This window comes from Pseudoalteromonas sp. MTN2-4, from assembly GCF_042848605.1.
In the GTDB taxonomy this organism is placed as follows: domain Bacteria; phylum Pseudomonadota; class Gammaproteobacteria; order Enterobacterales; family Alteromonadaceae; genus Pseudoalteromonas.
Genome location: NZ_BTGK01000011.1, coordinates 57,672 through 156,412 on the forward strand (window position 1 = coordinate 57,672; position 98,741 = coordinate 156,412).

At 42.3% G+C, this 98,741-nt stretch carries 85 protein-coding genes, 5 tRNA genes and 1 pseudogene (1 of these 91 only partly in view); 43 read left to right on the forward strand and 48 right to left on the reverse strand.

The annotated features are described in order from the left end of the window. The 10 genes from ahpF to ACGHEH_RS19330 all read right to left on the reverse strand — a co-directional run. Nucleotides 1–54: the 5' end (the start) of an alkyl hydroperoxide reductase subunit F gene (ahpF, locus tag ACGHEH_RS19285; RefSeq protein ID WP_390448718.1), read on the reverse strand. 1,524 nt of this gene lie to the left of the window's left edge; 54 of the gene's 1,578 nt are visible here — the first part of the coding sequence; the start codon lies at nucleotides 52–54; its stop codon lies off the left edge, out of view. Nucleotides 55–308: 254 nt separating this feature from the next. Next, nucleotides 309–878: an alkyl hydroperoxide reductase subunit C gene (gene ahpC / locus ACGHEH_RS19290; RefSeq protein ID WP_130257033.1), complete on the reverse strand. Its 570-nt coding sequence runs from the start codon at nucleotides 876–878 to the stop codon at nucleotides 309–311. Nucleotides 879–1,122: 244 nt separating this feature from the next. Further along, complete coding sequence (locus ACGHEH_RS19295) at nucleotides 1,123–2,145, reverse strand: hypothetical protein (RefSeq protein WP_390448721.1); 1,023 nt, start codon at nucleotides 2,143–2,145, stop codon at nucleotides 1,123–1,125. Between the two features lie 4 nt (nucleotides 2,146–2,149). After that, nucleotides 2,150–3,268: a UDP-galactopyranose mutase gene (gene glf / locus ACGHEH_RS19300; RefSeq protein WP_058028446.1), complete on the reverse strand. Its 1,119-nt coding sequence runs from the start codon at nucleotides 3,266–3,268 to the stop codon at nucleotides 2,150–2,152. Between the two features lie 145 nt (nucleotides 3,269–3,413). Next, on the reverse strand, nucleotides 3,414–3,953 hold the full coding sequence (locus ACGHEH_RS19305; RefSeq protein ID WP_390448724.1) for a hypothetical protein: 540 nt from the start codon (nucleotides 3,951–3,953) through the stop codon (nucleotides 3,414–3,416). Continuing rightward, on the reverse strand, nucleotides 3,943–4,164 hold the full coding sequence (locus tag ACGHEH_RS19310) for a helix-turn-helix domain-containing protein (RefSeq protein WP_390448727.1): 222 nt from the start codon (nucleotides 4,162–4,164) through the stop codon (nucleotides 3,943–3,945). Before ACGHEH_RS19310 ends, ACGHEH_RS19305 begins: the two co-directional genes overlap by 11 nt. A gap of 2 nt (nucleotides 4,165–4,166) precedes the next feature. Then, on the reverse strand, nucleotides 4,167–4,661 hold the full coding sequence (locus tag ACGHEH_RS19315) for a hypothetical protein (RefSeq protein WP_390448730.1): 495 nt from the start codon (nucleotides 4,659–4,661) through the stop codon (nucleotides 4,167–4,169). A 108-nt stretch (nucleotides 4,662–4,769) separates the two neighbouring features. Next, nucleotides 4,770–5,786 carry a metal-dependent hydrolase gene (locus ACGHEH_RS19320; RefSeq protein WP_390448733.1) on the reverse strand — a complete coding sequence of 339 codons (1,017 nt, stop codon included), beginning with the start codon at nucleotides 5,784–5,786 and terminating at the stop codon, nucleotides 4,770–4,772. 76 nt (nucleotides 5,787–5,862) lie between these two features. After that, nucleotides 5,863–6,597 (reverse strand): LytR/AlgR family response regulator transcription factor, encoded by a 735-nt coding sequence (locus ACGHEH_RS19325; protein WP_390448736.1) that lies wholly within the window; start codon nucleotides 6,595–6,597, stop codon nucleotides 5,863–5,865. 12 nt (nucleotides 6,598–6,609) lie between these two features. Next, on the reverse strand, nucleotides 6,610–7,665 hold the full coding sequence (locus tag ACGHEH_RS19330) for a sensor histidine kinase (RefSeq protein ID WP_390448739.1): 1,056 nt from the start codon (nucleotides 7,663–7,665) through the stop codon (nucleotides 6,610–6,612). Between the two features lie 230 nt (nucleotides 7,666–7,895). Here ACGHEH_RS19330 and ACGHEH_RS19335 point away from each other — a divergent pair, with 230 nt between their 5' ends. Next, nucleotides 7,896–9,128, forward strand: coding sequence for a serine hydrolase (locus ACGHEH_RS19335; RefSeq protein ID WP_138565853.1), 1,233 nt, complete (start codon nucleotides 7,896–7,898; stop codon nucleotides 9,126–9,128). 16 nt (nucleotides 9,129–9,144) lie between these two features. Here the strand turns inward: ACGHEH_RS19335 and ACGHEH_RS19340 are convergent, their stop codons facing one another. From ACGHEH_RS19340 to ACGHEH_RS19350, 3 genes are all read right to left on the reverse strand, one after another. Beyond that, nucleotides 9,145–10,389, reverse strand: a complete 1,245-nt coding sequence (locus tag ACGHEH_RS19340) for an alpha/beta hydrolase-fold protein (RefSeq protein WP_390448742.1) — start codon at nucleotides 10,387–10,389, stop codon at nucleotides 9,145–9,147. An 18-nt stretch (nucleotides 10,390–10,407) separates the two neighbouring features. Next, nucleotides 10,408–11,739, reverse strand: coding sequence for an alpha/beta hydrolase-fold protein (locus tag ACGHEH_RS19345; protein ID WP_390448745.1), 1,332 nt, complete (start codon nucleotides 11,737–11,739; stop codon nucleotides 10,408–10,410). A gap of 271 nt (nucleotides 11,740–12,010) precedes the next feature. Next, entirely contained in the window at nucleotides 12,011–13,177 is a 1,167-nt protein-coding gene (locus ACGHEH_RS19350; protein ID WP_390448747.1) for a hypothetical protein, read from the reverse strand. A 171-nt stretch (nucleotides 13,178–13,348) separates the two neighbouring features. Here ACGHEH_RS19350 and ACGHEH_RS19355 point away from each other — a divergent pair, with 171 nt between their 5' ends. Then, the gene (locus ACGHEH_RS19355; protein ID WP_390448751.1) at nucleotides 13,349–15,430 is read left to right on the forward strand and encodes a winged helix-turn-helix domain-containing protein; all 2,082 of its coding nucleotides are present in this window, start codon (nucleotides 13,349–13,351) and stop codon (nucleotides 15,428–15,430) included. On the opposite strand, the gene ACGHEH_RS19360 is transcribed toward ACGHEH_RS19355, so the two are convergent. Both ACGHEH_RS19360 and ACGHEH_RS19365 read right to left on the reverse strand, forming a co-directional pair. Continuing rightward, nucleotides 15,427–16,779 carry a sigma-54-dependent transcriptional regulator gene (locus tag ACGHEH_RS19360; RefSeq protein WP_390448754.1) on the reverse strand — a complete coding sequence of 451 codons (1,353 nt, stop codon included), beginning with the start codon at nucleotides 16,777–16,779 and terminating at the stop codon, nucleotides 15,427–15,429. The two genes, ACGHEH_RS19355 and ACGHEH_RS19360, sit on opposite strands and share 4 nt — an antisense overlap. Beyond that, a complete protein-coding gene (locus ACGHEH_RS19365; protein ID WP_390448756.1) occupies nucleotides 16,772–18,175 on the reverse strand; it encodes an ATP-binding protein in 1,404 nt (467 codons plus the stop codon). Before ACGHEH_RS19365 ends, ACGHEH_RS19360 begins: the two co-directional genes overlap by 8 nt. Before the next feature lie 323 nt (nucleotides 18,176–18,498). On the opposite strand from ACGHEH_RS19365, the gene ACGHEH_RS19370 reads away from it, so the two are divergent. Then, nucleotides 18,499–19,101 carry a hypothetical protein gene (locus tag ACGHEH_RS19370; RefSeq protein ID WP_390448759.1) on the forward strand — a complete coding sequence of 201 codons (603 nt, stop codon included), beginning with the start codon at nucleotides 18,499–18,501 and terminating at the stop codon, nucleotides 19,099–19,101. Between the two features lie 58 nt (nucleotides 19,102–19,159). Here the strand turns inward: ACGHEH_RS19370 and ACGHEH_RS19375 are convergent, their stop codons facing one another. The 5 genes from ACGHEH_RS19375 to ACGHEH_RS19395 form a co-directional block, all read right to left on the reverse strand. Beyond that, on the reverse strand, nucleotides 19,160–22,450 hold the full coding sequence (locus ACGHEH_RS19375) for a methyl-accepting chemotaxis protein (RefSeq protein WP_390448762.1): 3,291 nt from the start codon (nucleotides 22,448–22,450) through the stop codon (nucleotides 19,160–19,162). Between the two features lie 238 nt (nucleotides 22,451–22,688). Continuing rightward, the gene (locus ACGHEH_RS19380; protein ID WP_390448765.1) at nucleotides 22,689–26,042 is read right to left on the reverse strand and encodes an amidohydrolase family protein; all 3,354 of its coding nucleotides are present in this window, start codon (nucleotides 26,040–26,042) and stop codon (nucleotides 22,689–22,691) included. 96 nt (nucleotides 26,043–26,138) lie between these two features. Next, nucleotides 26,139–28,298: an ATP-binding protein gene (locus ACGHEH_RS19385; RefSeq protein WP_390448768.1), complete on the reverse strand. Its 2,160-nt coding sequence runs from the start codon at nucleotides 28,296–28,298 to the stop codon at nucleotides 26,139–26,141. A 98-nt stretch (nucleotides 28,299–28,396) separates the two neighbouring features. Next, nucleotides 28,397–29,053 (reverse strand): response regulator transcription factor, encoded by a 657-nt coding sequence (locus ACGHEH_RS19390; protein WP_390448771.1) that lies wholly within the window; start codon nucleotides 29,051–29,053, stop codon nucleotides 28,397–28,399. A gap of 226 nt (nucleotides 29,054–29,279) precedes the next feature. Then, on the reverse strand, nucleotides 29,280–29,651 hold the full coding sequence (locus ACGHEH_RS19395) for a histidine triad nucleotide-binding protein (RefSeq protein WP_390448774.1): 372 nt from the start codon (nucleotides 29,649–29,651) through the stop codon (nucleotides 29,280–29,282). 183 nt (nucleotides 29,652–29,834) lie between these two features. Here ACGHEH_RS19395 and ACGHEH_RS19400 point away from each other — a divergent pair, with 183 nt between their 5' ends. Further along, complete coding sequence (locus ACGHEH_RS19400) at nucleotides 29,835–30,446, forward strand: DUF2057 family protein (protein ID WP_390448776.1); 612 nt, start codon at nucleotides 29,835–29,837, stop codon at nucleotides 30,444–30,446. An 87-nt stretch (nucleotides 30,447–30,533) separates the two neighbouring features. On the opposite strand, the gene ACGHEH_RS19405 is transcribed toward ACGHEH_RS19400, so the two are convergent. Then, nucleotides 30,534–32,378 (reverse strand): M1 family metallopeptidase, encoded by a 1,845-nt coding sequence (locus ACGHEH_RS19405; protein WP_390448779.1) that lies wholly within the window; start codon nucleotides 32,376–32,378, stop codon nucleotides 30,534–30,536. A 130-nt stretch (nucleotides 32,379–32,508) separates the two neighbouring features. On the opposite strand from ACGHEH_RS19405, the gene murB reads away from it, so the two are divergent. From murB to ACGHEH_RS19450, 9 genes are all read left to right on the forward strand, one after another. Further along, entirely contained in the window at nucleotides 32,509–33,519 is a 1,011-nt protein-coding gene (gene murB / locus ACGHEH_RS19410) for a UDP-N-acetylmuramate dehydrogenase (protein ID WP_390448782.1), read from the forward strand. Then, complete coding sequence (gene birA / locus ACGHEH_RS19415; RefSeq protein WP_390448785.1) at nucleotides 33,516–34,517, forward strand: bifunctional biotin--[acetyl-CoA-carboxylase] ligase/biotin operon repressor BirA; 1,002 nt, start codon at nucleotides 33,516–33,518, stop codon at nucleotides 34,515–34,517. The genes murB and birA overlap by 4 nt, the downstream gene beginning before the upstream one ends. Continuing rightward, nucleotides 34,514–35,218: a type III pantothenate kinase gene (locus ACGHEH_RS19420; RefSeq protein ID WP_390448788.1), complete on the forward strand. Its 705-nt coding sequence runs from the start codon at nucleotides 34,514–34,516 to the stop codon at nucleotides 35,216–35,218. The genes birA and ACGHEH_RS19420 overlap by 4 nt, the downstream gene beginning before the upstream one ends. A 121-nt stretch (nucleotides 35,219–35,339) precedes the next feature. Next, nucleotides 35,340–35,415: transfer RNA gene (locus ACGHEH_RS19425), tRNA-Thr, on the forward strand. 47 nt (nucleotides 35,416–35,462) lie between these two features. After that, nucleotides 35,463–35,547 (forward strand) — tRNA-Tyr (locus ACGHEH_RS19430). A 45-nt stretch (nucleotides 35,548–35,592) separates the two neighbouring features. Next, nucleotides 35,593–35,667: transfer RNA gene (locus ACGHEH_RS19435), tRNA-Gly, on the forward strand. A gap of 12 nt (nucleotides 35,668–35,679) precedes the next feature. Continuing rightward, nucleotides 35,680–35,755 (forward strand) — tRNA-Thr (locus ACGHEH_RS19440). Between the two features lie 138 nt (nucleotides 35,756–35,893). Then, entirely contained in the window at nucleotides 35,894–37,078 is a 1,185-nt protein-coding gene (gene tuf / locus ACGHEH_RS19445; protein WP_058028464.1) for an elongation factor Tu, read from the forward strand. A gap of 740 nt (nucleotides 37,079–37,818) precedes the next feature. Continuing rightward, nucleotides 37,819–37,983: a hypothetical protein gene (locus ACGHEH_RS19450; RefSeq protein ID WP_390448791.1), complete on the forward strand. Its 165-nt coding sequence runs from the start codon at nucleotides 37,819–37,821 to the stop codon at nucleotides 37,981–37,983. 691 nt (nucleotides 37,984–38,674) lie between these two features. On the opposite strand, the gene ACGHEH_RS19455 is transcribed toward ACGHEH_RS19450, so the two are convergent. Further along, complete coding sequence (locus ACGHEH_RS19455; protein ID WP_390448794.1) at nucleotides 38,675–39,883, reverse strand: dipeptidase; 1,209 nt, start codon at nucleotides 39,881–39,883, stop codon at nucleotides 38,675–38,677. A gap of 185 nt (nucleotides 39,884–40,068) precedes the next feature. Between ACGHEH_RS19455 and ACGHEH_RS19460 the strand changes: the two genes are divergently transcribed. The 3 genes from ACGHEH_RS19460 (at nucleotide 40,069) to ACGHEH_RS19470 (ending at nucleotide 42,557) form a co-directional block, all read left to right on the forward strand. After that, nucleotides 40,069–40,719, forward strand: coding sequence for a hypothetical protein (locus ACGHEH_RS19460; protein ID WP_390448796.1), 651 nt, complete (start codon nucleotides 40,069–40,071; stop codon nucleotides 40,717–40,719). A 61-nt stretch (nucleotides 40,720–40,780) separates the two neighbouring features. Then, nucleotides 40,781–41,836: a sensor histidine kinase gene (locus ACGHEH_RS19465; RefSeq protein WP_390448798.1), complete on the forward strand. Its 1,056-nt coding sequence runs from the start codon at nucleotides 40,781–40,783 to the stop codon at nucleotides 41,834–41,836. Then, on the forward strand, nucleotides 41,826–42,557 hold the full coding sequence (locus ACGHEH_RS19470; protein ID WP_390448800.1) for a LytR/AlgR family response regulator transcription factor: 732 nt from the start codon (nucleotides 41,826–41,828) through the stop codon (nucleotides 42,555–42,557). Before ACGHEH_RS19465 ends, ACGHEH_RS19470 begins: the two co-directional genes overlap by 11 nt. Nucleotides 42,558–42,765: 208 nt before the next feature. Here the strand turns inward: ACGHEH_RS19470 and ACGHEH_RS19475 are convergent, their stop codons facing one another. From ACGHEH_RS19475 to ACGHEH_RS19495, 5 genes are all read right to left on the reverse strand, one after another. After that, nucleotides 42,766–43,029, reverse strand: a complete 264-nt coding sequence (locus tag ACGHEH_RS19475; RefSeq protein WP_390448802.1) for a YheU family protein — start codon at nucleotides 43,027–43,029, stop codon at nucleotides 42,766–42,768. After that, on the reverse strand, nucleotides 43,030–44,007 hold the full coding sequence (locus tag ACGHEH_RS19480) for a hydrolase (RefSeq protein ID WP_390448897.1): 978 nt from the start codon (nucleotides 44,005–44,007) through the stop codon (nucleotides 43,030–43,032). Between the two features lie 255 nt (nucleotides 44,008–44,262). Continuing rightward, nucleotides 44,263–44,403, reverse strand: a complete 141-nt coding sequence (locus tag ACGHEH_RS19485) for a DUF3149 domain-containing protein (protein ID WP_083496476.1) — start codon at nucleotides 44,401–44,403, stop codon at nucleotides 44,263–44,265. A 134-nt stretch (nucleotides 44,404–44,537) separates the two neighbouring features. Continuing rightward, entirely contained in the window at nucleotides 44,538–44,984 is a 447-nt protein-coding gene (locus ACGHEH_RS19490; RefSeq protein ID WP_390448804.1) for a TIGR02444 family protein, read from the reverse strand. Continuing rightward, complete coding sequence (locus tag ACGHEH_RS19495) at nucleotides 44,984–46,900, reverse strand: ATP-binding cassette domain-containing protein (protein ID WP_390448807.1); 1,917 nt, start codon at nucleotides 46,898–46,900, stop codon at nucleotides 44,984–44,986. The genes ACGHEH_RS19490 and ACGHEH_RS19495 overlap by 1 nt, the downstream gene beginning before the upstream one ends. Nucleotides 46,901–47,075: 175 nt before the next feature. Here ACGHEH_RS19495 and ACGHEH_RS19500 point away from each other — a divergent pair, with 175 nt between their 5' ends. Beyond that, on the forward strand, nucleotides 47,076–47,276 hold the full coding sequence (locus ACGHEH_RS19500) for a YheV family putative zinc ribbon protein (protein ID WP_058028474.1): 201 nt from the start codon (nucleotides 47,076–47,078) through the stop codon (nucleotides 47,274–47,276). Nucleotides 47,277–47,315: 39 nt separating this feature from the next. Here the strand turns inward: ACGHEH_RS19500 and ACGHEH_RS19505 are convergent, their stop codons facing one another. Together ACGHEH_RS19505 and ACGHEH_RS19510 are read right to left on the reverse strand one after the other, a co-directional pair. After that, complete coding sequence (locus ACGHEH_RS19505; RefSeq protein WP_058028475.1) at nucleotides 47,316–47,528, reverse strand: SlyX family protein; 213 nt, start codon at nucleotides 47,526–47,528, stop codon at nucleotides 47,316–47,318. Further along, nucleotides 47,525–48,514, reverse strand: a complete 990-nt coding sequence (locus ACGHEH_RS19510; RefSeq protein WP_390448811.1) for a WD40 repeat domain-containing protein — start codon at nucleotides 48,512–48,514, stop codon at nucleotides 47,525–47,527. Before ACGHEH_RS19510 ends, ACGHEH_RS19505 begins: the two co-directional genes overlap by 4 nt. A 237-nt stretch (nucleotides 48,515–48,751) precedes the next feature. On the opposite strand from ACGHEH_RS19510, the gene fkpA reads away from it, so the two are divergent. Beyond that, nucleotides 48,752–49,510, forward strand: coding sequence for an FKBP-type peptidyl-prolyl cis-trans isomerase (gene fkpA, locus ACGHEH_RS19515; RefSeq protein WP_138483498.1), 759 nt, complete (start codon nucleotides 48,752–48,754; stop codon nucleotides 49,508–49,510). 91 nt (nucleotides 49,511–49,601) lie between these two features. Here the strand turns inward: fkpA and rsd are convergent, their stop codons facing one another. Beyond that, nucleotides 49,602–50,072 carry a sigma D regulator gene (gene rsd / locus ACGHEH_RS19520; RefSeq protein WP_390448814.1) on the reverse strand — a complete coding sequence of 157 codons (471 nt, stop codon included), beginning with the start codon at nucleotides 50,070–50,072 and terminating at the stop codon, nucleotides 49,602–49,604. Between the two features lie 459 nt (nucleotides 50,073–50,531). On the opposite strand from rsd, the gene hemE reads away from it, so the two are divergent. Next, entirely contained in the window at nucleotides 50,532–51,596 is a 1,065-nt protein-coding gene (hemE, locus tag ACGHEH_RS19525; RefSeq protein WP_390448817.1) for a uroporphyrinogen decarboxylase, read from the forward strand. A gap of 88 nt (nucleotides 51,597–51,684) precedes the next feature. On the opposite strand, the gene mtnK is transcribed toward hemE, so the two are convergent. After that, on the reverse strand, nucleotides 51,685–52,887 hold the full coding sequence (mtnK, locus tag ACGHEH_RS19530) for an S-methyl-5-thioribose kinase (protein WP_390448819.1): 1,203 nt from the start codon (nucleotides 52,885–52,887) through the stop codon (nucleotides 51,685–51,687). A 119-nt stretch (nucleotides 52,888–53,006) separates the two neighbouring features. On the opposite strand from mtnK, the gene mtnA reads away from it, so the two are divergent. Together mtnA and ACGHEH_RS19540 are read left to right on the forward strand one after the other, a co-directional pair. Next, complete coding sequence (gene mtnA / locus ACGHEH_RS19535) at nucleotides 53,007–54,029, forward strand: S-methyl-5-thioribose-1-phosphate isomerase (protein ID WP_390448822.1); 1,023 nt, start codon at nucleotides 53,007–53,009, stop codon at nucleotides 54,027–54,029. 304 nt (nucleotides 54,030–54,333) lie between these two features. Then, the gene (locus tag ACGHEH_RS19540; protein ID WP_390448825.1) at nucleotides 54,334–54,540 is read left to right on the forward strand and encodes a hypothetical protein; all 207 of its coding nucleotides are present in this window, start codon (nucleotides 54,334–54,336) and stop codon (nucleotides 54,538–54,540) included. Between the two features lie 54 nt (nucleotides 54,541–54,594). On the opposite strand, the gene ACGHEH_RS19545 is transcribed toward ACGHEH_RS19540, so the two are convergent. From ACGHEH_RS19545 to ACGHEH_RS19560, 4 genes are all read right to left on the reverse strand, one after another. After that, the gene (locus ACGHEH_RS19545) at nucleotides 54,595–56,787 is read right to left on the reverse strand and encodes a transcriptional regulator (protein ID WP_390448828.1); all 2,193 of its coding nucleotides are present in this window, start codon (nucleotides 56,785–56,787) and stop codon (nucleotides 54,595–54,597) included. Nucleotides 56,788–56,926: 139 nt separating this feature from the next. Beyond that, nucleotides 56,927–57,469: an acireductone dioxygenase gene (locus ACGHEH_RS19550; protein WP_390448830.1), complete on the reverse strand. Its 543-nt coding sequence runs from the start codon at nucleotides 57,467–57,469 to the stop codon at nucleotides 56,927–56,929. Beyond that, nucleotides 57,466–58,152: an acireductone synthase gene (mtnC, locus tag ACGHEH_RS19555; protein WP_390448833.1), complete on the reverse strand. Its 687-nt coding sequence runs from the start codon at nucleotides 58,150–58,152 to the stop codon at nucleotides 57,466–57,468. The genes ACGHEH_RS19550 and mtnC overlap by 4 nt, the downstream gene beginning before the upstream one ends. Next, complete coding sequence (locus ACGHEH_RS19560; RefSeq protein WP_390448836.1) at nucleotides 58,149–58,763, reverse strand: methylthioribulose 1-phosphate dehydratase; 615 nt, start codon at nucleotides 58,761–58,763, stop codon at nucleotides 58,149–58,151. Before ACGHEH_RS19560 ends, mtnC begins: the two co-directional genes overlap by 4 nt. 145 nt (nucleotides 58,764–58,908) lie before the next feature. On the opposite strand from ACGHEH_RS19560, the gene ACGHEH_RS19565 reads away from it, so the two are divergent. Further along, the gene (locus tag ACGHEH_RS19565) at nucleotides 58,909–60,003 is read left to right on the forward strand and encodes a methionine aminotransferase (protein WP_390448899.1); all 1,095 of its coding nucleotides are present in this window, start codon (nucleotides 58,909–58,911) and stop codon (nucleotides 60,001–60,003) included. Further along, entirely contained in the window at nucleotides 59,991–60,779 is a 789-nt protein-coding gene (locus ACGHEH_RS19570; RefSeq protein ID WP_390448839.1) for an amidohydrolase, read from the forward strand. The genes ACGHEH_RS19565 and ACGHEH_RS19570 overlap by 13 nt, the downstream gene beginning before the upstream one ends. Before the next feature lie 101 nt (nucleotides 60,780–60,880). On the opposite strand, the gene ACGHEH_RS19575 is transcribed toward ACGHEH_RS19570, so the two are convergent. Beyond that, complete coding sequence (locus ACGHEH_RS19575; protein ID WP_390448841.1) at nucleotides 60,881–61,354, reverse strand: peroxiredoxin; 474 nt, start codon at nucleotides 61,352–61,354, stop codon at nucleotides 60,881–60,883. A 189-nt stretch (nucleotides 61,355–61,543) separates the two neighbouring features. Here ACGHEH_RS19575 and ACGHEH_RS19580 point away from each other — a divergent pair, with 189 nt between their 5' ends. After that, nucleotides 61,544–61,948 (forward strand): hypothetical protein, encoded by a 405-nt coding sequence (locus ACGHEH_RS19580; protein WP_390448844.1) that lies wholly within the window; start codon nucleotides 61,544–61,546, stop codon nucleotides 61,946–61,948. A gap of 295 nt (nucleotides 61,949–62,243) precedes the next feature. On the opposite strand, the gene ACGHEH_RS19585 is transcribed toward ACGHEH_RS19580, so the two are convergent. The 5 genes from ACGHEH_RS19585 to ACGHEH_RS19605 form a co-directional block, all read right to left on the reverse strand. Beyond that, nucleotides 62,244–62,960 carry a helix-turn-helix domain-containing protein gene (locus ACGHEH_RS19585; RefSeq protein WP_390448847.1) on the reverse strand — a complete coding sequence of 239 codons (717 nt, stop codon included), beginning with the start codon at nucleotides 62,958–62,960 and terminating at the stop codon, nucleotides 62,244–62,246. Between the two features lie 112 nt (nucleotides 62,961–63,072). After that, nucleotides 63,073–64,170, reverse strand: coding sequence for an NAD(P)/FAD-dependent oxidoreductase (locus ACGHEH_RS19590; protein ID WP_390448850.1), 1,098 nt, complete (start codon nucleotides 64,168–64,170; stop codon nucleotides 63,073–63,075). Between the two features lie 63 nt (nucleotides 64,171–64,233). Beyond that, on the reverse strand, nucleotides 64,234–64,452 hold the full coding sequence (locus ACGHEH_RS19595; RefSeq protein WP_390448853.1) for a hypothetical protein: 219 nt from the start codon (nucleotides 64,450–64,452) through the stop codon (nucleotides 64,234–64,236). Between the two features lie 173 nt (nucleotides 64,453–64,625). Beyond that, nucleotides 64,626–65,081: a PaaI family thioesterase gene (locus ACGHEH_RS19600; protein ID WP_390448855.1), complete on the reverse strand. Its 456-nt coding sequence runs from the start codon at nucleotides 65,079–65,081 to the stop codon at nucleotides 64,626–64,628. Nucleotides 65,082–65,109: 28 nt separating this feature from the next. Further along, on the reverse strand, nucleotides 65,110–65,475 hold the full coding sequence (locus ACGHEH_RS19605; protein ID WP_390448858.1) for an RNA-binding S4 domain-containing protein: 366 nt from the start codon (nucleotides 65,473–65,475) through the stop codon (nucleotides 65,110–65,112). A 333-nt stretch (nucleotides 65,476–65,808) separates the two neighbouring features. On the opposite strand from ACGHEH_RS19605, the gene ACGHEH_RS19610 reads away from it, so the two are divergent. Both ACGHEH_RS19610 and ACGHEH_RS19615 read left to right on the forward strand, forming a co-directional pair. Beyond that, a complete protein-coding gene (locus tag ACGHEH_RS19610) occupies nucleotides 65,809–66,084 on the forward strand; it encodes a hypothetical protein (protein WP_390448861.1) in 276 nt (91 codons plus the stop codon). Nucleotides 66,085–66,180: 96 nt separating this feature from the next. Next, nucleotides 66,181–66,867, forward strand: coding sequence for a hypothetical protein (locus tag ACGHEH_RS19615; protein ID WP_390448864.1), 687 nt, complete (start codon nucleotides 66,181–66,183; stop codon nucleotides 66,865–66,867). Here ACGHEH_RS19615 and ACGHEH_RS19620 read toward each other — a convergent pair. Beyond that, on the reverse strand, nucleotides 66,864–67,814 hold the full coding sequence (locus ACGHEH_RS19620) for an extracellular solute-binding protein (RefSeq protein ID WP_390448867.1): 951 nt from the start codon (nucleotides 67,812–67,814) through the stop codon (nucleotides 66,864–66,866). The two genes, ACGHEH_RS19615 and ACGHEH_RS19620, sit on opposite strands and share 4 nt — an antisense overlap. 74 nt (nucleotides 67,815–67,888) lie before the next feature. On the opposite strand from ACGHEH_RS19620, the gene ACGHEH_RS19625 reads away from it, so the two are divergent. Both ACGHEH_RS19625 and ACGHEH_RS19630 read left to right on the forward strand, forming a co-directional pair. Beyond that, on the forward strand, nucleotides 67,889–70,618 hold the full coding sequence (locus ACGHEH_RS19625; protein WP_390448869.1) for a putative bifunctional diguanylate cyclase/phosphodiesterase: 2,730 nt from the start codon (nucleotides 67,889–67,891) through the stop codon (nucleotides 70,616–70,618). Nucleotides 70,619–70,703: 85 nt separating this feature from the next. Next, on the forward strand, nucleotides 70,704–72,038 hold the full coding sequence (locus ACGHEH_RS19630; protein WP_390448872.1) for a tetratricopeptide repeat protein: 1,335 nt from the start codon (nucleotides 70,704–70,706) through the stop codon (nucleotides 72,036–72,038). 296 nt (nucleotides 72,039–72,334) lie between these two features. On the opposite strand, the gene cysQ is transcribed toward ACGHEH_RS19630, so the two are convergent. The 6 genes from cysQ to cysG form a co-directional block, all read right to left on the reverse strand. Next, a complete protein-coding gene (gene cysQ, locus ACGHEH_RS19635) occupies nucleotides 72,335–73,105 on the reverse strand; it encodes a 3'(2'),5'-bisphosphate nucleotidase CysQ (RefSeq protein WP_390448873.1) in 771 nt (256 codons plus the stop codon). A 3-nt stretch (nucleotides 73,106–73,108) separates the two neighbouring features. After that, complete coding sequence (gene cysC, locus ACGHEH_RS19640) at nucleotides 73,109–73,705, reverse strand: adenylyl-sulfate kinase (protein WP_058028501.1); 597 nt, start codon at nucleotides 73,703–73,705, stop codon at nucleotides 73,109–73,111. A 12-nt stretch (nucleotides 73,706–73,717) separates the two neighbouring features. Further along, nucleotides 73,718–75,442 carry an SLC13 family permease gene (locus tag ACGHEH_RS19645; protein WP_390448877.1) on the reverse strand — a complete coding sequence of 575 codons (1,725 nt, stop codon included), beginning with the start codon at nucleotides 75,440–75,442 and terminating at the stop codon, nucleotides 73,718–73,720. 158 nt (nucleotides 75,443–75,600) lie between these two features. Further along, nucleotides 75,601–77,016 (reverse strand): sulfate adenylyltransferase subunit CysN, encoded by a 1,416-nt coding sequence (cysN, locus tag ACGHEH_RS19650; RefSeq protein WP_058028503.1) that lies wholly within the window; start codon nucleotides 77,014–77,016, stop codon nucleotides 75,601–75,603. Further along, nucleotides 77,016–77,915: a sulfate adenylyltransferase subunit CysD gene (gene cysD / locus ACGHEH_RS19655; protein ID WP_058028504.1), complete on the reverse strand. Its 900-nt coding sequence runs from the start codon at nucleotides 77,913–77,915 to the stop codon at nucleotides 77,016–77,018. The genes cysN and cysD overlap by 1 nt, the downstream gene beginning before the upstream one ends. Before the next feature lie 36 nt (nucleotides 77,916–77,951). After that, the gene (cysG, locus tag ACGHEH_RS19660) at nucleotides 77,952–79,373 is read right to left on the reverse strand and encodes a siroheme synthase CysG (RefSeq protein ID WP_390448902.1); all 1,422 of its coding nucleotides are present in this window, start codon (nucleotides 79,371–79,373) and stop codon (nucleotides 77,952–77,954) included. A 338-nt stretch (nucleotides 79,374–79,711) separates the two neighbouring features. Here cysG and deoC point away from each other — a divergent pair, with 338 nt between their 5' ends. The 15 genes and pseudogenes from deoC to tuf (ACGHEH_RS19735) all read left to right on the forward strand — a co-directional run bounded on the left by deoC (nucleotide 79,712) and on the right by tuf (ACGHEH_RS19735) (nucleotide 97,900). Next, complete coding sequence (gene deoC, locus ACGHEH_RS19665; protein WP_390448881.1) at nucleotides 79,712–80,455, forward strand: deoxyribose-phosphate aldolase; 744 nt, start codon at nucleotides 79,712–79,714, stop codon at nucleotides 80,453–80,455. Continuing rightward, nucleotides 80,448–80,947 (forward strand): annotated as a pseudogene (locus ACGHEH_RS19670) (hypothetical protein). The gene deoC and the pseudogene ACGHEH_RS19670 overlap by 8 nt, the downstream one beginning before the upstream one ends. Nucleotides 80,948–81,089: 142 nt before the next feature. After that, a tRNA-Trp gene (locus tag ACGHEH_RS19675) sits at nucleotides 81,090–81,166 on the forward strand. Between the two features lie 132 nt (nucleotides 81,167–81,298). Further along, nucleotides 81,299–81,676: a preprotein translocase subunit SecE gene (gene secE / locus ACGHEH_RS19680; RefSeq protein ID WP_390448884.1), complete on the forward strand. Its 378-nt coding sequence runs from the start codon at nucleotides 81,299–81,301 to the stop codon at nucleotides 81,674–81,676. Nucleotides 81,677–81,680: 4 nt separating this feature from the next. After that, the gene (gene nusG, locus ACGHEH_RS19685) at nucleotides 81,681–82,238 is read left to right on the forward strand and encodes a transcription termination/antitermination protein NusG (protein WP_130256507.1); all 558 of its coding nucleotides are present in this window, start codon (nucleotides 81,681–81,683) and stop codon (nucleotides 82,236–82,238) included. 162 nt (nucleotides 82,239–82,400) lie between these two features. Next, nucleotides 82,401–82,829, forward strand: a complete 429-nt coding sequence (gene rplK / locus ACGHEH_RS19690) for a 50S ribosomal protein L11 (protein WP_010387320.1) — start codon at nucleotides 82,401–82,403, stop codon at nucleotides 82,827–82,829. A gap of 6 nt (nucleotides 82,830–82,835) precedes the next feature. Continuing rightward, the gene (rplA, locus tag ACGHEH_RS19695) at nucleotides 82,836–83,540 is read left to right on the forward strand and encodes a 50S ribosomal protein L1 (protein WP_058028509.1); all 705 of its coding nucleotides are present in this window, start codon (nucleotides 82,836–82,838) and stop codon (nucleotides 83,538–83,540) included. Nucleotides 83,541–83,872: 332 nt separating this feature from the next. Further along, nucleotides 83,873–84,367 carry a 50S ribosomal protein L10 gene (rplJ, locus tag ACGHEH_RS19700; protein WP_058028510.1) on the forward strand — a complete coding sequence of 165 codons (495 nt, stop codon included), beginning with the start codon at nucleotides 83,873–83,875 and terminating at the stop codon, nucleotides 84,365–84,367. 77 nt (nucleotides 84,368–84,444) lie between these two features. Continuing rightward, entirely contained in the window at nucleotides 84,445–84,807 is a 363-nt protein-coding gene (gene rplL, locus ACGHEH_RS19705; RefSeq protein WP_058028511.1) for a 50S ribosomal protein L7/L12, read from the forward strand. A 263-nt stretch (nucleotides 84,808–85,070) separates the two neighbouring features. Next, complete coding sequence (gene rpoB / locus ACGHEH_RS19710) at nucleotides 85,071–89,096, forward strand: DNA-directed RNA polymerase subunit beta (RefSeq protein ID WP_390448889.1); 4,026 nt, start codon at nucleotides 85,071–85,073, stop codon at nucleotides 89,094–89,096. Nucleotides 89,097–89,192: 96 nt separating this feature from the next. Further along, complete coding sequence (gene rpoC, locus ACGHEH_RS19715) at nucleotides 89,193–93,374, forward strand: DNA-directed RNA polymerase subunit beta' (protein WP_390448892.1); 4,182 nt, start codon at nucleotides 89,193–89,195, stop codon at nucleotides 93,372–93,374. 189 nt (nucleotides 93,375–93,563) lie between these two features. Beyond that, nucleotides 93,564–93,938, forward strand: coding sequence for a 30S ribosomal protein S12 (rpsL, locus tag ACGHEH_RS19720; protein WP_010387308.1), 375 nt, complete (start codon nucleotides 93,564–93,566; stop codon nucleotides 93,936–93,938). 102 nt (nucleotides 93,939–94,040) lie between these two features. Beyond that, nucleotides 94,041–94,511 carry a 30S ribosomal protein S7 gene (rpsG, locus tag ACGHEH_RS19725; RefSeq protein WP_058028514.1) on the forward strand — a complete coding sequence of 157 codons (471 nt, stop codon included), beginning with the start codon at nucleotides 94,041–94,043 and terminating at the stop codon, nucleotides 94,509–94,511. A 27-nt stretch (nucleotides 94,512–94,538) separates the two neighbouring features. Beyond that, complete coding sequence (gene fusA / locus ACGHEH_RS19730) at nucleotides 94,539–96,653, forward strand: elongation factor G (protein WP_138483561.1); 2,115 nt, start codon at nucleotides 94,539–94,541, stop codon at nucleotides 96,651–96,653. 62 nt (nucleotides 96,654–96,715) lie between these two features. Then, nucleotides 96,716–97,900, forward strand: a complete 1,185-nt coding sequence (gene tuf / locus ACGHEH_RS19735) for an elongation factor Tu (protein ID WP_058028464.1) — start codon at nucleotides 96,716–96,718, stop codon at nucleotides 97,898–97,900. Nucleotides 97,901–98,741: the final 841 nt, after the last annotated feature.

The window sequence follows — 98,741 nt, forward strand, 5'->3', positions numbered from 1 at the left end:
GGTAATGGCAGCAAAGTGGCTTTGTAATTGCGTTTTAATGTTTTGGTCTAGCATGGTGATTGTCCTATTTTTTACTCGTCGCTTTTTAATATGCTCGGGTGTTGGCTTCGTAACCTCATAAACTCACATAGCGCTGCTATGCTCATTGAATTTGTTTACTTGCCGCCTACGCGCCTATTAACATGCTTAGAGTAAAGGGTTGAATAAAAGGCTGTTGCTGTAACAGCCTTTAACTAACTAAATTAATATCCTAGAGATTTCGCGCTGCATGCAGCCAAGGCTGGTGCAGTTCGAAAGACGAAGGATTTTTAGATTTTGCCAACTAGGTCTAGTGATGGTGCTAATGTCTCTTCACCTGGCTGCCAAGAAGCAGGACATACTTCGCCGTCGTGGTTCGCAATGTACTGAGCTGCTTGTACTTTACGGACTAATTCATTTGCAGCGCGGCCGATACCTAGGTCGTGTGTTTCAACCACTTTGATTTCGCCTTCTGGGTTGATTACAAAAGTACCGCGAAGCGCTAAACCATCTTCTTCAATCATTACACCGAAGTTGCGTGTAATACGACCTGTTGGGTCACCAATCATTGGGAATTGGATTTTCTTAATTGTGTCTGACGCATCGTGCCAAGCTTTGTGTGTAAAGTGCGTGTCAGTTGATACTGAGTAAACTTCAACGCCCATGTCTTGAAGCTTTGCATAGTGGTCAGCAAGGTCACCTAGCTCAGTCGGACATACAAATGTGAAGTCAGCTGGGTAGAAGAATACGATTGACCATTTACCTAGTAGGTCTTTTTCACTTACTTCAACGAAGTCGCCATTGTGGTAAGCCGTTGCATTGAATGGTTTGATTTGTGTGTTGATCAATGAAGTAGTCATAATGTTTACTCTCTTAGTTAGTTTGTAATTACTACGTTTAGGGCATCCTGTTGCTGTGCCCCTTTGCTTGGTAACTAAGATAGTGGGTTTAGGTTGTTAAATAAAATGGATTGTTTTGATTGGTTCAATCGTTTTTTGTGATTAAACTTTGGAATGCTCTATGCGAGATGAGAAGTCGATATAAAAAACGCAGCTTTAAAATAAAGCTGCGCTTTTTTAAGGTGATGCTTTGAAGTGAGATAATTTAAGAAAGTCGCTGCAATGCGCTTGTTAAGAACTGACCTGACTGCACATCGGCTTTAACCCTTTGCACATTTTGCTTCATCTCATCGATTTGCTCTGGCGTCAGTTCCGCAAGACGCTGTTTGATGTCACGTAAAGATTTTACTCTAAAGCCAATGCCTTCTTGCTCAACTAAGTTGGCCATCGCAGCTTTATCCCAAATGATGATTGGCATATCACACAAGAGGTAAAGTGACAGTTTGTGTGGGTTATTATATTTCAAGTACTGGCCTGTTACGCCATCACATGAATCCAGGGTGTTGCCGTACCAAACTAAGCCAAAATCTCCATCAATATGATCGATAACTTCATTAGAAGGGAAGCAGCCCTTATAGTCTAAGATGGTGTCATTGACGTTTTTGACTTTTTTCTCGTCAAAGCCGACGCCGTATAAATCAAATTTGAAGTTGCCACGCTCGAGGTCATCAAGTTCAAAAATGAAAGGCCCCATGTTGCCTGCGAAAACAATACGTAATTGCTCATAGTTTGTAGGCGTGCGTTTGGCATTTGGGTTGTCGGTGTGAAGGTAATCAAATGCTTCGATATTTGTGATGTCAGCAGTGAAGTTATGCTCTTTGAACCAAGCGCCCATTTTATCGTTATGAACGATAAGCTGATCAGATTTTTTTAGAAGCTCAACTTCTTTGTCTGAATGACCATATTTACCTTTTAGGCTTTTTAGGTCATGCACCAATGTCAGTACTTTGCTGTTTTTGAGTTTGGCGCCCCACAAGCAATATCCGTAAAACTTGTTAAACGGGTATTGTAGGCATACTGTGCTGCCCGATTTCATACGTAAAATAGCCCAAGTCACACCAAGAGCACTGATCAAAGTGCCCAGAATAGAATTTGAGATCCAAGTTTGTTTGAAGCCAATATTCTGCCAGCCATTGTTTTCTAAAATAGTTTCACAGTCCATTTTGGCTTTGCCTGCAGCGTCAAACTTAGAGCGGTAATTACGCGCGATATATACTTTATTACTCATAGGACTAGCTAAGCTCCTTGCTCGTTAATGCAAGTGCCGCTTCAATGGTGTCATCCATATCGTAATACTTGTAGTTCGCTAAGCGACCACCAAAGATAAACTTGTCAGCATATGGTGCAGTTAATGCAAGTTCTTGATAACGGGCTAACAAGGCATTGTTAGTGTCGTCATTGATTGGGTAGTAAGGTTCGTTATCTTTACTAAATTCATGCGGATACTCTTTGGTAACCACTGTTTTTTCTTGGTTGCCAAACTCGAAGTGTTTATGTTCAAGGATACGCGTATAAGGCACATCGCGTTCAGTGTAGTTAACGACGGCATTACCTTGGTAGTTTTCTTCATCTAACACTTCAGTTTCAAAATGCAGACTACGATATTCAAGCGCACCAAACTGACAGTCAAAGAATTCGTCAATCTTACCCGTGTATAGTACTTTGTCGGCTAACTGGTTATAGGCATCTTTGTTATCAAAATAGTTAACACCCGTTTGCACTTCTACACCCTCAAGTAGTGCATCTGTAAGCGCATTATAGCCACCGATTGGAATGCCTTGGTATAGGTCGTTGAAGTAGTTGTTATCAAAAGTAAAACGGAACGGTAAACGCTTAATGATGAAAGACGGTATCTCAGTGGCAGGTCGACCCCATTGCTTTTCGGTATAGCCTTTAATGAGTTTTTCATATAGGTCTCGACCACCTAAAAACAACGCTTGTTCTTCTAAATTCTTAGGATCTAAATCGGCATAAGGTGCACGCTCTTGCGCAATTCTATCTTTTGCTTGTTGTGGAGTAGTCACGCCCCATAGTTGATAAAATGTATTCATATTAAAAGGCAAGTTATAGAGCTTGTCTTCGAAGCGAGCAACTGGCGAGTTTACATAGTGGTTGAAAGATACATAGCGGTTTACGTAATCCCAGACTTCTTGGTTGCTGGTGTGGAAAATGTGAGCGCCATATTTATGGACGTTAATCCCTTCAACATTTTCACAATAAATATTACCACCAGTGTGGTCACGTTTATCAATTACTAAAACCTTCTTTCCTTTGTCTGTTGCTTCACGCGCAAATACTGCGCCGAATAGTCCTGCACCGACAATAAGATAGTCATATTGAGCGTTGTTCATTCTAGTTGGCCTTTTAATATAGTTATTGGCTGGTTGTGGCTTAGAAAATATAACAACTAACAAGTTCAAAAAGAATAGCAATAAAATAGGAAAATGATATGAGCAAAGAAGTGATGCGAAGCAAGTTTTCGCATCACTCATTTTATTACTGCTCGGCAGTATTTAAACGCTTAAATTGTTTTGAAAGCCGATAGACAATCTCTGTGCAGGCGACAACTGCCAGACCGATACACCCATAAAGTGTCACCTGATCTGGCCAAGTTGCCTCTATGGGTGACTTTTCTAGAATTTGGCAAAGGATAACCGGGGCAATAAAGAGCGTATAAAACATCAATTGCGAAGGAAACTCAATTTCATCTTTCCAGTTATATTCTTCTGGTGTGAATCGAATGCCATCATTGAGTTGTTGCTGTTCAAGCTCGTACATTAGGTCAACGGTTTTCGATTCAATTAGTCCTTGTTCATTACTTAACTCAATAATTAATGGGCCAGTTAGCTGGGAGACAACTTTGAATCTTATCTCTAGTTGTTCTTCATCAACTTGAATTAAGTGGCGACCATTTGATGAGATGTTCCTTTGCTCAGATACCTTTTCGCCATTCAGATAAATAACCTCTTTGCCAAACATGTTTGCTTCAATGGCAATGATATTATCTTGATAGTTAAATTCAGTATTAATTTTCATCGTTATTGTCCTTTTGAAATTCAATCAAATCACCAGGCTGACAGTCCAGTGCATCACAAATAGCCTCTAGTGTGCTAAAGCGAATGGCTTTGGCTTTGCCACTTTTTAGCACGCTGAGGTTTTGCGGCGTAATGCCGACTCGTTCGGCGAGCTCGCTAGATTTCATTTTTCGTTTTGCGAGCATAACGTCTAAATTGATGATGATAGCCATAATTAAATCGTTAACTCTTGTTCTTCTTCGAGATCTTTAGCGACCTTATTGTTGGCACAAAATACATGCAGTATGTATCCGGCGGTGGCGAGTACGATCTCAACATTAGCAAAGTAATCCATTAAGCTGATTGCTACATCGAAATAAATCATTTCAAGTATGATGCTCAGTAAAGGCTTAGCGATAAGTGCATAAAGTAAGATAACTCTGGCGATGAGTAAGTTGGTTTGTAAGCTGATAGCATTAAATACTTGCTGACCCTGCTCATAACTTTTGAGTAATTTAGAAAACACTAGTAGCAGTCCAAGTGCTACTAACCCATCTGCACCTAGCTGAAGAGCATTTCTGACTTCAACATATAGGTTATCTTGTGGCTCTAGACCAGTGATCAAAAAAGCAATTGAGAGCAGGCCGAGAAAACTCCAAATTGTTACTAGGAAGATTGAACTTTTTAATTGCTTTCGCTCTCGGGCCATATACTTTTTGAATGCGTTCATGTTTTATCCTTAATAAGTCACTGTTACAGGTAAAGCATAAACGTGTTAAATCTTAAAAACAATAAAAAGTTATCGTTTTTCGATAATTTTTTATTGTTTTATATTTTTTTACTCAGTTTTAATTTGTGATAAATCGATATTTGGATTGGTGATCCTATCGAACACTAGGCTTGCTCGATTAAGTGGAGGACGATTTTGTAGCTGTCTGAAATCGCTGAGTTCGATGTTGTTCTCAAACGGTTTGGCTATCTCGAAAGAAAACACATAAAAGCCTTCTAAGCCCATTCTTAAATCACTAAAAACGTAGCTTTGCTCTTGTTGATAAACCCCATATAAGCCCTTGGTAAAGTTCTGTAGCAAAGCAATACGTTGGTCTTCTAAACCTGTAAGGATATGATTTTCAGTTTTGTAAAAACGGATATCAATCTCATCAACGGAATCAAAGACTGATGCGTATATTTCGTAGTGCCCTTGTTCTGTGGTAGCCACGGCGCGCCAAAGCAAAGTATTAAATGGTGAAGGGGTGCTTTCGACTTGTTTAAAAGTAATGGCTTGCTTATCTAATGCCTCTAGTATTTTGCTGTCTATAAACCATTTGGCACTCAGGCTCCAAGTCAGATAGAGCGAGCTCAATACCAGTGCGGTAGTGTTAATTTTACTTGCATAGGGTTTTGTACGAGCAAAGCACAGAGCGACAAATGCAAACAGTAAAGGCAGGCTATACATGGGGTCGATGATAAACACACTGGAAATACCAAACGGATAATTGCTCAGAGGCCAAAGCAGCTGCGTGCCATATACTGTAAAAGTATCGAGCAGGGCATGGGTGCTCATGATTAAAAATATGGCAACAGACCAGCGTGTCAGCGACACAGATTTTGCCCAGTGCATTTTTGCAACGAGCCAGGCTATGAATGGGCTCAACAGTAATTGAATAATTAAGGAGTGACTAAAACTGCGGTGATAGACAAAGTTTTCGACGTCACCACCGAAGTTTATTAGTACGTCTAAGTCGGGCAGAGTACCAAATGCCGCGCCTACAAGTAACGACTTACGACCAAGTTTGTTGCCTAAGGTGGCGTAGCCCACGGCACTACCTAGTAAAATTTGCGTGACTGAATCCATTTTAAAAACCTAAAGCGACTTTAAGAAAAAGAGTAGTTATTTACTTATACCTTATTTTTGCTCCATAAGTTCATGCTTAAAGTAAAAGCTGCTGCTTGAACTTAGCGGCTTGTCGTCGAGAGACTTCGAGCACAGCGCCGTCGTTAAGAGTGATTTGATAACCGCCTGTTACCCACGGCTCAATATGAGTAATACAGCTCAGTTGTACAATACAACTACGGCTGATCTTAAAGAAGTAATTACCATCAAGCTTATTCTCGATACTGGATAGAGACGCGCTATGCGTTACTACCTTACCATCATAATGAATACGGCTATAATTGCCCAAGGCTTCGATATAGCTGACGTCTTTTACCTGAATAAGGTGGCATTTTTCAGAGTCTTTAACAAAAAATGACTGAGCCATATCTAGCGGTTTGGTTAAGTGGGAGGCCTCTTTATGACCTTCACTGTGCTGAGTAATGTTGAGTTTTGCGAGCGCTTTTTGTAACCGGGTGTGCTTGATTGGTTTCAGTAAGTAATCAACCGTATTGTGTTCAAAAGCTTGGAGTGCGAACTGGTCAAATGCCGTGGTAAAAATCAGTTTGGGCACGACGCTGAGGGCCGATAAAATATCGAATGCAGTGCCGCCAGGCAGGTCGATATCCATAAACACCAAGTCAGGGTCGAGATGTTCAATGAGTGCTTTAGCTTCCTCAATGTCAGCGGCTTCTCCAAGTACATTGATGTCATCAAACTCGCCCAGTAATGCCTTAAGTTCAAACCGAGCAAGATCTGAATCTTCAACGATTACGGTATTAATTTTCGGCATGGCTTGTCCTCGTTATTCTTTTGTGCCAAAGCACAACTTTGCTTGCACTTTGTCATCAGCTGTTTGCAGAGTAAATGTAATTTGTTGTGCGCTGAACATGGCGAGTCTGGCTTTTAAGTTTTCGATTCCCAAACCCGTACTTTGCTCATCTTGACTCAATATCTTGCCTGGATGCGTCAAAGAAATATGCCATTGCTTGCTATTGAGCGCGGCGACAGAAAGATGGAGTTCACCTGAGACTGCTTGTTTACCAAACGCATGTTTTATGGCGTTTTCAACCAACAATTGCAATGCCATTTTTGGCATTGATTGAGTTAGGTAGCGCGGGTCGATGTCTTTTTTAAAAGTTAGGCGACGACCTAATTGCAGTTGGTGCAGTGCTACAAAGTCTTCAACAAACTCTAGCTCTTGCTCAAGTGTGACGATACCTGCGTTTTGATCCGTGAGCTGATAACGCATTAAATCAGCAAATGCCATTAGCATATCGCGAGCTTTATTATTATCTATCAGTACCATGGCACGAATGTTATTGATGGCGTTAAACATAAAATGTGGGCTAAGTTGATCGAGTAAAGCGTTAAACTGTGCTTCTTTGGTTTTCAATGCCATTACCTGGTTTTGTTGTTCGAGCATATACATGGTTGACTGGCGACTAATGGCCCAATATAAACAGCTCCACATAAGTAAAATAACAAACAGTACAAGGGTAATACTGACACTGGGCTGGCTGGTATAAAGCACTGAAACGCCTCCAATGAGTCTATCTATACCTTGCCATGCCAGCATATGTAATTGAGTTGCAGAGAATGCACCGGCAAAACTGAGCAAAAAAAGGCAAACTACCCAGAGAAATACAGATTTTGTTTTTAACATTATCCATTGATAAAGCAGTCTCAATAAAAAGCTCATAAGTACGCCTAAAGTGGTCACACTGAGCCCAAAGGTCACCGAATATTTACTAATCAAGGGTGTATCACCAAACATGACAGTCATAACAAGCAACACTGGGGCCCAGCCAATTGCTTGTAATAAGAAAAATGAAAACCCAGACCTTTTAATTATTTTCATTGGTTTAATCAAACTGAATAAGAGAATAAAAATAGTACGCCAATCTAATTCGGTTTGTTAGTAAAAAAGAGGTTAGGGTCACCATACATTTAAAAGGTGTGATATCTGGTTGAGTGGTTATGTTTTTGGCGCTTGCCGCTCGCCCAGCTATACAGCCGCTCGACATGTTTTGCACACAAAGGTTGAGTCACCCCCTAAACTGATGCCATAGCCACATAGGAGTGACCAACATGACCAAAACAACACAACTTACCGCAGCTGCAATCGTATTAAGTAGTACATCTTTTTTCACTTTAGCTAAGAGTGAAGGCGAGCACGCCAGTGTGCACACAAGCCAGTTTAAAACGGTCAATGCAGAGCTTAACGAAGCACTTAATGCATGGCAGCAATCATTTAACCTGCCTTCTTTGGTGATAGCTGTCAGCATTGAGGGGCAAACGGTATTTAATCAAGCTGTGGGTCTGGCAGATATTGAATCAGGCAGAGCAGCGACTATTCAAACGCCATACTCTGTCGGCAGTATTGCAAAATCTATGACCAGCTTAGCTATGGCTCGTTTAATTGAACAAAATAAGCTAGCACTGCATGCGCCCATTGATCAATATGGTTCGTATCAAAACGACTGGCAGGCGCTGACGAGTTACCAACTTGCGTCACACACAGCTGGTATTGTGCACTATAACAAAGCAAGAGTAGAGCGTGAGTTTGAGTCTGTCCGTGATCATTGGTTGCCACAGCAAGCGTTTGATGTCTTTGCACATGAGCCTCTGGCTTTTAAAGCCGGAAGTGACTTTCAATATAGCTCAAGTGGCTACATTTTATTGTCAGATGTACTGGCTAAAGCGGCAAATACCCCTTACTTACAACTCATGCGCCAAGAAGTGTTTGCGCCATTAAATATGCAACATACCTTGTTTGATTCAAGTTTAGCAAATAGTGGAAAAGAAGCCGTTTATTATGCGCCAGTAAAACTTAATGAGCCTGACAATAATGTTCGTCAAAGAGACACAGCAAAGCGTGACCGCAGCTTTTTATTTGGCGGTGGTGGCTATCAATCTACCGCCAGCGACTTGGTGAATATGGCTTGGTATATGACACAAGATGACTATTTATCAGATGCCACAAGAGCGCTATTAACAACACCAGTGACTTTGCCTGATGGTAAAGCTAACCCGCAAAATTATGGGCTAGGCTGGCGTATTCATGACATGGATGTGAGCCAGTATATACCCGGTAAGCCGCAGCAGATAATCAAAGGGGTGCATCATGGTGGAACTACAGCCAATGCTGCAAATGCCTATGTTTTAAGTTTCCCAGAGTTTGGGGCTAGCATTGCTTACACAACGAACAGTATTCCGAGCAGTGAAGATCCACAGGCAAACTTACAAGTACAAATGTGGTTGTGGCTATACCGTTATGTCGAGGCATTAAAATTGGTAAATGAAAACAAAAATGCGCTTTAACAGCGCATTTTTTCTTTTAAAGCTTCAATGCTTCTTTGAACTGCGCAATAGAGGGGTGTTGTCTTTTTGTTGCGATCTGCAGTCCTTTTTCGAGAATTTTTTTGCGCTGTGTTGGTTTGTTTTGTGCTAAGTAAATATCAGACAAAATTAAGTGTGCGCCCATATGCTGAGGCATGTACTCAAGTAAGCGCGAAATCACTTGTTCGGCTTCGTCTGTTCGCTCTTCGCGTAACAGATATCGGCCAATACTGCGTAAGCTGTTTACGCTGTTCCAACGTTCAGGGGTTGGCAGCACTGGAAAAGAGTAGCTTTTACTTAGATCTTGATAGTACTGCTCTATGTTCTCAAGCGCATTGCCTGGTTGAGTGACAAGCGACCTATATTTTGGGGCCCACAAGGCTTCTGGGTATAGGGTTTCAAAACTACTGAGGAGTGTTTTTATTAATGCGTCATAGTGGCGCTCGTTTTTGTATGCATGGATATAGAGCGCGTGGTTTTGCTGCGCTTTAAAAGCAACGGTGTGTTTTAGTTTATTTAAGTTATTATCGTAGCGTTTATCAGAGATCAGGTCGTCATCGGCTTCACCAAATACCACAATGCCTTTTTCTTTACCGCGTGTAGCGACCGCTTCTGCAACTTCATCGATTAATGTTTTGGCATTGGGTAAGTCTAATCGCATGCCAATCATGTCAGCCGTAGCATGAAAGATATAGTCATTAAACACATCATCTCGGCGAGTAAGCGCATATAGCCCAAATACGGCATTGGCAGAAACACTGACGAGGCTAGTATGTTTGGCACCGCGATAGTGTGTTTGCAAATAGGGAATGAGCTCTTGCGAAAGGAAATCTAGGTATTGCTCTGGATCACCTTTGCCTTTGCGTACCACGTCGACAGGCCACATGGCTTGTGTATCAAAAGCCGGAAAGTCTCCGCCTTGGTTTAAACTCACTACAATGCTGTCTGGCATGCGATTTACACTGCTTAAGTGCTTAACTAACCCTGTTGTCATATGAAAAAACTGATGACCGTGAGAACCATTAAAGAAAATGATTGGGTAGCGAAAGTCATCACTGTGGTGTTCATGCATTTGCGGCAGATAGAGATTCATGCTGATCTCTTTATTCAGTATTTTAGAGTCAAACTGTATGGTGTTTGCAATATGTATTGGCTGCTCAGAAGTGATGCGCGCTTGTGCATGATGCATTGTGCCGATGAAAACGGCCATGATGAGTGATTTTAAGAGGTCAAATATTTTCATAGTATGTCCTTAGTAAAATTAAAGTGCCTTGAGATGTGATTGAGCTTGTTCACTGAGTGAGGTGTTACCCTGTTGCTTATACAAGTCACTTAACTGTTGCCAAGCTGTTTTATTGGATGGGGTTTGTTCGGTTATACGCTTTAATATCGCGATACTTAGTTTGGGGTAATCTTGGTGATGCTTGGTGGTAAAAGCTAACATCAGTTGCTGATCAGGCTCTGAAAATGTGCTGGCAGCTTGCTTTAATGCTTGTAGCGCATGCTTATGTTCTGCAGAGTTTGCTTGTTGTTTTGCTAGCATTGAAAGTTTGTGCCATGCAAACAAAGAATGCGGGTAAAGCTTGGTTAATTGCTGCCAAGTAGTGCGCGCAAGTTCGGGTTTATTTTGTGCTAAATATCGCTCGGCCCAGCGGTTAATAAAGTAATGTCTAAAGCGTGGTGAGGCGTCTTGCCACAATGAAAAAGCGAGCTCTAACTGCGCTGACTCCATTTTGTTTTGTGCCATGGCACTGTAAAAGCTTTGTAGGTCTTGCTCGTTACTTGTTTGCAGGTACTTTTTGCGAATGGCGATGTATCGCTCAGTCAGTTGGGCTTTGTTGAGATCAAACTGCTTTAAATAATCTGTGACCGCGTAGTCGGGGTAGGCGCTTCGCAATGCCTCTGCGATGGCGATGGGCACAACCGATTGGTGATTTTGATTAGCAATATGGCGCTGATTGAAAGCGGCTGTTTTTTGTGCTGCCTTGTTGAGAAATTGTGTATCACTTTGATGCCCTAGCTCTTGAAGTAAATTAACCTGTCCTTGGCTGTCAGCAAGCTGTTCAATTTGAGTCGCGGTTTGCCGTACATAATCCACATTAGGGAACACCACTGAGAGCGCATGCAAATGGGTAAAGTACTGTTGTAAAAGTGGACTTTGATTGAGCAGGTAAGCTGCGCCATAGGAGTGTGCAAAAAGATGGCTTTGCTCGGTGAGGTATTTGTTTTGAACGAACTGGGTGAGTTCTGCTGAGATAAATTGTGACAGCGCCTCAGTTTGGTTGAATAAGGTTGAGTACCAACTGGGGTTATTGATAAATACCACAATCGTCGCGGGGATCTGTTGATAGCCTTCAAGTTGGCGAATGCGGTGTAAAAAGTCTCCCTTAAAATCACCTGCGTAAAAGTCATGGGTATTAAGTACATAAACCACAGGGTAAGGCTTCTTGTTGTTGTAATTATCGGGAAGATGCACCGAAATGCTTTGTACTTTAGCGAGTGCTAGAGATTGAATCTGGTAATCGTGCGATGTGCTGGCATAACCGCTAAGTGCGGTTAGCAGGCTAAATAAGATTAATATGGGTTTTAACATGATGCTTTGCTCCTTCGAATTATGGGCTCAACAGTAAACGAAGCACGCTAAAAGGCTGGGGGAAAAGCTGATTTATGACTGATTTTTAACTGAGCTGGGTTTTACTTATCATTTAAAATCAGTATTTTATGGTTTATTTTTTGTGTGGAGGGTAATAACACAGCGTTAATGATAAAACGCTGTGTTACATACTGGGCCGTGATTTGGGTGAATGGTTTAACCTAAATAGAGGCCGTTGTTTTGTGCTATTGGCTTTGAGGTGTGATCATGCTTATAGTTTGGTCCACACATAAGCGCCCATATATTTCTTTTTCCAGTTGTCATCTAAGCTCAGTCTAAGGTGAGTTATTTCCTCATCAATGTTTCTTTTGATGAGCAGCTTGTCATCTCTCTCAGATGATGTGACTAGTAAGGTGTCTGCTTGGGTCCACTTCAGGGGTAACATGTAATGGTTGGTGCTGCGAGCGATAAAATCATCACCTTCTTTGATAATTTCAAAAATCTTACCATTGTCTGATACATACTGACCGAGTAGTGCATTCTTATCTTTGTTTGTCGCGTCAAAACGAGGGGTTGCATGAAAGTTTACTGCAGGTCTGACTTTATGAACGAACCATTGGTGATATTTTCTTTTAGGGTAATAAGTCTCAAAAAAAGTCGTTATGTCTTGATGCGTTGCAATTTGTTCAGGTGATAAGCCCTTTTTTGTGTGTTTTTGAATTAATGACTTAAATAACTGGGAACTGCTTATTTGGTGTTTAATATCTGACATATCCGCAAATAGCTTTTCTTTAAGTACTACGCCAGAAACGATAAGGGTATTTTCATCTGTAATTGCCAAAGCTTGTTTTAAGCCGCTGATGTGTCCATCTATGCCTTTAGGCCCAAATACAGTTAGCCAATCACTGCGGAAACTATCAGCCATAAATAACACATTTGCTTCTTTCAAATAGATATTTATTTGCCCAAACGAATGACCCTGACTGTGATGTGCAGTAATGGTTTGCCCGCCGAACTGCATGGTAAAGCCATCATCAATCAATTTTTGTGTAAATACATCGCTATATTTTAAGGCTTTGTGCGAAATGATCTGTGCCCCTTTTGCAGCGAAATAGGCATTAAGTTCGGTGTTGTTACCATCGTAATTATTATTGAGTACATACTTAACGGGTAAGTCAGAGATTTTTTTCAATTCAGCGACAAAGTTACTCACATCCCACGCAACCATGCTATTAATGAGTAACAAGCCTTCTTTGCCTTTGATGACCCCAAAGCTAATATTTGTCTCCCCAATATTGGCCATATCCTTAAAGTGTTTTGTCACTACGTGTACTTTTTCGGTGAGTTTTTTATGTGAATAACTAGACTGACTTGCTTTGCCTATATTTGCCCATAGGGCGCAAAATAATAGTATTGAAATTTTTAAATAGAGCTTCACTTTCAGTGCCTTACTTTTTGTTTTAGTGGTTTAGTTGAAGTTAGCAAGGTGAGGCATAAAGGCTGGGTGAAAAGCTGATTTATCACTGATTTTTGTCTGAGCTGGGACTGGTTAATCGACTTTAAATCAGCTATTTTCCAATTCATAGCAGCAAGGCAGCAGTACATAACCATGAATACGCGTTATCAAATATTAGAGTGTGAAGTCGATTTTACTGAGCAAACCTTAGTGAGAGCAGGTGAAGTGCATAAGCAACAGCACAAGGTGATGCAAGTGCTGCGTTGCTTACTCCAAAAGCAAGGTGAATTGGTTAGCATCGATGAACTAATGAATGATGTATGGCCTGATACGGTTGTGTCACCGAATACCTTACAACGCTGCATTGCACAGTTACGAAAAGGTTTGGGAGATTCAAGCCAAGCACAACGCGTTATAAAAACATATCCGAGACGAGGGTATGCTTTGGTGGCACCAGTGACTGCACTTGAAGAGGTCGCTGCAGCTGATAAAAATAGGCAGCCTGATGCATTACAACCGAGTGTTAGTCCCAATCAAGCTACTCAAACTAAGCCACAAAAAAGCAAACAAAAAGCTTGGCTTATCGCTGTAATTGCATGCACAGTGATGTTTGTCTTGGTGATGATAATGATTGACCAACTGAGTGTGCGTACAGACAATTCGAAGCCCAAGCGCGCACATATTACCTCAGTGATGACAGCCAGCGATGCGCACACAGGTCAGCCCAGATATGCTCCAAATGGCCAACACCTTCTATTTCAGCGTTATAGTGACTTTTGTGAAAGCACAGTTTGGTTGCAAAATGTCGAGAACAAGCAAGAAACACCACTTACTCAGCTGCAAAAACGCATCAATGATGTCGCATGGTCTAAAGACAGTAATCGTATTTTAGTGGCGCAAAGCAACCCGTGTATTGCACCAACACATGAGCAATGTTGGCAGCTTGAGTTGCTCACATTAGATGGGACAATGCAGTTGAGCAACACCCAGCCAATCGGTAGCTGTGAGCATAAACGCATTAGCCAAGTTGCGTGGTTTAATGAACAGTCGGCTCTATTTATTGAGCGTACAGATCAAACCCATAGGCAGCTTACAAAAATTGATTTACTAACCGGACAAAAACACAGTTTCTTTGCACAGGGGGATGTGTTGTCGTTTACGTCGTTGGGTTCAAATAAACTCGCCATACTCAGCCATCGGGGCAGTGCCCAACTGATGTTATACATGGTGAACGAATTAGGGGAAGTATTACAAAATCAGCCACTCGACTTTAACGATGCGCTGTCGGTGTTCTCTAGAAGTAAGCTGAGTTATGAGGCCAGCAACGCTCAATTATTGCTCGAGAATAATGGTCAATTATTTGCAATCACAGATCAAGGAGCAGTGCTCAAGCGTATGAGTTTACCTAACAACCTCTCTGATTTTTCAATTTCAAGTGATGCCATTGCCGCCACGCGAGGTCTCACAAAACAAGATGGTACTTTGCAAAGCTTAACGGATGACGAGCAAACACCGCTGTTTTCTTCTAAAGGCGTTGAAACTTATTTTCGCTTTGCGCCAAACTCTGACGCCATTGCGTTTGTATCAAATCGCACCGAAGCATTACAAATTTGGGTGAGCAGCAATAGCTCGGCTGCACCTAAGCAGTTGAGCCAATTTGAGTCTGCAAAGCAGATCAGAGGTCTTGAGTGGTTAGAGACGGGCGAACGTTTGATTTTTGTGATGAATGATCAGCTTGCGACATTATCTTTAACTGGGATGCTTGAGGTTATTAACTTACCGATGAAGGTGAAATATTTATACCAAGTCTTGCCTAATAACCACGCACTGATTGAGTATCAACATGATTATCAAGAAGTTGTGGCCACTGTCAATTTAGATACCTTAAAAGTCACACCAGTCCACGCGGGTTTATTTAACGACGTACAATTAGATACGCAAAATAACTTGTGGTTTATAGATCGAGATAATCGACTCAATAAGCTTGAAAACGGAGCACTCTCACGCCCATTTGCTGATGTAAAAGTGAATGGACTTAGGGCCTACCAGCAAGGTATGGCCATATCTGATAAGCATATGGCGCTATTTTATTTATCGGGCCTGCAGAGTGAACCGAAAAAATTACAGTCACTTGGCTCAGGGGCATGGTTGCAAGACATCAAAGATACGCAGTTTATTTGGTCCCACAAGCATGCCCGAAACAGTGACATTGTTGAGTTGGCCATACCGGATTAAAAGTTATGCTTTTCAAGGCGATATAAAAACTGTTTGTAGCTAATCCCCAATAGTTTGGCTGCTTGGGTTTTATTACCGCCTTCTCTATTAAGGGCTTGTTGTAAGCAGTCTTTTTCAAATTCATCCCAATTTAACCCCTCACTTGGCAAGGTAAACAGTGTATTGGTTTGTGTGCTGTTTGTAGTATTAGTGAGGTTTTCTTTAAGTTCAGTTTCATCCTGCAGAAGCACAAATTGCTCAAGGGTATTGGAGAGCTGACGTACATTACCGGGCCAGTTAAAGTTGAGAAGGTGTTTTAGTAGTGAGCTACTTAGCTGAGGAGCTTCAATACCATATTGCTGACTAAAGCGTTTTAAGAAGTGTTCGATTAATCGTGGAATATCTTCCTGGCGTTCTCGCAGTGGTGGCATGTGCAGCGGCACTACATTCAAGCGGTAGTATAAGTCTTCTCTGAATAAGCCATCTTGTACCATTTGCTGCAGGTTTTTGTGACTTGCTGCAAGTACTCGGACATCAATATTATGCTCTTTGGTATCACCTACCGGCGTCACCACACCCTCTTGTAATAAGCGCAGTAGTTTGGTTTGTACATTAAGGCTCAGTTCTGCCACTTCATCTAAAAATATAGTGCCCTTGTTGGCCGCGGCAAATTTACCAAGTTTGTCTTGCGTTGCGCCTGTGTATGCACCTTTGAGTGCACCAAATAGTTCCGATTCGGCTAAGTTTTCTGGAATAGCGCCGCAATTAATGGCGATAAATGCTTGCTTGCTGCGGTTAGAAAGCTGATGAAGTGCACGCGCCGCAAGCTCCTTACCTGTGCCGCTTTCACCGCTGATTAAAACCGTTGCGCTGGTGGCACTGACTCGCTCTATACGCTGAAAGACTTTTTGCATACACGGAGCATGACCAATGATATCGACCAACTGGTTTTGCTCGCTTATTTGTGAGCTGAGCTGCTGGTTGGCAAGGCGTAACTGATTGGCTTTATTGGCTTTGGCCAGTGCCAGTAATAATTCTTGACGCTGAAATGGTTTACTTAAGTAGTCATCTGCACCGAGCTCGATGGCTTCAACGGCATGTTCAATTGAACCATAAGCGGTGGCGACCACAATGCCTATGTGCTTTTGTTGTGCGCGCACATATTTAATTAAGTCCATGCCCGACAGATTTCCTAGCTTCCAATCGGTAAAAATGAGTTCGATGTCTGCGTGATTTTTAAGGGTGACGATGGCATCTTCAACGCTAAAAGCGCTATAAACCTGGTAGCTTGCAGCACTTAACATGGCGCTGATCAGGGTATTTTGCGCTTGGTCGTCTTCAACCAACAAGATAGGCTGTGGTTTAGTCATGAACAGCTCCTTCTTCAACCGATGACTGCGCTAACTGTAAGGTAACACGTGCGCCATTGTGTGTGTTTTGAACTTTTATATCACCCTCATAGTAAAGTTCTGCTAAGCGTTTAGCTAAATACAAGCCCATGCCCGCGCCATCAGCTTTGCTGCTTACATGAGGGTCAAATAGCTGAGCAAGAATATGCGCTTCAAAGCCACCACCATGATCTTCAACTTCTACAAATAACGTGTTTTGCTCTGAATAGGCTTTCACCTCAATGGCCTGGGTGTTTTGAGTGACTTGCTGCGCCTCAATGGCGTTAACTAACAGGGTGTGCAATATAGCGCGGATCTCCGATTCAGCACCTTGTATAGACAAGTTGTCAGCTACTTGAATATTAAGGTCAAAATCAAGTTGGCCTACTTCGAGTTGAATATCTTGTAAAACGGCCGAAATTGGCACAGCTTGCGCTCTAGAAGAGTGCTGATTACTCAGCTGCAATAAGGCACTGATGCTCTTATTCAAATGGGCAATTTTATTCTCGGCAATGGTTTTTAAGCTGCTTTTTAGTTGGCTGTCTTGGCTTTGCCAAAATTGCTCAAGTGTGAGACCCAAAGTATGTAAAGGGTTTCTCAGAGAGTGAGCAATTGCGCGACTGAGCTCGCCGAGCTCCGCCAATTGTTTTTGTTGTTGTAATTGTTTTTCAACTTGGTTTAGTTGTTCGAGCTTAGTGCTGGTGGCATTAAAGCTGTCAATGCAGGTTGCAATTTCACCCACGCCCTGTGCTGGCAGTTGAGTACCAAGGTTACCGCCAGATAAATCATTAAAGCCTTGCTTGAGTGCAGTAATTGGCTGGGTGAGGCGATGAACAAAATACAGCATTAAAGCAACGGCAATAAGCGTCGAGAGTGCGATACTCCAGAGGATGAGCGAAGTGAAGCGTTCGAAGCTATGACTTTGGGTATGGCTGCTATGTTCAGTACTGATAATCTTCCTGATACTTTTGTCATCTTCAAAATGAAAGAATACAGAGTTAACTTCATCTTTGAGTGATTCAGCTTTAATGGTTACAACGGGTTTTACAGGTTGTGTTGGTATTGGTGGTTTGCTTGGCTCAGGTAATTTGGAATTATCTTGAGGTTTTGGTGGTGCGGGTGGGCGTTCTAAAGTGTTCGAAATTGTCACTGTGTCAGATAAAACTACGACTTTCGGAGCGTCCCCATCTAATTTATGTATAACTTGGTTGATATCTTCTCGAGCTTTGCTAATCAGTTGCTTAGTGATCACTTTTGATTGCTCAGTAATATCAGCACTGACTTGTGATTTGAAATGCAAGACCAGCAAAGTTTGGCTTACTGCGAGTAAAAGAAATATTGCCAAAATGCCCAGAATAAAATAACGCTTAATCGTCACGCCTTCTCCCAATTAGATTTTTAAACTGTCTCTAAAACCCTTATTACAAGATGCATTCCAAAGTGCTAAATCGCAAGTGGTTTGTAAGTCTTTGAAATTATGATAACTAATTAATGTCTTTTATATCTATTAGGTTTCACCTACTGAATACTCCTGATATCAGCCCTTCCATATCCCGATATCAGGATATTTATTACCTAGCTAGTAGTAAATTATTTTTAACCCTATGAAATATATATATAAAGATATTTGGCATGGCTTTTTCTATATACAGGTCGACATTTTATTTTAGCGTGTATAAATCGCACCATAAGGAGAAGACCATGTTTTCAACCATTAAGTATAAAAAAGTAGTTAAAGCACTGGCCGCAGCGGGCCTTGTTGTCGCAGCCAGCAGTTATGCAGCTGATAAAGAAGCACACCATGTGATTAAAGTTAAACAAATTAATGATGATGTAAAAGTCATGGTGAGTGAAGGGCACAACAGCGATGTGAGAGTTATTAAGCTTGATAAGGAAGATCTGGCGAGTGACGTGTTAGTTGAAAAGCTTGCTGACTTACCGGATGAAACCAGAGAAAAAGTAGAGGAGGTGCTGTCAAAAATTAGTACAAAAGGTGATGATGGCGTGTTTCTCTTCTCCGATAAAGTGGTGCAAACCGTTAGCGAAGATGGAAAAAGCAAACAAATGGTGTTTATACATGGTGGAGAAAATTTTACGCTTCACTTGCCTCCAGAGCCGCCTATGCCAGTCGACTCAGCTCAACCTGTTAAGCCAATTAAAGCAGCTAAAGTATTTAAGTTTTCGATTGGTACAGACGGTGAAGGCGACCATGAATTTAAGTTGATTACGTCATTACTAAAAGAAATCAAGTTAACACCAGAGCAAATTGATGAGCTACAAACCCTTTTAAATGAAAAGTATTAACTGAGTTTGGTAAAAAAAAACGGCCCTAATGGGCCGTTTTCTTGTTTACTGCAGGGTGCTATTGGTTGTAGTGATGCACCAGCAGAGTGGGTTCTGCATAGTCGCTTTCACCTAAATTGAAATACTCCAATGAGCGACGCATATTATGCGCTTGGTCTGCCATTTGCTTCGCAGCAGCCATGGTTTCTTCTGTGATGGCCGAGTTTTCTTGAATAAGGTGAGTCAGGCGTTGTACAACCGTGTCGACTTCACGAATAGCCTGCTGCTGAGTCATAGTCGATTGGTTGATTTTCACAATCGAGTGATTTACTTGTGCAACCGCACCAACAATTTGTTCAAGCTTTTGGCCTGAACTGTTGGCTAGCTCTGTGCCTTGTTCAACTTTGTCATTTGAGTTGGCAATGATGTCTTTGATCTGTCGAGCTGAAGATGCGCTACGACCTGCGAGTTCGCGAACTTCGTTGGCGACAACGGCAAAACCGCGACCATTATCACCGGCTCTTGCCGCTTCTACTGCTGCATTAAGGGCAAGCAAGTTAGTCTGGAAAGCAATGCCGTCGATAACAGACACGATTTCATTGATGTCTTTGCTCGCGGTGTTAACTTCGTCAATGGCCAATACCGTATCGTGTGACAATGTGCCACCTTCTTTTGCTATGGCTTCGGCGCTTTCAGCGAGTTGTACAGCAACACCTGACTCGTCCGCGACTTGGCCAATTTCATCTAGCATATTGCTCGTACTGGCACTTGCCTCTTCAAGGTTTGCAGCTTGCTCTTCGGTTCTTGAGCTGATCTCTGTATTACTATTGGCGATTTCACCGGCACTCTGTGAGACTTGGTTAGCTGCAATCTGAATACCTTGGATCACTTCGGTCAACTTAGAAATAGTGCTGTTTACATCATTTTTAAGGGTTAAGAATACCCCTTGGTAATCACTATTGATGGTTTGTGTTAGATTACCTTGAGAGACTGCGCTTAACACTTGCGTGACTTCATTGATGGCATCCGAAATCGTATCGGTTGAGCCATTAATGTCTTGTTTGAGTTGTAGTAGCTGGCCTTGTAAGTCAGATTCAATTTTCTGAGTGAAGTCACCTCTAGACATGGCTGCCATTACGCTGACTAACTCTTGGATAACTTGGTCTAAAGTTAACACCGAGCGATTTATGTCTTGTTTCAGGGTGTTAAGCTGCCCTGTCATTGGTGAGTCAATCGTTCTATCAAAACGCCCGTGACTGATTGCCATCATTACCGCAGAAATTTCACCCATGGCTTTATCTAGGTTATTAATTGAGGCATTAATGTCTTGCTTAAGCTGACCTAGCTCACCTTCGGCATTACATTCAACGATGTGTTTGAAATCACCTTGATTCACTGCCGCCATAACACTGCTGATATCGCTAATGATTTCAGCTAAATTGGCAACACTGAAGTTGATATCATCTTTGAGTGCTTCTAGTTGTCCTTTAAGTGGTAAATTAACGCGTTTCGAGAAGTCACCTTGACGAATAGCGCCCATGACCATGTTTATTTCGGCAACCGCGCCATTCATACTTTTAACAGAGTCATTCACGCTAATTTTTAACTCATCAAGTTTGCCGCTCGCTTCAACTTGAATAGTGTCAGTAAAGTTACCTTTAGCAACATTCGCCATGGTTGCAACAATGGCATTCATGGTGTTATCGAGTGAGTTTAAAGAACAATTAATGTTATCTTTAAGGTGCGCAAGATCCCCTGACATTGGTGCTTGTAACTGCTTGTCGAATTGACCTTGAGACATAGCACTGATGACTTGGTTAATTTCACCAATGGCCATATCTAGGCTGTTAGCACAATTATTAGTTGCTTGCTTAAGCGTGTTTAACTCACCTTTACACTCTACTTTGATACGGTCGTGGAATTTACCGTCAGCCATTTCGTTAAGCACGCGGTTTGATGCGCTAATTGAAGTTTGTAGTGCTTCTAAAAGTGAGTTGAACGCCACTGCGCAACGGCCGATTTCATCTTTTGATGAGATAGGTGCACGAAGTGAAAAGTCACCTTCTTTTTCAACGCGGCGCATCGTGGCCATGAGTTCATGGACTGGCTGCGTAAGTGAACGAGCAAAGAAAATAGCGACAGCGACAATAAAAGCGATTGCAACCGCCAAGATACCGAACAGTACATTTCTTAATAATGTGACAGCTGAGAAGGCTTCGCTTTCATCAATTTCTGCAAGCAGTGCCCAGTTATTACCTAGAACATTAATACTGCGATAAGCTGATAGCACTGGCTGGCCATTATAGTCAGTAATAATTTTTTCACCTTCCTGACCAGACATAGCTAATTTAAAGGCTTCAGTATCTACACTTCCTTTAGTTGGATATTTAAACGAGTTAACAACAGAGTGATTTACTGGATCTAGAAATGAGTCCGAGCGCATGAGTTTGTCAGGACCAACCAGGTACGTTTCTCCGGTTTCACCTAAGCCTTCGCGCTCAGTCATAATGTTATTCAGCGCATCTATTGATAGTTGAAATACTAAAGTAGCTTGCGGCATTCCATCATAAATAATCGGCGCAGCAATAAAGCTGGCAGGTGCATTATACGAAGGTAAGTACTTTTGATAATCGACAAAGGCAAAATCAGTTTGACTGAATAAATCTTTGGCATCATTGAAGACTGCGGCGAGATTACTATTTGCGTAAGGGCCACTGTTTAAAGAAGTCGCAAAATCTAGTTCTTTAAAAACAGAGTAAACAACATAGCCGCTCTGATTGTCGATGATGAAAATATCGTAGAAGTCGTAAACGTTGGCGACTTCAGCAAAAAAGGTATGAAATTCTTGGTGTGCCAGGTCGTACGCATCATTATGACCCGTTGACACTAACGTTGATTTTTCGCCTAGCGGATGCGGGTTATCAGCAATATAACGAGCTTGTAACTCCAGTGCTCTAGGGCTCAAACCATCTAATATATAGCTTGGCACTGAAGCATTCGGATTTTCTGTATTAAATTTGTTGCGAAAGTCTTGTTGGTAATAATTGGTTAAGCTTTGAGGCTTGCTATCTAAACCACTCAATTCATTAAAGCTGGCTATGAATGCATTGGCAGCATTAGCGGTCTTTTGACTAATTGCAAGTGTATATAAGTTATCTTTGACACTTTCGAAATGTCGCGAGACTGCACTTTTCTTAATTTCACCAACCGCTGCAAGTTGTGAATAAGCTTGTTGCTCGAGTGCATTAGAAGCTTTAAATAGTGCGATTGAGATAATCACAATAATAGGCACTAAAGCCACACTTAAAAACGCGGCGATGAGTTTTCTACTCAGGTTTAATGAGCTGAAGTACTTCAATGGGCTAGTCATAGCGCATTCCTTTTTTAATAGTTTCATCTTGCACGAGATGAGAGCACGAACGACGACCTAAGTCGAAAAATATCAATTTATAGGGCTTAGGTACAGATGCAAAGTTTAGAACAATTATTAATTGCGTCTACAGTTATCGTCCTGAATTGTTGCTAATTTAGGTTATTTTTTTATGAATGTAAAAAAGGCCGCAAATAATGCGACCTTTTTCTTATCTTATGACACAAAACTGCAACAATTAATGTTTCCAGTGATATTTGTGTGCTTTCTCTTCCATATACGCTTCGGTTGCTGAGTGCATCGGCGCTTTGCTCCCGTTTTCGAAGAAGAATGGCTGACGTTGACGGTTGTAGTTACCCACTTCGTTCATGGTTGCTGCATCATAAATGCGACCATTAAGTACTGTGTAAGCCACTTTTTCTGACTGACGAATATCGTTTAATACGTCACCGTCGATGATCACTAAGTCGGCTAATTTGCCTTTTTCAATGGTACCAATGTCATTGTCTAGCGCTAGGTATTTAGCACCGTCAATGGTACCACTACGTAGTGCTTCCCATGCGGTGAAGCCACCTTGTGCCATTGACCATAACTCCCAATGCGCACCTAAGCCTTCACGCTGACCGTGTGCACCAATGTGAACTGTAACGCCTTTATCGCGTAACTGCTTCGCAGATTTAGCGGCATTGATGTGGTTATAGTGGTGCTCAGGTGCGGTAGGGCGGCGAATTGAGCGTGGGTTCAGAATGTACTCAGGTACAAATGCTTTTAAACGCTCGTTCTTCCATACTTCTGTAGTATCGTAGAAGTAATCTTCACCTTTAATACCACCGTAAGCGACGTTAAACGTTGGTGTAAAGCCCGCTTTGGTTTGGCTCCACATTTGTACAACGTCTGAGTAGATGTTTGGAATTGGTAGTGCGTGCTCAAGACCCGTATGACCGTCGATGATCATATTCATGTTCTGTTGGAACTTAGAACCACCTTCAGGTACGACCATGATTTCCATTTCTTTCGCTGCTTCTAGCACTTGCTGGCGCGTGTCACGACGAGGATGGTTGTAGCTCTTCACCGAGATAGCACCCGCATCTTTTAGGCGCTTAACGTGGAATTTTGCATCTTCAAGATTGTTAATTGGCGTCTTATAACCTGGCGCATTACCAGCGTATAAAATACGACCTACAGAGTAAATACGTGGTGCAACGGTTAGACCAGCACGCTGAAGCTCAGCCATTGAGAACACTTCGTTTGAATCGTTCGATGGATCGTGGATGGTTGTGACACCAAAGCTCACGTTAGAGAACTGGTTCCAGTTCTGCTCAGGCTGTAAGTTGCGGCTACCATAGCTGCCGTGTGCGTGTGCATCAACAAGGCCTGGGATCACAGTCTTACCAGAGATATCCATGATTTTAGCTTTGCTAGGAATGTTTACATCGCTGCGCGTACCTACTGCGATAATACGGTTGTCTTCGATAAGTACCACACCGTCTTCGATGATTTCTTGCTCTTGATCTGCGTTACGCATTGTCACGACTTTACCACCAACAAGTGCAAGTAGGCCTTCGGGCTTATCCGCTTTTTTCTCGAAGCTTAAGTCGATACCTTCAGCCGTTAGTTCGCTGACGTCATCTGCTGCGCCTTCTAAGAACGCAAATGTATCAGTTAGCTTGCGCTGATAAAGGTTAGGACCAAATGCCCAAGTCAATGCGCTGCTGTCTGCCTTCCAGTTTAAGAAGTCACCAGAGTACTTAGACACTTGTTTTACAGGGAATGACTTAGTGCCCTTGTTAATTGACAGTGTTTTACCTGTGCTGGTGAATGGGGCAACAAAGGTATTGAAGTTTTCAATGAAGGCCACGTATTTGCCGTTTGGTGATACGCGGTAGTCAAAGATGTACTCACCCTTGAAGTGTGAACGTGCTTGCTGACCGTTTAAATCTACTGACTTAAGTTCACGGCTAGTTTCGCTGCTTGCAACATTGAAAAAGATGCGATCGCTGTCAGCGCCAAAGTGTGGGTTGTCACCACGTTTGATGATGCGCTTTGCTTCACCGCCCTTAACGCTGGTTAAGTAAATGCCCGGTTCCATTGACCAATCACCACTTAGTAAGTAACCACCCGTTACTTTGCGGTAAAGTACTTTTTTACCATCTGGTGAGAAGCTCGGGTTGATGTAGTGACCTGGCTCTTGCGTGATCACTTTGCCTTTGCCACCTTTTGCAGATACCACGCGAACCGCACCTAAATCTTGGTCATCCCAGCTAGTGTAAACAATGTATTTACCGTCACGAGAGAAGCTTGGGTAGAACTCAAAATGGTCGTTTTGCTTAGTCACACGCTTTACTTTACCTGACGCGATGTCTTTGGTGTAAAGATGACCAAGTGCTTGGAATAGGGCTGTTTTACCATCTGGAGAAATTTGTGACCAACGTGCCAGTTTCACTTTGAATGTGTCAGGGGCAACGTCTACTGCAAACTTCAGCGCTGGTGTGATTTGTTTTTCAGCCACAACACGGGTTGGGATCACTTGTGCTTGTTTGCTAGCAATGTCTACTTTATGGAATACACCGGCTGACCAGAATACTAATGCTTTACCGTCTGGCGTGTAAGCAAATGCTGGCGTGTTACCTTGTGCACCGTTTGCTTCTTGTAAGTCGCGGTCTAGGCCTGCAAAGATTTCAGTTTCGATACCTGACTTAAGATCTTTGATATACAAAGCGCTTTGCATCTCTTTGCCGTTCTCGATACGTTTTACAAACGCAAGCGATTTACCGTCAGGACTTGGAGTCGGGCGAATTGCACCGCCTGAGCCGCGGATCACAGTTTCTTCTTCACCGGTTGCTAAATCCCAAGAGCGGATCTCAAAGACTGACTCAAGTGCGTTTTTATTGTATTGCCAGCGTACACCTGCCGTGGCATCAACTGAGTAGTAAATCTTTTTACCATCTTTTGAGAAAGCTGGCTCTGCAACGTTCTTTTGTGACTTAGCACCATGTAGGCGCTCACGTACGACTACGCCTGTACCACCTGAAATGTGGTACATGCGGATAGAGCCACCTGGAATAGTACGACCCGTTACTTGACCTTGTTTAACCGCAATATATTGACCATCAGGTGACCAAGCAGGGTTATGTAGTAGGTTGTGAGACTCGCCAGACACTTTACGCATGTTCTCGCCGTTCACATCCATAACCCATAGGTTCTCAGCGCCTTCTCGGTCAGAGATAAACGCAATTTTAGACCCATCAGGAGAGAATTTCGGTTGGAAGTTCCACGCTCTGTCATTGGTAATTGCTTTTGCTTTACCACCTGAGATAGGCATCACATAGATGTCGCCTAACATATCGAAGATAATGTTTTTGCCATCAGGACTAACGTCTAGGTTACTCCATGTCGTTTCATTGGTGTCGATGGTGATGGTTTGTTTGTCACCAGGTGGGTTTAGTACATCCCACTTGTCTGACTTTTTAGCTTCAGTTTTTACAGCGGCCTTATCGGTTGCTTTACTATCAGCATTAGCAAGCGCAGGAGCACTTGCACCGAATACGGCTAAACTGACGGCCAGCGCCAGTGGTGTTTTAAGTAATGCCATAATGGTTCCCTTTGTTTTGTTATATGTGTGATATTCACACTTGTCATTAGCATGACGAATTTGCTTCAAGGTGTCGACTCTGCGCGATAAAACGCCTTAATTCAGCGTTTGAGAGCGAACGAATTGCAAATATGCCGATAAGCTGTCTTGCCACAAGACCATGGCTTGAGTCAGTTCTTCGTGGGCAGATTTATCTTCTAGTAAACGGCGTTCGATGGTTTTTAACATTTGCCCATAGCGATTAAAGCCTAATTGTAAGGCTGTGCTCGCTTGGCGATGCAGCATTTTTATACATTGGTCGTTGTCTATGTCTAACTGCTGTTGAATGCTAATTAATTTGTTGCGCGCAGAAAGTACAAATTCATTGTAAATAGAAGAGACTTCGTCTTCATTAAAGTTTTTCTGTAAAGAGCTCGCCGCGGTTTCATCGTATAGCACATCAGCCAGTTCCACACTGATGGTAGCTTCTTTTAGTGTCTGTGAATCACCGAGCGCTTGGCGTAGTTTCTCTTGTTTGATGGGTTTGGCAACAATGTCTTTGATCCCCAACATCATGTACTCTTTTATTTCATCCGGGCTTAAACTTGCTGTAAACGCGAGGAAGGGGGTACGCTGATTTTTATGCTCTATTTTTTTCAATGATTTCAGTACTTCTTGACCGGTCAAATCTGGTAGATTCATATCGAGCAACACAGCATCAAACTGGTGATGTTGAAGTAAATCGAGTGCTGACTGCCCTGTGGTTGCTAGCTTAACTTTGTGCTCATCTTCAGCCATAAACTCAATGGCAATTTTTTGGTTTAAATCTAAATCTTCGACTAATAAAATGTTAAGTCCAGTTACACAGTTCATTTCATGAAGACGTTGCGGTACAAGGCTGAGCTCACCAATGGCAAGGTTTAAACTAAAACTAAACACACTGCCTTTGTTTAACTGACTGGCAATTTCAAGCTTCGAGCCTAAACGCTCGAGTAAGCGCGCGGTAATTGCCAGTCCCAAACCAGTACCGCCTTTTACTTTACCTGCGCTACTTTGCACATAAGGTTGAGTCAGTTTTTCAATATCGTCATCTTCAATGCCTGGGCCTGAGTCGATCACGCTGAATGTGACGGTATGTGCCATAGCAGTATCTTGCTCAAGGTGGACTTTAATTTTTACTGATCCTGAGTCGGTAAACTTAATGGCATTGCCGACGAGGTTAATGATAATTTGTCGAAGCTTTTGTTGGTCACAATAATAACAAGCCTGTTCAGGCAGGTCGTAGTCGAGCTCAAACTTCAATTGTTTTTGTTCTGCTAGAGGCGTGAGTAGCAAGCAGAGATTATTTAACCAAGTTTTAAGCTCGATATCTTCTTCATAGAGTGATTCATCACTTTGTTCTAAACTGGCGTAATCGAGTACTTTATCAATAAGTAAATTGAGTGATTCTGCTGAATTAATGATGGCTTCGCAGTAGGCTTTGTTTTTGGTGCTCTTTGTTCGGCTCAACACTAATTGCGCACTACCAAGAATACCGTTAAGTGGGGTACGAATTTCATGGCTTACAGTAGATAAAAATAGGCCGCGAATTTCTAAATCTTTTTGTGCTTTTTCAGTTAGCGCATTTAAATGTAATTCACGTCGTTCGTTACATAACAGTGCCATACCTGTGGCATAGAAAATCGGCGAGAGCACACCATTGATGAATACGGTGGTGGTGAACCAAGTGTCTTTCATAATGGTTAGGTGTGTGACCTCACCCATCATAATTGAGCGGCCAATGAAAGCGATAAGCAAAAGGCCAAGCACTATGGTATATACAATGGTGCCATTGGGGTAACGTGGGCGCGCAAAACGCCAAAACATTGATAGCAGCAGCACAATTTCAGCGATGTGCTGTAAGTCTGAAATCCAGATCCGCGCTCTTAAATTGTCGTCGACTATGCTGTAGTAGCCCAAAGCAACGAGTAAAAGACAGGTAAATGCTAAGAAACTCTTTAACTCCCAACCTTTATGCTCTAAGAATTGGCTGATCGCTAATACATGAATGATGGACGCGGCAAACAAAAGCGCATTACCAATGCCTATGGTTTGCCAATGCTCTAAATAACCATGAAGTGAAAAGCTCATAGTTGCCAGAAAAAGTACCAGCGGATAGAGGGTATAAGTGGCAGTGCCGGGTATGTTTTTATTGGTTCGCCAAGTTAAGTAACATAACAAGGTCATCATGGCCATCATAGCGCCACTAGTAAAATAGAGAGTTTTGGGGTCAAACATACGCGTCGAACTTATTAAGTAATGGCTCTAGCATAGAGGGAAGTTAGGAACAGGTAAAGAAAGAGGAAGCTAGGCTTCCTCTTTTTAGAGTTGTTTTGTTAACGAATTTCGTCTGGGATATTTTGTTGCGCCCAAGACAATAATTCAATTCGGTTACGACATTTAGTTTTTCTGAATGCACTGTAAAGGTGTGTTTTAACTGTATGCGGGCTGATATTTAAATCTTCGGCGATTTCTTTGTTCTTCGCACCCTTACTCATAAGTGAAATGATGGCTTTTTCACGTTTGGTCAGCTTAACCGGTTCAATATCGCCTTCAGTTAATTTATGAAGGGCATCTTTATTGAATTGCAACATACGGTTAAGGGCGTTACACATGATGTCACGACGATACCAAAGTTGGTTTTCCATTAGTAAACGGATCCCTTTCATCAATACATCTGCGTTGTCTGTGGTGTAGAACACACCGCGAATACCACTCAGCAATGCACGGTTTGCAAGTTCAGGGTTTTCGTCAAGATTAAATAGCACGATATCGCAATTTACTTTTAGCTTAACTAAATGTTCTTTTAGTTTGTTCCATGCATCGTTTTGTGCGGTTTCGATGAATAACAATCTGGTATCTTCTGGCACATCAGTAATGTCTGTGCCGGTAGTGACTTCTAAACCTTGGGTTTTGAGTAAAGGTTGAAGGACATTAATGCCAATTGTATTAATTGGCTCTTTATCTAAAAGTAAAAAGGCGGTACTGCTCATTTTAAATGGACGCTCTCATTCAAATTATTGCTTTAATGCTAACATGCGACTCAGACCTTTTGTATGAGTTTGCTACTAAAAATATAGAAAATTTTGCTATATATACAAGCATTTTTGTTAAATAATGCGACTAATTGGCGTTTTCAATTTTAACCAATTGATAATGTTATTATTTTGTTAGTCGCATTAATAGCTTATTCATTTACATTTATTAACGCGGAATTTTTTAAATTAATTCTTTCTTCTTATTTGTAAACGGTGGCCAGCCCATTTCTAAACCTGCCAGTACGTGTAAGTGAACATGAAATACAGTTTGACCCCCGTGCTCGTTACAATTCATGACGACACGATAACCATCTTCTGCAAAGCCATGCTCTTTTGCCAACTTTGCGGCCACCACGTAAAGTTGACCAATTAAATGGGCGTTAGTTTCATTAACATCATTGATAGTAGCGATGGGCGTTTTAGGAATTACCAGTACATGAAAAGGCGCCTGCGGATTAATGTCTCGAAAAGCCAGTGTGTGTTCATCTTCATAGATGATATCGGCAGGAATTTCTTTACTAATGATTTTGTCAAAAATGGTGGCTTGGGCCATGGTGTATCCTAAAAGTACGTTGTTGCTATCTATCGGTTTATTAAAATATTAGGGCTTGTTGAACTTTAAAATTCGAAGAGCAAAGATAAACAGGCCCTAGTATCTATACACTAATGACAAAGAATCTATGAACTGTCAAACTGCAAACGGTTAGATGATAAAAATTCAATGAGGGAGTGTGCGATGAGTCAAACTAAAGGCTTAATTTTAGCGGTTTTATTGGGGAGTTTTAACTTTGCAGTGCAGGCTGCAACACTGAGTTTTCCAGAAGAGCTGATCCCAATCTCAGTCAATGGCAAGCAAGTTGAACACTCTTTGTTTAGCAAGAAACTCGACTTTGATTTGCCAATTGGTACTCACAAAGTACAGATAAAATATAGTGACCTATACGAGCTAGACTACGATGAGCATCAAACCGTGTCATCGTCGCCTTTTTGGGTTGAAGTGACCATTAATCAGGAAGGCCAATATCGTATTGCTTTTGATAGGGCAAAAGATGCGGATGCAGCCGAGCTGTTTGCTAAATCACCGAATGTATATGTGATAGCCCCGAATAAGTCTCAGCAAGTAGCTGTCAAAGTAAAACCGAAAGCAGTCGTAGCTCCCGCTGTGGTTGCAGCAACAGTTCAAACTGTAGCAACGCCAATGACGATTACAACACAGGTTGCGCCCAAGAGTAGAAAACAAATTGAAGGGATGACGCACCCAAGTGCAGAACTCATGTTGCATTATTGGTGGCAACAGGCCGATGAAAACCAGCGAAAGGCGTTTTTGAAAGCGGTTAAAGTAAATTAAACACGCTTCAAGTGCATTTGTTAAATTGAGCTACAGAAAACAAAAGGGCCGTAGTCAGGCCCTTTTATTTATATATTTATACTGTGTTTATTTAAAAATCGCGTCCACAGTACCTTGCGCTAATGGGTGATAACCCGGACGTGCATTGTTATATACCTTTTGTGCCCAATCGCGTTTACCGTGTTGCACAAGAGACTTATACAAAGGCACGATAAGCTTACGGCGGCCAATGCTTGTTAAATGCTTATCCAACGCCGGATAAATAGCCTCATAGCCATTACCTACTGCTAACATATACCAAGCAAAAGCGCGTTCAGCGTTGGTTGAATTCGTTAAGTTAAATGCTTCGTCTAACTTCGCCATCTTATCTAGGCTTAAATCTCGTGGCAGGTTGTTTAAGAAGTGTAACCACTCATGCACTGTCCAAGCGCTCGTTGGTAAGTCTGCTAAGTCTTTGTCACCTTTTAACCAAGCTGCTGTTGCAGCATCGACTTTATTAAATGCATCTGAAGTCGGGTTTGGCGCATCTGCAGGTAAGCCTGGCTCATAGATCCATTCTTTGGCTTTTTCAAGAGACACGATACCTGGGTGCTTTTCTAGAAGGTGCGTATTTAGGTATTCAACAAACTCTGCAGTTGTTAGAGACTTAAACGAATACTTAGCAAAGTAGCCTTTTACAAATTCGTCAAAGCGAGCACGACCATACTTTTCTTCTAAGTAAATTAAAAAGAGCTGACCTTTGATATAGGGTACTTTGCTGAACGCATCATCAGGATCACGACCATTTAGCTTCAAATTAAGGCGTGTATCTGGCGCTGGAATATTTTTTAGCTGTGCACGAAGGCCAGCTGCGTCTAATGCTTGCTCCATTACGGCACGGTCGCGACCAAACACTTCTTCCATGATGCGGTTTTCAACATAAGAGGTGAAACCTTCATTTAGCCATAAGTCTTCCCACGTCGCGTTAGTGACAAGGTTACCTGACCAAGAATGCGCAAGTTCGTGGGCGATTAGATTAACTAGGCTCTTGTCACCAGCAACAACGGTTGGGGTAATAAATGATAAGCGTGGATTTTCCATGCCGCCAAACGGGAAGCTAGGTGGCAGCATCAGTAGGTCGTAACGACCCCATGCATATTCACCGTACATCACATTGGTTTTGTCGATCATCGCCTGTGTATCATTAAACTCTGCCACTGAGGCATCAAGAATTTGTGGCTCAGCAAAAATAGCTGTTTGGTGTGACATTTCTTTATATTCGAGGTTACCCGCACCAATCGCAATGAGGTAAGGCGGGATAGCCTGCGGCATATCAAACCAGTAGTCACCGTCTTTGACAAATGCTTCAGAGTTATCTGCACTCATGACCGCACGAACATCTTTTGGAGTTTGAATACGGGCTGTGTAAGTAGTACGCATTGCTGGGGTGTCTTGCACTGGGATCCAGCTACGCGCATGGATTGCTTGTGACTGACTGTACATAAATGGGTGTGTCTTACTGGCAGTCTGTACTGGTGTTAACCATTGTAGACCTGACGCTTGCGGTAAACTGTTGTAGTAAATACGGGCTTTTTTAGCTTGCTCTTTAAAGCGAATGGTCAGCTTTGCGCCTTTTACGCCATTGCGTTGTGCTAGGGTGAAATCTGCTTTGTGCCATTGGCCGTTTTTACCTTGGTACATCACCTTATCTATTTCAAGGTCGCGAGTATCTAGAACTAGAGTGCGTGCTGATGCGTTGCGCCAATCAAGGGTGTGCTCTACAAAGCCTTCCAGTTGCTTATCTGCAAAATCAACGTCTAGATCTAGATGTAGATGGGTACTCACTACATCTTTTAAATTTGCATAGGTATGTTCGTCGAACGCCTGTGTTGCCAATGCGCCGTGAGAGAAGCCTGCCAGCATTAAGCTTGCGACTAAAGCAGTTTTTTTCATTGTTTATCCTTGCACGGATTGAGTAAACGAGCGGCATTTATATCATGCTTAAGGATAAGATCACATAGGTGCGTAGAGGCAGAGCATAGGGTAAACTAGCCCGATTACTATATTATTTGTTAGGTTGAACGTGCCATCAGTCCAATCGCTCCATACTTTTGCTTTACCTGCCCACTGTGCAGCGCTCATAACCATTACTCATCCAGATAACCTCACTGAGCTCGACTTTTCTGAGCCTTGCTATGTAATGGGGGAGGGTAGCAATACGGTCTTTATTGAAGACTTTGCTGGCACAGTATTAAAAATTGCAAATAAAGGCATAACAGTGATAGAGCAGCAAGATGTTTGGCATGTACAAGCAGCTGCAGGTGAGAATTGGCATCAACTGGTTATTCATTTACTTGATCTGGGCGTATTAGGTTTTGAAAACCTGGCCTTAATCCCGGGGACGGTAGGGGCAGCTCCCGTACAAAATATCGGGGCGTATGGCGTTGAGATCGGGCAGTTTATTAAATCGGTCAAAGGTTATGATATTGGTAAAGCCCAATTTGTAGAACTTGCGCAAGCTGAGTGTGGTTTTGCTTATCGAGAGTCGGTATTTAAGCAGGCGTTGAAAGATACGTTTATTATTACCGAAGTGCTGTTTGAGCTACCTAAACAATGGCAGCCTGTACTTAGCTATGGACCCTTACAATCGCTTGATAAAAATACGGTCACTGCACAGCAGGTATTTAACAAGGTGATTGAAATACGACAAAGTAAACTCCCTGATCCGAAAGAGCTAGCCAATGCCGGTAGTTTTTTCAAAAACCCAATTGTGGGAAGCGAACAAGTGCAAACTTTGTTAAAGCAGTATCCTGGTATGCCAAATTATCCAGTGGATGCTAAGCATACTAAATTAGCCGCTGGCTGGTTGATTGAACAAGCCGGGCTCAAGGGCTTTGAGTTAGGGGGTATTGCCGTGTATCACAAACAAGCTTTAGTACTGGTTAATCAAGGTGCGGGCACAGCCTCAGAGCTTAAAGCCATGATCCAACATATCCAACAAAGCGTGTGGCAAAAGTTCAATGTGCAACTAGAACATGAAGTGCGTGTGATTGCTGCAAATGGCAATGTGAAACTACAAGGTGTGCAAGCATGAGTTATAAAGGACCACAAGGAAACAAGCTGGCTATTTTAAAAGCTCTTAATAAGGGAGAGTTTGTGTCCGGGCAGCATTTAGGTGAAAGCTTAGACATTTCTCGCGCTGCGGTATCGAAACATATTAAGTCGTTACAAGAAATGGGCATCGATATCTTTAAGCTCAGTGGTAAAGGTTACAAACTCAACCATAGTGTTCCTTTGCTTGATGAATCAGCAGTGAATCAGTATTACCAAGCGCTGTCGGGGCAACAAAAACAGCTTGAAGTGATGCCTATCATTGATTCAACCAACTCAGAATTAATGCGTCGTGTGCAAAATAAATTGCCGATTAATTCAGGGCAAGTGCTGGTCGCTGAAATGCAAGAAGCAGGGCGTGGCCGTCGCGGCCGTACTTGGCAATCTCCATTTGGTGCAAACCTGTATTACAGTTATTACTGGCGTTTAGATGATGGACTACAAGCAGCGATGGGCGTGTCTATTGCGGTAGGCCTTGCGGTCTATGATGCATTAAAGGTGCTTTATGGGTTAGAAGTCGCACTGAAGTGGCCCAATGATATTTATCTGAATAATAAAAAGCTAGCCGGTGTATTGGTTGAATTGGATGGTCAGGTCGAAGGGCCATGTCATTTAGTGATTGGTATTGGAATTAATTTACAAATGCCTGAAATGGCATCACAGCAAATCGATCAACCTTGGACAGATATAGCCTCTCACAGCAATGAACTAGATAAAGATAAGATGGTGGCACATTTAACTTATGCCCTCGATGAAAGATTAGCGCAATATCAGGTGTCAGGCTTAACTGAGATGGTCACGCAGTGGAATGCATTAAATGCATTTGCTGGAGAAGTAGTCTGCCTTTCTACTGGGCAGAGACAATGGCGCGGTATTTGTGAAGGCATAGATGCGCAAGGTGGGATTGTACTGCGCCAAGATGGTGAAGTGAAAAGCTATTACGGCGGGGAGATTTCATTGCGTAAGGAAGTAACTGAATGAGATTGTTAGTCGATGTGGGCAATACCGCATTAAAAGTTGCCAGTGAAGTAGATGGCCAGATCACCCTTATAGAAGAAGATGATATTAAGTGGTCAGCGGTTAAAGAAATCGCGATTGCACAAGTTGGGCCCGACAAACTGCTTGCAAATATAACTGCTAAAGCACAGCAGCTCAGCATACCTTTATTACAAGCAAATGTGACAGCACAGCTTGGCACAGTTAAATGTGCTTATCCGCAATTTCAAAATCTCGGCATTGACCGTTGGTTGGGGGTGGTTGCCTGCCATTACTTATATCCAAATAAACATTGTGTAGTCGTGGATTCGGGCACGGCGAGTAAAGTCGATGTGGTTACCAGATCTGGTGAGCATCTAGGTGGGTGGATTTTGCCCGGTTTAGATATGATGATCGACAGCCTTGTGAGTAACACACAAAAGGTATTTTCAGACTCTGAGAGTTTGTTTTTGCCAGAACTTGGCACAAATACACCAAATGCTGTAAAAAATGGTGCCTTGATAGCCACTTTAGGTGCTGTTGAAGCGGGCATTGCACAATTAAAGAGAGATTTTGACAATATTCAGGTGATTTTTGCCGGTGGTTATGGCGAGTTATTACAACTTCACTTTGAAAAGCCAAGTGTATATGTCGACGACTTGGTATTAAAAGGGTTGAGAAACTGGTGTGAATTCATACACAAATAGGTGTTTTTTGGCTTTTTTGTTGTAAATGTGAGCATTTAAACAAGAAACTTTGATTTTTTTTAAGATTCTTGTTGCATCGCCCCAAACCTTGCTCTAGAATCCTGCCCCGTACTAAAGCAGTGCCGACTTAGCTCAGTTGGTAGAGCAACTGACTTGTAATCAGTAGGTCATCCGTTCGACTCGGATAGTCGGCACCATTTATTTACCCTCACTATGAGGCGCTTTAGGCAAGAATTTTTGACGTGGAGGGGTTCCCGAGCGGCCAAAGGGATCAGACTGTAAATCTGACGGCTCTGCCTTCGCTGGTTCGAATCCAGCCCCCTCCACCACTTTATTCTTGACGGTTAGAGGTAGTTGAATAACAGGTTCCTAAAGCGGGCATCGTATAATGGCTATTACCTCAGCCTTCCAAGCTGATGATGCGGGTTCGATTCCCGCTGCCCGCTCCAGAGTTCTGGTGTGCTGATATAGCTCAGTCGGTAGAGCGCACCCTTGGTAAGGGTGAGGTCGGCAGTTCAAATCTGCCTATCAGCACCAGTACTAGAATCTTCCAAAATACTTCCTTTGACTTGTCATAAAAATACTTAATAATTGAAGAATAATTTTAATCTGCATTTTGCGGGTTATTTTTATATGTAATCTAGATACACATAAATCTTACTTATAGGTTCCGTCATGGCAAAAGAAAAGTTTGAACGTTCGAAACCGCACGTAAACGTAGGTACAATCGGCCACGTTGACCACGGTAAAACAACTCTAACTGCAGCAATCACTAACGTACTTGCAAAAGTATACGGTGGTGACGCAAAAGACTTCGCATCAATCGATAACGCTCCAGAAGAGCGTGAGCGTGGTATCACAATCTCAACTTCACACGTTGAGTATGACACACCAACTCGTCACTACGCACACGTAGACTGTCCAGGACACGCTGACTATGTTAAAAACATGATCACTGGTGCTGCACAGATGGACGGCGCGATCCTAGTAGTTGCTGCTACTGACGGCCCTATGCCTCAGACTCGTGAGCACATCCTACTTTCACGTCAGGTTGGTGTACCTTACATCGTTGTATTCATGAACAAATGTGACATGGTTGACGACGAAGAGCTACTAGAGCTAGTAGAGATGGAAGTTCGTGAACTTCTTTCAGAGTACGACTTCCCAGGTGACGACCTACCTCTAATCCAGGGTTCAGCGCTTAAAGCACTAGAAGGCGAGAAAGAGTGGGAAGACAAGATCGTTGAGCTTGCAGAAGCACTAGATTCTTACATCCCAGAGCCAGAGCGTGACATCGATAAGCCATTCATCATGCCTATCGAAGACGTATTCTCAATCCAGGGTCGTGGTACAGTAGTAACTGGCCGTGTTGAAGCTGGTATCATCAACGTGAACGACGAAGTTGAAATCGTAGGTATCAAAGAAACTACGAAGACAACTTGTACGGGTGTTGAAATGTTCCGTAAGCTTCTAGACGAAGGTCGTGCTGGTGAGAACATTGGTGCACTTCTACGTGGTACTAAGCGTGACGAAGTTGAGCGTGGTCAGGTTCTATGTAAGCCTGGTTCAATCAACCCACACACGAAGTTCACTTCAGAAGTATACGTACTTTCTAAAGACGAAGGTGGCCGTCATACTCCATTCTTCAAAGGTTACCGTCCACAGTTCTACTTCCGTACAACTGACGTAACAGGTAACGTTGAGTTACCAGAAGGCGTAGAAATGGTAATGCCAGGTGACAACATCAAGATGACTGTTGAGCTAATCGTTCCAATCGCGATGGACGAAGGTCTACGTTTCGCGATCCGTGAAGGTGGCCGTACAGTAGGTGCTGGTGTTGTAGCAACTATCGTTGAGTAATATCGACTTTAGTTAATGCCACAAAGCATTAAAAAAACCCGAGCTTAGGCTCGGGTTTTTTGTTTATAGGGGTATAAAACTTAGAGGTTTAAGTAATTGTGAAACTTACTTCAGGCTAGTTCTAAGTTGTAATTCATCTATGAAGCTGGGTTCAACAAGGCCTCTTATAAATCCAATAGTAGGTCAGCTATTGTTAAATTGGCTTGCTTCATCTTGCGCAAAAGGAATGAAGCACTGCGTGCTTGTCATTAAACTTTTGCACCACTCTTGCGCAAAAAGACCGCCCTCACTTCGTTCGCAGTCGGTAACCTTTTGCACCTTATGGCCTTTTTTAATGCCTGTAATTTAGTGCAGCCTATGAAGGTGGCGCACTTTACCAATTAGGTACTGGTGTTGTAGCAACTATCGTTGAGTAATATCGACTTTAGTTAATGCCACAAAGCATTAAAAAAAACCGAGCTTAGGCTCGGGTTTTTTGTTTTTAGGCTATAAGATTTAGAAGCTGTGAAACTTGCTCATTTCACCTTGCGCAAAAAGACCGTTCTCACTTCGTTCGCAGTCGGTAACCTTTTGCACCGTACTTGCGTAAAAGGAATGAAGCACTACCTGCTTGTCATTAAACCTTTGCATCATTTTATGTATTAACTTAGGTACTGTTGTTTTCCTGAACCGATTATGCAAACATATAATTTGCTAACGACTTGTTAGCAAGTTGATATTTAATTAAAAGGAAAATTAAAATGACAGCAATCTATAACTTCTTTGCAGCACTGTTTTTAAGTACAGCTCCTGTTAATGAACTGCCAAAAGAGCCTGTAATTGAAACACAAAGTGAGGTTTGTATTCCAATGCCGATAGGTGATGAAGGAGATTTTGAGTGTATTGATCCATTTGGGATTGGTTAAGTAATTTAGTCCATTTATATTTTATGTTTCAATCACATTAGCCTTAAGCAAAAGTTTAGGGCTTTTATATATGTAACAAAACTACCCAAGAGAAGTAAGTTCAAAATAGTATTTTTTACCCTCCTTTTTGCGTTGCTGGGTCTGCTTTCTTAAAACAAGACTTGATTACAGCAACATTGTTTTCCTCTAATGCAATTTATTCTTGCTAAGTGGCCCTGAGAAAGAAGAGACATTCTATGGTTGACTATTTTTAGTATTTTAGCGGTGTCTTTAATTGGGTCGATCATTTTCGCTATTCAGTACAGTTTAGAGCACTACTGGTACTTGCCATATGTGTTATCTAGTTTGTTACTTGTGTATTGGGGCGTAATAGGCAGTAAAGAAAATAACGGTGTGGTGCTATGTTTAAAAAATACGCGACCTCTTCAAATAGTTGGTATTGTGTGTTTGCTTCTTTAACCCATCACTGGGCTCTTAACTATGAGTTTAAACAGCGATGTTGATAATATGAATGGACTAGCGTTTGACTTGGGCTTTTAGCATCTAATAAGTGGGTCAAAGTGAGCCAACATCAGGTAAAGCTAGGAGCAACAGTTAAAAAAGCCGAGCTTCAGAAGCTCGGCTTTGCTTTTTATTGAGCAAGTGCTAGAAAGCATTTTTAAACAAGTTTATTTCACTTTGCACTCTGTAATTAGCCTTTCGTGTTTTCTTTCTCTGCGTATTCTTCAGCTTGACGCCATACGCGCATGGTATTGCCACCTAAGATCTTCTTAATTTGCGCTTCGCTATAGCCTCTGTCTAATAAACCTTGTACTAGATTTGGATAAGTTGATACATCTTTTAAGCCGATAGGCAGTGAGTCACCTACGCCATCATAGTCAGAACCAATACCAACATAATCAATACCAATAAGTTTGACTACATGGTCAATGTGATCAAGTACTTGCTCTAGTGTTGCAAACGGGAATGGATTTTTAGCACGGTAAGCTGCTGCGAAATCAGTCGTTGCTTTACCACTGTCTTCGGCTTCTTTTTTCGCTGCGTTACGTTTGTCGTACCAACCACGCGATGCACTAGTCACAAAGCTTGAACCAAAGTTAATCTGGATCACACCACCATTTTTCTTCAAGGCTAATAACATGTCATCATCCATATTACGCTCAAAGCCTGGCGTATATTTACGCAATGAAGAGTGTGATGCAATGACAGGCACTTTTGATAGCTCCATAACCTGATAAAACGCAGCATCAGAAATGTGTGATACATCGATCAGCATGCCGATATTATTCATCTCTTTTACTAGCTCTTTGCCGAATGGACTTAAGCCTTTCCATTTGCGTCGCAAGTCATAAGAAGAGTCTGAGATATGGTTGCTTTGAGAGTGTGCCAAAGTGATATATCGAACACCGCGGTCATAGAAGTGCTTTAGGTTCTTCATGTCGCCTTCCATCGGCGAGCCGTTTTCCATACCCATCGCAATCGACATTTTGCCTTTTTTAAAATGTTGATAAGCATCTTTATATGAATATGCCATCGCGAATTTATCAGGAGCACGGAATACTAGGGCCTCCATACCATCAATCAGCTGGTTGGCTAATTGATAACTTTTACCTTTGCCTTCAAACTCCAAGCTAGCAGGAATATAAATCGACATGAATGGCACATTTAAGCCGCCTTTTACAGCACGAGGATAATCAAAGTCACCGCCTTCAGTTGCTTTGCTGACATCATCCCACCTGTCGGCGATGCGATAGGGAACATCAATATGGGTGTCGATTAAAATGCTTTGTTTGGCAATACGTTCGGCGCGTTCTGATGCTGTGTATTGTTTTTCTGCTGCTGATAAGTGTGCACTGGCAACCGCTAACGCGAGTGCAGCAAGAGTAAAAGTTGCTTTCATAACTCAGTCTTTTCTTGTTTTAAGTGGTTTGATTGTAACAACAATTTCTTCATCCTGTATATTCTCCGCTTATCCTCTTTTTTAACCATTTATCACTTTTCGCAAATTACTATGGCGAGTTTTCCATATAGTTATTCCCAACAGAGGCACACAGCCCAAATAAATTAAAAATTAAGGAAAACAATATGACTAACTTCAATGCTAAAACAATTCGCCGTACGTTAATTGCTGCTATTTTAGGGTCAGCATCAAATGCAGCCATTGCAACGGAAAACAGCCAAGCTCAGCAAACTGAAAAAGCAGAGGCATCGGCCAAGCTGGAGCTTAAAGAAGGCTTTAATATCAGTGTGCAAAGCAATGAGATTGATGATGTTTTCGAAGGCAGTGGCCTTGGTATGAGCTATCAAGCAGACTTTGGAAACTTACTTAAAGAACAGGAGAAAAGTTTAAACTTATATGGTCGTATACACTATCAAATCAACCGCAGTGATGAGGATGCTCAGCTTGCTCAGACTGATATCACACTGGGTTTGAATTTCGCTCATTCTGACAAGTTGCATGTTTATTTGGAGTCAGCGATCTTACAACAAGAGGTCTCAGGTCAACCGACAAGCTTTACTCGCAGTTATGATGTCACTCGCTTAGGCGCGCGTTACAACTTTAAAAAGAATTTTGTACTTAATGGGGCAGCAATTCATCGAAATGGCAAAGAGAACGAATTGGGATATCGAATCGCTTTAGAATCTACAAAGACAGATGCTTATTCAATGGGTATAGGGTTTAGCCGTGTAGGTGACAATGATTCGCTGTTTATATCAATTGTTTCAAAGTTCTAAGTTGGTAATGGAAATCAATATGGGTACAATTCATCGCGTCGAAGCAAGGAGTATTGTACCCATGAAGCAATATTGGCTGTGTCAATTAGCCGTTTTCATTTTCATCTTAATCGTTGAAATAATGATGGTTGTAATAGTATTGAAAGTGCCAATTGATAATTTGAACGGATTACTTTGGCGTGCAAGTGTTCAAACAGCATCATTTATATTATTGACCCATTTACTGTTAAAACATGGCGGGAATTGGGTCACTAACAGACTTAAATCTGCCCGTATTACTATTTGGCACATGGCAATACTCAGCTTGGGTGTAGCGAGCTTGCAAGTTGTGTCTTTGCACACAGTCATTCCATTTTTATCTCCTGCAGGGATTTCTGATGTCATAATGCAGGTAGGGGATGGAGACAAAATGAATATGATGGATGATAGTTCAGGTTTATTTTCAGCGTTTCTAACTAACTACTTTAAAAGTTTGGCTTGGGCTTCCTGTTATTTAACAGTGGTGTCACGAAGGGAAAAAAAAGTGCTAATAACGCAGTTAAAAGAGCAACAACTTGCCAGCTTACAAAATCAGATAAACCCACATTTCTTGTTTAACTCGCTCAATACGATTCGTGGAATGATCTATCAAGACCAAGATAAAGCTGCAGAAATCGTCACACAGCTTTCAGAATTGTTTAGGTATAACCTGACGACAGATTTACGGACACATGTCAGCGTTGAGGATGAGTGGCAAATTTGTGAAAACTACCTGGCTATTGAACAAGTGAGATTTGGTGAACGCCTCAGAGTACACTTTGATTGCCCACAGAATCTAATTAAAGCAACCTTGCCCTGCATGTCTCTACTTACGCTCGTTGAAAATGCAGTGAAGCATGGTATTGCCCACCTTCCTAACGGAGGGGAACTGAAAATTCATGTGTCAGAGCGTGAAGGCAAAGTGCTGGTACAAGTTATAAATCCTTTTGATGAAACTAGAATTAAAAGTGGCACCCAGCTAGGGCTGGCAAATATTCAATCTCGGTTGGAGCTTATGTTTGGACAACAGGCACAACTGTTGATTTCACAAGAGCGTCAGAAATTTAAAGCCGTTATGGAGGTGCCCCATGCAGCCTAAAGCAACAATTAAAGTGCTTATTATTGACGATGAGCCTTTGGCGCGAGCAGAGTTACAGCGTTTATTAAAAAAGCATAAGCAAATAGAAGTGCTGGGTGAAGCGCAAAATATTATCGAGGGAAAAGCCTTAGTCGATGAATTAGCGCCAGACGCAATATTTTTAGATATTGAAATGCCGGGAGGGACTGGGCTTGAGCTCGCTGAGCAATTAAAAGGTGAAATCCCCATCGTCTTCTGTACAGCTTATAACGAGTTTGCCGTGGACGCCTTTTCGCTCAATGCAGTTGACTATTTACTAAAACCCGCAGCCCCTGCGCGGTTAGAAAAAGCCATTGAAAAGCTCACAAGTCTGCTATCAGAAACCGAAAATACACAGCTTGAAGACGATTTTAAATTGATGGTGAAATTTGCTGACAAGATGAAAATCATCTTGTTGAGAGACATATTACGTTTTGAAAGTGTCGGTAATCATGCGGCAATTTACACCGAGTTTGGCAAGTCTTACATTCATAGTTCGCTGAGTAAAATAGAAGCAAAACTTGATCCTAGTGTGTATTTACGCGCAAGTCGCAGTGAAATAATCCGTTTGGATGCGGTGGTGCACCTAGAAGAGAATATCAACTATGGATTAACTGCGACATTAAGTAATGGATCGGAAGTCGATATATCACGCCGCCAAGCTTCTGCATTGAAAAAACAAATGAGCTTTGCAGCGTTTTAATACCAATCCTCTTAATTAAGCGGTCTATTTTGAGGCAAGAAAAACTAGTCGATAACGAGGCGGAAATTTTGCTATTTAATTGTTCTAAATAAGAAGTTTTCAATCAAGTTAGCGTCAGTTTAAGTCCCTCAAAATGATTGAGTATCATTGAGGATTGGTGTAATAAGTGTTTTCTTGCTATCTGTAAGTGAGCTTAGATTGACACTGATTACGCGTAATCAGTGTCATAGCCTTCGGTATATTCTTCACTTTGCATGGCGTTGAATTGGGCTTTTGAGACGATATTGACCGACTCATGCAGTTCAGAGAACACAATTAGAGCTTCACCTGATTTGAGTTGGGCTTTCACTTGCGCCACTTTTGTATCTGTATTCACTTCAGCATCACCGTAATCGGTGCCTTCGCGATGTACATAATGCTCAATGAGATTATTAAGCGTGTTTGGATCAAGTTGCTGATATGGGACGAGCATCTACTTCTGACCTTTAAGGAGTGATTGAAAATAATGGGGAACGGCTTTTTCAAGCCAAAACTCGGGTTTGAACGGATTCTTACCACCAATAAAGCCGACATGACCACCTTTTTTAGACACCGCCAAAGTGACTTGCTCGCTGACTTGCTCGGCTTTTGGCACAGCTTCTAAAGACAGCATAGGATCATCTTCGGCATGGATCAGTAAAGTGGGTGTTGCAATGTGTTTTAAGAAAGGCTGAGCACTTGCTTGTGCATAATAATCTTCAGCACCCTCAAAGCCATGTAGTGGCGCTGTTAATTGATCATCAAACTGCCATAAATCGTTAATTTTGGCTAATTCTTGCTTGTTTAGCTTTATCGCTTCACCGATCTGCGGGTATTTTCTGGCAGATGATTTTTTTAATCGGTCTAACAAGTATTTTTGATATAAACCAAAACAGCTTTTTCTGATCACCTGACACGAAGAAGAAAGATGATGGGGTGCTGAAACTACCGCAGCACCGCTGAGGTCACTTTGCTTACCTTGCTCACCTAAATATTTGGCAAGTACATTGCCACCAAGAGAAAAGCCAACTGCAAATAAAGAACTCGGGTTGAAACGTACTTTTAATGTTTGAATTAAAAACTGTAAGTCACCGGTTTCTCCGCTGTGATAAGCACGCGGCAAACGGTTAGGTAAGCGTGAGCAGTTTCTAAAGTGCATGAGCACAGTATCAAATCCTTGCTGAGTCAGGGCTTTGAGCATGCCTTTGGCATAAAAACTATCTAGGTTGCCTTCTAGACCATGTAGCACAATGGCAAGAGGTGAATCTTTTTTGCCTGTGCGACTCCAGGCTAACTCTAAAAAATCACCGTCGGGCGTAGTCAGTTCTTCATAATCCACATCAACGCGCTGAAAGGGTCTAAAAAAACGGGGCAAGATAGTTTGTGCATGGCGATTCGACATCCACCAAGCACTTTCAAACTGATAACTCATAATTCTTCTTATTTGTATACTCGCAGGCAGTGTAGCAAAGAGTCGAGATGGGTTAAATAAGTAGAACTGTCGAGATAAAGCTGAGAATGGGTGAGAAAGTGCCGAATATAGTACACAATCTTTCTGCTTCACAAATAAAAAGCACCCGACTAACTAGGTTAGTAAGGTGCTTTGTGCGTCGTGCTTAATTCGTCTCTATCGGGGAACAAATGCCTTTATTTAAAGTGGGTCAAAGGCAAGACCACAAAAAACTATTTATTCAGGAGCTTCTGACTCGTTAATCTTCTTCATGAAGTAATAAACGTAGTAAGCGCATAGCACAATCACTGTGCCCAAGATACCAAATGACAGAAACAACACTGGGTCGCTAAAAAAATCTCTAAAGAATACGTTCATGGCCTTGGCCTCCTAATTACTCGATGAAGTAATCATAGGTGAGGGATGGCGGGCTTGATATGATCGAGATCAAGTTTGTTTTCTGATCAGCTTGGCTTAGGGTTAGAGCTTGATCTTGATCATGCTTTTCGTCTCTAAAGATACTGGAAAAGGCGGTTTTTATCTTGTTCTGATAAGTAAAGAGCGAGGTTGTCAGCGCCGCTGTTAACGCTGATTGAACTAGGGAGCGCGTTTAATAATAAGCTTTGCTGTAATTTCTCAAGGGCTAACTCATTTTCGAGCAATTGTTTGCGAATAACCGCATAGTCAGTGCGGTGCGCATGGTGTGTTTTTAGGTTTTTTCGGGTTAAGCGGTGTGGGTTTAGTAACTGAGCATCACTGAGCGCAGCGGCATTGTCGAGCGCTGAAAACTGAGTTGGTGTTAGTTGTAGCTTTAGACTGTCGAGGAATAACAGTAATAAGCATACGTTTACGTTTTTTTGCTGCTCGTCTTGTAGCTCGAGCAGCAGAGGTTGCACGCCATTTTTGCTATATATATCGCAGGCAAATTGCCAAAATGTATCGCACGTGAGTTTAGACATTAGGCGAGACTTGCCTCAAATGCAGCTTGCTTTTCTTCCATCTCTTCAAGTGCCATTAATAAGTCTTCTTCTATTTGGTTCACTTTTGGTGTTAATTCAGCTTGTTTGCCAAGCAGCTCGGTAAGCTTGGCTTTGTTTTCATCACTGTACAAATCGTTGTCGCCAAGCTGGTTTTCAACGTCAGATAACTGCTCTGAGAATTTATCTAGTTGCTTTTCAAGCTTATCGATTTCCTTCTTCAAAGGTTGAACTGACTTTCTGAACTCGGCTTCAAGACGTTTTACTTCTTTACGGTTACTGCTGGAATGCGATTTAACTTCGACTTGCTCTTTTTTGCTGTCGGCTTTATTGGCATTCAGTAACCATTGGTAATACTCATCTAAATCATAGCCAAATTGCGATACGCTGCCGTTATCTACCAGATAAAATTCATCGGCGGTATTTTTTAGCATGTGTCTATCATGCGATACCGTCACCATCGCGCCTTCAAAACCCTGTAGCGCCATAACAAGGGCATGACGCATTTCTAGGTCTAAGTGGTTGGTTGGCTCATCCAGTAATAGTAAGTTTGGCTTTTGGAATACCAACATGGCTAGAACTAAACGGGCTTTTTCGCCTCCTGAGAAGGGCGCTACAGGCTCTAAAGCGCGGTCACCGTTGAAGGCAAAGCCACCTAAAAAGTCACGTAAAGATTGTTCAGGTGCATCGGGGGCTAGGCGTTGTAAATGTGTCACAGCACTCGCTTGTAAATCTAGTGACTCAAGTTGATGCTGTGCGAAATAACCAATTTTCAATCCTTGATGCTGAAAGACTTCGCCAGATTGTGGCTGCAATTCGCCTGCAAGCAATTTGATCAGGGTTGATTTACCCGCACCATTGCGACCAAGTAGCGCAATGCGGCTACCAGGTACCAGATTAAGTTTGATTTGATGCAAGATGGTGATGTCGCCATAGCCTGCTTGTGCGTTATCTAGCGTCATTAATGGGTTTGGAAGTGCACTAGGTTCGGCAAATTCAAAATCGAATGGCGAATCAGCATGTGCCGGGGCAAGCTTTTCCATACGCTCTAGGGCTTTAACACGGCTCTGGGCTTGTTTTGCTTTACTGGCTTTGGCTTTAAAGCGGGTAATGAACTTTTCTAAGTGAGCAATTTGCTCTTGTTGCTTGTTGAACAAGGCTTGTTGCTGTGCCATGCGCTCTGCTTTTTGACGTTCGAACTGAGAGTAATGGCCTTTATAAACATTAATAAGGTTTCGATCGATATGCCAAATTTGGTCTACCACTGCATCTAAAAACTCGCGGTCGTGAGAGATCAGCACCAGTGTGCCGGTATATGCTCGTAAAAAGCGCTCTAACCAGTAAACGGCATCTAGATCTAAGTGGTTAGTAGGCTCATCGAGTAGCAGTAAATCTGCATCGCGAATAAGTGCTTGAGCAAGGTTTAAGCGCATGCGCCAACCACCTGAAAAGGCACTCACTGGGTTATCGATTTGCTCGTTGCTGAACCCTAGACCGTGTAAAAGTTCACCGGCTTTGGCCTCAATGCTGTAGCCTTTTAGATGTTCAATTTGCTGATGTATTTGCGCTTGTTTTGCGCCGTCATCGCTCGCTTCTGCGTCACGTAGTGCAATACGGCAGGCGTAATATTCAGGGTGACCTTGTAATACGTAATCTAGGGCACTGATCTCAAGCGCTGGGGTTTCTTGTTTTACCGAGGCAATAGACCAATCTTTTGGGAATTGAAACTCACCCGAATCTAACTGTAGTTCGCCCTTTAACAATGCAAACAAAGATGATTTACCACAGCCATTAGCGCCGACTAGGCCAACCTTGTGCTCTGGAAAAAGTGTTGCACTAGCGTTTTTAAGTAGGGTTTTGCCACCGCGAAGTAGCTCGATATCTGACAGTTGGATCATAGTGTTACAGCAACAATAAATAATGGGGCTATCATAGCATGAAGTGCTTTGTGGGGCTCAACTCTATCTTCCATTTGAAGGTCGGTATTATTTCTGCAAACAGAGTGAACGTGTTTCTTATAAATCGGGTATTGAGATAGAATAGAACATAACTTAATCGCGGGTCGAGACGAAGATGAAACAGAAGAAACGCTTTATTGCTGGGGCAGTATGTCCTGAGTGTAATAAGCAAGATGTCATGATGCTATATAAAGAGCATGATGTAGAAAAAGTAGAATGTGTTGAATGTGGTCATAAGATGACGCAACCAAAAGATGCGGTGCAAGCATCAACACGTCAATTTGAGCAAGTAATTGGTGTATTTAAGCCAGAGTAACACTGGCTTAAACGTATTTATTATTAACCAGATACTCGTTTAGTAATGCGGCGGTGGTGGCTCTTGATGCTGAGGCATTAACCCACTGTCACCTCCTTCTTTAATTTTTTGCGCTAATAACTCTAACTGGCGCTGCATTTTGGCTAAATGCTTTTGATGGGTGCGAAGTTCATCGTTCAGTGTTTCGATGGTATCGTCCTGAAAAGCAATTTTTGCTTCTAACTCCATCACGCGATTTTCTAATTCTGTCATTGTGTATCCAAATCGGTAAATATTTCTAGCAAACCACTTGAGCTCTCTGTGGTTAAACTGCGCTCGTTATCAGTAAAAGCAACATCAAATACCACCGCTGATTTAGGGCGGCTGCCCTCTCTCGGCTTTACTAAAAAGGTATCTAGTTGTTGGCCGTCATTTACCCGCCAAAGCGATAATTCGCGATTCGGTGAACCTGTGGCAATGAGTGTCGCACTTTCATTGAAGCGAACGGCGCTAAAGATTTTCTGGCGAGCAATATACTGTAATTGTGATACGAGATCACCTGAAGTGAGTTGCCAGACACTGGCTTTTTTTAAACTATCGGCGGTAAATGCGTATTGACCACTGGCATCTAAGGCGACTTTGGTGACGCGACTGGGATGATTAAAGCGATGAAGTACTTGTCCAGTTTTAGTGTCCCAAAAATAGGCGGTGTAATCATTACCGCCACTTAACGCGAAATGGCCGTTAGGTGATAGCGCAATGCTATTGATTTTTTCTTGATGACCGAGGAACTCTAAGCGTCTACCGTTGACTAAGTCGAGATGGACGATGACATTATCACTACGACCATACATTACATAGCGGCCTTGATTGCTAATGGCTATATCGCGGATCGTAGCTGTTTTTATTTGATAATAGCCTTGGTTTTTACCGGTTTGAATATTCCAAACGGCAAATGTATCGTTGGCGGCAGTCACAGCAAAGCTGTTGTCATAGGCGATGGCGAGCGAATGTACTAGGTTTTCGGGATCTGCAGAATGCTGCCATTGGTATCTTAAGCCATGACTTTGGTTGTCCCATAGGCTAACGCCATGCTCGACCGATGAAATCAAAGAGTATCGACCGTCTGCAGAAATTGCAGCTGCAAACGAGCCTCGAACAGCATGCTCTACAGTATGTGATGCTTGTTTTGCTGAAGGGGTACATGCCAGCAGCAAGGTACAGAGTATAGTAGTAAGAAAGAGTCGAATACTTTGCATAGTTTAGTTTTTTCCCTTAACGCTCTGTTTCACAAAGGGTACACTTGCGCTCATGTCCATATAATGGCGCTTTTTATTGATAGTAGCGCATCAAAGCCTGAAAGTCGCGTTGTTACGCTTGTATGACGATAACCGCATGAGGATTGGCATCTGAGCGGATGAATGATAATGTGGATACATAAATTTAACCTTTCAAGTAAATAGTAAAGGCCACAATAAGTGAGCCGGAGAAATAGAATGAAACAGACGATTAAACTGTCTTTAATTGCTGCGTCGGTATTGGCGCTAACTGCATGTAATCAAAAAGCAGAAGCTGAACAAAAGCCAGCAGAAGTAAAACTAGAAACAGAACTACAACAACAAGCTTATGGTATTGGTGCGTCTGTTGGTAACTTCTTACAAAAAGACCTTGCTGATAAAAAAGAGATCGGTGTAGAGCTTGACCAAGAACTTCTAATGCGTGGTTTTAAAGATGCATTAGCGGGTGAAGCAAAATTAGATGAAGCGAAAATTCGTGAAGTATTAACTGCGCTTGATACGACGGTTCGTGCTAAACAAGCTGAAAAAGCAGAAGCGTTAGCAAAAGAAAGCAAAGAAAAAGGCATTCAATACTTAGCTGACAACGCTAAGAAAGAAGGTGTAACAGTGACTGAGTCTGGCCTTCAATATGAAGTGATCACTCAAGGTGACGGTAAAAAGCCAGTTGCAACAGATGTAGTAAAAGTACATTACAAAGGTACTTTAATCGATGGTACTGAGTTCGATAGCTCATACTCTCGTAACGAGCCTGCGACATTTGGTCTTCAACAAGTAATTAAAGGCTGGACGGAAGGTCTTCAGTTAATGCACGAAGGTTCTAAGTTTAAATTCACGATTCCTTCAGAGCTTGCGTACGGTGAACGTGACCTTGGTAAGATCCCTGCAAACTCAACGCTAGTATTTGAAGTTGAGTTACTTGAGATCCAACAAGAGAAAAAAGCGGCAGCAGCTGAGTAATATGATTAATTAGGTCTTTATGCTAAAGGCTTAATAAAAAAGGGTTCCATTGGAACCCTTTTTTTTGTCTAAAGTTTATCTTAATTCTGTTCTAATCAGTATGATTCGCGTAGAAGTTTTCGATTAACTCATCTTCTAGTTCAAAGCGTAATTCTAAAATTTCACCCAGCTTAGATAAGTCAGTGTCAAAGTCCGCTAACATGTTATCCTGGGTTACTTCTGCATACTTGTCATTGAAATCAAGTGCGACATCAGTGGTTTCTGAGATGCGAGGATAAAGCGCACTAGCCAGAGCGACGCTCTTTGGGCCTTTTTCTTTACAGGCCTGTACTATGTTGTCGTACACTTCAAAATGACCAGCGGATAAATAATCCATCATGATCTGACAAAAGCATTGAATCTGCACTTGGTCAGGTAGTGCATGATCTTTTTTGTCATATGGTGCGAAACCAGCCAATTTACAAAACTGTAATAACAATTCCTGACGCTCAGTTAACCATGCATCGATAACGCTGTGACTACCACCCCATTTCTGTTGGGCTTCTTCAAATCTTGATAACATAGCGAACTCCTTTAGCGTGTTGTTTCCTCTATAAAAAGAAAATCTAGCTCAAAGGTCAACCATTTTTTTCATTATTTGTTCAGGTTTGCTTGTAAGTTGTTGAAATTAATCGGTTAAGATTTTTTGGTTGTGGGCATAAAAAAACCACCCGAAGGTGGTTTATCAATTGGTTTAGCAGTTTTTATTTTTATTAAAATTAAAAGTTATTTTTATTATTAAAGGTGTTTTGTTGTTATTTTTTTAACGCGGGGGAAGTTATACCAAGCTTTTTTTGTTGTTGCAAATAGTTTAACAAGATGTTTTTTAATTTTTTTGCTTGTCTTTCCATAAGTGGTTGAAGCGTTAGTGGTTTAATCTAGATCATGACAAATCACTTTGCTTGGGCGTTTAGATAGAGCCTACGCATAATTAGTGATACAATTTGCACAATTTTTTTAGGCTTTGGAATCGAGATACGCTATGAGCGAATTGAAAAACGATCGTTATTTACGTGCGTTAATGAAACAACCTGTTGATGTAACGCCAGTATGGATGATGCGTCAGGCTGGACGTTATTTACCAGAGTATCGCGCAACACGTGCGCAAGCTGGTGATTTTATGAGTTTGTGTAAAAACGCAGAATTGGCATGTGAAGTTACTTTACAACCACTTCGTCGTTACCCGTTAGACGCGGCAATTCTGTTTAGCGACATCTTAACTATTCCAGATGCAATGGGCTTAGGTCTGTATTTCGAAACTGGTGAAGGCCCTAAATTTGAACGCCCAATCAGCTCTTTAGCAGATGTTCAAAAGATCCCTAATATTGACCCGACTGACGAGCTTAGCTATGTAATGAATGCGGTAAGCACCATTCGTCGTGAGCTGAAAGGTGAAGTACCACTGATTGGTTTCTCTGGTTCTCCTTGGACGCTAGCTACTTATATGGTTGAAGGTGGTTCGAGCAAGACGTTTGGTAAGATTAAAAAGATGGCTTTTGCTGAGCCAAAAACACTACACCTATTGCTAGATAAAGTCGCTGATTCAGTAATTGATTATCTAAACGCGCAAGTAAAAGCAGGTGCACAATCGCTTATGATCTTTGACTCTTGGGGTGGCGTGTTAAGTCCACGTGATTATAAAGAGTTCTCACTGCAATACATGCACAAGATTGTTGATGGTCTAATTCGTGAAAACGACGGCCGTAAAGTGCCAGTAACCTTATTCACAAAGAATGGTGGCCAATGGATTGAAGCCATTGCAGCAACTGGCTGTGATGCGGTAGGCCTAGACTGGACGATTGATATTGGTGATGCACGTCGTCGTGTTGGTGATAAAGTGGCGCTTCAGGGCAACATGGATCCTGCAATGCTACACGGTACACCTGAGCGCATTCGTGAAGAAGTACAAAATATTCTAGCAAGCTATGGTGAAGGCTCTGGTCACGTATTCAATCTAGGTCATGGTATTACTCCTGACGTAGACCCTGAAAATGCAGGCGTATTTATCAACTCAGTACACGAGTTCAGTGGTCAATACCACAAGTAATAGCTACTGGCATAAGCTTTTAGAATTTGTATTAAAAAAGCCTTAACTTAATCGTTAAGGCTTTTTTATTTGTCAGTAAAATCGATTTTTACTGAACTAAACTTACAATCAGCTGGTAAGCCGACTCTTTGTTTTCACACTCTTCAGCATGCAAAATCAGTTGCTCACCCAGTAATAAGGTTTGCTTTTGTACTTGCAGACGAGCACTCTCATTTTCAATACCATCAATATCTACTACATGTGCAAGTCCTATGGTTCTGCGAATTAATTCAGTGCCAGCGTAACCCAATGCGTCTTGAATGATTTGCTCTACAAACTGTTGTGCATAACCAGGTGCTTGTAGTGCTAAATCGCGGGTATGTTGCGTTGCTAATGTTAACCAAATACTTTCAAAACCATTTAGGCATTGTTGTATTTGAGTCAATAGATAAAACTGCATTTGACGGCGCTTTGGTGTTTCTCTAATGCGACCATTTTGCGCGCAATAATTGAGCAGTAGGTTCCCTATGAACGAGCCTAAGTCGAAACCTATTGGGCCGAAAAAGCCAAACTCAGGGTCGATTAACTTGGTACTGATTTGATCTGCAAAAATGCTGCCTGTATGCACATCACCATGTAATAAGCTTTGTGGTGCAGAGAAGAATAGATGCTTTAACTGCGCTACTTGGCGAAGCAATTGAGGACTTTGTTGTAAACGCTGTACATCGGCTTGTAGCTCAACCGGATAATTATTGCGTTCAGATACTCGATAGGGGTCATCAAAGAACAAGTCTTCTGTGATTGAACATAGCTCAGGGTTTGTAAATTCTTGGACTAACGATTTTTTCTCCGCAGGCTTTAAATAGAAATCGGAGTAATAAAAACTGCTTGTTGCTAAATAAGTGGCCACATCAGCACCAAGTTTTGGATAGGATTTTGCTAGATTTAATTCGCTGCGCAAAATAGCCATATGACCCAAGTCTTCAAGTACAGTAATAGCAAGGTCATCGTTGGTGTGAAGTACTTTGGCAGTATGTTGCTCACATACTACTCCATGTTTTTTTAACACTGACGCTTCAATACGTGCTCTATCTAGGGTTAACGGCCAAGATTCTCCCACACAGCGTGCATAGGGTAAGGCTTGCTTAAGAATAATGCTGTTGCTATTTTGATCCGCAATGCGAAATACCAAATTTAAATTACCATCGCCAAACTCGTTACAAGTGAGTTGTGCGTTTGGTTCAAAAAACTCGCCAAGCTGCTCGATATAACTCAGGGCTTGTGCGTTATCAAAAGCAATATAGTCAGCCATACTCTTTTATCACTGTGAAGAACATAATTGCGGCATTCTATATTTTTAAATGTTTAGATGTCTATACTTCTTTGTGTCTTTGTGTAAAATCTAGCGGTTATCATTTTGGAGTGACTTACATGCAAAATTTGCTGGCGCGCAGCCTAAAATATCAAGATGGAAAACTATATGTTTTAGATCAGTACCTTCTGCCGCATGAGCAACATTGGCACCTGTGCAATAGTGTGTCTGAGATGCAAACATTAATTCTGTCGTTAAAAGTGCGCGGCGCGCCTTTAATTGGCTTGGCAGCCACTTTGTTGGTGGCACATTTGGCTGAGCAAGGCATGAGCCAAACTGATTTAGCCCAAGCGATCGATGAGTTAGAAGCCACGAGACCGACGGCTGTTAACTTAATGCACTGTATGAAGCAGATGCGTGATGCGCTAAAACAAACAGCCTTTGTCGATGCGTTAGTCACAGCAGCTGAGCGTTTATTTAACGAAGATGTTGCGCTATGTGATGCAATGGCGAAACTGGGCGCTGAGCTTGTGAAACCCGGCGAGCAAATTTTAACCCATTGTAATACTGGAGCTTTGGCGACAGCTGGTGTTGGCACAGCACTTGGGGTGATCTATCACGCGCATCAACAACACGGTGATATTCATGTCTGGGTAGATGAAACCAGACCCTTATTACAAGGTGGTCGTCTAACAACATTTGAGCTTGAAAGCTGGCAAATTCCATACACCTTAATTTGTGACAATATGGCAGCTAGCCTAATGGCGGCAGGCAAGGTAGATAAAATCTTTGTTGGTGCAGATCGTATTGCTGCAAACGGTGACTTTGCCAATAAAGTGGGGACTTACAACTTGGCGGTATTAGCGCATTTCCATGGCGTCGAATTTTATGTCGTTGCACCTACAACGACATTAGATGTTGATTGTCCCGATGGTCAACGTATCCCTATTGAACAACGTACAGCGACAGAGGTAACAGGCGTCAGTGGTAGCTTTGGTGATTGCCAATGGGCGCCAAATAATGCGCAAGTATTCAATCCTGGATTTGATATGACCCCAGCAAAGCTCGTAACGGGTTGGGTGCTCAATACTGGTTTATATGATCAAGCCCAAGTAGCTGCGGGTGCATTAAAAGCTCTGTAAGTAGAAATCTGATAATTGCGCCTTCTAATTAGCCTAAACTCGGTTTTCTTAGGTGTTTAATCTTTAATATTGAGCACCTAAACCTTCCCAAGTCATTCATTCCGCCTGCCAAAAAGAAGATGTTTTTTAATTTAAGGTTCTGTTATTTATAGATAAATTTCAATAACATCTTATCGTTTCTTTTATATGAGTTTGATAAGCGACTTCTTTTACATTCCTGAGTAAATTAGCTCTATCGCAGCAATCGATACACTTTGAATTGCTGCAGCAGACATAATGAAGATGTTTAATTAAGGAATGAGGAATGAAATTTAGCCCAATCATAATCGCGTTAATGTTATCAAGTTTACTAGAGTCATGTGCATTAGAAGAGCAAACAAGAGCGCAAAGTAATATAGATAACGTAGAGCAAGGTTTAACGCCCTCAATGAATACTAAGTTAGCTAATAGTGAACGTAATAGCTCAGCAGCCACTGAGCTATTCTTAACTACAATCGAGCGTGTGCAATAGTAATAGCTGTCCTCAAAATAGAATGCTTAATTAAGAGGGTTGGTAAAAACTAAGTTATGGTTTGGATGTCAGACTTAAAATCTCATTATCACTTTCACTCGGACTGCTGAACAAAAGATTGCCTTTTTGAGCTCTTATAGAAGATAGCCTGATTGGCTTGTCAATTTTTTCAGAGAGATCGACGAAAGGGCTTAATTCTGGTGAAGAGCCGAGTTTAAGTTTATAAACAAGACCTGCATCCTTTGCGAGATAGATGCCAGTTTCATCTACGGCGAGCTGAACATGGCTATTTATTTTGAAATCAGCATTTAACTCCGATATTGACAGCTGTAACTTAGTTTCATGTTTTACTACATCATATATGTAAACTTGATTTTTCAGATCAGTAAAGACAATCGTTTGGTTATCTAACCAGTCAAACAGGTATGGGTTAGATACATGGATAGGTGTTTTTTGTTTAAAGCGAGTGTCGTAAACAAAGAGAGTGCGGGTACCTGTTTCAGCATCTTGATTTAGCGCTACGACCCTATTCTTTCTTACTTTTAAACTGGTAAGTCTGCCTTCTAAAGGCAGTTTTAACTTAGGTTCAAAACTTGGTAAGTGGACGAGTTGATATCTTTGGCTTTGAAAGTCGCCAATAATAGCTTGTTTATGGTCAATGTCGGTGCTCATCAAGATAAAATGAGGGTCATCTAAACTTGGAATCTTTTGGTAGGCTTCATCAATGTATTTCACTATTTCGAAACGGCTCTGTTGCCAGTTATATAACGTTAAGGCGTGTGAGTTGTCATCGATTAAGTGTAATTTGTATTCAGTAATACTAGGTCTCGTGAATGCTGTTACTTTTTGAGTAAGAACATTATATTGGTAGGCGTCCGTATCAAAAATTGATGACGTTGCTAAAATGTGATTAGGATTGATTACAAATGCCTTATTAAGTCTCGGTAGTTTTAATTTCAAAGGCTCTAACAATTCAAATGAATCTAGTTTAAATTGGAAAAGTGTATTTTCTAAAAGCGACACCCATGATATTAAAGACAGTTGCTCATCATAGGTGACACCTCTGATTAGTGTATATAAATCAGCTATTTCTTGGATTTCATGGCCATTAGCACTGCCGATATATAACTTTATGCCATTGCCCGTAGCGCGTTGAAAAATGATCTTGTCCGGTTTTGTTGTCACCCCAACTAGGAAATCACCAGTTCCGATTTTACTGGGTGTTGTAATTCGAACTTCTAGTTGGTTTTTTTGATCGTATGCGTAAATAGCATCGGCATATGACCCATCTTGATAGGCTCTTTTATTATAAAACAACGTATCTTTTAATGAGAAAACTCGGCTTCCTTCATGAAGATCGGGTAGCTTTTCACAATTTATCAGCTTCTCAATAGTGGGTGAAGTTGACTCAAAGTTGCTGATAGACCAAATTCCACAATATGTCTGATCAACTAATCCTTCAAATGAAGTGCCATTCTGTTTTGAAAAGTAGAGTCGTTGGCTATTATCAGACCAGCCCTGCAACTTTATTTTTCCAAAGGGTAACTCAATGACTTTAATTCTTTCTTTTTCTAAATTTAAAATATGAATTTTGTTGTCTAGCCCAACGTTATAGCTTGGTATATTCTGATGTGCCAAATATTTATGGTTTGGCGAAAGTAACTCGTTAGTATGTGTTCCTTTATGCCAAGACAAAGAACGAGACGTGAATTCAATTGGCTCTGCATGAATCAAGTCAGCTTTTGATTGTGGTTCAGAATTTGTGTGAGGTTGATATAAAAAGGATAAGATTAAACCCACAATAGTGATACAAAGTAATACAACCAAATATTTGTTATTTTTCGATTTACTACTAGAGGTTGTAAGCGGTTTGCTATTGGCTGATAAAGGTTTTATGGGGCCAGTTGTTGCACTATTTGCTGTTATATTTTCAACAGGCAAGAACAGTGAGTAGCCTTTTCGATAGTGCGTTTTTATCGATAGACCCGGCTCGAGTTCTGATTTTAAGGTCTTCCTAAGATCAGAAATGGCGCGATTAATCGCATTATTATCAACAAACCCTTTTTGCCAAACTTGCTCTATAAGCTCTTGTCGCGTGATGATGCGTTCATTATTTAGAATAAAGTACTCGAGTAACTTAAATGATAGAGGATCAAGTTCTCTTTTTTGTGTGCCATCTGTAATGGATTGTGTTGCGAAGTCACAGTTCCAGGCGCCAATCTTGTAACGTGTCATTGTCGAACTCAAGTTCGTTTCCTTGCGATTTTGTTAATAGTGCTTTGTTGACAGGCGCAATTAAAAACTGAAATCACTGATATTTCAAGGGTGATACTGTTAATAAAAGTGAATAAGCCTCGCGAAGAGGCTTGATAGATTTTGAGATTGCTTAATCTAAAATAGGAAATTGTGTGGCTATGTTGCTGGCAGTGCTTTGTGCAACCCAACCCGCTTCGTTATTGAAAAAACGAATGGCGGTAAACTCAGGGGCGCTGCCCATATCGAACCAATGTTGAGTGTTTGCTGGTACAGAAATTAAATCACCTTGCTGGCATAACACTTGATAAACGCGCTCGTTTAAATGCAAACAAAATAGCCCCTTACCTTTCACAAAGAAGCGTACTTCATCTTCGCTGTGAGTATGCTCGAATAAAAACTTTTGTCTTAATTCGGCAGCATTAGGGTTGCCTTTGGCCAACGAGATAACGTCTACGGTTTGGTAGCCACCATCTTGTTGTATGCGAGCAATGTCATCCGCGTAGGCTGAAATAATATCTTCTTGTGTACTTTCGGCTGCAATTTCGGCATTTGCTTGCCATTGCTCGAATAACACGCCAGCCTTGTTTAACTCGGTTTGAATAGCTTTAAAGTCTGCGCTTTGGAAGATTGCTTGCGCAGGCTCATCATGACGGTAGATAGTTAAATTACTCATACAAATAACGCTTCATTAAATTGTGTAAAATCTTCGATAAATGGGTGTGTTTCGCTACGGGTTTGGTCATCGCGCCACAGCTGTAAGGTATGCATACCCGCAGCTTTGGCCGCGTCTAATTCTGCTAACACATCGCTTAAAAATACCACTTCATTAGCCGAAAAAGGGAGCTGCGCCAAGATATTTTCATAAGACGTTTGCTCTTTTTTACCACCGACTTTGGTGTCGTAATAGCCACTGAATAACGGACGAATATCGCCAAAATCAGAGTGTTCAAATAACAAGTGTTGAGCTTTTACTGAACCCGATGAATACACATACAACTCACGGCCAGCGGCTTTTTGCTCAGCAAGAAACTGTTGTGCGTCTGGGTAGATGTGGCCGGTAAAGTCACCTTGTTGGTAACCCGTTTGCCAGATCAAACCTTGCAGTTGTTTAAGTGGCGTGATTTTTTTATCTTCGGCGATCCAACCAAGTAGGGCATCAATGACTGTGCTCAATGGCGCGTCAGGCTGTGCTATTTCGGTTTTTACCGTCTGTATTTGCTCTTCGACTTCTGGTTTGTCTTGGTTTTGCTCGATAAATTGCGCAAGGTGCTGAGCTGCGTAGGGGAACAGAATGTCTTTCACAAATGAAATACGAGTTATGGTGCCTTCAATATCGGTGATGATGGCTTTGATCATAGAGCTGACTCCAATTTAATGCGTTCTAATTCACAGGCGAATAAAAACTCTAGCCCTTCAATATGGCGACGGGTTTCTGCCACGCTATTACCCATGGCATATAAACCATGACCGCGGATCAACACGCCATGCACGACTGGCTCCGATTGATGACGCTGTGCGACAAGCTCAGCCAGTCTGTCGATGTCTTGATCATTGTCGAAAATGGCAATCTTTAGTGTGTTTTCATGGCTGCTAATACCGCGTAACGACTTTTGCATCTCATAGCCTTGTATATACAAGGAGTCACCTTTAATAAAACGTGATAGCACAGTGGCCGCTACTGAGTGAGTATGCAGTACACATTGAGTATCAGGCTGAAGTTGATACAGCTTTAAATGCAGGGCTGTTTCGGCCGAAGGCTTACCATTACCTACGGTAATTTCGCCTTGTTGATTAAGTTCTAAGAAATGCTCAGGTGCTAAGTGGCCTTTATCGTAACCACTGGCAGTCACAACAAATCCAGTTTCTGTTTTAATTGAGAAGTTTCCACCAGTCGCGGGTACCCAACCTTTTTGGCTTACCCAACGACCAGCTTCTATCAGTGCGCTTTTTGCGGCATTATTCTGCATAATAAAGAATCTCAATAATAATTTTAGACGGCTATACATCTATTTTTGGCAATGATAGCATCGCTCGTGCGAAAGCACCATCAACAAAAAAGGGGCCCTTGTGCAAAGTAAATTACCTAATTTAGGCGTGAGTATATTCTCGCAAATGACTGGTTTGGCTAATCAGTATCAAGCACTGAATTTATCTCAGGGTTTTCCTGAATTTGACGCACCGACGCTGTTAAAAGAGCGACTGGCGCATTACAGTCAAAGTGGTTTTAACCAATATGCGCCATCGAGTGGTGTACCTGCTTTACAACAGCAAATCGCGCAATTGGTTGAGCGCAAGTATGGCCTGACGATAAATGCAGAGCACTCTGTTACGGTGACATCGGGTGCAACCGAAGCCTTATATGTGGCTATTCAGGCATTAGTTAGTCCTGAAGATGAAGTGATTGTGTTTGACCCAGCTTACGACTCTTATAAGCCAGCGATTGAGCTGGCAGGTGGTAAAACCGTGCATATCGCGCTAACTGCACCAGATTATAAAGTGGATTGGCAGCAAGTTGCTGAGGCAATTACAGATAAAACCAAAGCCATTATTATCAACACCCCACATAACCCAAGTACTAAGACGTTAAAGCAAACAGATATTGAGGCATTAAAACGTTTACTCGAGCAGCATGACTTATATTTGATCAGCGATGAAGTGTACGAGCATATTTGCTTTGATGGGCAAGCGCATTTAAGTGCTTTACGTGATGAACGTTTATTTGCTCGCAGTTTTGTGGTGTCGAGTTTTGGTAAAACATTCCATTGCACAGGTTGGAAAATGGGTTATTGCGTGGCACCAGCGGCATTGATGACTGAGTTTCGTAAAATCCACCAATATGTGAACTTCTCGAGTTTTACGCCAGCACAGTTAGCTATCGCCGACGCGATGGCCGAGCAGCCTGAGCACATTGACGAGTTAAGCGTGTTTTATCAGCAAAAGCGCGACCTGTTAATCGAAGCGCTCGCACAGAGTCGTTTTAAAATTTTGCCAAGCGAAGGCACTTATTTCTTATTACTCGACTACAGCGATATTTCTGAGTTAGACGATGTGGCCTTTTGCGAATACCTTGTCAAAGAAGTGGGCGTTGCTGCGATCCCATTAAGTGTATTTTATAACCAAGCACCGAATGACAAAGTGATCCGTTTGTGTTTTGCCAAAGAAGACTCAACATTGATTGCAGCTGCGGAGAAATTATGTCAGCTATAAACTCAGAAACCTTAAAAGTTGCCTTAGTGCAAAGCGATATTGTTTGGTTACAGCCGCAGCAAAATCTAGACAACCTAACGATGCAATTGCAGCACATTGAGCCGGTTGATTTAATTCTTTTACCTGAAACCTTTGCCACAGGGTTTGCGATTAACTTAGCTTCTGCAGAAGCTGAGCGAGGGCCTGTTTTTAACTGGATGCAAACGCAAGCCACAGCACACAATGCGGTGGTTGCTGGCTCTGTACTGGTTGAGCAACAAGGCAAGAAAGCCAATCGCTTTTATTGGTGCAGGCCTGATGGCAGCTTTGAGTTTTATGATAAGCGCCATTTATTTTGCCTAGGCAAAGAAGGTGACTATGTACGTGCTGGTGATAGCCGTAAAGTCTTCACAATTAATGGTTTTAGATTGTTACCGCAGATTTGTTATGACTTACGCTTCCCGGTGTTTCAGCGTAACCGTAACGACTATGATGTGATGGTTAATGTCGCTAACTGGCCTGCGGCGAGACGCCGTATTTGGGATACCTTGTTACAAGCTCGCGCCATTGAAAACCAATGTTATGTGTTAGCCAGTAACCGTGTAGGTGATGATGGAAATGGCGTTGCGCATAATGGCGGAACGGCTGCCTATGATTTTGTTGGTGAAGCTTTGGCTCAGGGTGAAGATAACAAGCTTGGGGTTGTGATCACAGAACTTAACAAAGAGAAGCTTGAGCAATTTAGAAAAAGCTTTCCAGCCCACCTAGATGCGGATGATTTCTCGATTAATTTTTAGATATTAACCGGCTAATTAACCGAAGCTCTGGTTAATCAAATAAAAATGGGCGCGTGAATACGTGCCCATTTTTATTACTCATTTTTTCTACTCAAGATGTATTACAGCTTTTCTAAAATAGATTCCGCTTTTGATACTTCAAATTCACCAGCCGCTTCTACTGCAAGCTCAGTAACCACGCCATTTTCGATGATCATGGCATAACGCTGTGAACGCACGCCGCCAAAGCTGCCTGTTTCTTTATCTAGACCGATGGCTTTAGTGAATGCCGCATCGCCATCACCTAACATCATTAATTCGCTAGCATTATGTGCTTCACCCCAAGTTTTCATTACAAAAGCATCGTTAACAGACACACAGGCAATAATATCAACGCCTTTTGCTTTGATTTGATCTGCAAGTACCACATAACCAGGTAGGTGGGCGGCAGAGCAAGTAGGTGTGAAAGCACCAGGGACTGCAAATAAAACCACTTTTTTATCTGCAAATAATTCAGTCACTTGGTGGTTTTTCATGCCATCAGCTGTCAGTTCGGTTAGTACAACATTTGGTAGGGCTTGGCCTTGTTCGATCATGTTATTTCTCTCAATAAAATTAGTTTTACAGAGTGTAGCTTTAAATTTGCGAGAGAAACACCGAGAAAGTGTAAGGTTTATTTGGTATTTAATTAATGTAAATAAAGTGTTTATTTATGTTTTTCTTGGTGGTAGGTTATTCTTTGCTCATTATTGAGTGAAATTAAAATATTAATAAGGACAATTAAAATGAAAAAACTAATCGCTTTGATGGCGCTTGTAGCAGGCCTATTCTCAGTTAACTCTTACGCCAACTCTGTATCATGCTATGTAGATACAATGAAGTACGATAACTATACGCAAAACCGTTGTTGGGGTGCTGAGTCAAACCCGCAGTTCTCACCTAAAGTTGCTTTTAAGGTGAATACTTCTAAGGAAGTTGCTCGAGTAGATTGGACGTTCAGCGGTATTTATGACCGTTCAAGTGCGAGTAAGTGTACGGGCACGACATGTGTGGTAGATGTATTCAAAATCGAAGAAGGTTACATGAAGGCATGTGTAGATAAGATCTATTATAAAGATTACACATGGGCTGATGTAAACTGGTGTGCGACGGCTGATTATATGTATTCACGTTCAGGTGTGTGGAACTAATACGTTGCTCAGATGATGTAAAAGCAAGTGCCATAGTTATGGCACTTGTATCAGGTCTACATCTTATTTAATGCATACACCATCGCCTCTGCGACAGCCTTTGATGACTGAAAGTTAGTACCAGTTATTATTCTTCCATCAACTTCAACATAAGATTGATTACGTTCACCATATTTAAATGCGCCACCTCTTTGCTTTATGAGTGTTTCTATTTCAAAAAGAAATTCTTGATAATAAGCGGCATCAGTTTTTTCAAAAGCAATAGGGTAATCGTTTCTTCAAAGAAGTATAAAAACTAACGGCTGTGACGCGAAAGTTTAGGTTCAATGATAAGTAGCACTAAGCCTGCAATTGTACTCAGTAAGCCGAAGAATTGCATCAGTACATTTCCTAGTCGGGTTTGCTCTCTCTCTGAAGTAAGGACCTGTCTATAAAGTCTTCTATTTTCCCCTTCTGAAGTTGTAAATAGTACTCCTTGATAGGTATAGGTGAGTATGATCTTGATAGATTCTCTTTTGCGTATTTCTCGCGCTTTAATTTCTCTTTGTTCAGGAGTGTCGGTAAATTGATGCCAAATAGAGAAAATATCTTCGGGCTCGCCTGCTAGTACAACGCCTTCAGAGCGATATTCATATAAACGTTCTGGTAAGAGAATTTTTTGAAAACCGACATAAAAGACAGCGACACCTAGTGCAATTAAAAGCATGGCGCTATAAAGCAATGTACGCTGCTTATGCTCAGAAGTGACTTGTTGTGAGGCGTACCAGCCATCTAGGTCGGGGATCTGTCTTAGCGATGCCATATTGCCTTTGTCTTTTAGACCCGACATAAATGCATCGACATCCATTGATAGCGCACTGAGCAGTTGCCTAAAAACCTCATTAGAGGGAGTAGATTTATCATTCTCAAGTTTTGATAAATAACTTTGCTCTACCTGCATACGTTCAGCAAACTGGGGTTGGCTTAATTCCATATCTGTACGCAGCTGTTTGATATATTGTCCGAGTGTCATAACCGATTCCTGTTGTTGTGGTAATTGACGCCTTATTCTTGGTAATTCATCCATAAATACCAACATGAATATTTAGGAATGTTTATGAATATTATGCTTTTTTATTTTAATTTTAGGTTTGCAGCACGTTTTTGATATGTTTTGCAATGGCCATGCTGGCTGTGAGTCCGGGGGACTCAATACCAAATAAATTCACCAGACCCGTTATACCATGTTGCAGCTCGGTTTGAATGACGAAATCTTGTTGGCCGCTTAAAGTGAGCTTAGGGCGAATGCCTGCATAATCAATATGTAGCTTGGTTTCGTCCAAGTTGGGCCAGTAGCGTTTTATCGCCGATACAAATTTGGCTTTTTGTGTTACGTCAGTTTGATAATTCAGGCTATCGATAAATTCAGTATCAGGGCCAAACTTGAGTTGATTAGCCATATCCAAGGTTGCATGGATCCCAAGGCCATGTTGTTCAGGTATGGGATAAATAAGGTGCTTAAATGGGTGTTTACCCTGATAGGTAAAATATTGGCCTCGGCAGTAATGCAGCTCAGGTATTAAATCGTGATTGGTACCTTCGATATTGCGAGCAACATCTTGTGCAAATAGCCCTGCGGTATTGATGAGGTTTTTACAGTGTAACTGCATCTCTTCGCCATCACAGTGTAAATAGACCACAAATCCATTTTCACTCGGTACGGCTTTCACAAAGCGTGTGTTTGCAATATATAGGCTCTGATTTTGCTCAATCTGTGTGATGAAAGAGTTCATCAACTGATGACTATCAATAATGCCTGTAGAAGGCGAGTAGAGTGCTTCGCTGAAGTGAAGGTCTGGCGCATAGTGGTGCTGTGCTTGTTTAGAAAGCCAGACTAAATCATCAACGCCATTGTTAAGTGCTTGTAGGCGTATGGCTTCGAGCTTCTCTGCTTCATCATGGTTTTGTGCAATTAATACTTTACCTATAGGTTTGAAGGGCACATGAAATGCTTGGCAGTGTTTATAAAGGTGTGCTTTACCTTGTACACAAAGCGACGCTTTTAAACTATTTTCAGGGTAATAAATACCGGCATGAATGACTTCGCTATTACGGCTTGATGTATGCTCGCCAAAGTGGGTGTTTTGCTCAATTACTAATACATTTTGTGATTGACTGAGTTCAGCTCCGATTGCTAAACCAATGACCCCCGCGCCAATTACTAAGGTTTCTACTTTGTCCAAAACATCATGCCCTTAACCTAATATGTCATGAGTTTAACAAGCAGAGCGATGCGTTGTCAGTGATTAGTGCTCTTCATTTTTCATCAGTAAAATGGTGAGGTAAATCTTAGTGGGTAATGAGCAAATTAAGCCTATCACAATGCAAGACGCGCCTATGATAAAGCCAAGAGGCCCTAAATGGGTTAACCATTCTTTACTGATAATAAAGTGGCCTGTCACGATGAGGATTAAACCAATCACGATGAAGACTTTTAGCAGTTTTATTTGTTCTTTAGCGGTCACAACTGGGCTCCAAATACATATTCCACTAAGGAGATACTTAGAGCCTAACTTGTAAAAAAGAAGTGCGCGATAAACTACTCTATATATTATTGTGCTAAATCAAATAAAGAATATTAAACAAGTCATGTGTTGCTGAAATGGCTAAATGACGCTTTAAATAACCTGAGCTTTGGTTAAATAGGCAACTTGTTGGCGCGCTCAATAACTGCTGCTGTCATACGTGAAATACAGCACAATTCGCCTTTTGCATTGGTGATTTTAACTTCCCATACTGAGGTACGTTTACCCAAATGTAGCGGTTTCGCTATGGCCGTTAAGGTACCGTTACGCGACGCCTTGAGGTGATTAGCGTTGATCTCTTGGCCGACACAATAAAATTGTTCAAAATCGACGGCAAAATTAGCGGCGTAACTGGCAACGGTTTCTGCAAGGGCGACATTTGCACCGCCATGCACCATACCGATTGAATTATGATGACCGGCTGTTGCAGGCATGGTGGCAACTAGGTAGTCATCACCAATTTCAGAAATTTCGATCCCTAAGGTTTTCATTAGGGAGCCTTTGCCATGTAAACCCGCATCGAGTTTTTGGCAGAGCTCAAGTGTGATTGGGTGATACCAAATGGCCATCTTAACTTACCTTCTTATCGAGAGTTGGTTAACCAAAAGAGATAGGACGGCGACCTGTATCGCTGTCTTTTTTGTTCTTACGGCTACGACTACGTTTGCGTTTAGTGGGGGCTTCTTCTATTGGCGGTGTAGGCTCTGACTTTACTGCAGGTGTAACACCCTCAGCTAAGGTTAGTAAAAAATCTTCACCATTAAAATGAAGGCTGTCACCTGAGTACATTTTTTTTCGCTTAACTGTGCATAGTTCCATGTTAACGCCTACGTAGCCATCGGCGATCAACTGTTTTGCTTGCCCACCTGTTTCGGCTAAATCTAGCACTTTTAGTAGGTTACATAGCTCTATAGGTTCTTCTTCTAGTTCAATTTCAATGTATTCAGGTTCGTATTCAGACATATTGCTAACCTTAAAAGTCGTCTTTGCGACAGTATAATACCAATCCTCAATAATACTTAATCATTTTGAGGGACTAAAGCTGCTGCTAACCTCGTTAAAAATCTCTCATTTAGAACAACTAAACAGCAAAATTCTTGCCTCGTTATCGACAAGCTTTCCTTGCCTCAAAATAGATCACTTAATTAAGAAGATTGGTATAACGCTTCGCTGGTTCGAATGACGAATTTTTTTCGCAAGCCATTCGGTCTTAAGTTTTATTGCGCTTGTCATTTTTCTGCAGTAAATAACAGGTAACTTGCGCATCGCTTTTAAACAGTTAGGAGTAGGGTGAGCATGGGCGTAAGAAGTCAGCTAAGACGTGAATTAATGAACCTAGATGCTAACGGGCTAATGACCGCAGATGATGTCAGAGAGCATTTGATGAAATCTAAAGCGCTCGTTCGTCAAACCGGCCTAAGTTTGGTGGCACGATTTAATGCCCACCACAATAAAGTGTTGGCAGGATTACCAAGTCATGAAAAGGGTCTGGAGCATCAACAGCATAAATTGTTTAAAGAAGTCTTATATCCGCGTAACTCAGTTCAGACTTGGCTTTCAAAGGTACATTAAGTAAAAGTAATTGTTAGGGCGGTTAAGTCGCAGCAATTGACAGTATATAGGCATGTTATGTATGCTGAGCTAAAAAATAGGCATGGAGCCAGTCTATTGAATTTTAAACACCTTTCTACTTCTATTACTGGTTTGTTGATGCTTTCGGCCTGCCAACAGCCCGTTGTACATATTTATCATGAAGGTTTATCTGATACACAGCGCTTTCAATTAAAGCAACAGTTTGAGCAGCAGCAAATTAACTATGAATTTACTGAGTTAACTACGCCTGATAAATACAGTACGCCACACTTACTGTATTTTCCGGGTGATGTAACAGAGGCTTATATTCAAAATGTTGAGCGCATTGTCAGAGGTTTGGGTTTCGATAGGTTTGATAGCCAAGTATTTAGTCATACAGGCCACTACTACACAAAAGGTAATCTAGGTCTCTATTTTCCTAGCGCATACTCGGAGCGGGTATTGCCTGAATTATTGTTTGCTCATAACTGTGGTGATCAAGACTTTCAAATTAATATTAAAACTAACGGGCAATGGACAGCGATGAACAGTCCAGTTGATATAAAGGGCTTAAAATTAGAGTGGGAGTTTAGCGAACCATTTTTGACGCTCAGAAGACACTTTGATGATGGCACATATCAACAGCAGGCTTATCAAGCTAAACAGCATCAAGTGAGAACATTGCAGGGCTACAAGCCTGCGGTGACCTATGAGGTATTAGGACACCGCACCTATTCGTTTAGCTTATTTAATTGTGACCTGCAGGCGATATTTGCTGACTAATGTTTTGCCAATAATTTATTGGCATCAGCTAAGCGCAGCAGGCCTTGTTTTATGGCTGATAGATTGGGCTTAAAAGGCACATGGCTGGCCATCATGCCATTCAATACCGGGAATTCATGTAAGCTTTGAGCATAAATTTCTTGGGCTTTTTGCGTCAATAAGAAAGCAATAAATTGCTCAGCATGTACTTTATTCGGAGCGTGTTTTGCTATGGCGGCTGTAGTGGTAGAAACAGGCGTGAGGCCGTCTTCAGTTTGTAAGAAGTGAATACTAAGCTTTTTCGCCAGCATTTGGTCACGCTTGTTATCGGCGCGCTTCATCATGTGCCAATAATAGTGGTTGGCGAAGGCCAGTTTGCAATGCCCCAGAGCCAGGGCGCGTAATTGATCGCGATCTCCACCACTTGGTCGTTTAGCTAACAATTTATTACCGAGCTTTAACCAGTCACTGTCTTTTTTATTGTCGGTTGTCAGCAGTGCTGCGGCTAAGGTTGCATTATAGTTATGTTGCCAATCTCGAATACATAACGCACTTTGATAGTCAGTTTGCTTTAACTGTGCAAATGAATTTGGAATGGATTGCGATGTTTGCTCTGACAGGCTGAATAATGCGCGGGTACGCATTGAGATGCTGATCCAGTAACCGTTTTCATCATACAGTGCACTGGAGACATTTTGCCATGCTTGCCTGTTTTCTATGGGTTGTAACAAATCCTTATGATTGTGAAGTTGTGCTAGATCTGAGCTCAAAATCACATCGGCTTGAGACGCTTCACCATCCTGTTTTAAACGAGCAAGCAATCGCTTTGATTTACCATTGACTAGGTTCACCTTGATGCCGGACTCGGCTTCAAATTGGGTTAATACAGGTTTGATCAATTCATACTTTCTAAATGAATAAATATTAATTTGCGGTGATTGAGCGTATACAGCGGTTGTTTGTCCCATAAAAAGGGATAAAATTAAAAGAAAGCTTTTATTCATTGCAAATAAGAATTATTATCGGTTCTATATAGGATACAGTGCTTTTTTATACGATGTCTATAGCGACCCGATTTATTTCTTTTCTTCGTTCACCGCTTCAGTCCGGGACAATTTATTGTGGACTCTTTATCTCTTTAATGGCCTATGTTGGTGCTGTCGTAAACGAGTATTACCATAAACAAGAAGCGCAAAGTGCTGATTTACAGCTCGTTCAATACGAGTATCAACTTAACTCTAAGCTGGATCAATTAGGGCATCTTATTTATGCCATAGATGCGTTTTTACCAGCGACATCGACGCAATCTCTGTTTCACCAAGTTGCTTACTCGCAGTTATCTAATAGTGAACTGCCGATCAGCTTAGAGGTGTATCATGCTATTACAGCATCAGATGTAGAAGGGCTTGAAAAGTTATATCAAGAAAATGGTTCTTTTGATTTTAGAGTACAAGTACCTGATTTAGCCTCACCTGAAGATAGTTTCTTCACTATCGTAAATGCTGCCCCTTTAGCTGACTATGGACACACACTTGGTGAAAGCTGTGCGATGAAAGAAGCGTTTAATCATATGCTGTTTGATACTCAAACCTTGCAAACACTCAATTGGCAAGACGGCAATAAGTGGAGTTTGATCTTACCTCGTCCTCAAGAGTTTGGGTTGCAAACAGCCATTGGTTTGAGTTTTGAGTTGTCGCTATTGCTTGAGGGGTTGTTTAGTCAAGTGTATCAAAATACTCAGCAGCACCTGAGAGTATTAGCTGATGAGCGTGTGGTGTTTAACAGTGACTGGCAAGATACTTATCAACTCGCTAATCTAGTGCCGAAAGTGTCTAGAGATATTGATTTTAATGGGCGCACTCTAACGTTACAGCTTTATACAAAGAAGCAGCTGAATCCCAATTTCCTAACGAGTAGGCAACTCATTATTATTGGTTTTGTTTTTGTTGCCAGCATTTGTGGGATCTTAGTATGGCTACAACTGAGAGCACTCGCTAACCGAAATCAGACTATCAATAACCTAGTCATAGAGCGCACTGCCAGTTTAGACCAAGCGAACCAAAAGGTGCTACGAGAATCAGACAAACGCTTACAAGCATTACAGCAGCAAGTGGTGGCAGAGCGAAAATATAAAAGTTTGTTCGTGAACAGCCGAGAAGGGTTATTTGTACTCAATCATCGAGGTCAGATCATAGAGGCCAACCCTGCCTTTAAGCAGCTGCTCATGGGGGAGTCTGCATCGTTAGAGGGGGTCGCGTTGGAAGACTTTATACTTGATGAAGAAGTAAAAGCTTTATGGCAGCAAGTGGTTGTAGATAAACAACAGCACAAAGAGTTAGATTGGTTAGCACGCAGTGATCAGCATGGTACGATTTGGCTAAGACAGAGCGGACATTGGTTATATCACCCAGATGCCGTACTGTACGAAGGCAGGATCACCGATATTACTCAAGATAAACTATTTAACGAGCAGCTTAAGTATAAAGCGCGTCATGACAGCTTGACCGATCTGCTAAATCGTTTAGCTTTTCTGAAGTTGGTCGATGAAGCCAGAGAAAGTAGAGGAAAGACATTCATCTTACTCTATATCGACTTAGATAGGTTCAAACTCATAAACGATACCTTAGGCCACTTAGCAGGTGATAAATTGCTGGTGGAGTTTGCAGGACGTATGCAGCTGTTGCTCGGTAGCTTTGCAGATATTGCTCGCCTTGGTGGTGATGAGTTTGCAGTGTTATTTGATTTAGAAAACTTAGAAAGACCACTCGAAGGCATACTTGAAGATATGTTGTCTGAGATCCGTAAGCCATTTACTTATAAACAGCATACCCATAGCGTAAGTGGCAGTATTGGTGTGCGCACATTCACAACGCCTTGCACTAATGTTAAAGCTGAAAAACTGCTACATGATGCCGATATTGCGATGTATGAGGCGAAGAAACGCGGCAAAAATGCGTTTCATATCTACACCCGAGATATTGCATGCCAGGCTGCGCGCAAAATTGAGATAGAGCGCGCACTTCAAGATATCAATTTAGATCAAGAGTTGTCTTTAAACTTCCAGCCAATCTATTGCCAAAGAGGCAAAATATTAAAAGGGTTCGAAGCTTTACTAAGGTGGCAAAGTCCTAGCTTAGGCTTTGTGAGTCCAGCAGAGTTCATTCCAATTGCTGAAGAGTGCGCCAAGATCACAATGTTAGGTCAATGGGTGTTTGCAAAAGCCATGGCGTTTATGAAGCAACATAGTGGCAGCAATATTTTTATGAGTGTGAATGTTTCGCCGTTACAATTACAGAGCCCGCAATTTATGGCTTGGTTGACCCAGCAATTCACTCACTCAGCCTTGCAGCCTGAGCAGTTTAAAATTGAACTAACTGAGTCTGCGATGATGGCAACCGAAGATAATCTGGTTGAGCCGCTCGAAGTACTGCATGAGCAAGGGTTTGGTATTTATATAGATGATTTTGGTACGGGTTACTCAAGCTTAGCGCGCTTAAATCATTTACCCGTTGACGGTCTCAAGATAGATAGGGCATTCATAGAAGGGATAGAAAGTGGCGAAAAACCAAGGCAATTAATAGAAGCCATTTGTGCCATCGCCAAAAGTTTTAATTTGGTTGTGACTGCAGAAGGCATTGAACAGTCCGAGCAGCTGGATGTATTGGTGAAATTACACTGCCAACAAACTCAAGGATACTATATGAGTCGCCCATTAAATATAGATGACGCCAGTTCATTGTGCGCTCAGCAAAGGTTAGCCATAGTCAGTTAAACTGGGCATTTAATTTAGGCTGATATATATTGCGATGCAAACAACGATTTTGAGCGATGAGTTTGGCTAGAATAAAGGGAAGAGAATGAAAATATCACAGATATCTATCGGGCTGGTGACAGCGCTGATGCTCTCGGCCTGTACAAGTTTGGTTGAGAAAGGTGACAAGCTGTATGGCAAAGGCATGTACCAACAGGCAGCAGAATTCTACGAAAAAGCGCTTTTAGAGGACCCTGAAGACGTAGAGGCAAAACAGCGCCTTGCTGAAACGCGCAGTAAAATCATCGACCGAGGTTTGATTGAAGTGCGTATGCTACGCTTAGGTGCAAACTATAAAGGTGCAGCGAGTAAACTAGAGTCCTTGCTGGCAAGTCAAAATCAATGGCATGTTGAGACTATGGGGGCGCAGGCAGCAACACAGCGTGAAGAAGTGTTAGCCGTAGAAGGGTGGCTAAAAACCGAAGCCAAGCAGCTTGCGGGTTTATCGCAACCAGATCCATTTAAGTGGTTTGAGCATGAGTATCGTAATTTAATTGCCAATGCACAGCTTGCAGGTGAATTACAGCAATACAGAGACACTCTAAATAAAGCCGGTAAACAACAATGCTTAGCTTTGGCTGAGCAAGTGCAAGGTCAACGCTTTTATTTACATGAGTTGACGCAGCGATACTGTGCTCTTTGGCAACAACCAGTGAGCTTAACATTAGATAAATCTGATAAATCACGCTTTACTGGTTTGAAAGTGAGTAAGCGAGAACGTTTTAAAACACCCAATGCTCAGGCCCATCGCTATGCGCTACGTAATACGCAAGCAGAGCTTGAGCAAGCCTTTCAGTCTAGTCCGTGGTTTAGTCACGCTGGCACTGCCGCTTTATCTCTCACCTTGGAGGGCAAAGCACAATACCGTAAACAAACGTCTTACCGACAGGTTGAAAAGCGATATGTAGTGACTGAGCTAAAGCCTGATCCAAAAGATGCAAATAATAAGTTGGCGACAGATGTTGAAAAGGCATTCGCCTATCAGTTAAAAGAGCATGAAGAAACCTATTCAGTGAATGTAAGCTATTTGGGCAATTTGCTGGGACTACGTTTATCTAACAGTGAATCAGGTTCTTACGATAATCTCACCCGCAGTCATAATATTGAGTTTGCAGAAGCTGATGTCACTCCGCTCAGTGCGGATTATCTGAATCAATTACAAAAGTTTGAACAGCACTTAACGCAATTAAGTACAGACTTTAGTGGAGATCTGAATAAGCTTTGGCAGCAAAAGTATTGCTCTATGGTTAATCAGTCATTTGTCGCAGAGCAAGCATTACGCTGTGCCCAGATAGAACCAAATAATGACTTTGTGAACCGTTGGGCTCAGCAAACATTTGGGGTGGATTATAAAGCGATGCAGGTGCTGTACGGGATTTAATACCAACCTTCAATAATACTCAATCATTTTGAGGGACTAAAACTGACGCTAACTTCGTTGAAAATTTCTTATTTAGAGCAACTAAATAGCAAAATTTCCGCCTCGTTATCGACAAGTTTTACTAGCCTCAAAATAGATCGCTTAATTAAGAGGATTGGTATAATAGAAAAGCTGATCTCAGAAATAAAAAAGCGAAGCCTTATTCAAAAGTACTTCGCTTTTTCATTTAGTTTGTCCAAGTCACTCAGACGAATCTTTCGGGCGAGTAACTCGTTCTATAAGTCCAGTAAGTACGTTTAAGCCTTTAATCTAGATACGATAAAGTAAGGATTAAGGTAACTTTCTTTTTGATTGTACGTCAGTGCTGAACCATCAACTTGGGTAATGGTCGCGCCTGCAATTTCAGCCACAGCATGACCCGCTCCTGTATCCCATTCAGACGTAGGACCTAAACGCGGGTAAACATCTGCTTCGCCTTCTGCGACAAGGCAAAGCTTTAGAGAGCTGCCTTTTGGTACCATTTCGACGTCATCAAACTGCTCAAGATAAGCGGCTAAATCAGGCGATGGATGTGAGCGAGAGCCAACCACTTTGATAAGACCAGTATTCGCTTTCTTAGTGACTTTCAGTTCTATACGTGCTTCGTCGCTTTGTTTGAATGCACCTACTGCTTCTGCAGCAAGGTAGCTGACATTTAAAGCGGGTGCGTGCACCACACCTAAAATAGGTTTGCCAGCTTTGATAAGCGCGATATTAACGGTGAATTCGCCATTCTTTTTAATGAACTCTTTGGTGCCATCAATTGGGTCGACTAGCCAATATTGGTTCCAAGTTTGACGTGTTGCCCAATCAATACCAGCACTCTCTTCACTTAATACCGGAATATCAGGGGTAAGTTGTTGCAAGCCAGCTGCAATGACTTTGTGTGCAGCCAGATCCGCATCGGTCACTGGACTTTCATCTTCTTTGTACTCAACGTTAAAGTCTTTCGCATAGATGCCCATAATGGCATCGCCTGCTTCAACGCTCAGTTGTAAAATTTCTTCTAACAGATCCGTTTGATTCATTACTTATCCAATTACTTGCTTGTCTTTCAGATACGCTACCAGTTGTTGTACTGATTGTTCAAGGCTATTCGCGCTGGTATCGATGCGGATCTCAGGATTAACAGGCACTTGGTAATCTGAATCTATGCCCGTGAAGTGCTTAATTTCACCTGCACGTGCTTTTTTATATAAGCCTTTAGGGTCGCGTTGCTCACAGACATCTAACGGTGTATCTAAAAAGACTTCGATGAATTCACCGTCACCGACAAGGTTTCGTACCATGTCGCGCTCAGCTTGGAATGGCGAAATAAACGCGGTGAGTACCACAAGTCCTGCGTCTACCATAAGCTTGCTTAGCTCACCAACACGGCGAATATTTTCGACGCGGTCTTCATCGCTGAAGCCTAAGTCTTTACATAAACCATGACGCACGTTGTCACCATCAAGTAGGTAAGTGTGCACACCTTGCTGGTGAAGGGCACTTTCTAGTGCGCCTGCAACAGTACTTTTACCTGAGCCTGAAAAACCGGTGAACCATAAAATCACTGGCTTGTGACCTTTTTGCTCGCTGCGTTGTGACTTGTTTACGGCATAGTTATGCCAAACGATATTTTCATCCATTGCATCACCTATTTAAAAAGGGAAAACCAGCGGTATTAAGGTCAACACCGTGATTGAATAAATAATTGAAAGCGGTAAGCCGACCGTAACATAGTCTTTAATACGGTAGTTACCTGCACTGTACACCATGAGGTTGGTTTGATAGCCAAATGGTGAAATAAAACTCGCCGATGCGCCAAATGCCACTGCCATCACAAAAGGTAATGGGCTCACATCAAAACCAATGGCGAGTGCAAAGGCCACTGGGAAAGAAAGCGCTGCCGCTGCGTTATTGGTAATGAGTTCCGTGAAAATCACGGTCATCATAAAAATAGCGATAAAAGCGCCATATGGACCGAAGTCACCGAGCAAATAAAAAAGTGCATTTGAAATTTGTGATGCCAGTCCGGTATCTATCATTAATTTAGCTAAGCCAATGGCGCTTCCAACAATAGCAAGTAGCTCGATGGGAAAACGGCGCTTCAATTCACTAACCTTAATAGCGCCCATCGCAAATAGCGCGATTAAAAATACCAGTAACCCTTTAACCAGTGGTACCACATCAAAAATGCTTAACCCGATAACGGCCACAAAACTTGCTAATACCAAATTAGACTTTTTCGACTTAAGATGAGTTTGTAAATCAAGGCCTGAAATATAAACGAACTCACGCTTCAAGTTAGGCAACTGATAGAACTCAGAACCTGGGGCTAAAATAAGAGAATCACCGGCCTGTAAGCGCACTTGTCCTAAACCACCTTGTAATCGGTCATGACCACGGCGGATAGCAATAACGGCTGCATGTACTTGTTCACGAAAACGCACTTCTTTGACTGTTTTACCGACAAAGCGAGACGACTGACTGATCACCACTTCGACTAAATGCTCGACGTCTTTTTCATGCTTGTCATGGACGATTTTCAAACCATCAAAACGTTGTAATAAAGGCACTGATTTGATGTCGCCAACAAACAATAAGATGTCGCCTTGTTGAATAACTTGCTGAGGCGTCACGGCACAAATACGGCGGTCACCATGGATGATTTCAGCTAAGAATAAATCTTTTAAATCACGCAGACCGTTTTCTTCTACGGTGCGGCCAATTAGTTTAGAGCCAGCTTCGACTTTGCCTTCAAGATAAAAAGGCACCACTTCTTGGTCTTGTTTACCGTGATCAGGTAAATACTTCAGTAGCACGATAATGGTGATCAGGCCGACACTGAGTGCGCCTAAGCCCACTAAAGTAAAATCAAAAAAGCCCAATGGTTGCATGCCCGCTTCAACGGCAAAACCATTGACGATTAAATTTGTAGAGGTGCCGATAAGGGTTAAGGTGCCCCCTAAAATGGCGGTATAAGACAGCGGTAATAATAATTTGGAAGGCGAGTGGGTTGGGCTGTCTTTTATCGCTGAAATTAACGACGCCACCACTGCGGTATTATTAGTAAAAGACGATAAAAACGCAGTAGATAAGCCGAGCTTCATCACTGATTTAGAAAGACTGCCTTTTGCTAACGATTGTGCAAGACCTTGCACTAGGGTTGTTTTCTCGATGGCGATCGACACCAAGATCAACAGAATAAGGGTAATAAGAGACGGGTTAGCATAGTTGGCTAACATCTCTTCTAACTCAATGAGACCAGTTAAATAGCTGGTGCCAATGGCACCGACAAATAACCAAGCTGGATTAAGGCGAGTGCCAAAGAGGCAGCCCACCAATGCCAGCATAATGCCTGTTAATATGATCTGTTCGTACATTATTTAAAATTCCACATAACAGGCAATTACCCGTTGTCCTTCACAATGCACGGTTGTTGGCTTCGCGCATTCGCCAAATCACATAGAATAACTATGCTCATTGGTCTCATTTGCTTGCCGCCTACGTGCATTACGAATTTCATAAGGTAATAAACAGCTTATTTAAGCTTAGTAATGTCAAGCGCTTGCCAGTGCGGGAAGTGCTTGCGAACTAGGGCATTAAACTCAACTTCAAAGTCGCTAAACTCTGAGTTTTGTGTTGCTTGTTCTGAAAGTAATGCTTCAATCATGCCTGCACCAATCGTCAGGTTTGATAGACGGTCGATCAGAATGAATGCGCCAGTTTCGTGGTTGTTGCGATATACATCAGCCACAATGCTTTCAGTCAGCTCTAGTGTCACAATCGCAATTTCGTTTAACTGTAGGCTGTCAGCTTGACCTTGCTCTAAGGTGTTTACATCAATGGTATGGTCAATTTTCTTCACGATAGCAGCGGTGTTTTTGCTACCTAACTTGAAGTTATAACTCTTACCTAGCACTAACGGCTCTTCGTGCATCCACACAAGTTTTGCTTGCACTTGGTTTGTTACAGCAGCTGTTGAGTCAGCAGGTACGATCACATCACCACGGCTTACATCAACTTCATCGTTTAATGTAATTGTGAATGCTTGGCCTGTTTGCGCTTGCTCTAAGTTACCGTCAAAGGTCACTAGCTCTTTGATGCTAGATTGCTTGCCAGATGGTAATACCTTAACCGCTTGACCAACCGTTAATGAGCCCGATGTTAATGTGCCTTGGAAGCCACGGAAATCAAGGTTAGGACGCACCACATACTGGACAGGGAAGCGTGCTTCAAAGTCTGTGTTTGCTTGTGCTGCTGGAGAATCTTCAAGTAACTCAAGCAATGGCTTATCTGTGTAATAAGGTGTGTGCTCAGAACGCGTTACGACGTTGTCGCCTTTAAGCGCCGACATAGGCACAAACTTGATGTCAGATACGTTTAACTGCTCAGCAAACTTCAAATAGTCAGCTTTGATTTTTTCAAATACGGCTTCGTCAAAGTCCACGATGTCCATCTTGTTGATGGCAACAACGAACTGCTTGATACCTAATGAATCACAGATAAAGCTATGACGCTTAGTTTGAATTTGCACACCGTAGCGCGCATCAACTAAGATGATAGCTAAGTCACTCGTAGATGCACCTGTTACCATGTTACGTGTGTATTGCTCGTGTCCTGGTGTGTCAGCAATGATGAATTTACGCTTCGCCGTTGAGAAATAACGGTACGCAACATCAATGGTAATACCTTGCTCACGTTCAGCTTGTAGACCGTCAACAAGCAGTGCTAAGTCTAGCTCTTCACCTGCGTTACCCACTTTTTCGTTGTCTTTGTGAAGTGCAGCAAGCTGATCTTCATAAATTTGGTGGCTGTCGTGTAATAGACGACCGATAAGCGTTGATTTACCGTCATCCACGCTACCACAAGTCATCATGCGTAAAAGGCTTTTGTCTTGTTGGCGCGCTAGATAAGCGTCGATACCTAATTCTCTTACTTCATTTGCCGTAGACATTAGAAATACCCCTCACGTTTTTTCTTCTCCATCGAGCCTGATGAATCATGGTCAATTACTCGGCCTTCACGCTCAGAAGAGGTAGAAAGCAACATTTCTTCGATGATGCCAGTCAGAGTGTTTGCTTCTGACTCAACCGCACCAGTTAGTGGGTAACAGCCTAACGTACGGAAACGCACTGATTTCATCTCAGGCACTTCGCCTTCGTTTAATGGCATACGCTCATCGTCAACCATGATTAACGTACCGTCGCGCTCAACAACAGGGCGCTTTTCAGAAAGGTACAATGGCACGATTTCGATATTTTCTTGATAGATGTATTGCCAAATGTCTAGCTCAGTCCAGTTAGATAGTGGGAATACACGGATTGATTCGCCTGGGTTAACTTGACCGTTGTAGGTGTTCCAAAGCTCAGGACGTTGGTTTTTAGGGTCCCAACGGTGGTGCTTATCACGGAATGAGTACACACGCTCTTTCGCACGCGATTTTTCTTCGTCACGACGCGCACCACCAAAAGCAGCATCAAAGCCGTATTTGTCTAGTGCTTGTTTTAAGCCTTGTGTTTTCATCACGTCAGTGTGCTTTGCTGAACCGTGCGTAAACGGACCCACACCCATGGCGATGCCTTCTGGGTTTTTGTGGACGATTAAGTCAAAGTTATATTCTTTTGCTAAGCGGTCACGGAATTCGATCATCTCGCGGAATTTCCAATCTGTGTCTACGTGTAGTAGAGGGAAAGGAATTTTCGCTGGGAAGAATGCTTTACGCGCTAAGTGTAAAAGTACAGATGAGTCTTTACCGATAGAGTAAAGCATCACTGGGTTTTCAAACTCGGCTGCGACTTCGCGAATAATCTTTATACTTTCAGCTTCTAATTGCTGAAGGTGTGTTAAAGCCATTGTCGTCGTCCTACTTAAAAATTAAAAATAAAATCGTTACGCCACATCGGTCAGTGGCTGAGCAAAACTGCTGATCTGTGCACTTTGCCCAAACCAAGCTAACTCTTCATGTAAAGCAGCTACTTCTCCGATGATCAGTAGTGCTGGTGAGACAATCTCATGTGCCTCAATTTGTTCGGCCAATTGGCCTAATTCGGTTCTAACCACGCGTTGATTCTTACGGGTACCATTTTCAACGATTGCAACTGGGGTGCGAGCACTACGGCCATGTTCTAGTAACTTAGCCTGAATATGCGGTGACTTGATCACACCCATGTAAATTGCCAACGTTTGGTTAGGCTTAGCAAGCCCTTGCCAATCTAATTCTTGACCGTCTTTTTTACAGTGACCTGTTACAAACTGGATTGCCTGTGCATGATCTCTGTGTGTCAAAGGAATACCTGCATAAGCGCTACACCCGGCTGCGGCAGTAATGCCCGGTACGATTTGATAACGTACATCATGGGCTTTCAGTACTTGTACTTCTTCACCACCACGACCGTAAATAAACGGATCGCCACCTTTGATTCGGCAGACTTTTTTGCCTTGTTTCGCAAGGTCGACCAACATCTGATTGGTGTCTTCTTGCTTAACACTGTGGTAGTTAAGACGTTTACCGACACAAATTAAATCTGCATCACGGCGTACTAAATCCATAATCTCATCAGAAACGAGGTAGTCATACACCACAACATCGGCTTGTTGCATAAGCTGTAACGCTTTAAGTGTTAGTAGCTCAGGATCACCGGGACCTGCACCAATCACATATACTTCGCCTTCTGGCTCAGCTTTAGCGTCGAGCATGTCGTGTAGTTGTTTGGTCGCAGCTTCGGTATCGCCTACCTGCACTTTACTCACCACACTTGAATCGAACACGCTTTCCCAAAATTGGCGGCGATCGGCAAAATGCTTAAAGCGTGACTTTACCTTATCTCTGAAACTGCCTACTAAGGTTGCTAATGGGCCAATGTGCTGTGGAATAAGTGTTTCTAGCTTCTCACGTAAACGTCGAGCTAAAACCGGCGCAGTGCCTGCGCTTGAAATTGCAATGGTAATTGGATCACGGTCAACAATAGACGGGAAAATAAACGAGCACTTAGGCTGGTCGTCTACCACGTTGACGAAAATATTATGCTGGTTTGCCAATTCAAATACAGTGTTATTAACAGACTCAACATCAGTAGCGGCAATAACAAGCATTTTGCCTACTAGGTGAGACTCATTAAAGTAGTCTTTAATGAGCGTAACTTCGCCATCTTGCTCGGCTTCGAGTAACTCATGGCAGAATTCAGGGGCCACAATAGTTACGTCCGCACGTGCTTTTAAAAACGCACGCGCCTTACGAAGTGCAACATCACCGCCGCCGACAACCAGCACCGGTTTGTTATCAAGTTTGGTAAAGATAGGTAAGTACTGCACCATTTGCCCCTTAGTTATACTCATATTCTGCTATTTTTATCGTGCAGAACATTACAGAGCAGCAGAATATAGCGGCTTTGAAACAGGAAAAAATAATTAAAACCTAGTCTATATAACTAAAAGTTATAGAAGGGGGTTTAATTTGGTTTAAGGCTTTATTTACAAGCCCTTGAGCTAAGTTTTAGCTGTCTAATTTAGCTTATTATGTTTGGTTATGAGATATGCTAAACACATAAATTTGATTTTGAGCAGAGTCTTTAGCGGACAAATGCCCTAGGATTGAGGCAATACATTCACTTAACTATGGTGAATGACTTACACATAAACGGGAAAGTACCATGACAATACAACAAGATGCAGCACAAGCACTGTCCCTAATGGACCTGACATCTTTAAATGAAAACGACACAGAGCAATCAATATTAGCATTGCTTGATAGTGTGTGCCCTGAGATTGGTCTGCCAGCTGCCATTTGCGTTTATTCACAATTTGTTGGTTTAGTAAAAAAAGAACTGAGACGAAGAAACTGGCAGTCAGTAAAAGTTGCAACAGTGACAAATTTTTATGATGGTGAGCAGTCATTAGACTCGGTGCTTACTGAAACAAAACAAGCTTTGTTAGATGGGGCTGACGAAATTGATTTAGTGATCCCCTATAAAGAAGTGATACAGGGCGAGCTAGAGAATACCAAATTGTATGTTCATAAGAGCAAGCTGTTATGCACAGAATATGATGCTTGTCTCAAGGTAATCATAGAAAGTGGTGAGCTAAAAGCGCCTGAGCTTATTCGCAAAGCAAGTAGCTTAGCGATAGAAGCGGGTGCAGACTTTATTAAAACCAGCACCGGAAAAGTGCCTGTTAATGCCACGTTAGAAGCAACTGAAATTATGCTTGATACAATTAATTCATCAGGCCGAGAAGTGGGCTTTAAAGCTGCTGGCGGGGTAAGAACAGTGAATGATGCAAGTGCTTACTTAAGATTGGCAGAACAAAAACTAGAATGCAGTAGTTTGACGCCAGCGAAATTCAGATTCGGTGCGTCTGGCTTATTAAAAGATATCCATAGCATTTTAGATGCATAGATACAGTGAACAAGAAAAAATAGAACTTTAGCATCAAGCGGCCAAGTTATTCTTAAGATTTTACGAAAAGGCGTATGGCACCCTATGCGCCATATCTGGCATAATGAACCACGAAAACCCGATGTCAGCAGTTACCAAGGTGATCAGAAACTCGACATTGAAGAGGCGCATTTGTATGCCAGTGAAACCGAAGCTATGGCTGTACTTGGCAGACCGCTATCGTTATCGATGCAACGAGAATTAGCAGTGATGTCGCAGGCACCGTCTGAACAGCAGCTCAAAGTGGCGTTAGGACGGTTATTAAATCAAAAAGGCAAGAAAAGTTATCAATCAGAGCGGACATGGTTGTTGATCCGTAACGCCAGCCCAATTTGGCATTACGATGATTTTAAAAACGTGCAGGCACAATTAAGCTTTCCAGATACCCATCCATTTGAACAAATCTGGTTATTATGTGATTTTCATTATGGTGGCTTGTTACAGCTGGCATAACCGTTAAAATACACAAATGTTTTTGTTTGATTTATAACCACTGTTGGCGCGAGATTATCGTAAGATTTGACAAAATTAAAATTTGCGCATCTTTTACTCTTGTTTTCGCTTTGTTCGTCAGTATAATGGGCATCCACTTTGCAGGGGCGTAGTTCCAATTGGTAGAACAGCGGTCTCCAAAACCGATGGTTGCGGGTTCGAGTCCTGCCGCCCCTGCCAATTCATACAGCTAGTCTAAACCTAAAATAATGTGGCCGTTCAATGAACCTCTCGCTTATTTGTAGATTTAGATTAATGGATTTACCCTGCCATATGCAGGGTCGTTGTGTCTGTATTTAAGGTAAAATTTTTATGAGCACGAATGTAGAAACTCCGTCAAACTCGATGGATACGGTTAAGTGGCTAGTATCAATTGCATTGCTATTAGGTGCAGTGGTAGGTAATTACATGTACGCTGACCTATCTGTGTTAGTGCGTGCGGTAGGTGTTGTTGTTGCAGTAGCAGCCGCTTTAGGTCTACTGGCAACTACTGAAAAAGGTCGTACTTTTATTGCTTTTGCAAAAGAGTCTAGAATTGAAGTACGCAAGGTTGTTTGGCCAACGCGTCAAGAAACAACGCATACAACTTTTATCGTAATGCTAGCAACAGTGGTAATGGCGTTAATCCTTTGGGGTTTAGACGGCATTTTATTCCGTGTTGTTGGCTTTTTAACTGGATTGGAGATCTGATCCCATGTCGGATGAGAACAAAGAAAAGAAATTACGCTGGTACGTAATTCAAGCGTTTTCGGGTTTCGAAAAGCGCGTTGCTCAAACAATTATTGAGCATATTAAGATCGAAGGCTTAGAAGATAGCTTTGGTGAAGTACTAGTCCCTACTGAAGAAGTAGTTGAAATGCGTGCTGGTCAAAAGCGCAAATCTGAGCGTAAGTTCTTCCCAGGTTATGTTCTAGTTGAAATGGACATGAACGATGCGAGCTGGCACTTAGTGAACAGCACGCCACGTGTAATGGGCTTCATTGGTGGTACGTCGGATCGTCCAGCACCAATCAGCAAAAAAGAAGCTGATCGTATTCTTAACCGTATTCAAGAAAATGCTGAAGCGCCTAAGCCTGCAACACTATTTGAAGTGGGTGAAGTGGTACGTGTAAACGATGGTCCATTTGCAGACTTCAGTGGTGTAGTTGAGGAGGTTGATTATGAGAAGAGCCGCTTAAAAGTGTCTGTTCTTATCTTTGGTCGTTCTACACCAGTTGACCTAGAATTTGGTCAAGTAGAAAAAGACAAATAATTTCTTTTCTAAGAGATTGAAAAAGGCCGCTGGTTAATCTATAATCAGCGGCCTTTTGTTATCTGGTATAGCAAAAGCAAAGATTTTTTTAATTTGGGAAGCCGCTTGAGTACGCGTCCTCGCGCGCACAAGGCAAAGACCCAACTAACGAGGTTATTTAAAATGGCAAAGAAAGTTGAAGCTCTAATCAAGCTACAAGTTGCTGCTGGTATGGCTAATCCTAGTCCTCCAGTAGGTCCTGCACTAGGTCAACACGGTGTAAACATCATGGAATTCTGTAAAGCGTTCAACGCACGTACAGAGTCTATCGAGAAGGGCGCTCCGGTTCCTGTAATCATCTCTGTTTACAACGACCGTTCATTCACTTTCGACATGAAAACTCCACCTGCTTCTTACCTTCTTAAGAAAGCAGCTGGCATCAAGTCTGGTTCTGGCCGTCCTAACACAGAAAAAGTTGGTACAGTAACACGTGCTCAACTAGAAGAGATCGTTGAGACTAAACGTCCTGATCTTACTGCTGCTGATATGGATGCAGCTGTACGCACGATTGCAGGTTCTGCACGTGCAATGGGCTTGAATGTAGAAGGGTAATTGAGAATGGCTAAATTAACTAAGCGTATGCGCGTAATCCGCGAAAAAGTTGACGTAACTAAAGAGTACGAAATCAACGAAGCTGTTGCTCTTCTTAAAGAACTAGCTACTGCTAAATTCACTGAAAGTGTTGACGTTGCTGTTAACCTTGGTATCGATGCACGTAAATCTGACCAAAACGTTCGTGGTGCAACTGTACTTCCAAACGGTACTGGCCGTGAGGTTCGCGTTGCTGTATTCACAGCTGGCGCAAACGCTGAAGCTGCTAAAGAAGCGGGTGCTGATTTAGTAGGTATGGAAGAGCTTGCTGAGCAAGTTAAGAAAGGCGAAATGAACTTTGACGTTGTTGTTGCTTCTCCAGATGCAATGCGCGTTGTTGGTCAACTAGGTCAAATCCTTGGTCCACGTGGCCTTATGCCTAACCCTAAAACTGGTACTGTAACACCTAACGTTGCAGAAGCAGTTAAAAATGCTAAAGCTGGTCAGGTTCGTTACCGTAACGACAAGAACGGTATCGTTCACACGACTATCGGTAAAGTTGACTTCACTGCTGAACAGCTACAACAAAACCTTGAAGCACTTCTTGTTGCGCTTAAGAAGGCTAAGCCTTCTCAAGCGAAAGGTACTTACTTGAAGAAAGTAAGCATCTCAACAACTATGGGCGCAGGTGTTGCTGTTGACCAAGCTACTCTAAACACGCAAGTAGCGTAATTTAGAAATTAGCATTTACATGGCGTAAAATTTGAACTATAATTTCGCGCCATTTCGTTGAGAACGTGTTCTGTAACGAAGCAAAGAATTCGGGTTGAAGCGCATAATTTCGTGTATTGTTAACCAGTTGGTCTACAATCAAACGATAAATTGCGTTTCCGTCCAAGACCGTAGGTGGTGAAAGCCTTAATAATTCCTACGTAGACGGTGTGAATCCCAGCTAGATTTTCCTAATCTTCTGGCTCTCGCCGTAAAAAGCACCTCAGCAATTTTGTTGAGGTAAGAGTAGAACTGAAAACCATTAGGTTTTTAATTAACCAGGAGTAACACCCATGGCTTTAAACCTTCAAGACAAGAAAGCAATTGTTGCTGAAGTTAATGAAGTTGCCAAAGGTGCTCTATCTGCAGTAGTTGCAGATTCTCGTGGTGTGACAGTTGATGCTATCACTGCTCTTCGTAAAGAAGCTCGTGAAGCAGGCGTTTGGATGAAGGTTGTTCGTAACACCCTAGCTAAACGTGCTGTTGAAGGTACTGATTATGAGTGTCTTAACGAGTCTCTAGTAGGCCCAAGCCTAATCGCTTTCTCTTCAGAGCACCCAGGTGCTGCTGCGCGTATCTTCTCAGATTTCGCGAAAAAGAATGAGCTATTCGAGCTTAAGTCTGCTGCATTCGAAGGCAATATCGTTGACGTAGATATGCTTGCTAAGCTACCTACTTACGACGAAGCTGTTGCACGCTTAATGAGCGCTATGAAAGAAGCGTCTGCTGGCAAATTGTGTAAAACAATTGAAGCAGTTCGCGTTAAGAAAGAAGAAGAAGCTGCTTAATTTTAAGCCTTTATTCACTTTCTCATTTAAAAATTTTTTTGAACCTCATGGGTTCGTAATTAATTAGGAAATTTACAATGTCTGTAACTAAAGACCAAATCCTTGACGCGATTGCTGAAATGTCAGTAATGGAAGTTGTTGAACTAGTTGAAGCAATGGAAGAAAAGTTCGGCGTAACTGCAGCTGCTGCTGTTGTTGCTGCAGGTCCTGCTGAAGCTGCTGAAGAAAAGACTGAGTTCGACGTAATCCTAGCTGCTGCTGGCGGTAACAAAGTTGCTGCTATCAAAGCTGTACGTGGTGCAACTGGTCTTGGCCTTAAAGAAGCAAAAGCTCTTGTTGAGTCTGCTCCTGCGCCAATCAAAGAAGCTGTTTCTAAAGAAGAAGCTGAAGCACTTAAGAAAGATCTTGAAGAAGCTGGTGCTGAAGTTGAGATCAAGTAATCTAGCTACGGCTAGGTTCGCTGCCTGAGCAATCAGGCAAGGGCTGGTGATTATTTAATCACCGGCCCTTTTGCGCTCTAGTATGATCATATTTACTAGATGCAAAAAACTCTAAATTTCACTTTTATTTCAATAACTTAAGTTTTTGCTAATAGCAGTGGCATTTAGTGCAACAATGAGATGTTGTTATCATGGCTTAGATGCCAGTAATGCTGTTCTTACAAGAACAGGTTGGGTCAAAGATCAGCAAGCTGAGGAACCCCATGGCTTACTCTTATTCTGAAAAGAAACGTATCCGTAAGGATTTTGGTAAACGTCCACAAGTTTTGGATATACCTTTCTTACTGTCTACACAGTTAGAATCGTTCAAAAAATTCTTGAATCCTGACGCTGTAGGCGACTATGGACTGGAAGCTGCATTCCGCTCTGTTTTCCCTATTAAAAGCTACTCGGGTAATTCTGAGCTCCAATACGTAAGTTACCGTATTGGCGAGCCAGTATTCGATGTAAAAGAATGTCAAATTCGCGGCGTGACTTATTCTGCTCCACTTCGCGTGAAATTACGTCTTGTGCTAATGGATAAAGAAGCACCAGGCACAGTTAAAGACATTAAAGAGCAAGAAGTTTACATGGGCGAAATCCCGCTCATGACCGATACCGGTACCTTTGTAATCAATGGTACAGAGCGTGTTATCGTTTCTCAGCTACACCGTTCTCCAGGTGTATTCTTTGATAACGACCGTGGTAAGTCACACTCTTCAGGTAAAGTACTATATAATGCACGTGTTATTCCTTACCGTGGTTCATGGTTAGACTTTGAATTTGATGTAAAAGATAACCTATATGTACGTATCGACCGTCGTCGTAAGTTACCGGCGTCTATCATTCTACGTGCTTTAGAGTTTACATCTGAAGAGATCTTAGCAATGTTCTTCGAAACGACAACGTTCGAAGTTGCTAACGGTAAAGTATTAATGGAGCTTGTTCCTTCACGTCTTCGTGGTGAAACAGCTGCATTTGATATTAAAGACAAAGACGGTGATGTGATCGTTGAAGCTGGTCGTCGTGTTACTGCTCGTCATATCAAGACTCTTGAAAAGAAAGAAATTACACAACTTGAAGTACCACATGAGTACATCATTGGTCGTGTAGTAGCGAAGAACTACATCGATGAGTCTACTGGTGAAATCATCGCAGAAGCGAATGCTGAACTTTCACTAGAGCTGATGGCTGAGCTTGTTAAAGCAGGTCACGCGCAAATCGACACACTTTACATCAATGATGTAGACAGTGGTGCATACATTTCAGATACATTACGTATCGATTCTTCTACAAACCGCTTAGAAGCGCTTGTAGAAATCTACCGTATGATGCGCCCTGGTGAGCCACCAACGAAAGAAGCTGCAGAAGCTTTATTTGAAAACTTATTCTTCACTGAAGAGCGTTATGACCTATCAACTGTAGGTCGTATGAAGTTCAATAGCCGTGTAGGTTATGATTCAGATACAGGCCCAGGTACACTGAGCAAAGAAGATATCGTATCAGTAATGAAAGTATTGATCGATATTCGTAACGGTAAAGGCGAAGTGGACGATATCGACCACCTAGGTAACCGTCGTATCCGTTCTGTAGGTGAAATGGCTGAAAACCAATTCCGTGTTGGTTTAGTTCGTGTTGAACGTGCTGTTCGTGAGCGTTTAAGCTTAGGTGATCTTGACAATGTAATGCCTCAAGACCTAATCAACGCGAAACCTATTTCAGCAGCAGTTAAAGAATTCTTTGGCTCTTCACAGCTGTCACAGTTCATGGACCAAAACAACCCGCTTTCAGAAGTAACGCACAAGCGTCGTATTTCTGCATTAGGTCCGGGTGGTCTTACACGTGAACGTGCTGGCTTCGAAGTTCGAGACGTACACGTAACACACTATGGTCGTGTTTGTCCTATCGAAACGCCTGAAGGTCCAAACATCGGTCTGATCAACTCACTTTCTACATACGCACGTACTAACGACTATGGTTTCTTAGAAACACCATACCGTAAAGTTGTTGATGGTGTAGTAAGCGACGAAGTTGATTACCTATCAGCTATCGAAGAAGGTCAATTCGTAATCGCTCAGGCGAACACGAACCTGAACGACAGCAATGAATTTATTGATGAGTTAATCCCATGTCGTCACAAAGGTGAATCGACATTTATGGGTCGTGATGACATCCAATATATGGACGTATCACCTCAGCAGGTTATCTCAGTTGCAGCAGCACTAATCCCATTCCTAGAACACGATGATGCTAACCGTGCACTAATGGGATCGAACATGCAACGTCAAGCAGTACCAACACTACGCGCTGATAAGCCGTTAGTAGGTACAGGTATCGAGCGTACACTAGCAAAAGATTCTGGTGTAACAATCGTTGCTAAGCGTGGCGGTGTTGTTAAGTATGCTGACGCAAGCCGTATCGTAGTTAACGTAAATGAAGAAGAGCGCATCCCAGGTGAAGCGGGCATCGACATTTACAACTTAACTAAATACACACGTTCTAACCAAAATACGTGTATCAACCAGAAACCAACTTGTATGGTTGGTGAGCCGGTTGTACGTGGTGACGTATTAGCAGATGGTCCTTCGACTGACTTAGGTGACTTAGCACTAGGTCAAAACCTTCGCGTGGCATTCATGCCATGGAATGGTTACAACTTCGAGGATTCAATCTTACTATCTGAGAACGTTGTAAAAGAAGATCGTCTAACAACAATCCACATCCAAGAACTTCAGTGTATCGCACGTGATACTAAGCTTGGTCCTGAAGAGATCACAGCTGATATTCCAAATGTAGGTGAGTCTGCACTTGGTAAACTGGATGAGTCTGGTGTTGTTTACATCGGTGCTGAAGTAAAAGGTGGCGACATCCTTGTAGGTAAAGTAACACCTAAAGGCGAAACGCAACTTACTCCTGAAGAAAAGCTACTACGTGCTATCTTCGGTGAAAAAGCATCTGATGTTAAAGACAGCTCACTACGCGTACCAAACTCTGTAACTGGTACAGTGATCGACGTACAAGTATTCACTCGCGACGGCGTTGAAAAAGACAAGCGTGCGTTAGAAGTTGAAGAAATGCAGCTTCGTGAAGCGAAGAAAGACTTCAACGAAGAGTTCAGAATCCTTGAAGGCGGTATCTTAACACGCGTACGTACATTGCTTGTAAAAGCGGGTCTAAGTGAAGAGAAAGTAGCTGAATTAAGCACTGACAAGCTACTAACTCAAAGCCTAGCTGATGAACAGCAACAAGCTGATCTTGAGCAGCTTGCTGCACAGTACGATGAGCTTAAAGCTGAGTACGATAAGAAGTTTGAAAACAAACGTCGCAAGATCACTCAAGGTGATGACTTAGCACCAGGCGTACTTAAGATTGTTAAAGTATACCTAGCTGTTAAACGTCGTATCCAACCAGGTGATAAGATGGCTGGTCGTCACGGTAACAAAGGTGTTATCTCGACAATCGTACCAGTAGAAGATATGCCATACGATGACAAAGGTCGTACTGTAGATATCGTACTTAACCCGCTGGGTGTACCATCTCGTATGAACATCGGTCAGATCTTAGAAACACATATGGGTCTGGCTGCACGTGGTATCGGTGAAACGCTAGAAGAGATGATGAAAGAGCAGCGTGAAATTCACGAAATGCGCGATTTCATTGCAAAAGCTTACGCTGTAGGTGATTGCCGTCAGAAAGTTGATATTGCTAGCTTCTCTGATGATGAAGTCCGTCGTCTTGCGAACAACCTGAAAGGTGGTCTACCAATCGCGACTCCTGCATTCGATGGTGCACGTGAGTCAGAGATTAAAGACCTTCTTGAGCTAGGTGGTTACCCACGTAGCGGTCAGGTAACGCTATATGATGGTCGTACTGGTGATGCGTTTGAGCGTCAAGTAACCGTTGGTTACATGTACATGCTGAAACTAAACCACTTAGTAGACGACAAGATGCACGCGCGTTCTACTGGTTCTTACAGCCTAGTAACTCAGCAGCCGCTGGGTGGTAAGGCACAGTTCGGTGGTCAGAGATTCGGTGAGATGGAGGTATGGGCATTAGAAGCATACGGTGCTGCCTATACACTTCAAGAGATGCTGACGGTTAAGTCAGATGACGTAAATGGTCGTACTAAGATGTATAAGAACATCGTTGACGGTAACCACAAGATGGAACCGGGTATGCCAGAGTCATTCAACGTATTGTTGAAAGAAATCCGCTCACTAGGTATCAACATCGAGTTGGAAGAAAATTAATCCGACAGCCGCAGCTAAGCTGCGGCTCCCCGGACTGAAAGAATGTAGGGGCAAGCATTGCTTGCCCTCGAGATTAACTCCGACAGGAGAGCTAAGGTGAAAGACTTACTTAAGTTTTTGAAGCAACAAAATAAGACCGAAGAATTTGATGCGATCCGCATCGGTCTTGCTTCACCAGACATGGTACGTTCTTGGTCTTACGGCGAAGTTAAAAAGCCTGAGACAATTAACTATCGTACGTTCAAGCCTGAGCGTGACGGCTTATTCTGTGCCCGTATTTTCGGCCCAGTAAAAGATTATGAGTGTTTATGTGGTAAATATAAGCGCTTAAAGCACCGTGGTGTTATTTGTGAAAAGTGTGGCGTAGAAGTTACTTTAACTAAAGTACGTCGTGACCGTATGGGTCACATTGAGCTTGCTAGCCCAGTGGCACACATTTGGTTCCTTAAGTCATTACCGTCTCGTATCGGCCTAATGCTAGATATGACACTTCGTGACATCGAGCGCGTACTTTACTTCGAATCATTCGTAGTAACTGAGCCAGGTATGACTACGCTAGAGCGCGGTCAGCTATTAGGCGAAGAAGAGTACCTAGATGCACTTGAAGAGCACGGTGATGAGTTCGAAGCTAAGATGGGTGCAGAAGCTGTACTTGATCTACTTAAAGAACTAGACCTAGGTCAGCTTATCGCAGAAATGCGTGAAGAGTTACCAACAATCAACTCTGAAACTAAGCGTAAGAAGATCACTAAGCGTCTTAAGCTTATGGAATCTTTCCACCAGTCAGGTAACAACCCTGAGTGGATGATCATGAGCGTGCTTCCGGTTCTTCCACCAGATCTTCGTCCTCTAGTACCACTAGATGGCGGTCGTTTTGCAACGTCTGATCTGAACGACCTTTACCGTCGTGTTATTAACCGTAACAACCGTCTTAAGCGTCTACTTGACTTAGCTGCACCAGACATCATCGTACGTAACGAAAAGCGTATGTTACAAGAAGCGGTTGATGCGCTACTTGATAATGGTCGTCGCGGTCGTGCGATCACAGGTTCTAACAAGCGTCCACTTAAGTCGCTTGCAGACATGATCAAAGGTAAGCAAGGTCGTTTCCGTCAAAACCTTCTAGGTAAGCGTGTTGACTACTCAGGCCGTTCTGTAATCACAGTTGGTCCTACGCTTAAACTTCACCAGTGTGGTCTTCCTAAGAAGATGGCACTTGAGCTATTCAAGCCATTCATCTACGGTAAGCTAGAGCGCCGTGGCATGGCGACAACCATCAAAGCTGCGAAGAAGATGGTTGAGCGTGAAGTACCAGAGGTATGGGACGTACTAGACGAAGTAATCCGTGAGCACCCGGTTCTACTTAACCGTGCACCAACACTTCACCGTCTTGGTATCCAAGCGTTTGAACCTGTTCTAATCGAAGGTAAAGCAATCCACCTACACCCACTAGTGTGTGCGGCATATAACGCTGACTTCGATGGTGACCAAATGGCGGTACACGTACCGTTAACATTAGAAGCACAGCTAGAAGCACGTGCCCTAATGATGTCAACGAACAATATTTTATCACCAGCGAACGGTGAGCCTATTATCGTTCCTTCACAGGACGTTGTATTAGGTCTTTACTACATGACGCGTGATCGCATCAATGCCAAAGGTGAAGGCATTGTATTTAAAGATGCGAAAGAAGCTGAAAAAGCATACCGTACAGGTGTTGCTGAACTTCATGCTCGCGTTAAAGTTCGTATTACAGAAACAGTTATCGATGAAGAGACTGGTGAACGTTCACAACAGACTTCTGTAGTAGATACGACTGTTGGTCGTGCGATCCTTTCTCTAAGCACACCTGAAGGCTTACCATTTGAGCTTATCAACCGTGCATTAGGTAAGAAGCAGATTTCTGCACTTCTAAATGAATGTTACCGTCGTCTAGGTCTTAAAGACACAGTCGTGTTTGCTGACCAAGTGATGTACACAGGTTTCCATTACGCGATGAAGTCAGGTGTATCTATCGGTATTAACGATATGGTAATCCCACCGACGAAAGCGGGCATCATTGAAGCAGCTGAAGCGGAAGTATCTGAAATTAACCAACAGTTCCAATCAGGTCTTGTAACTGCGGGTGAAAAGTACAACAAAGTAATCGATATCTGGTCACGTGTTAACGAAAACCTTTCACGTGAAATGATGGCGAACTTATCGAAAGATACAGTTGTGAATGCGCAGGGTGAAGAAGAAGAGCAACCTTCTTTCAACTCGGTATTCATGATGGCCGACTCAGGCGCACGTGGTAGTGCTGCTCAGATCCGTCAGTTAGCGGGTATGCGTGGTCTAATGGCACGTCCAGATGGTTCAATCATCGAAACGCCAATCACGGCTAACTTCCGTGAAGGTCTAAACGTACTACAGTACTTCATCTCGACGCACGGTGCGCGTAAAGGTCTAGCCGATACGGCACTTAAGACAGCGAACTCGGGTTACCTAACTCGTCGTCTAGTAGACGTTGCACAAGACTTAGTTATCACAAACGACGATTGTGGCACGTTAGACGGTCTAACAATGAAGCCGCTAATCGAAGGTGGTGACGTTGTTGAGCCACTTCGCGAGCGTGTATTAGGTCGTGTTGTTGCTGAAGACATCTTAAAGCCAGGTACTGAAGAAGTACTTGTTGAGCGTAACATCATGCTTGACGAAAAACTGTGTGACCTTCTAGAAGAGCACTCAGTGGACGAAGTACGTGTACGTTCAGTTATCACATGTGATAACGACTACGGTGTATGTGCTAAGTGTTATGGTCGTGACCTAGCTCGTGGTCATATCATCAACGCAGGTGAATCAGTCGGTGTTATCGCCGCTCAGTCAATCGGTGAGCCGGGTACACAGCTTACGATGCGTACATTCCACATCGGTGGTGCTGCATCAAGAGCGTCAGCAGAAAACAGCGTACAAGTTAAGAATAACGGTAGCCTGAAGTTACATAATGCAAAATATGTATTAAACACTGACGGTAAGATTGTTATCACTTCACGTTCAACTGAGATCACAATCATTGATGATCACGGTCGTGAGAAAGAGCGTTATAAGGTACCTTACGGTGCTGTACTTTCTGTACAAGATGGTGCAGAAGTTAAAGGTAACGATATCGTTGCAACATGGGATCCGCACAGTCACCCAATCATTCTTGAGCATGAATCAAAAGTGTCATTCTCTGACATTGATGATAGCAACACAGAAGCGCAGACTGATGACCTTACAGGTTTAACACGTGTTGTTGTTAAAGACCTATCTAAGGTTAATGCGAAAGAGCCTAAGCTAATCATTGAGAACGAAGAACGTGGTCTTCAAGAGATCCGTCTACCTTCATTCACAACGATTGAAATCACAGATGGCGCAACAGCGGCACCTGGTCAGGTTCTAGCGCGTATTCCACAAGAAGGTTCGAAGACTCGTGACATCACGGGTGGTCTACCTCGAGTTGCTGACTTATTCGAAGCGCGTAAGCCAAAAGATCCTGCAATCCTTGCAGAAATCACAGGTGTTGTGAGTTTCGGTAAAGAGACAAAAGGCAAGAAACGTCTTGTTATCACTCCAGAAGAGGGTGATGCATACGAAGAGATGATCCCGAAATGGCGTCAGCTTAACGTGTTCGAAGGTGAAATGGTTTCTAAAGGTGAAGTTATCGCCGATGGTCCAGAGTCTCCGCACGATATCCTTCGTCTTCGTGGTGTAACTGATGTATCTAACTACATCGTTAACGAAGTACAAGAAGTTTACCGCTTACAGGGTGTAAAGATTAACGATAAGCACATCGAAACGATCATTCGCCAAATGCTACGTAAGTGCATCATCTTAGACGGTGGTGATACTGAGTTCTTAGCAGGTGAACAAGTTGAAGTGGCACGCGTTAGTATTGCAAACCGTGATTTAGAGAAGCAAGGTAAGATCCCAGCTAAGTATGAAATTCAGCTGATGGGTATTACTAAAGCGTCTCTTGCAACAGAATCTTTCATTTCTGCAGCATCATTCCAAGAAACAACACGTGTTCTTACGGAAGCAGCAGTAAATGGTAAGAGCGATGAGCTACGTGGCTTGAAAGAGAACGTAATCGTAGGCCGTCTGATCCCAGCCGGTACAGGTTTCGCGTATCACCAAGAGCGTATGAATCGTCGTAAGCAAGCTGAGCTTCCAGTTGAAGAGCAAACAGTAAGCGCTGAAGAGGCAACTCAAGCACTAACTGATGCACTGAACGCTGATCTATTAGGTGGCGAAGAGTAGTTCTTCCCACTAAATAGATAAAGATAATACGGGCAAGTCTGAGAAATCGGGCTTGCCCGTTATTTTTTGGTTGACAGCTCAATCTTTGCTCATTAAAATTCCGCCACCCATTTATTCGTTCGAATAAAAGAATGTTTAAATAGGGCAGATTTTTTCATTTTTCAGTAGTAATTAATCAGGAGCTATTTAATGGCAACTATTAACCAGCTAGTGCGTAAGCCACGTCGTAGCAAGGTTACAAAGAGCAACTCTGCTGCTCTTAAAGCTTGTCCACAGAAACGTGGTGTATGTACTCGTGTATATACAACAACACCTAAGAAACCAAACTCTGCATTACGTAAAGTAGCGCGTGTACGTTTAACTAACGGTTTCGAAGTAACTTCATACATCGGTGGTGAAGGTCACAACCTTCAAGAACACAGTGTTATCCTAATCCGTGGTGGTCGTGTTAAAGACTTACCGGGTGTACGTTTCCACACTGTTCGTGGTGCACTTGACTGTGCAGGCGTAAATGACCGTAAACAAGGTCGTTCTAAGTACGGTGCTAAACGCCCTAAGGGCTAATGGTTCTCCGTTAGTAAGGCCAAGCACTTAAATTTTTAATTTTTATATTTTGTTTTGGGAGTCGCTGAAGTAAAGCGAACCTGAAGATACCGGAGAAATAAAATGCCTAGAAGACGCGTTATAGGTCAACGTAAAATTCTTCCAGATCCTAAGTTCGGATCAGAACTTCTTGCTAAATTCGTTAACGTAGTAATGTTAGACGGCAAGAAATCTACTGCTGAAAAAATCGTTTACGGTGCGTTAGACGTGGCTGCTGAGAAATCAGGCAAGTCGCACCTAGAAATCTTTGAAGCTGCACTTGAAAATGTACGTCCAGCGGTTGAGGTTAAATCTCGCCGTGTTGGTGGTTCTACATACCAAGTTCCAGTTGAAGTACGTCCAGTACGTCGTAACGCATTAGGTATGCGTTGGTTAGTTGATGCTTCTCGTAAGCGTGGCGAAAAGTCAATGGGCCTTCGTCTAGCTCAAGAGATGCTTGATGCAGCTGACAACAAAGGCACTGCGGTTAAGAAACGTGAAGACGTTCACCGTATGGCTGAAGCGAACAAAGCATTCGCTCACTACCGTTGGTAGTCTGCTAACACCTTTTAAGAGGATATTATGGCACGTACAACTCCTATTGAGCGTTACCGTAACATCGGTATTTGTGCTCACGTAGATGCAGGCAAAACCACCACAACAGAACGAGTTCTGTTCTACACGGGTCTTTCTCATAAGATCGGTGAAGTTCATGATGGTGCTGCAACTATGGACTGGATGGAGCAGGAGCAGGAGCGTGGTATTACCATTACTTCTGCTGCCACAACGTGTTTCTGGAAAGGGATGGATGCTCAGTTTGATGAGCATCGTATTAACATCATCGATACGCCAGGACACGTAGATTTTACTATCGAAGTAGAGCGTTCATTACGTGTACTTGATGGTGCTGTCGTGGTTTTATGTGCTTCATCAGGTGTACAACCACAAACGGAAACAGTCTGGCGTCAGGCCAATAAATACGAAGTTCCTCGTATGATCTTCGTAAATAAAATGGACCGTACAGGCGCAGACTTCCTAGCAGTTGTGGATCAGGTGAAGAACCGTTTAGGTGCTACACCTGTGCCAATTCAGTTACCAATTGGTGCTGAAGACGAATTTAAAGGTGTTATCGATCTAATCAAAATGAAAGCAATCAACTGGAACGAATCGGACCAGGGGACGACTTTCACTTATGAAGAGATCCCAGCAGACCTTCAAGACCTAGCAGAAGAATGGCGAGCAGAAATGCTTGAATCTGCTGCTGAAGCGTCTGAAGAGCTAATGGACAAATATCTTGAAGAAGGTGACTTAAGCGAAGCTGAGATTAAAGCTGCGCTACGTCAACGCACACTGGCCAATGAAATCGTGCCAATGACTTGCGGAAGTGCATTCAAGAACAAAGGTGTTCAAGCAGTGCTTGACTCGGTTGTTGAATACATGCCTTCGCCTACAGAAGTAAAAGAGATCCAAGGTATCCTCGAAGACGAAACCGAAGGAACTCGACCTGCAGACGACAATGCACCTTTTTCTGCATTAGCATTTAAAATTGCAACTGACCCGTTTGTAGGTACATTGACTTTCTTTAGAGTTTATTCAGGTACAGTGAAGCAGGGTGATGCAGTTTATAACCCTGTTAAATCGAAAAAAGAGCGTTTAGGCCGTATTGTACAAATGCATGCTAACTCTCGCGAAGAAATTAAAGAAGTTCGCGCGGGTGACATTGCAGCCGCAATCGGTTTGAAAGATGTGACAACGGGTGACACGCTTTGTTCGAGTGACTCAGTAATTACCTTAGAGCGCATGGAGTTTCCTGAGCCGGTAATTTCTGTAGCAGTTGAACCGAAAACTGTAGCTGACCAAGATAAAATGGGTATTGCACTAGGTAAACTAGCTGCAGAAGATCCATCTTTCCGTGTTGAAACAGACGAAGAGTCTGGCCAAACCATCATCTCTGGTATGGGTGAGCTTCACCTTGATATCATTGTTGACCGTATGAAACGCGAATTTGGTGTTGTGTGTAACGTGGGTAAACCTCAAGTTGCATACCGTGAAACAATTCGTGCTTCAGTCGAAGCTGAAGGTAAATTTGTACGTCAATCAGGTGGTCGTGGTCAATACGGTCATGTTTGGCTTAAACTTGAACCAATGGAAATTACGGACGACGAATCCCCTACTTACGAATTCGTGAACGAAATCGTAGGTGGCGCTGTTCCGAAAGAATATATTCCAGCGGTTGATAAAGGTATTCAAGAGCAGATGCGCCAAGGTGTCTTGGCTGGCTATCCGTTACTTGGTGTTAAAGCAACGTTATTCGATGGTTCTTTCCACGATGTTGACTCTAACGAAATGGCCTTTAAGATCGCAGGTTCAATCGGTTTCCGTGATGGTGCGCTGGATGCAGATCCAGTTATCCTAGAACCTGTTATGAAAGTTGAAGTAATTACCCCTGAAGAGAACATGGGTGATGTAGTAGGCGACTTAAACCGTCGTCGTGGTATGATCGAAGGTATGGAAGAAGCGTTTGGCGGCTTGAAGCAAGTTAATGCTCAAGTACCACTTTCTGAAATGTTCGGTTATGCAACTGATCTTCGCTCTGCAACGCAGGGTCGCGCATCATACTCTATGGAATTCTCCAAGTATGCTGAAGCAGCCAAAAACGTTACAGAGGCAATAATTGCAGCTCGCGCTGTAAGATAATTTTAGTTCGGTCCGATTCATACTGGATCGGACTTTAATTTCTTTTATAGGAAATTTTTAAGATGGCAAAAGAAAAGTTTGAACGTTCGAAACCGCACGTAAACGTAGGTACAATCGGCCACGTTGACCACGGTAAAACAACTCTAACTGCAGCAATCACTAACGTACTTGCAAAAGTATACGGTGGTGACGCAAAAGACTTCGCATCAATCGATAACGCTCCAGAAGAGCGTGAGCGTGGTATCACAATCTCAACTTCACACGTTGAGTATGACACACCAACTCGTCACTACGCACACGTAGACTGTCCAGGACACGCTGACTATGTTAAAAACATGATCACTGGTGCTGCACAGATGGACGGCGCGATCCTAGTAGTTGCTGCTACTGACGGCCCTATGCCTCAGACTCGTGAGCACATCCTACTTTCACGTCAGGTTGGTGTACCTTACATCGTTGTATTCATGAACAAATGTGACATGGTTGACGACGAAGAGCTACTAGAGCTAGTAGAGATGGAAGTTCGTGAACTTCTTTCAGAGTACGACTTCCCAGGTGACGACCTACCTCTAATCCAGGGTTCAGCGCTTAAAGCACTAGAAGGCGAGAAAGAGTGGGAAGACAAGATCGTTGAGCTTGCAGAAGCACTAGATTCTTACATCCCAGAGCCAGAGCGTGACATCGATAAGCCATTCATCATGCCTATCGAAGACGTATTCTCAATCCAGGGTCGTGGTACAGTAGTAACTGGCCGTGTTGAAGCTGGTATCATCAACGTGAACGACGAAGTTGAAATCGTAGGTATCAAAGAAACTACGAAGACAACTTGTACGGGTGTTGAAATGTTCCGTAAGCTTCTAGACGAAGGTCGTGCTGGTGAGAACATTGGTGCACTTCTACGTGGTACTAAGCGTGACGAAGTTGAGCGTGGTCAGGTTCTATGTAAGCCTGGTTCAATCAACCCACACACGAAGTTCACTTCAGAAGTATACGTACTTTCTAAAGACGAAGGTGGCCGTCATACTCCATTCTTCAAAGGTTACCGTCCACAGTTCTACTTCCGTACAACTGACGTAACAGGTAACGTTGAGTTACCAGAAGGCGTAGAAATGGTAATGCCAGGTGACAACATCAAGATGACTGTTGAGCTAATCGTTCCAATCGCGATGGACGAAGGTCTACGTTTCGCGATCCGTGAAGGTGGCCGTACAGTAGGTGCTGGTGTTGTAGCAACTATCGTTGAGTAATATCGACTTTAGTTAATGCCACAAAGCATTAAAAAAACCCGAGCTTAGGCTCGGGTTTTTTGTTTATAGGGGTATAAAACTTAGAGGTTTAAGTAATTGTGAAACTTACTTCAGGCTAGTTCTAAGTTGTAATTCATCTATGAAGCTGGGTTCAACAAGGCCTCTTATAAATCCAATAGTAGGTCAGCTATTGTTAAATTGGCTTGCTTCATCTTGCGCAAAAGGAATGAAGCACTGCGTGCTTGTCATTAAACTTTTGCACCACTCTTGCGCAAAAAGACCGCCCTCACTTCGTTCGCAGTCGGTAACCTTTTGCTCCTTATGGCCTTTTTTAATGCCTGAAATTTAGTGCAGCTTATGAAGGTAGCGCACTTTACTAGATAGGTGCTGGTGTTGTAGCAACTATCGTTGAGTAATATCGACTTTAGTTAATGCCACAAAGCATTAAAAAACCCGAGCTTAGGCTCGGATTTTTTATTTTTATGGATTAGAACACTTAGAGGTATAAGTAGTTGTGAAACTTGTTCATTTCACCTTGAGCAAAAGGAATGTGGTTTCTGTGCACTATGTCATTAAACTTTTGCACTACTCTTGCGTAAAAGGAATAAAGTACTGCTATAGACATGTCTACAAACTTCAACCACTGAATTAGTGGTCAGAAATCCTTAATATAAACTCATACCAATTTGACGCTTTAATAATGTTCCCAAATATAAAGTAGATAAGCATGAATGAACAAAATAGAGTTCAAAGCATTCTTCATTGATAGGTATTAAATCCCAAGATGATTGTAAATCGAATTTATTGCTCAAAATAGAGCAATAAAGCAGCGTTAAAGTAT

Excerpts from the sequence above, each read along its gene's own strand:
- ACGHEH_RS19340 (WP_390448742.1), bottom strand. The coding sequence starts at position 10,389 with ATGAAAATATTTGACCTCTTAAAATCACTCATCATGGCCGTTTTCATC.
- tuf (WP_058028464.1), top strand. The coding sequence starts at position 35,894 with ATGGCAAAAGAAAAGTTTGAACGTTCGAAACCGCACGTAAACGTAGGT.
- ACGHEH_RS19335 (WP_138565853.1), top strand. The coding sequence starts at position 7,896 with ATGACCAAAACAACACAACTTACCGCAGCTGCAATCGTATTAAGTAGT.
- ACGHEH_RS19465 (WP_390448798.1), top strand. The coding sequence starts at position 40,781 with ATGAAGCAATATTGGCTGTGTCAATTAGCCGTTTTCATTTTCATCTTA.
- birA (WP_390448785.1), top strand. The coding sequence starts at position 33,516 with ATGAGTTATAAAGGACCACAAGGAAACAAGCTGGCTATTTTAAAAGCT.
- ACGHEH_RS19305 (WP_390448724.1), bottom strand. The coding sequence starts at position 3,953 with ATGAAAATTAATACTGAATTTAACTATCAAGATAATATCATTGCCATT.
- ACGHEH_RS19370 (WP_390448759.1), top strand. The coding sequence starts at position 18,499 with ATGTTTTCAACCATTAAGTATAAAAAAGTAGTTAAAGCACTGGCCGCA.
- ACGHEH_RS19550 (WP_390448830.1), bottom strand. The coding sequence starts at position 57,469 with ATGAGTAATTTAACTATCTACCGTCATGATGAGCCTGCGCAAGCAATC.
- ACGHEH_RS19610 (WP_390448861.1), top strand. The coding sequence starts at position 65,809 with ATGGGCGTAAGAAGTCAGCTAAGACGTGAATTAATGAACCTAGATGCT.
- ACGHEH_RS19565 (WP_390448899.1), top strand. The coding sequence starts at position 58,909 with ATGACTGGTTTGGCTAATCAGTATCAAGCACTGAATTTATCTCAGGGT.
- ACGHEH_RS19485 (WP_083496476.1), bottom strand. The coding sequence starts at position 44,403 with ATGAACGTATTCTTTAGAGATTTTTTTAGCGACCCAGTGTTGTTTCTG.
- ACGHEH_RS19315 (WP_390448730.1), bottom strand. The coding sequence starts at position 4,661 with ATGAACGCATTCAAAAAGTATATGGCCCGAGAGCGAAAGCAATTAAAA.
- deoC (WP_390448881.1), top strand. The coding sequence starts at position 79,712 with ATGACAATACAACAAGATGCAGCACAAGCACTGTCCCTAATGGACCTG.
- rplA (WP_058028509.1), top strand. The coding sequence starts at position 82,836 with ATGGCTAAATTAACTAAGCGTATGCGCGTAATCCGCGAAAAAGTTGAC.
- ACGHEH_RS19395 (WP_390448774.1), bottom strand. The coding sequence starts at position 29,651 with ATGGCCCAAGCCACCATTTTTGACAAAATCATTAGTAAAGAAATTCCT.
- ACGHEH_RS19540 (WP_390448825.1), top strand. The coding sequence starts at position 54,334 with ATGAAATTTAGCCCAATCATAATCGCGTTAATGTTATCAAGTTTACTA.
- ACGHEH_RS19585 (WP_390448847.1), bottom strand. The coding sequence starts at position 62,960 with ATGACACTCGGACAATATATCAAACAGCTGCGTACAGATATGGAATTA.
- ACGHEH_RS19630 (WP_390448872.1), top strand. The coding sequence starts at position 70,704 with ATGAAAATATCACAGATATCTATCGGGCTGGTGACAGCGCTGATGCTC.
- ACGHEH_RS19345 (WP_390448745.1), bottom strand. The coding sequence starts at position 11,739 with ATGTTAAAACCCATATTAATCTTATTTAGCCTGCTAACCGCACTTAGC.
- ACGHEH_RS19580 (WP_390448844.1), top strand. The coding sequence starts at position 61,544 with ATGAAAAAACTAATCGCTTTGATGGCGCTTGTAGCAGGCCTATTCTCA.
- ACGHEH_RS19390 (WP_390448771.1), bottom strand. The coding sequence starts at position 29,053 with ATGAGCAGTACCGCCTTTTTACTTTTAGATAAAGAGCCAATTAATACA.
- ACGHEH_RS19420 (WP_390448788.1), top strand. The coding sequence starts at position 34,514 with ATGAGATTGTTAGTCGATGTGGGCAATACCGCATTAAAAGTTGCCAGT.
- cysD (WP_058028504.1), bottom strand. The coding sequence starts at position 77,915 with ATGGCTTTAACACACCTTCAGCAATTAGAAGCTGAAAGTATAAAGATT.
- ACGHEH_RS19360 (WP_390448754.1), bottom strand. The coding sequence starts at position 16,779 with ATGACTAAACCACAGCCTATCTTGTTGGTTGAAGACGACCAAGCGCAA.
- ACGHEH_RS19330 (WP_390448739.1), bottom strand. The coding sequence starts at position 7,665 with ATGAAAATAATTAAAAGGTCTGGGTTTTCATTTTTCTTATTACAAGCA.
- hemE (WP_390448817.1), top strand. The coding sequence starts at position 50,532 with ATGAGCGAATTGAAAAACGATCGTTATTTACGTGCGTTAATGAAACAA.
- ACGHEH_RS19620 (WP_390448867.1), bottom strand. The coding sequence starts at position 67,814 with ATGGGACAAACAACCGCTGTATACGCTCAATCACCGCAAATTAATATT.
- secE (WP_390448884.1), top strand. The coding sequence starts at position 81,299 with ATGAGCACGAATGTAGAAACTCCGTCAAACTCGATGGATACGGTTAAG.
- ACGHEH_RS19575 (WP_390448841.1), bottom strand. The coding sequence starts at position 61,354 with ATGATCGAACAAGGCCAAGCCCTACCAAATGTTGTACTAACCGAACTG.
- ACGHEH_RS19380 (WP_390448765.1), bottom strand. The coding sequence starts at position 26,042 with ATGGCATTACTTAAAACACCACTGGCGCTGGCCGTCAGTTTAGCCGTA.
- ACGHEH_RS19490 (WP_390448804.1), bottom strand. The coding sequence starts at position 44,984 with ATGTCTAAACTCACGTGCGATACATTTTGGCAATTTGCCTGCGATATA.
- ACGHEH_RS19450 (WP_390448791.1), top strand. The coding sequence starts at position 37,819 with ATGACAGCAATCTATAACTTCTTTGCAGCACTGTTTTTAAGTACAGCT.
- ACGHEH_RS19605 (WP_390448858.1), bottom strand. The coding sequence starts at position 65,475 with ATGTCTGAATACGAACCTGAATACATTGAAATTGAACTAGAAGAAGAA.
- ACGHEH_RS19385 (WP_390448768.1), bottom strand. The coding sequence starts at position 28,298 with ATGTTTGACCCCAAAACTCTCTATTTTACTAGTGGCGCTATGATGGCC.
- ahpC (WP_130257033.1), bottom strand. The coding sequence starts at position 878 with ATGACTACTTCATTGATCAACACACAAATCAAACCATTCAATGCAACG.
- cysC (WP_058028501.1), bottom strand. The coding sequence starts at position 73,705 with ATGGATGAAAATATCGTTTGGCATAACTATGCCGTAAACAAGTCACAA.
- ACGHEH_RS19460 (WP_390448796.1), top strand. The coding sequence starts at position 40,069 with ATGACTAACTTCAATGCTAAAACAATTCGCCGTACGTTAATTGCTGCT.
- ACGHEH_RS19500 (WP_058028474.1), top strand. The coding sequence starts at position 47,076 with ATGAAACAGAAGAAACGCTTTATTGCTGGGGCAGTATGTCCTGAGTGT.
- mtnK (WP_390448819.1), bottom strand. The coding sequence starts at position 52,887 with ATGGCTGACTATATTGCTTTTGATAACGCACAAGCCCTGAGTTATATC.
- rpoB (WP_390448889.1), top strand. The coding sequence starts at position 85,071 with ATGGCTTACTCTTATTCTGAAAAGAAACGTATCCGTAAGGATTTTGGT.
- rpsL (WP_010387308.1), top strand. The coding sequence starts at position 93,564 with ATGGCAACTATTAACCAGCTAGTGCGTAAGCCACGTCGTAGCAAGGTT.
- ACGHEH_RS19455 (WP_390448794.1), bottom strand. The coding sequence starts at position 39,883 with ATGAAAGCAACTTTTACTCTTGCTGCACTCGCGTTAGCGGTTGCCAGT.
- ACGHEH_RS19475 (WP_390448802.1), bottom strand. The coding sequence starts at position 43,029 with ATGCTCGTCCCATATCAGCAACTTGATCCAAACACGCTTAATAATCTC.
- ACGHEH_RS19495 (WP_390448807.1), bottom strand. The coding sequence starts at position 46,900 with ATGATCCAACTGTCAGATATCGAGCTACTTCGCGGTGGCAAAACCCTA.
- nusG (WP_130256507.1), top strand. The coding sequence starts at position 81,681 with ATGTCGGATGAGAACAAAGAAAAGAAATTACGCTGGTACGTAATTCAA.
- tuf (WP_058028464.1), top strand. The coding sequence starts at position 96,716 with ATGGCAAAAGAAAAGTTTGAACGTTCGAAACCGCACGTAAACGTAGGT.
- rplJ (WP_058028510.1), top strand. The coding sequence starts at position 83,873 with ATGGCTTTAAACCTTCAAGACAAGAAAGCAATTGTTGCTGAAGTTAAT.
- fusA (WP_138483561.1), top strand. The coding sequence starts at position 94,539 with ATGGCACGTACAACTCCTATTGAGCGTTACCGTAACATCGGTATTTGT.
- ACGHEH_RS19510 (WP_390448811.1), bottom strand. The coding sequence starts at position 48,514 with ATGCAAAGTATTCGACTCTTTCTTACTACTATACTCTGTACCTTGCTG.
- ACGHEH_RS19400 (WP_390448776.1), top strand. The coding sequence starts at position 29,835 with ATGAGTCAAACTAAAGGCTTAATTTTAGCGGTTTTATTGGGGAGTTTT.
- ACGHEH_RS19480 (WP_390448897.1), bottom strand. The coding sequence starts at position 44,007 with ATGAGTTATCAGTTTGAAAGTGCTTGGTGGATGTCGAATCGCCATGCA.
- rpsG (WP_058028514.1), top strand. The coding sequence starts at position 94,041 with ATGCCTAGAAGACGCGTTATAGGTCAACGTAAAATTCTTCCAGATCCT.
- cysQ (WP_390448873.1), bottom strand. The coding sequence starts at position 73,105 with ATGAATCAAACGGATCTGTTAGAAGAAATTTTACAACTGAGCGTTGAA.
- ACGHEH_RS19570 (WP_390448839.1), top strand. The coding sequence starts at position 59,991 with ATGTCAGCTATAAACTCAGAAACCTTAAAAGTTGCCTTAGTGCAAAGC.
- ACGHEH_RS19320 (WP_390448733.1), bottom strand. The coding sequence starts at position 5,786 with ATGGATTCAGTCACGCAAATTTTACTAGGTAGTGCCGTGGGCTACGCC.
- ACGHEH_RS19295 (WP_390448721.1), bottom strand. The coding sequence starts at position 2,145 with ATGAGTAATAAAGTATATATCGCGCGTAATTACCGCTCTAAGTTTGAC.
- fkpA (WP_138483498.1), top strand. The coding sequence starts at position 48,752 with ATGAAACAGACGATTAAACTGTCTTTAATTGCTGCGTCGGTATTGGCG.
- ACGHEH_RS19600 (WP_390448855.1), bottom strand. The coding sequence starts at position 65,081 with ATGGCCATTTGGTATCACCCAATCACACTTGAGCTCTGCCAAAAACTC.
- mtnA (WP_390448822.1), top strand. The coding sequence starts at position 53,007 with ATGCAAAATTTGCTGGCGCGCAGCCTAAAATATCAAGATGGAAAACTA.
- mtnC (WP_390448833.1), bottom strand. The coding sequence starts at position 58,152 with ATGATCAAAGCCATCATCACCGATATTGAAGGCACCATAACTCGTATT.
- ACGHEH_RS19505 (WP_058028475.1), bottom strand. The coding sequence starts at position 47,528 with ATGACAGAATTAGAAAATCGCGTGATGGAGTTAGAAGCAAAAATTGCT.
- ACGHEH_RS19645 (WP_390448877.1), bottom strand. The coding sequence starts at position 75,442 with ATGTACGAACAGATCATATTAACAGGCATTATGCTGGCATTGGTGGGC.
- ACGHEH_RS19405 (WP_390448779.1), bottom strand. The coding sequence starts at position 32,378 with ATGAAAAAAACTGCTTTAGTCGCAAGCTTAATGCTGGCAGGCTTCTCT.
- glf (WP_058028446.1), bottom strand. The coding sequence starts at position 3,268 with ATGAACAACGCTCAATATGACTATCTTATTGTCGGTGCAGGACTATTC.
- ACGHEH_RS19355 (WP_390448751.1), top strand. The coding sequence starts at position 13,349 with ATGAATACGCGTTATCAAATATTAGAGTGTGAAGTCGATTTTACTGAG.
- ACGHEH_RS19375 (WP_390448762.1), bottom strand. The coding sequence starts at position 22,450 with ATGACTAGCCCATTGAAGTACTTCAGCTCATTAAACCTGAGTAGAAAA.
- ACGHEH_RS19310 (WP_390448727.1), bottom strand. The coding sequence starts at position 4,164 with ATGGCTATCATCATCAATTTAGACGTTATGCTCGCAAAACGAAAAATG.
- ACGHEH_RS19325 (WP_390448736.1), bottom strand. The coding sequence starts at position 6,597 with ATGCCGAAAATTAATACCGTAATCGTTGAAGATTCAGATCTTGCTCGG.
- rplK (WP_010387320.1), top strand. The coding sequence starts at position 82,401 with ATGGCAAAGAAAGTTGAAGCTCTAATCAAGCTACAAGTTGCTGCTGGT.
- rsd (WP_390448814.1), bottom strand. The coding sequence starts at position 50,072 with ATGTTATCAAGATTTGAAGAAGCCCAACAGAAATGGGGTGGTAGTCAC.
- ACGHEH_RS19560 (WP_390448836.1), bottom strand. The coding sequence starts at position 58,763 with ATGCAGAATAATGCCGCAAAAAGCGCACTGATAGAAGCTGGTCGTTGG.
- rplL (WP_058028511.1), top strand. The coding sequence starts at position 84,445 with ATGTCTGTAACTAAAGACCAAATCCTTGACGCGATTGCTGAAATGTCA.
- cysN (WP_058028503.1), bottom strand. The coding sequence starts at position 77,016 with ATGTCTACGGCAAATGAAGTAAGAGAATTAGGTATCGACGCTTATCTA.
- ACGHEH_RS19470 (WP_390448800.1), top strand. The coding sequence starts at position 41,826 with ATGCAGCCTAAAGCAACAATTAAAGTGCTTATTATTGACGATGAGCCT.